At 47.2% G+C, this 115,343-nt stretch carries 109 protein-coding genes, 5 tRNA genes and 5 pseudogenes (2 of these 119 running past the window's edge); 56 read left to right on the plus strand and 63 right to left on the minus strand.

The annotated features are described in order from the left end of the window. The 3 genes from AC2T0J_RS18775 to AC2T0J_RS18785 form a co-directional block, all read right to left on the minus strand. Window positions 1-937, minus strand: the 5' portion of a protein-coding gene (locus tag AC2T0J_RS18775; RefSeq protein ID WP_489807275.1) for a glycoside hydrolase family 62 protein. 98 nt of this gene lie to the left of the window's left edge; the window shows 937 of its 1,035 coding nt (coding positions 1-937); its start codon is at window positions 935-937; its stop codon lies beyond the left edge, outside the window. A gap of 195 nt (window positions 938-1,132) precedes the next feature. After that, entirely contained in the window at window positions 1,133-2,785 is a 1,653-nt protein-coding gene (locus AC2T0J_RS18780; RefSeq protein WP_489807276.1) for a hypothetical protein, read from the minus strand. Further along, entirely contained in the window at window positions 2,775-3,503 is a 729-nt protein-coding gene (locus tag AC2T0J_RS18785) for an MBL fold metallo-hydrolase (protein WP_489807277.1), read from the minus strand. Before AC2T0J_RS18785 ends, AC2T0J_RS18780 begins: the two co-directional genes overlap by 11 nt. 233 nt (window positions 3,504-3,736) lie before the next feature. Between AC2T0J_RS18785 and AC2T0J_RS18790 the strand changes: the two genes are divergently transcribed. The 3 genes from AC2T0J_RS18790 (at window position 3,737) to AC2T0J_RS18800 (ending at window position 6,917) form a co-directional block, all read left to right on the plus strand. Beyond that, on the plus strand, window positions 3,737-4,615 hold the full coding sequence (locus AC2T0J_RS18790; RefSeq protein ID WP_489807278.1) for a hypothetical protein: 879 nt from the start codon (window positions 3,737-3,739) through the stop codon (window positions 4,613-4,615). A gap of 451 nt (window positions 4,616-5,066) precedes the next feature. Further along, window positions 5,067-5,516: a cyanase gene (cynS, locus tag AC2T0J_RS18795; RefSeq protein WP_489807279.1), complete on the plus strand. Its 450-nt coding sequence runs from the start codon at window positions 5,067-5,069 to the stop codon at window positions 5,514-5,516. A 198-nt stretch (window positions 5,517-5,714) separates the two neighbouring features. Next, complete coding sequence (locus tag AC2T0J_RS18800) at window positions 5,715-6,917, plus strand: MFS transporter (RefSeq protein ID WP_489807280.1); 1,203 nt, start codon at window positions 5,715-5,717, stop codon at window positions 6,915-6,917. Here AC2T0J_RS18800 and AC2T0J_RS18805 read toward each other — a convergent pair. Continuing rightward, window positions 6,897-7,277 carry a diacylglycerol kinase gene (locus tag AC2T0J_RS18805; protein ID WP_489807281.1) on the minus strand — a complete coding sequence of 127 codons (381 nt, stop codon included), beginning with the start codon at window positions 7,275-7,277 and terminating at the stop codon, window positions 6,897-6,899. The genes AC2T0J_RS18800 and AC2T0J_RS18805 overlap by 21 nt on opposite strands. 152 nt (window positions 7,278-7,429) lie before the next feature. On the opposite strand from AC2T0J_RS18805, the gene AC2T0J_RS18810 reads away from it, so the two are divergent. Further along, window positions 7,430-8,563, plus strand: a complete 1,134-nt coding sequence (locus AC2T0J_RS18810) for a mechanosensitive ion channel family protein (protein ID WP_489807282.1) — start codon at window positions 7,430-7,432, stop codon at window positions 8,561-8,563. Between the two features lie 36 nt (window positions 8,564-8,599). Here AC2T0J_RS18810 and AC2T0J_RS18815 read toward each other — a convergent pair whose 3' ends face one another. From AC2T0J_RS18815 to AC2T0J_RS18825, 3 genes are all read right to left on the minus strand, one after another. Then, window positions 8,600-9,025, minus strand: coding sequence for a universal stress protein (locus AC2T0J_RS18815; protein WP_489807283.1), 426 nt, complete (start codon window positions 9,023-9,025; stop codon window positions 8,600-8,602). 116 nt (window positions 9,026-9,141) lie between these two features. After that, entirely contained in the window at window positions 9,142-10,773 is a 1,632-nt protein-coding gene (locus tag AC2T0J_RS18820; protein ID WP_489807284.1) for an FMN-binding glutamate synthase family protein, read from the minus strand. A gap of 13 nt (window positions 10,774-10,786) precedes the next feature. After that, complete coding sequence (locus AC2T0J_RS18825; protein WP_489807285.1) at window positions 10,787-11,665, minus strand: cation diffusion facilitator family transporter; 879 nt, start codon at window positions 11,663-11,665, stop codon at window positions 10,787-10,789. Window positions 11,666-11,914: 249 nt separating this feature from the next. Between AC2T0J_RS18825 and AC2T0J_RS18830 the strand changes: the two genes are divergently transcribed. From AC2T0J_RS18830 to bfr (AC2T0J_RS18845), 4 genes are all read left to right on the plus strand, one after another. Next, window positions 11,915-12,391 carry a hypothetical protein gene (locus AC2T0J_RS18830; protein ID WP_489807286.1) on the plus strand — a complete coding sequence of 159 codons (477 nt, stop codon included), beginning with the start codon at window positions 11,915-11,917 and terminating at the stop codon, window positions 12,389-12,391. 199 nt (window positions 12,392-12,590) lie between these two features. Further along, on the plus strand, window positions 12,591-14,153 hold the full coding sequence (locus AC2T0J_RS18835) for a cation:proton antiporter domain-containing protein (RefSeq protein WP_489807287.1): 1,563 nt from the start codon (window positions 12,591-12,593) through the stop codon (window positions 14,151-14,153). 139 nt (window positions 14,154-14,292) lie between these two features. Then, a complete protein-coding gene (gene bfr / locus AC2T0J_RS18840) occupies window positions 14,293-14,769 on the plus strand; it encodes a bacterioferritin (RefSeq protein ID WP_489807288.1) in 477 nt (158 codons plus the stop codon). Continuing rightward, window positions 14,769-15,236, plus strand: coding sequence for a bacterioferritin (bfr, locus tag AC2T0J_RS18845; protein WP_489807289.1), 468 nt, complete (start codon window positions 14,769-14,771; stop codon window positions 15,234-15,236). The genes bfr (AC2T0J_RS18840) and bfr (AC2T0J_RS18845) overlap by 1 nt, the downstream gene beginning before the upstream one ends. 1 nt (window position 15,237) lies before the next feature. On the opposite strand, the gene AC2T0J_RS18850 is transcribed toward bfr (AC2T0J_RS18845), so the two are convergent. Then, window positions 15,238-15,705, minus strand: coding sequence for a hypothetical protein (locus AC2T0J_RS18850; RefSeq protein WP_489807290.1), 468 nt, complete (start codon window positions 15,703-15,705; stop codon window positions 15,238-15,240). A 228-nt stretch (window positions 15,706-15,933) separates the two neighbouring features. Here AC2T0J_RS18850 and ccoN point away from each other — a divergent pair, with 228 nt between their 5' ends. From ccoN to rssA, 12 genes are all read left to right on the plus strand, one after another. Then, window positions 15,934-17,361 carry a cytochrome-c oxidase, cbb3-type subunit I gene (gene ccoN, locus AC2T0J_RS18855; RefSeq protein WP_489807291.1) on the plus strand — a complete coding sequence of 476 codons (1,428 nt, stop codon included), beginning with the start codon at window positions 15,934-15,936 and terminating at the stop codon, window positions 17,359-17,361. A 12-nt stretch (window positions 17,362-17,373) separates the two neighbouring features. Further along, window positions 17,374-17,979 (plus strand): cytochrome-c oxidase, cbb3-type subunit II, encoded by a 606-nt coding sequence (gene ccoO / locus AC2T0J_RS18860; protein ID WP_489807292.1) that lies wholly within the window; start codon window positions 17,374-17,376, stop codon window positions 17,977-17,979. Between the two features lies 1 nt (window position 17,980). Then, window positions 17,981-18,142: a cbb3-type cytochrome oxidase subunit 3 gene (locus AC2T0J_RS18865; RefSeq protein ID WP_489807293.1), complete on the plus strand. Its 162-nt coding sequence runs from the start codon at window positions 17,981-17,983 to the stop codon at window positions 18,140-18,142. Between the two features lie 15 nt (window positions 18,143-18,157). After that, window positions 18,158-19,114, plus strand: coding sequence for a cytochrome-c oxidase, cbb3-type subunit III (ccoP, locus tag AC2T0J_RS18870; RefSeq protein WP_489807294.1), 957 nt, complete (start codon window positions 18,158-18,160; stop codon window positions 19,112-19,114). A gap of 144 nt (window positions 19,115-19,258) precedes the next feature. After that, window positions 19,259-19,750 (plus strand): FixH family protein, encoded by a 492-nt coding sequence (locus tag AC2T0J_RS18875; protein WP_489807295.1) that lies wholly within the window; start codon window positions 19,259-19,261, stop codon window positions 19,748-19,750. Continuing rightward, window positions 19,750-22,128 (plus strand): heavy metal translocating P-type ATPase, encoded by a 2,379-nt coding sequence (locus AC2T0J_RS18880; protein ID WP_489807296.1) that lies wholly within the window; start codon window positions 19,750-19,752, stop codon window positions 22,126-22,128. Before AC2T0J_RS18875 ends, AC2T0J_RS18880 begins: the two co-directional genes overlap by 1 nt. Window positions 22,129-22,137: 9 nt before the next feature. Next, window positions 22,138-22,341 carry a cbb3-type cytochrome oxidase assembly protein CcoS gene (ccoS, locus tag AC2T0J_RS18885; protein WP_489807297.1) on the plus strand — a complete coding sequence of 68 codons (204 nt, stop codon included), beginning with the start codon at window positions 22,138-22,140 and terminating at the stop codon, window positions 22,339-22,341. Continuing rightward, window positions 22,334-23,002: a sulfite exporter TauE/SafE family protein gene (locus AC2T0J_RS18890; RefSeq protein ID WP_489807298.1), complete on the plus strand. Its 669-nt coding sequence runs from the start codon at window positions 22,334-22,336 to the stop codon at window positions 23,000-23,002. Before ccoS ends, AC2T0J_RS18890 begins: the two co-directional genes overlap by 8 nt. Before the next feature lie 26 nt (window positions 23,003-23,028). Then, the gene (gene fnr / locus AC2T0J_RS18895) at window positions 23,029-23,766 is read left to right on the plus strand and encodes a fumarate/nitrate reduction transcriptional regulator Fnr (RefSeq protein WP_489807299.1); all 738 of its coding nucleotides are present in this window, start codon (window positions 23,029-23,031) and stop codon (window positions 23,764-23,766) included. Window positions 23,767-23,888: 122 nt separating this feature from the next. Beyond that, window positions 23,889-24,806 carry a universal stress protein UspE gene (gene uspE / locus AC2T0J_RS18900; protein ID WP_489807300.1) on the plus strand — a complete coding sequence of 306 codons (918 nt, stop codon included), beginning with the start codon at window positions 23,889-23,891 and terminating at the stop codon, window positions 24,804-24,806. A gap of 122 nt (window positions 24,807-24,928) precedes the next feature. Further along, window positions 24,929-25,855: a tRNA 2-thiocytidine(32) synthetase TtcA gene (gene ttcA, locus AC2T0J_RS18905; protein WP_489807301.1), complete on the plus strand. Its 927-nt coding sequence runs from the start codon at window positions 24,929-24,931 to the stop codon at window positions 25,853-25,855. A 7-nt stretch (window positions 25,856-25,862) separates the two neighbouring features. Continuing rightward, the gene (gene rssA / locus AC2T0J_RS18910) at window positions 25,863-26,840 is read left to right on the plus strand and encodes a patatin-like phospholipase RssA (protein WP_489807302.1); all 978 of its coding nucleotides are present in this window, start codon (window positions 25,863-25,865) and stop codon (window positions 26,838-26,840) included. Between the two features lie 49 nt (window positions 26,841-26,889). Here rssA and AC2T0J_RS18915 read toward each other — a convergent pair whose 3' ends face one another. From AC2T0J_RS18915 to AC2T0J_RS18995, 17 genes are all read right to left on the minus strand, one after another. Continuing rightward, entirely contained in the window at window positions 26,890-27,525 is a 636-nt protein-coding gene (locus tag AC2T0J_RS18915) for a DUF2987 domain-containing protein (RefSeq protein WP_489807303.1), read from the minus strand. After that, window positions 27,522-28,313, minus strand: a complete 792-nt coding sequence (locus tag AC2T0J_RS18920) for a glucosaminidase domain-containing protein (protein WP_489807304.1) — start codon at window positions 28,311-28,313, stop codon at window positions 27,522-27,524. Before AC2T0J_RS18920 ends, AC2T0J_RS18915 begins: the two co-directional genes overlap by 4 nt. Beyond that, entirely contained in the window at window positions 28,306-29,055 is a 750-nt protein-coding gene (locus AC2T0J_RS18925) for a YciC family protein (RefSeq protein WP_489807305.1), read from the minus strand. The genes AC2T0J_RS18920 and AC2T0J_RS18925 overlap by 8 nt, the downstream gene beginning before the upstream one ends. Before the next feature lie 76 nt (window positions 29,056-29,131). After that, window positions 29,132-29,758, minus strand: coding sequence for a LysE family translocator (locus tag AC2T0J_RS18930; protein ID WP_489807306.1), 627 nt, complete (start codon window positions 29,756-29,758; stop codon window positions 29,132-29,134). A gap of 14 nt (window positions 29,759-29,772) precedes the next feature. Next, window positions 29,773-30,495 carry a Sir2 family NAD+-dependent deacetylase gene (gene cobB / locus AC2T0J_RS18935; RefSeq protein WP_489807307.1) on the minus strand — a complete coding sequence of 241 codons (723 nt, stop codon included), beginning with the start codon at window positions 30,493-30,495 and terminating at the stop codon, window positions 29,773-29,775. A 2-nt stretch (window positions 30,496-30,497) separates the two neighbouring features. Then, window positions 30,498-31,325: a sulfurtransferase gene (locus tag AC2T0J_RS18940; protein ID WP_489807308.1), complete on the minus strand. Its 828-nt coding sequence runs from the start codon at window positions 31,323-31,325 to the stop codon at window positions 30,498-30,500. Window positions 31,326-31,440: 115 nt separating this feature from the next. Further along, window positions 31,441-32,304 (minus strand): AraC family transcriptional regulator, encoded by an 864-nt coding sequence (locus AC2T0J_RS18945; protein WP_489807309.1) that lies wholly within the window; start codon window positions 32,302-32,304, stop codon window positions 31,441-31,443. A gap of 88 nt (window positions 32,305-32,392) precedes the next feature. Beyond that, window positions 32,393-33,208, minus strand: coding sequence for a mechanosensitive ion channel family protein (locus AC2T0J_RS18950; protein ID WP_489807310.1), 816 nt, complete (start codon window positions 33,206-33,208; stop codon window positions 32,393-32,395). Window positions 33,209-33,665: 457 nt separating this feature from the next. After that, entirely contained in the window at window positions 33,666-35,624 is a 1,959-nt protein-coding gene (locus AC2T0J_RS18955; protein ID WP_489807311.1) for a glycoside hydrolase family 97 protein, read from the minus strand. Between the two features lie 219 nt (window positions 35,625-35,843). Then, a tRNA-Leu gene (locus tag AC2T0J_RS18960) sits at window positions 35,844-35,930 on the minus strand. A 45-nt stretch (window positions 35,931-35,975) separates the two neighbouring features. Next, window positions 35,976-36,049, minus strand: a tRNA-Cys gene (locus AC2T0J_RS18965). A 54-nt stretch (window positions 36,050-36,103) separates the two neighbouring features. Next, window positions 36,104-36,179 (minus strand) — tRNA-Gly (locus AC2T0J_RS18970). A gap of 222 nt (window positions 36,180-36,401) precedes the next feature. Then, window positions 36,402-36,971, minus strand: coding sequence for a CDP-diacylglycerol--glycerol-3-phosphate 3-phosphatidyltransferase (pgsA, locus tag AC2T0J_RS18975; protein ID WP_489807312.1), 570 nt, complete (start codon window positions 36,969-36,971; stop codon window positions 36,402-36,404). A 98-nt stretch (window positions 36,972-37,069) separates the two neighbouring features. Beyond that, window positions 37,070-38,887 carry an excinuclease ABC subunit UvrC gene (gene uvrC, locus AC2T0J_RS18980; protein ID WP_489807313.1) on the minus strand — a complete coding sequence of 606 codons (1,818 nt, stop codon included), beginning with the start codon at window positions 38,885-38,887 and terminating at the stop codon, window positions 37,070-37,072. Window positions 38,888-38,903: 16 nt separating this feature from the next. Then, on the minus strand, window positions 38,904-39,542 hold the full coding sequence (gene uvrY, locus AC2T0J_RS18985; protein ID WP_489807314.1) for a UvrY/SirA/GacA family response regulator transcription factor: 639 nt from the start codon (window positions 39,540-39,542) through the stop codon (window positions 38,904-38,906). Between the two features lie 419 nt (window positions 39,543-39,961). After that, window positions 39,962-40,396: an IS200/IS605 family transposase gene (gene tnpA / locus AC2T0J_RS18990; RefSeq protein ID WP_489807315.1), complete on the minus strand. Its 435-nt coding sequence runs from the start codon at window positions 40,394-40,396 to the stop codon at window positions 39,962-39,964. Window positions 40,397-40,551: 155 nt separating this feature from the next. Next, window positions 40,552-40,643: transfer RNA gene (locus AC2T0J_RS18995), tRNA-Ser, on the minus strand. 219 nt (window positions 40,644-40,862) lie between these two features. Between AC2T0J_RS18995 and AC2T0J_RS19000 the strand changes: the two genes are divergently transcribed. Further along, complete coding sequence (locus tag AC2T0J_RS19000; RefSeq protein WP_489807316.1) at window positions 40,863-41,147, plus strand: hypothetical protein; 285 nt, start codon at window positions 40,863-40,865, stop codon at window positions 41,145-41,147. A 6-nt stretch (window positions 41,148-41,153) separates the two neighbouring features. Beyond that, entirely contained in the window at window positions 41,154-41,300 is a 147-nt protein-coding gene (locus AC2T0J_RS19005; protein ID WP_489807317.1) for a hypothetical protein, read from the plus strand. A 409-nt stretch (window positions 41,301-41,709) separates the two neighbouring features. On the opposite strand, the pseudogene tnpA (AC2T0J_RS19010) reads toward AC2T0J_RS19005, so the two are convergent. The 4 genes and pseudogenes from tnpA (AC2T0J_RS19010) to AC2T0J_RS19025 all read right to left on the minus strand — a co-directional run. After that, a pseudogene (gene tnpA / locus AC2T0J_RS19010) lies at window positions 41,710-42,003 on the minus strand (IS200/IS605 family transposase); the annotation flags it as partial. A 10-nt stretch (window positions 42,004-42,013) separates the two neighbouring features. Continuing rightward, a complete protein-coding gene (locus tag AC2T0J_RS19015) occupies window positions 42,014-43,054 on the minus strand; it encodes an IS630 family transposase (protein WP_489807318.1) in 1,041 nt (346 codons plus the stop codon). Between the two features lie 102 nt (window positions 43,055-43,156). Next, window positions 43,157-43,300, minus strand: a pseudogene (locus AC2T0J_RS19020) (transposase); the annotation flags it as partial. A gap of 155 nt (window positions 43,301-43,455) precedes the next feature. Continuing rightward, a tRNA-Ser gene (locus AC2T0J_RS19025) sits at window positions 43,456-43,547 on the minus strand. Between the two features lie 242 nt (window positions 43,548-43,789). Here AC2T0J_RS19025 and AC2T0J_RS19030 point away from each other — a divergent pair. Genes AC2T0J_RS19030 through AC2T0J_RS19050 form a run of 5 tightly spaced genes read left to right on the plus strand, consistent with a single transcriptional unit; the run spans window position 43,790 to window position 45,863 of the window. Then, window positions 43,790-44,458, plus strand: a complete 669-nt coding sequence (locus AC2T0J_RS19030) for a Bax inhibitor-1/YccA family protein (RefSeq protein ID WP_489807319.1) — start codon at window positions 43,790-43,792, stop codon at window positions 44,456-44,458. A gap of 51 nt (window positions 44,459-44,509) precedes the next feature. Then, a complete protein-coding gene (gene tusD, locus AC2T0J_RS19035; RefSeq protein ID WP_489807320.1) occupies window positions 44,510-44,899 on the plus strand; it encodes a sulfurtransferase complex subunit TusD in 390 nt (129 codons plus the stop codon). Then, a complete protein-coding gene (locus AC2T0J_RS19040; protein ID WP_489807321.1) occupies window positions 44,900-45,259 on the plus strand; it encodes a DsrE family protein in 360 nt (119 codons plus the stop codon). Next, window positions 45,259-45,522 carry a hypothetical protein gene (locus AC2T0J_RS19045; RefSeq protein ID WP_489807322.1) on the plus strand — a complete coding sequence of 88 codons (264 nt, stop codon included), beginning with the start codon at window positions 45,259-45,261 and terminating at the stop codon, window positions 45,520-45,522. Before AC2T0J_RS19040 ends, AC2T0J_RS19045 begins: the two co-directional genes overlap by 1 nt. Continuing rightward, entirely contained in the window at window positions 45,519-45,863 is a 345-nt protein-coding gene (locus tag AC2T0J_RS19050; protein WP_489807323.1) for a TusE/DsrC/DsvC family sulfur relay protein, read from the plus strand. Before AC2T0J_RS19045 ends, AC2T0J_RS19050 begins: the two co-directional genes overlap by 4 nt. Window positions 45,864-45,904: 41 nt before the next feature. Here the strand turns inward: AC2T0J_RS19050 and serS are convergent, their stop codons facing one another. From serS to lrp, 6 genes are all read right to left on the minus strand, one after another. Beyond that, complete coding sequence (serS, locus tag AC2T0J_RS19055) at window positions 45,905-47,194, minus strand: serine--tRNA ligase (RefSeq protein ID WP_489807324.1); 1,290 nt, start codon at window positions 47,192-47,194, stop codon at window positions 45,905-45,907. A 10-nt stretch (window positions 47,195-47,204) separates the two neighbouring features. Then, window positions 47,205-47,588, minus strand: a complete 384-nt coding sequence (gene crcB, locus AC2T0J_RS19060; protein ID WP_489807325.1) for a fluoride efflux transporter CrcB — start codon at window positions 47,586-47,588, stop codon at window positions 47,205-47,207. Beyond that, the gene (locus tag AC2T0J_RS19065) at window positions 47,588-48,904 is read right to left on the minus strand and encodes a replication-associated recombination protein A (protein ID WP_489807326.1); all 1,317 of its coding nucleotides are present in this window, start codon (window positions 48,902-48,904) and stop codon (window positions 47,588-47,590) included. The genes crcB and AC2T0J_RS19065 overlap by 1 nt, the downstream gene beginning before the upstream one ends. Beyond that, the gene (gene lolA, locus AC2T0J_RS19070; protein ID WP_489807327.1) at window positions 48,901-49,515 is read right to left on the minus strand and encodes an outer membrane lipoprotein periplasmic chaperone LolA; all 615 of its coding nucleotides are present in this window, start codon (window positions 49,513-49,515) and stop codon (window positions 48,901-48,903) included. The genes AC2T0J_RS19065 and lolA overlap by 4 nt, the downstream gene beginning before the upstream one ends. 13 nt (window positions 49,516-49,528) lie before the next feature. Further along, the gene (locus AC2T0J_RS19075; RefSeq protein WP_489807328.1) at window positions 49,529-52,057 is read right to left on the minus strand and encodes a DNA translocase FtsK; all 2,529 of its coding nucleotides are present in this window, start codon (window positions 52,055-52,057) and stop codon (window positions 49,529-49,531) included. A 118-nt stretch (window positions 52,058-52,175) separates the two neighbouring features. After that, window positions 52,176-52,661, minus strand: a complete 486-nt coding sequence (lrp, locus tag AC2T0J_RS19080; protein ID WP_105935280.1) for a leucine-responsive transcriptional regulator Lrp — start codon at window positions 52,659-52,661, stop codon at window positions 52,176-52,178. A 133-nt stretch (window positions 52,662-52,794) separates the two neighbouring features. On the opposite strand from lrp, the gene ald reads away from it, so the two are divergent. Next, window positions 52,795-53,922, plus strand: coding sequence for an alanine dehydrogenase (ald, locus tag AC2T0J_RS19085; protein ID WP_489807329.1), 1,128 nt, complete (start codon window positions 52,795-52,797; stop codon window positions 53,920-53,922). Between the two features lie 92 nt (window positions 53,923-54,014). On the opposite strand, the gene pyrF is transcribed toward ald, so the two are convergent. From pyrF to gyrA, 9 genes are all read right to left on the minus strand, one after another. Further along, window positions 54,015-54,719: an orotidine-5'-phosphate decarboxylase gene (pyrF, locus tag AC2T0J_RS19090; RefSeq protein ID WP_489807330.1), complete on the minus strand. Its 705-nt coding sequence runs from the start codon at window positions 54,717-54,719 to the stop codon at window positions 54,015-54,017. Next, on the minus strand, window positions 54,719-55,879 hold the full coding sequence (gene lapB, locus AC2T0J_RS19095; protein WP_489807331.1) for a lipopolysaccharide assembly protein LapB: 1,161 nt from the start codon (window positions 55,877-55,879) through the stop codon (window positions 54,719-54,721). The genes pyrF and lapB overlap by 1 nt, the downstream gene beginning before the upstream one ends. Window positions 55,880-55,884: 5 nt before the next feature. Continuing rightward, entirely contained in the window at window positions 55,885-56,139 is a 255-nt protein-coding gene (locus tag AC2T0J_RS19100) for a lipopolysaccharide assembly protein LapA domain-containing protein (RefSeq protein WP_489807332.1), read from the minus strand. 122 nt (window positions 56,140-56,261) lie between these two features. After that, window positions 56,262-56,549, minus strand: coding sequence for an integration host factor subunit beta (gene ihfB / locus AC2T0J_RS19105; protein ID WP_273640274.1), 288 nt, complete (start codon window positions 56,547-56,549; stop codon window positions 56,262-56,264). Between the two features lie 86 nt (window positions 56,550-56,635). Then, window positions 56,636-58,306: a 30S ribosomal protein S1 gene (gene rpsA / locus AC2T0J_RS19110; protein WP_489807333.1), complete on the minus strand. Its 1,671-nt coding sequence runs from the start codon at window positions 58,304-58,306 to the stop codon at window positions 56,636-56,638. A gap of 116 nt (window positions 58,307-58,422) precedes the next feature. Continuing rightward, a complete protein-coding gene (cmk, locus tag AC2T0J_RS19115; RefSeq protein WP_489807334.1) occupies window positions 58,423-59,094 on the minus strand; it encodes a (d)CMP kinase in 672 nt (223 codons plus the stop codon). Between the two features lie 179 nt (window positions 59,095-59,273). Further along, window positions 59,274-60,563: a 3-phosphoshikimate 1-carboxyvinyltransferase gene (gene aroA / locus AC2T0J_RS19120; RefSeq protein ID WP_489807335.1), complete on the minus strand. Its 1,290-nt coding sequence runs from the start codon at window positions 60,561-60,563 to the stop codon at window positions 59,274-59,276. Continuing rightward, window positions 60,560-61,645 carry a 3-phosphoserine/phosphohydroxythreonine transaminase gene (gene serC / locus AC2T0J_RS19125; protein WP_489807336.1) on the minus strand — a complete coding sequence of 362 codons (1,086 nt, stop codon included), beginning with the start codon at window positions 61,643-61,645 and terminating at the stop codon, window positions 60,560-60,562. Before serC ends, aroA begins: the two co-directional genes overlap by 4 nt. 136 nt (window positions 61,646-61,781) lie before the next feature. Beyond that, complete coding sequence (gene gyrA, locus AC2T0J_RS19130) at window positions 61,782-64,463, minus strand: DNA topoisomerase (ATP-hydrolyzing) subunit A (protein WP_489807337.1); 2,682 nt, start codon at window positions 64,461-64,463, stop codon at window positions 61,782-61,784. 290 nt (window positions 64,464-64,753) lie between these two features. On the opposite strand from gyrA, the gene ubiG reads away from it, so the two are divergent. From ubiG to AC2T0J_RS19160, 6 genes and pseudogenes are all read left to right on the plus strand, one after another. Further along, window positions 64,754-65,467 carry a bifunctional 2-polyprenyl-6-hydroxyphenol methylase/3-demethylubiquinol 3-O-methyltransferase UbiG gene (gene ubiG / locus AC2T0J_RS19135; RefSeq protein WP_489807338.1) on the plus strand — a complete coding sequence of 238 codons (714 nt, stop codon included), beginning with the start codon at window positions 64,754-64,756 and terminating at the stop codon, window positions 65,465-65,467. Window positions 65,468-65,895: 428 nt separating this feature from the next. Then, window positions 65,896-68,217 carry a class 1a ribonucleoside-diphosphate reductase subunit alpha gene (gene nrdA, locus AC2T0J_RS19140; RefSeq protein WP_489807339.1) on the plus strand — a complete coding sequence of 774 codons (2,322 nt, stop codon included), beginning with the start codon at window positions 65,896-65,898 and terminating at the stop codon, window positions 68,215-68,217. 63 nt (window positions 68,218-68,280) lie between these two features. Then, complete coding sequence (gene nrdB, locus AC2T0J_RS19145; RefSeq protein ID WP_489807340.1) at window positions 68,281-69,405, plus strand: class Ia ribonucleoside-diphosphate reductase subunit beta; 1,125 nt, start codon at window positions 68,281-68,283, stop codon at window positions 69,403-69,405. Window positions 69,406-69,419: 14 nt separating this feature from the next. Beyond that, window positions 69,420-70,550 (plus strand): class Ia ribonucleoside-diphosphate reductase subunit beta, encoded by a 1,131-nt coding sequence (gene nrdB / locus AC2T0J_RS19150; RefSeq protein ID WP_489807341.1) that lies wholly within the window; start codon window positions 69,420-69,422, stop codon window positions 70,548-70,550. Window positions 70,551-70,598: 48 nt separating this feature from the next. Beyond that, window positions 70,599-70,817, plus strand: coding sequence for a class I ribonucleotide reductase maintenance protein YfaE (yfaE, locus tag AC2T0J_RS19155; RefSeq protein ID WP_489810372.1), 219 nt, complete (start codon window positions 70,599-70,601; stop codon window positions 70,815-70,817). Between the two features lie 137 nt (window positions 70,818-70,954). Continuing rightward, a pseudogene (locus tag AC2T0J_RS19160) lies at window positions 70,955-72,111 on the plus strand (IS3 family transposase). 115 nt (window positions 72,112-72,226) lie between these two features. On the opposite strand, the gene AC2T0J_RS19165 reads toward AC2T0J_RS19160, so the two are convergent. The 7 genes from AC2T0J_RS19165 to dapA form a co-directional block, all read right to left on the minus strand. Next, complete coding sequence (locus AC2T0J_RS19165) at window positions 72,227-72,958, minus strand: hypothetical protein (protein ID WP_489807342.1); 732 nt, start codon at window positions 72,956-72,958, stop codon at window positions 72,227-72,229. 369 nt (window positions 72,959-73,327) lie between these two features. Next, window positions 73,328-73,657 (minus strand): hypothetical protein, encoded by a 330-nt coding sequence (locus AC2T0J_RS19170; protein ID WP_489807343.1) that lies wholly within the window; start codon window positions 73,655-73,657, stop codon window positions 73,328-73,330. A gap of 274 nt (window positions 73,658-73,931) precedes the next feature. Continuing rightward, window positions 73,932-74,132, minus strand: coding sequence for a hypothetical protein (locus AC2T0J_RS19175; RefSeq protein WP_489807344.1), 201 nt, complete (start codon window positions 74,130-74,132; stop codon window positions 73,932-73,934). 398 nt (window positions 74,133-74,530) lie between these two features. Continuing rightward, the gene (locus AC2T0J_RS19180; protein WP_489807345.1) at window positions 74,531-75,376 is read right to left on the minus strand and encodes a DMT family transporter; all 846 of its coding nucleotides are present in this window, start codon (window positions 75,374-75,376) and stop codon (window positions 74,531-74,533) included. Window positions 75,377-75,555: 179 nt separating this feature from the next. Further along, window positions 75,556-76,269 carry a phosphoribosylaminoimidazolesuccinocarboxamide synthase gene (gene purC, locus AC2T0J_RS19185; RefSeq protein ID WP_489807346.1) on the minus strand — a complete coding sequence of 238 codons (714 nt, stop codon included), beginning with the start codon at window positions 76,267-76,269 and terminating at the stop codon, window positions 75,556-75,558. Between the two features lie 13 nt (window positions 76,270-76,282). After that, window positions 76,283-77,398, minus strand: coding sequence for an NlpB/DapX family lipoprotein (gene bamC / locus AC2T0J_RS19190; RefSeq protein WP_489807347.1), 1,116 nt, complete (start codon window positions 77,396-77,398; stop codon window positions 76,283-76,285). Window positions 77,399-77,407: 9 nt separating this feature from the next. Further along, the gene (gene dapA / locus AC2T0J_RS19195; protein WP_489807348.1) at window positions 77,408-78,292 is read right to left on the minus strand and encodes a 4-hydroxy-tetrahydrodipicolinate synthase; all 885 of its coding nucleotides are present in this window, start codon (window positions 78,290-78,292) and stop codon (window positions 77,408-77,410) included. 238 nt (window positions 78,293-78,530) lie between these two features. Between dapA and AC2T0J_RS19200 the strand changes: the two genes are divergently transcribed. The 3 genes from AC2T0J_RS19200 (at window position 78,531) to AC2T0J_RS19210 (ending at window position 80,530) form a co-directional block, all read left to right on the plus strand. Next, window positions 78,531-79,064 carry a glycine cleavage system transcriptional repressor gene (locus tag AC2T0J_RS19200; protein ID WP_489807349.1) on the plus strand — a complete coding sequence of 178 codons (534 nt, stop codon included), beginning with the start codon at window positions 78,531-78,533 and terminating at the stop codon, window positions 79,062-79,064. A gap of 4 nt (window positions 79,065-79,068) precedes the next feature. After that, complete coding sequence (bcp, locus tag AC2T0J_RS19205) at window positions 79,069-79,539, plus strand: thioredoxin-dependent thiol peroxidase (RefSeq protein WP_489807350.1); 471 nt, start codon at window positions 79,069-79,071, stop codon at window positions 79,537-79,539. 112 nt (window positions 79,540-79,651) lie between these two features. Continuing rightward, on the plus strand, window positions 79,652-80,530 hold the full coding sequence (locus AC2T0J_RS19210) for a dienelactone hydrolase family protein (RefSeq protein WP_489807351.1): 879 nt from the start codon (window positions 79,652-79,654) through the stop codon (window positions 80,528-80,530). Window positions 80,531-80,585: 55 nt separating this feature from the next. Here AC2T0J_RS19210 and AC2T0J_RS19215 read toward each other — a convergent pair whose 3' ends face one another. Continuing rightward, window positions 80,586-81,662 carry an AI-2E family transporter gene (locus AC2T0J_RS19215; RefSeq protein ID WP_489807352.1) on the minus strand — a complete coding sequence of 359 codons (1,077 nt, stop codon included), beginning with the start codon at window positions 81,660-81,662 and terminating at the stop codon, window positions 80,586-80,588. A gap of 305 nt (window positions 81,663-81,967) precedes the next feature. Here AC2T0J_RS19215 and bepA point away from each other — a divergent pair, with 305 nt between their 5' ends. Continuing rightward, window positions 81,968-83,437: a beta-barrel assembly-enhancing protease gene (gene bepA / locus AC2T0J_RS19220; RefSeq protein ID WP_489807353.1), complete on the plus strand. Its 1,470-nt coding sequence runs from the start codon at window positions 81,968-81,970 to the stop codon at window positions 83,435-83,437. On the opposite strand, the gene AC2T0J_RS19225 is transcribed toward bepA, so the two are convergent. Continuing rightward, entirely contained in the window at window positions 83,423-83,944 is a 522-nt protein-coding gene (locus tag AC2T0J_RS19225) for a TlpA family protein disulfide reductase (RefSeq protein ID WP_489807354.1), read from the minus strand. The two genes, bepA and AC2T0J_RS19225, sit on opposite strands and share 15 nt — an antisense overlap. Before the next feature lie 63 nt (window positions 83,945-84,007). On the opposite strand from AC2T0J_RS19225, the gene arsC reads away from it, so the two are divergent. Genes arsC through AC2T0J_RS19245 form a run of 4 tightly spaced genes read left to right on the plus strand, consistent with a single transcriptional unit; the run spans window position 84,008 to window position 87,343 of the window. Beyond that, the gene (gene arsC, locus AC2T0J_RS19230) at window positions 84,008-84,361 is read left to right on the plus strand and encodes an arsenate reductase (glutaredoxin) (RefSeq protein WP_489807355.1); all 354 of its coding nucleotides are present in this window, start codon (window positions 84,008-84,010) and stop codon (window positions 84,359-84,361) included. 2 nt (window positions 84,362-84,363) lie between these two features. Next, window positions 84,364-84,978, plus strand: coding sequence for an NAD(P)H:quinone oxidoreductase (wrbA, locus tag AC2T0J_RS19235; protein ID WP_489807356.1), 615 nt, complete (start codon window positions 84,364-84,366; stop codon window positions 84,976-84,978). Window positions 84,979-84,983: 5 nt separating this feature from the next. Beyond that, a complete protein-coding gene (locus AC2T0J_RS19240; RefSeq protein WP_489807357.1) occupies window positions 84,984-85,403 on the plus strand; it encodes a DUF2069 domain-containing protein in 420 nt (139 codons plus the stop codon). Then, window positions 85,376-87,343 carry a hypothetical protein gene (locus AC2T0J_RS19245; RefSeq protein ID WP_489807358.1) on the plus strand — a complete coding sequence of 656 codons (1,968 nt, stop codon included), beginning with the start codon at window positions 85,376-85,378 and terminating at the stop codon, window positions 87,341-87,343. Before AC2T0J_RS19240 ends, AC2T0J_RS19245 begins: the two co-directional genes overlap by 28 nt. On the opposite strand, the gene hda is transcribed toward AC2T0J_RS19245, so the two are convergent. Both hda and AC2T0J_RS19255 read right to left on the minus strand, forming a co-directional pair. Next, window positions 87,340-88,095 carry a DnaA regulatory inactivator Hda gene (hda, locus tag AC2T0J_RS19250; RefSeq protein ID WP_489807359.1) on the minus strand — a complete coding sequence of 252 codons (756 nt, stop codon included), beginning with the start codon at window positions 88,093-88,095 and terminating at the stop codon, window positions 87,340-87,342. The genes AC2T0J_RS19245 and hda overlap by 4 nt on opposite strands. A gap of 2 nt (window positions 88,096-88,097) precedes the next feature. Continuing rightward, window positions 88,098-89,417: a DUF2066 domain-containing protein gene (locus AC2T0J_RS19255; RefSeq protein ID WP_489807360.1), complete on the minus strand. Its 1,320-nt coding sequence runs from the start codon at window positions 89,415-89,417 to the stop codon at window positions 88,098-88,100. A 268-nt stretch (window positions 89,418-89,685) separates the two neighbouring features. Between AC2T0J_RS19255 and purM the strand changes: the two genes are divergently transcribed. The 4 genes from purM to fadE all read left to right on the plus strand — a co-directional run bounded on the left by purM (window position 89,686) and on the right by fadE (window position 94,723). After that, window positions 89,686-90,723: a phosphoribosylformylglycinamidine cyclo-ligase gene (purM, locus tag AC2T0J_RS19260; protein WP_489807361.1), complete on the plus strand. Its 1,038-nt coding sequence runs from the start codon at window positions 89,686-89,688 to the stop codon at window positions 90,721-90,723. 4 nt (window positions 90,724-90,727) lie between these two features. After that, on the plus strand, window positions 90,728-91,375 hold the full coding sequence (purN, locus tag AC2T0J_RS19265; protein ID WP_489807362.1) for a phosphoribosylglycinamide formyltransferase: 648 nt from the start codon (window positions 90,728-90,730) through the stop codon (window positions 91,373-91,375). Next, complete coding sequence (locus tag AC2T0J_RS19270; RefSeq protein WP_489807363.1) at window positions 91,335-92,102, plus strand: DUF3108 domain-containing protein; 768 nt, start codon at window positions 91,335-91,337, stop codon at window positions 92,100-92,102. The genes purN and AC2T0J_RS19270 overlap by 41 nt, the downstream gene beginning before the upstream one ends. Window positions 92,103-92,299: 197 nt before the next feature. After that, window positions 92,300-94,723: an acyl-CoA dehydrogenase FadE gene (fadE, locus tag AC2T0J_RS19275; RefSeq protein ID WP_489807364.1), complete on the plus strand. Its 2,424-nt coding sequence runs from the start codon at window positions 92,300-92,302 to the stop codon at window positions 94,721-94,723. A 471-nt stretch (window positions 94,724-95,194) separates the two neighbouring features. Here fadE and add read toward each other — a convergent pair whose 3' ends face one another. Beyond that, window positions 95,195-96,196 (minus strand): adenosine deaminase, encoded by a 1,002-nt coding sequence (gene add, locus AC2T0J_RS19280; protein WP_489807365.1) that lies wholly within the window; start codon window positions 96,194-96,196, stop codon window positions 95,195-95,197. 6 nt (window positions 96,197-96,202) lie between these two features. Then, entirely contained in the window at window positions 96,203-96,835 is a 633-nt protein-coding gene (locus AC2T0J_RS19285) for a response regulator transcription factor (RefSeq protein ID WP_489807366.1), read from the minus strand. A 173-nt stretch (window positions 96,836-97,008) separates the two neighbouring features. Between AC2T0J_RS19285 and cmoA the strand changes: the two genes are divergently transcribed. The 6 genes from cmoA (at window position 97,009) to AC2T0J_RS19315 (ending at window position 103,600) form a co-directional block, all read left to right on the plus strand. Continuing rightward, window positions 97,009-97,737: a carboxy-S-adenosyl-L-methionine synthase CmoA gene (cmoA, locus tag AC2T0J_RS19290; RefSeq protein WP_489807367.1), complete on the plus strand. Its 729-nt coding sequence runs from the start codon at window positions 97,009-97,011 to the stop codon at window positions 97,735-97,737. A 16-nt stretch (window positions 97,738-97,753) separates the two neighbouring features. Then, the gene (gene cmoB / locus AC2T0J_RS19295) at window positions 97,754-98,725 is read left to right on the plus strand and encodes a tRNA 5-methoxyuridine(34)/uridine 5-oxyacetic acid(34) synthase CmoB (protein ID WP_489807368.1); all 972 of its coding nucleotides are present in this window, start codon (window positions 97,754-97,756) and stop codon (window positions 98,723-98,725) included. 158 nt (window positions 98,726-98,883) lie between these two features. Then, window positions 98,884-99,762 carry a kinase gene (locus AC2T0J_RS19300; protein WP_489807369.1) on the plus strand — a complete coding sequence of 293 codons (879 nt, stop codon included), beginning with the start codon at window positions 98,884-98,886 and terminating at the stop codon, window positions 99,760-99,762. After that, complete coding sequence (locus AC2T0J_RS19305) at window positions 99,762-100,586, plus strand: HAD-IIB family hydrolase (protein ID WP_489807370.1); 825 nt, start codon at window positions 99,762-99,764, stop codon at window positions 100,584-100,586. Before AC2T0J_RS19300 ends, AC2T0J_RS19305 begins: the two co-directional genes overlap by 1 nt. A gap of 8 nt (window positions 100,587-100,594) precedes the next feature. After that, on the plus strand, window positions 100,595-101,818 hold the full coding sequence (locus AC2T0J_RS19310; protein ID WP_489807371.1) for a glycosyltransferase family protein: 1,224 nt from the start codon (window positions 100,595-100,597) through the stop codon (window positions 101,816-101,818). 3 nt (window positions 101,819-101,821) lie between these two features. After that, a complete protein-coding gene (locus AC2T0J_RS19315) occupies window positions 101,822-103,600 on the plus strand; it encodes a sugar phosphorylase (protein ID WP_489807372.1) in 1,779 nt (592 codons plus the stop codon). A gap of 58 nt (window positions 103,601-103,658) precedes the next feature. Here the strand turns inward: AC2T0J_RS19315 and AC2T0J_RS19320 are convergent, their stop codons facing one another. The 6 genes and pseudogenes from AC2T0J_RS19320 to AC2T0J_RS19345 form a co-directional block, all read right to left on the minus strand. Then, window positions 103,659-103,799 (minus strand): hypothetical protein, encoded by a 141-nt coding sequence (locus AC2T0J_RS19320; RefSeq protein ID WP_489807373.1) that lies wholly within the window; start codon window positions 103,797-103,799, stop codon window positions 103,659-103,661. Window positions 103,800-104,274: 475 nt separating this feature from the next. Beyond that, window positions 104,275-104,634: a hypothetical protein gene (locus tag AC2T0J_RS19325; protein WP_489807374.1), complete on the minus strand. Its 360-nt coding sequence runs from the start codon at window positions 104,632-104,634 to the stop codon at window positions 104,275-104,277. A 129-nt stretch (window positions 104,635-104,763) separates the two neighbouring features. Then, window positions 104,764-105,199: pseudogene (locus tag AC2T0J_RS19330) on the minus strand (GNAT family N-acetyltransferase). 64 nt (window positions 105,200-105,263) lie between these two features. Then, window positions 105,264-105,644: a VOC family protein gene (locus AC2T0J_RS19335; protein ID WP_489807375.1), complete on the minus strand. Its 381-nt coding sequence runs from the start codon at window positions 105,642-105,644 to the stop codon at window positions 105,264-105,266. A 512-nt stretch (window positions 105,645-106,156) separates the two neighbouring features. Further along, complete coding sequence (locus tag AC2T0J_RS19340; RefSeq protein ID WP_489807376.1) at window positions 106,157-106,789, minus strand: Pr6Pr family membrane protein; 633 nt, start codon at window positions 106,787-106,789, stop codon at window positions 106,157-106,159. Window positions 106,790-106,997: 208 nt separating this feature from the next. After that, window positions 106,998-107,147 carry a DUF4279 domain-containing protein gene (locus AC2T0J_RS19345; RefSeq protein WP_489807377.1) on the minus strand — a complete coding sequence of 50 codons (150 nt, stop codon included), beginning with the start codon at window positions 107,145-107,147 and terminating at the stop codon, window positions 106,998-107,000. A 149-nt stretch (window positions 107,148-107,296) separates the two neighbouring features. Here AC2T0J_RS19345 and AC2T0J_RS19350 point away from each other — a divergent pair. The 4 genes and pseudogenes from AC2T0J_RS19350 to AC2T0J_RS19365 all read left to right on the plus strand — a co-directional run. After that, window positions 107,297-108,326: pseudogene (locus AC2T0J_RS19350) on the plus strand (IS110 family RNA-guided transposase). 212 nt (window positions 108,327-108,538) lie between these two features. Then, entirely contained in the window at window positions 108,539-108,838 is a 300-nt protein-coding gene (locus AC2T0J_RS19355) for a hypothetical protein (protein ID WP_489807378.1), read from the plus strand. A 136-nt stretch (window positions 108,839-108,974) separates the two neighbouring features. Further along, complete coding sequence (locus AC2T0J_RS19360; RefSeq protein WP_489807379.1) at window positions 108,975-112,580, plus strand: FG-GAP-like repeat-containing protein; 3,606 nt, start codon at window positions 108,975-108,977, stop codon at window positions 112,578-112,580. A 185-nt stretch (window positions 112,581-112,765) separates the two neighbouring features. Beyond that, window positions 112,766-115,343 carry the 5' portion of a response regulator gene (locus tag AC2T0J_RS19365; RefSeq protein WP_489807380.1) on the plus strand. 275 nt of this gene lie beyond the right edge of the window, so only the first 2,578 of its 2,853 coding nucleotides appear in the window; the start codon lies at window positions 112,766-112,768; the stop codon falls past the right edge of the window.

Below are 115,343 nucleotides of genomic sequence, written 5' to 3' on the forward strand. Positions count from 1 at the left end.
AAGGGTCAATGGTGAGGTATTCATCATAGCCCGAGCGGATCATTTCACCGTGGCTGATCCCGTCTGCCCATTTACCCTCGACCCAGTCTACATTGGCATTTCCGGCAAAGGGGGTTTGTTCGGTATCAGCCAGTGGAGTCCATGGCCCATCTAAATCTGTAGCTGTCCACGAACGGAAATATCTCGGTCCATAAGCACCGTCCTCACTGTTATAGGCTTCTACCAACAACAGGTATTGATCAGTACCATCTACTTTATATACATTGGCCGCTTCAAATAAGAAACTATTGCCGTTACCGCGATGGTCTTCCATTACCACTTCATAGCCCACAAAATTTGGAAAGTTTTCTCTGGAGGTTTTGGATTTATAAAGCACACCATCATCCCTTGAGAAAAACAAATGACAATTCACATCGTCACAAATTACCCAGTAATCGAGTTCCGGCTTGCCTTGTTCAACAGGAGGGCCATTCTGCAAAAAGTCTTTTCTGGCTGTCCAGCTATTAACATCCGTTATATCGCTGGTAGTTGAATAGCCCCGCCCCCACTGTGTAAAACTGTACCACTTGTTATGCGGGCGATAATAAAATACCTGGGGCGCAACCGTGTTGCCCACTTTTGTACCATCCATAGGTTGTTGAACAGCCTTAGACGCCTTTTGCCAGTCAGCAAAGCTGAAATACACCGATTTCCAGTGACCATCATTTATAGTGGCCCAAATATGGTACTTATCGTTGTAGTAAACCACTGAAGGATCTTTAATACCGAATATGCCTTCGTTAGGCGAAACCAGTGCAGAACTGGCTTCCCAATGAAACTTAGAGGGTAATGTACAGGTTTTAGCGACCTCGCTGTGAACTGAACTATTTGTACCTGTGCATGCTGCCAGCCATACGGATGCCAGCACCGCACCTAAAACCTTCTGGTTAAACTTCATCTCATTATTCCTGCTGATGTACATTTCAGTGAATTCTCCCGAGACCGACAGGATCACTGTTAAGGGGATGTAAATTCACCAGCCATAGTATGAATATCGCTGCGAGATGAAATTATTTTATAAACGAACTACTTTGCGTTATTTACTAAATTGGGCACCAGATTTCCCAGTAAACAATGAGCTTTGTACTCTCATTTACCGCAACAACTTACGTATATATGCACCTATAAAGACGGTAATAAAAACAATTCCGGCAACGGATTCCAAAACTGTTAGTGCTGCAATATGACCGCTGGGTTCATAATCCGGCCACTTACCAAAAAAATTTCCGGTAAATCCCTGAACGCTCAACGCAAGCGAAGCATGCCAGCTCATATCAGGCTGAAACAGCCGGAACAAAAACATAAACAGTAAAATGATCAGGGACGACGATATAGCAATATTTCTGAGTCTCACGCCCCAACCAAAAACATGACCGAACAATAACCGGGTTGCTGCGAAATGAGGTTGCTTCTGACGCATAAAAAAGTATGCGTCATCCTCGGCGTCAAGTTGGCCCGTATCACTAAACCAGTTCTTTAATGAACAATATAATTCTGCCGTTTTATCATCCGCATCCTGCTCCTGAACGATAAACTGCCTGGGTTCCAGTGAAAGCGGGAAATGTCGCTTTTTAACGTAGATTTCGTGAATGGGCAGAAACACCAGCCTTGCCGCACTAAGTCGGTTAAGCTGCAACTTACATGCCTCAAGTAGATTGTCTTCAATATAAGCATTGCCGTCTATGGTTGAATTTTGAAGCGCAAGGTTGCCAACAAAATGATTGTTGAAAAGTCGCATGTGACGTTCTATGGAAGTGCGCTGCAAACACAGAGATGCTATCTCGGGCTTTTCAAAAACTGCATGAGAAATGCTTAGGTCTTTAACTATCGTAGTATCAGTCAGGTTAATGGAGTCTGCTTTACATTGACTGATGGAACAGTCTTGTATTGTGGTGTTGTTTAGGAAAACGGTTTTAATATCAGAGTCTTTAACCCTTAATTTGCCATTTAGGGTTGTGGTATTAGCGGTCTCAGAATCATAGAGTTCCCGTCCGGCATAAAAACCGGTGATTACTCCCCTGTTCGTTTCCGTTTCCTGGTCCTGATTACCGATAACTTCGATATCATTGTGAAAGGTACCACCTATTGAAACTACACCGGGAATTGCCACTTCATTGAACCAGATAATGTCTTCACAGCCCAGCACACCAAAATCCAGATACACATTAGAAGCCGACAGGCCGCGCAAAGATACCCCTCCCGGCCCGCTAAAATCGCAGGACTCCATATGCAGGTTATGTTCGATATTGGATGATTTTAAACTGAAATGTTTGCTAAATCTGCTACTACAAAACCACAGGTTACCCGGAATGCTGCAGGCTATTAGTCTGAAATCGTCAACGAAATCACAGTCAAAAAAAGCGCAGTGGCTGGCAAGCTTTAACTCTTCGATATTCACTAAGCCGAACTTGCATTGTTTGAAAACAATTAAAGGGACATCCTTTTGAAGGAGCAACGATAACTGCTCCTGACTGAATTTTTCGCCTACGTAATACTCAAAATCAGGAAATTCGCTGGGTTGATCAAAACAGACTGCCGACTCCAACGCCAAACCGCGTTCGATAGTCTTTTTTGGCTTAGGTAAAAATTGGGCACATAGTTCTTCACCAGCTCCAAGGTGCCTTATGCCCAGCTTTTTAAGTTCCAGCCAGTACACAAAGTAAAGCGTTTTATCCTCACCAATGATAACCGAAAATCTTGAATGTTTCGGTTCGGTAAATACGCAATGAAACGTCTTATAATTCAATGCTCATTCCCTGTTTAGCAAATCCCATAAAATGTTCTGACACAACACCTTCGAATGATGGCCAGTCATCACCATAACTCATTAACAGCATCTTGTGTTTTACGCTATCGGGATATTCCAGTAATGAACTCAGGTTTGCATGCACCGGGTTACCTTCATGCAATGACACATCATGAAAGCAAAAATCGTAATCGTAATGTTTTACTATTTCCGGAATGGCCAGGGTATCTGCGGTATACAGTATTTTCCGATTAATACAAATGCCATAGCACGGCTTACCGGGCGTATGCGACACTTCGAAGACCTCATAATTGACGCCCTCAAAGCTAAACTGGTTCTGATCAATAAACCGCACATCAAAAAAATCTTCCAGTGTGGCGTCACCCTCACCAATTCTACCCATTGAACCTTTTAGGGTCTGGTGCCACAACTCATCATAAATTTCGCGTTTTAAATAAAGGGGCACTTTTCGTTGCAGCCGAAACAAATATTCGTAGCCAACGCGCTCTAAACCAAATACATGATCACCATGCACATGGCTGATGAAAATACCGGATATATTGTCGAATCCGATGCTACAGGCGTTCAAGGCGCTTTTAATGGTGAATCCACAGTCAATCAAAAAGGCTCCGGACGCTTTGACTATTGCGGCACCTGTATTAAACATTGTGTCGGAGTCTGAACTCCCCGTTCCCACCATTTTGAAAACAATATCCATAAAATCTGCACCTTCACTGGCAATGACGATAACGAATCTGCTTCGTAAATATATAAACCGCAGACCCAAACAAAACACAAACCTACTATACAGCGGCCTCAATTGTATAGTAATCAACGATATTTGCGTAAATGTAGTAGTTAAAATGTGCTTACATGGTATGAGAGGTTGAGTCATTCAGGCTCACTTTAATACTAATAAGAACATGCAAGGCATCTGGGAGGCAGCCATTCATGCATATCATCATCAAAGACAAACTCACTTTGCTTAACGATCAGCAAGACGGTGGTAAAGTTAAATTTGCTCTTGGTTTGGGCATCTTGTTGTCTGTAATGATTGCCTGGCTTGCCCTGAACATGCTCTTTCCTAAAGACATCAAATCTAACCCGCCGGCCATCATGTACGAGTTGGAAGCAACCAACCGCCCTGCCACTGCCGCCGAACTTACCGAGGTTTTTAATTATTACCGCGGTATCTGGCAATTTGACTATGAATATATTCAGACTAATAAAAGTACTATTTTTCTGAATAACCTGACAACCGAATCAGTTCCACAGCGTCACTATTTTCATGCCAGAGCCATCGGTGTAGCACCTTTGTTGGATAAACCATTAAACGCATGGCACGAATATTTGCAAAACGAGCCAGCTCCTGGCAGCTCTCAGGTGTTTTTTGCTCTACAGGAAGTTTACGAACGAGCTAATCATTGCGAAGGATTGCTGACGTTAGAAAAGTTTAAAGCGTGGCACTTTGATAATCATTACCGCGAACGTCAGTTATCCTGCGGTACCACTGAAAAAAGGAGCCTGTTCGAATTTTTATCCCTATATAATTTTAAAACCCGCCGTCAGCCTGAACTGATCTTCGCTGCAATTGCGCAAATAGAAAATCCTGCAAGCAGAAATAGAATGCTAGAGAACTACGACAGGCATCTGAACACATTAAGTGAACTTTTCAACCGTTATAATGGTGAAGAACACCTGCAGGCTGTTCTGGATAATGACGGTTCAACCCAATTAGAAATCGACTGGTATCAATTCTTCGGACCAGATAATCCACACGCATCGAACGGCCCTGTGTTCATTAGAGTAGTGCAATACCAGCCAGCTTAATAGGCATGCAAGACCAGGTGTTAACGCTCAGGCGACAGGAATTATCAGAGCACCGACAAAACGTGTTCTATGACATGTTTTTGTGGTTCATTGCTGGCCATATGTTTCTTAAAGAAATATCAAAAAGCTGGCAATCTAAGTCAGGGCTAAAGAAACTGCGATATCAGCGAGAGTTTCGCGCTAACGTGGTGCTTAGAGGTAGGTATCTTGCGCCATTATAGATCATTCGCGCATTATCGTGCCCTATCCAAATCACCTATACCGTTGTTTAATAAAACTTTATTGATATGGCATCGTTAATGCTTCCTTTTTATGAACAAATTGATTCATAAACACGGTCTATGTGTTTGAGCAAAGACGCTCATGCTGTGCCAGCTTGCTGGTAACAGCATGGGCGTTTTTTTGTGTCCGAAACTTAATATCGTTTAACCCAATACAGGAAGCTAACATCATGATTACCGATCGTACCCAGGTTACTGCAATGATCCAGTCTGCCAAAATCACCAAGGGAATTAAGTGGTCTGAAATTGCTGAAGTTGTAGGTCAGTCAAAAGAATGGAGCACCGCGGCGTGTTTAGGCCAGATGGCCATGACTAAAGAGCAGGCTGAAGGTGTAGGTGCACTTCTGGGACTCAGTGATGAAGCCGTAGCCTGGCTACAAATTGCCCCTTATAAAGGGTCTTTACCCACTGAAGTACCAACTGATCCACTAATTTATCGTTGGTATGAGCTGGTGAATGTTTATGGCACCACCCTCAAAGAGCTTATCCACGAAGAGTTTGGTGACGGCATCATGAGTGCTATCGACTTCTCAATGGATTTGCAGCGCGAGGAAGACCCCAAAGGCGACAGAGTTCACGTTGTCATGTCAGGTAAATTCCTGCCTTACAAAATGTATTAAAGGTTTCATTGGCTGTTCCCGGCCGGTTTCGCAACCTAACACTGTTTAGGTTGCGCCTTTTTGGGTTATTCTTAACCAATTCTAACTGAAAATCTGTTTGTCCTGTCCAAACTTACACCAAAGTGCCATGGTGATCTGGTAGCATGGCGCAATTGTTTAAATGGCTTTAACGCCCTGCCCCTATATGTAATTTCAATAATGACGCAATCTTCGGTATTTACCCCCCGCTTTGTCTGGTTTTTATTCGGACGAGGTATCTTTAGTGCCATCGAGTCTATTATGGCAGTGGCTTTTGCCTGGCATTTGTACGAACGCACAGGCGATCCATTCGATTTAGCGCTGGTAGGCCTGTTCCAGATTGTGCCGGTGTATTTATTATTTCCTATCACTGGTTGGGCGGTCGACCATATTTCCCGCAGCAGAATTCTGCTGGCTGGTGCTACCATGCAATTGGCGGTACTCAGTGGCTTTGCGCTGCTAATGATGACGCCGGACTTCAACAAGTGGTTACTATTGGCGTTAATCAGCCTACACGGTTGTGGTAAAGCGTTTATGTCGCCGGCATTACAGGCTACGCTACCAAATCTGGTACCGTCTCATCATTTAAATCAGGCCGTAGCCATCACCAGCACAGTGTGGAATATTGCGCTTACCGTAGGTCCATTTGTGGCAGGTATTCTGATTGCCCTGTTAGATCGCAATATCTACTGGCTGTTGGTAGCTGCCGCTGTTGCCACCCTCACCTGCTTTTACCAAATCCCTACCATGGGCGCAGCCAATACAGGCAAAGGAAAACGAGATTTACTCGGCGGCTTACGTTTTGTCAGGCAAAATCAAATTGTGCTCGGCAGTCTAAGTCTGGATTTGTTGATTGTGCTTTTCGGCAGTGTCGTCGCACTGTTGCCGGTGTACGCAGCAGATATTCTTGACGTGGGGCCTGAAGGGCTGGGTTTTCTGCGTGCCATGCCAGCGGCAGGTGCGGTATTAATGGGCATCTACTTATCCCGGTTTAAAACCGAATTCGAATACACCGGTCCAACCCTGTTTGTCTCACTGGGGGTGTTTGCTTTGTCCATTATCACTTTCGCCCTTTCTGAAACCCTGTGGCTTGCGGCCTGCGCGTTGTTCGTTTACGGCGCTTCCGACATGATAAGCGTGGTCATTCGTGGCGCTGTTGTGCAGTTAAACACACCTGATGCGCTACGCGGCCGGGTCAGTGCGGCCAATTCCATTTTTATCGCCTCTTCAAACCAGCTTGGGGATTTTCGCGCTGGTGCCGTTGCCGCAGTCATAGGGCCTGTTGGAGCTACTTTACTCGGTGGTGCCTGTGCTATGGCTGTGGCGGCAGGTGGCGCCTATTGGTTTAAAGACCTGCGCCGTTTAAAAAAGATTGATAATTAACGGATACAAAAAGGTTGCCCAGCAAAATAAAGCCAGCATGATCGCCACAAAAACAGCGGCCGAGCCGATATCTTTCGCCTTGCCGCTGAGCTCATGAATTTCTGGGCCTATTCTATCCACCACGGCTTCTATGGCACTATTGAGCAGTTCAACAATAATGATTAACAGCAGGCTGCTAACCATTAGCACTCGCTCTACCGCCGTCACATCCAACCAAAAGCTTAACATGGCACCAATTACCAGCAAGGCCAGTTCCTGGCGTACAGCGGGTTCGCTCAAAAACGCCGCTTTCAGCCCTTTGAGTGAATACCAGGTTGCATAATATAACCGTTTAATACCGGTAACTTTGGTGACAAACATTACTGCTCCATAACTTCACTGCGCACTACGCCAGGCTAATTTATACCACAATCTCAGGCCACGATGATGAATGTATGGTGTGTAGATTGCAGCGTAATGAATTGGTTCATTTTCTATAGTGTAGTGCAATTAGATTAAGGGAATCTTAAGTCATGGAATTTATTGATGTTTTGACAACAAAGCAAAGCATGGTTGCCGGCGGTTGCCTTGCTATTATAGTGGTTTTATACATTGCAAAACGCCTTTTTCTGGTGCGTTTGCGCGCTCAGATGCAGCAACAGGATAGCGAGCACAATCACTTTTACCAGGTGCTGGTCCTCGCCCTCAACGCACCACTTAATCTGACAATATTCACAATACTGTTGTGGCTGGCTCGCTATAGCTTAACCATCACCGGCGCGTTGCCTAAAGAAGATACTGAGATCCTCGGCCATGTTATCCAGGCAATGGTCATCATTACGCTTATTTTGTTTGTTGAACGTTGGATCACCTACGCTATTAAAGTTTATGCCTCCCGCTCGCCGTTGCTGAATAACACCCGCAGTATAGCGAGTGGCGCCATCAGAGCGCTGCTTATTGGTCTGTGTGTGTTGCTGGTGTTGGGCTCCCTGGGTATTTCTGTTACCCCATTAATTGCCTCGCTGGGGATCACTTCCCTGGCAGTTGCGCTGGCTTTGCAACCTACCCTGGAAAATTTCTTCTCGGGCGTGCAAATTCTTATCGACAAGCCCTTCCGTATTGGTGACTTCATCGAACTGGAAAGCGGCGAACAGGGTTTTGTGGACAAAATTGGCTGGCGTTCAACCTGGATAAAAATGCTGCCAAACAATATCGTTATTGTTCCCAACGGCAAAGTATCGCAATCGAAAATCATCAATTACTACTATCCGGAAAAAGAACTATCAGTGCCGGTAGAAGTGGGCGTACACTATAATTCTGATTTGGAATTTGTAGAGAAAATCACTTTAGAAGTGGCCAATCAGGTATTGCTCGAGCACGAATGGGGGGTAGAGACTTACGATCCCTTTGTGGTATTCCACACTTTCGATAATTCCAGCATTAACTTTACCGTGATGCTAAGAACGAAGGAGTATTTTAATCGCTTCTTTGTAAAGTCAATGTTCATCAAAGCACTCCACAAGCGCTTTAACGAAGAGCATATTGTTATTCCATTCCCTATTACTGCACTAAACTTACAGCAGGAAGGTGCTGAAGCAGTCATGGCAGGTCGTAACGCCGAACACCTCAACACCGGTCAATCTATGGCAACCGAAACTAAACGATAGATTAGCGCACAGCACATCCGACTGTGCGCACCACGTTTATACTTTAACGGCCAACAAATCGCATTCGATACCGTGCAGCACGGAATTGGCAGTGGAGCCAAGAAGTAATTGCACACCGCTTTGGCCATGAGTGCCCATAACGATTAAATCGGTACTGAGTTTTTTGGCCATCTCATGGATTTCTTCGGGAGCTGAGCCTATCGCCACATGCAGGTGAGTTCTGGGAATGCTGTGTCCATCGGCAATGCCCTGCAGTTTCTTGAGGGCCTGTTCGCGCACCTCTTCGGAAAAATCCCGCTCTAAGAATAAGCCATAGGGCTCAAAATTAGTTTGCGGATAGGCAACGTAAATCAGGTTTATTTTGCCCGGTGAACCTGCCATCTCCAGTGCTTTTTCCACCACTTTGTTGTGCTCGTTGGAAAATACATCAATTGCAACTAAAACGCTGTTATAACCACTCATTGTCAGCCTCCTTGTTTGGCTGTTTTGTTTACCCTAGTGTAGTACATCTGCACGATGACTATTTGATATTTATCAATATATTAAGTTATCAGCAAAACTGTTTTTATACACCGCTGCTAAACCGACTGGGTTTCATGATCCACCTCAGCCAGGGTATTCGCCGGTTTAAAGGTCGATGCGCATGCTTCTTTTAAATGTAACTGATATGCTTTAGGCGCATCGTCTTCATCCATAAAGCTTCCCGGATGAATTAACGGGAATATTTCGTCGTAACGTAATACGGTGTGTTGATCGACCCGGCGAAATATGTGCGTACGATTCAGGTTCTCGGTATTGCTATGACCGGTAGACGACAAAATATCCACCATAGCCAGGATGGTTTTCTTATGGAACATGGCCACACGATGACTCTTGTGATTCACATCCAGTCCTTTATAGAGCTTTGGATCCTGCGTAGCGACACCAGTTGGACAGGTGTTGGTATTACAAGACAAAGACTGCACACAGCCGATAGCAAACATCATTCCCCGGGCACTGTTACATAAATCAGCCCCCAGGGAGAGGTTTTTCACAATCTGAAATGCGGTAATTATTTTACCTGAGGCAATAATTTTAATTCGGTCTCTAAGGTCAAACCCCACCAGGGCATCATCAACAAAAGCCAAAGCTTCCCTGAGCGGAAAACCAATAGAATTCGAATATTCCAAGGGGGCTGCCCCAGTGCCGCCTTCGCCGCCATCCACGGTAATAAAGTCTGGTGTGATACCCGTTTGCTTCATGGCCTTACAGATTGCCAAAAACTCACTTTTTCGGCCCAATGCCAGTTTAAAACCAATAGGTTTGCCACCGGACAATTCACGTAGTTTCTGAATAAACTCGAGCATTTCCAGCGGTGTGGTGAAAGCCTTATGGGTCGGCGGTGAAATAACGTCTTCACCAGCGGTTACGCCACGAATGTCAGCAATTTCCTCACTGTTTTTATGAGCCGGCAAGATACCGCCATGGCCGGGTTTAGCGCCTTGTGATAGTTTAATTTCTATCATTTTTACCGCCGGCAGGTTGGCTTTTTCTTCGAATTCCAATTCATTAAAACCACCATCCTTGGTGCGACAGCCAAAATAGCCTGTACCTATCTGCCACACAATATCACCGCCGTTTTCAAGGTGATAAGGGGTAAGACCACCCTCGCCGGTGTTCTGGTAAAAACCGCCCAGTGCAGCGCCTTTATTTAACGCCAGCACGGCGTTCTTACTCAGGGCGCCAAAGCTCATAGCTGAAATATTAAGGATACTGGCTGCATAGGGCTGTTTACAATCCGGCCCGCCAATGACAACCCGGGGATCGTCATCGAGCTCGTCAACGCTTAATGCAGAAAGTGAATGACCAATCCATTCGTAACCAGATTTGTAGGTATCGATTTGGGTGCCAAACGGCACGCTATCCATACTGCCCTTGGCACGCTGATACACAATTGAGCGAAACATCCGGCTGATTGGGCGGCCACTGGTTTCGGTTTCCAGCAGGTATTGCTGAAAGAAAGGCCGGAAATCTTCTATGATCCACCGCATGCGACCAATCAGTGGAAAGTTAACCAATAAAGAATGCTTGTGCTGACGGGCATCGTACAAAGCCACACCGAGTAACCCGCCGGTGAGCACTATCAACCACCATAAAAATGGGAGCCACAGACTCAGTAAAACACTAACTACCAACGCTGCTATCAGATAGGTAAAAATTAACTGTCGCACACCAACTCCTTGATTATGTTGATTTGGCCGGTTCGATATGAATGATGACATCATACAGATCAAACGCCTCTTTGAGGCGGTCTTCGAACGCATGAGAGAGGGTATGCGCCGCAGTGAGTGATAGTTCAGGGTTAATTTGCAGGGTTAAATCACATATCACCTGCTCCCCCATAGCCCGGCTACGGATAGCAGTCACCCGGTCAATCGGCTTAAATTCACTGACGATTGCCTCAAGCTGTGCCGGTGTAAACAGTTCCTCTGTCACATCAGCGTCAACAAGTACCGGCAATGCCTGTTGAAAAAGCTCCCAGGCCAGTTTGCCAACCAATACCGCCACCAGTAAACAAAACAGCGTATCCAGCCAGTAATAGCCAAGTGCGGCCAGTTGCCAGCCAACCAGCACGGCAATGGAAGTCAGCACATCGCTAAAAGTATGTTTGGCATCTGCCGCGAGTAGTTTTGACTTTAGCTTTTTTGCTTGTGCCCCTTCCCACTGACTTAGCGTAAAATTAACCACAATAGCCAGAACAAGAATAATCAGCCCGGCATAGCTCTGCTGCACTATCTGGCCATGATTCTCAATAGCATAAGCGACAAGTTCGAAAGCGACGACACTCAGCAGCACCGCTAAAATAAAGATAGCCAGGTATTCAAACTTCTGATGACCATAGGGGTGAGAATGATCTGGTGGCTTATGACTAATACGCATGGCCACCACGGCGATAATATTATTGGTTAAATCGGTAAGTGAATGTAATGCATCGGCCAGGATCACCGAAGACTGGGTAATTAGCCCGATAACCACTTTTACCAGGCACAGTACCAAGTTTACTGTCCCTTCGATAAGGAGTACGCGGGTGATAGCACGGTTTTTTGACGTTCTCTTACTCACTGCCGACAACTAACTTTCACCTTATTCCGTCAAGTAACTTTACAGCACAAATCATACAATTAAACGCACTACAAGTGCAAAAGTGCTTAATATTTCGTCAATTATTTGACTTTCGTAGCAATGCGTGCTCAATTAATCACCTGTAACACCAACCACTGGATTGGTTAGTTTACAATTTTTATAATCATAATAATCCATAACGATAAATTCTGGTATCAAACAGCCGGATAAAATAATAAGTGCGCAAAAATGGAAAAATTAGCAACCGTAAAACGATTAGTTCGTCAGAACAATTACAGAGACAACGACATTACGTACAAGCAATGCCAGGAGCTCGGCGTCACCGTTAATCGTGTTGGTCTGGAAATATTTGCCCGTAAATTGCGGGCGATGGACAGAGCAAACGAAATTAACGCACACCAAGAGCAGTCAATGGCCGCTTATCGTGATCAAAACGGCAGCCCGACAGAGAGTCTGTCTTTGCAGAAATCGTCATACATACCCGGAGCGTTTGAGCGTAATTTCTCATCCTCTGAGCAATACTCCAACGTTACCCCATTAAATAAGGCGGAAGTTCACCACTCCCCATTGGCGAGCGATCCTATCGAACGCAAACGGGAAATCACCTTTGAACTGGGGACCATTAAGGTGCGAGAATACGAGTTGCTGCAGGAATTGAATATTCTGGAGCACAGCAAGAGAATGGCCGAAGCCCGCTCAAGCTGAACTTTGGTCTTTCCCCTTTATTTGTAGCCCAGTCACCACCAATACAGTTTGTTTGTCGGGTTGGTCACTCAATAGTGATTCTATCCGATTAAGACATTGGCATACCGGCCACGTTGCCACGTATTTTTACATAAGTAACTTTGCCACTTATTGAACTATCGTGATATTTTGTAGGAAATCAGTAATTCGATAGCATTTAATGGAATATATATTTTTACTCTTCGCTTTTGTATGTGGCCTGGGCGTAAAACTTATCGGCATCCCACCGTTGGTTGGCTATCTCGTTGCCGGATTTCTGCTTAACGCGTTTGGCTTTTCAGCCACCCCTGCTATTACTACATTCGCCAATCTGGGCATTACCATTATGCTCTTTACCATCGGCCTTAAGCTGAATTTAAAAGATTTATCCAAACGAGAAGTCTGGGCCGGCAGTATTGCTCATACCCTGCTGTGGGTGGTTGTGATTACCGCGTTTCTGATTGGCGCTGGTACTGTAATGAGTGCTATAACGGGCCAAATGGACTGGCAATCTGCTGCCCTGATTGCTTTTGCCCTGTCTTTCAGCAGTACCGTGTGTGTCGTAAAGGTCCTTGAAGAAGCGGGCGAATCGAAAACCCGCCACGGCAAGCTGGCTATTGGCGTGCTGGTTATGCAAGATATCTTTGCGGTGGTTTTTCTGGTCATCGCAACCGGTAAAATCCCCAGTTTGTGGGCGCCACTGTTATTGTTAATTATTCCTTTAATGCCTGTTTTAAAGCGCGTGCTTAACCAGTCCGGGCACGGCGAGTTGCTACCTCTGACCGGGTTTGTATTTGCCCTGGGCGGTTATCATTTATTTGAACTGGTCAATATCAAAGGCGATTTGGGAGCACTTATCTTCGGGTTATTATTTGCCCCCCACCCGAAAGCGTCTGAAATGGCTAAGTCACTGCTGGCCTTTAAAGATCTTTTCCTGATTGGCTTTTTCTTATCGATTGGCTTAACTGCCCTGCCGGATATCAACATGCTAATGATGTCAGGCCTGCTGGTACTGATTATTCCCATTAAGTTTATGCTGTTCTTCTGGCTATTCACACGTTTGCAGCTGCGCGGCCGAACAGCCTATCTTGGCGGCCTGGTGTTGTCTAATTACAGCGAATTTGGCCTAATCGTTGGCGCACTTGCAGTTAGCCTTGGCATGTTGGGTGAAAAGTGGTTAGTGGTACTTGCAGTGGCGACATCAATTTCATTTATCTTTACCAGTATTGTTTACCGCTATTCACACAGCATTTATCAACGCATTAAAGGTCACGTTAAGAAGTTAGAAAGCCCGGTACGGTTAAAGGAGGATATTTATCCCGAAATTACCCGGGCCAAAATTCTTGTTGTTGGCCTGGGCCGGGTTGGAATTGGCGCCTTTACCTCGTTAAACAAGTTGGCGGATTCCCACGTGTGGGGAATGGATGCCGATCGTGCCAAAATACAGTCTATGCGTAAGGACGGCATGAATGTGATCAATGGCGATGGTGAAGACGTCGATCTGTGGGAGAATCTGGATATCCGGCATGTTCAGCTGGTGCTGCTGGCTTTGCCGTCCATAGAAGATGCCATCAACATTACCAAGCAGCTAAAAAACGCAGGTTATAGCGGAAAGATAGCCGCAATTGCCCGCTATGAGGACGAAGTATCCGCCCTGTCTGATAACGGTGTCGATAAGGTGTTTAACTTCTTTACTGAGGCCGGACTGGGTTTTGCCGAGGAAAGTTTGTCTTTAGTTGAGTAATCAAGGTATTGCGCCAAATACTAACAAAGGACAAACCGATAATCGTTATCATTTGTATGTGACTGTTTTTTATGGAAAAACTTGATATGTCGTACAATAGTGCCTACACTTAACTCATTAAACTCTCAGGAATCAGATTATGCAAGGCGATAAATCGGTAATTGCCATACTAAACGAAGTGTTAACCAGTGAGTTGACCTCGATCAATCAATACTTCCTTCATGCCCGTATGTATAAAAACTGGGGCCTGGAGGAGCTCAACGAGAAAGACTACAAAAAGTCGATTAAAGACATGAAGCAAGCCGATGAACTCATCGAGCGCATTTTGTTTCTGGAAGGTCTGCCCAATCTTCAGGCGCTGGGTAAATTGTATATCGGTGAGCACACCGAAGAGATGCTTCAGTGTGATAAAAAGTTTCAGGAAGAGCAGCTTCTCCTTCTCCGCAAGGCCATTGCTCTGTGCGAGGAGAAGCAGGATTATGTGAGTCGCGATATTCTTGAATCCTTACTCGAATATGAAGAAGAACATTTAGACTGGCTCGAAACCCAGGAATACCAGATTGAAAATATGGGAATCGAGAACTATCTGCAAGCACAAGTAATGGGAGATGACTAATGCAGGGTAATCAAAAAGTCCTTGAGGGCCTCAACGAACTGCTCTCATATGAGCTCGCGGCGATGGATCAGTATTTCATTCATGCACAAATGTACCTCGACTGGGGGTTTAATAAGTTGTATGAGCGCATCAATCACGAATTCGACGATGAGAAAGGTCATGCCACTAAGCTTATCGATCGTATGCTGATGCTTGAGTACGCTCCGGACATGACCCAACGTACCGGCTTTAAAGTGGGTAAAGATGTGCCGGAAATGCTGGAGAGCGATTTGCGTGTAGAATACGAAGTAGGTGCCAAATTAAAAGAAGTCATTGCCGTCTGCGAAGATGTTCAGGATTACGTTACGCGTGACTTCTTAGTGGAACTGCTTGACGACACCGAAGTTGACCACGCGCACTGGCTGGAACAACAGCTTAAGCTGATTAAAATCCTCGGTTTACCTAATTATCTGCAATCTCAGATGTAGCCTACATCTGCGTGGTAAAAAATACCCAAACCGGCTCCGGCCGGTTTTTTATTTTTACCACCATTTGCCATTGCATCGTAGGTTCTGAGCAAGCACCCAGCATAAACCACCCCTGCCACTGCCCGTTAGCAGTTTGCTTCAGTGGTACCGGAATTATACCCATAAACATGTTCACGCCTTCGATATAGGCGGTTTCTGGCTGTAACCCCTCAGGCAGTGTTACCGTTAGCGGGATTTGTTCTTCAATTGTCGGCAAGCGGTCCATCACTATCCTTACTGCGCCTTCTGGTAGAACCACTTCACAAGAATTGCCAGCCAGCCAACATGACGATTTATTATCATGTTTATAGTTATTATTCTCATCAAGAATATTCACCATTGCAATAACTGCAGCGGTTAGCAGAATTACCACAAAAACAACGACATGTTTTACTTTGTGTAACCATTCAAATGTTAATTTTTTGATCATTGATATCACTATTTTGTAAATCTCAGTTTTTCTTTATTGACTAGGATCAAGCGCCCCCAGTTTATGGTATCTTTTTATTATTAAAAACTTTATTATCCGCGGTACCAACTGGCCTGTAGACAATAAACCATAAACTATAGGCTTCAGGGGATGTCCGCAACCTCACCTGAAATGCGTAAGTATCACGGTTGGAAACCCTTTTTTAAAAGAAGTGGAAGATTCATTACAATGAGTGAAATAAGCCAAGCACAGCCAGATTACAACTATAAAGTTGTACGGCAATTTACCATTATGACCGTTATTTGGGGTATTGTGGGAATGAGCCTTGGGGTATTTATTGCAGCGCAATTATTTGCCCCGGCCCTGAACTTCGACATTCCATGGTTAACCTATTCTCGCCTACGTCCTTTGCACACCAACGCCGTTATTTTTGCTTTCGGTGGTTGTGCATTGTTCGCAACCTCATATTACATCGTTCAGCGTACGTCTCAGGTTCGCTTGTTCAGCGATAAGCTCGCCTCGTTTACCTTCTGGGGATGGCAGGCCGTTATCGTTGCAGCAGTGCTGACACTGCCTTTTGGTTACACAACCAGTAAGGAATACGCTGAGCTGGAATGGCCAATCGATATACTGATTGCCCTGGTGTGGGTTGCTTACATCATTAACTTCTTTGGAACCCTTGCTATTCGTAAGGTGTCGCACATTTATGTAGCGAACTGGTTCCTGGGTGCCTTTATGCTGACGGTTGCGGTGTTGCATATTGGTAATAGTATGGCGCTTCCTGTTTCATTCATGAAATCCTATTCGATGTATGCTGGTGCCGTAGATGCTATGATGCAATGGTGGTACGGTCACAACGCGGTAGGTTTCTTCCTGACGGCAGGTTTCTTAGGCATGATGTATTACTTCGTACCTAAACAAGCCGGACGTCCGGTTTACTCGTACCGTCTGTCAGTGGTTCACTTCTGGGCACTGATTTCACTGTATATCTGGGCTGGTCCTCACCATTTACACTACACTGCCCTGCCAGACTGGACTCAGTCTCTGGGTATGGTTATGTCGGTGATCCTGTTCGTACCATCATGGGGTGGTATGATTAACGGTATCATGACGTTGTCTGGCGCATGGCATAAACTTCGCACCGACCCTGTGCTGCGTTTCCTGATTGTTTCACTGTCTTTCTACGGTATGTCTACCTTCGAAGGCCCGATGATGGCAATCAAAACGGTTAACGCGTTATCACATTATACTGACTGGACTGTAGGTCACGTACACTCTGGTGCACTGGGCTGGGTTGCCATGGTATCAATTGGTTCTATTTACCATCTGATCCCGCACCTGTTCGGTCAGAAAGCCATGTACTCGACCAAACTGGTTAACGTGCACTTCTGGCTCGCGACCATTGGTGTGGTTCTATACATCGTAGCAATGTGGATGTCTGGTGTACTGCAAGGTCTGATGTGGCGTGCAGTTAACGCTGACGGTACCCTGACTTATAGCTTTGTTGAGTCACTGGAAGCGTCTAAACCTTTCTATGTTGTACGTTTCGTGGGTGGCTGCTTCGTTGTTGCCGGTATGTTAATCATGGCTTACAACACTTACAAAACAGTAAGTGCACCGAAAGGTAGCCTGGTTCCAGAACCAGCCGCGGCATAAGGAGTAGTAGACATGCGTAATCCACATGAAATAGTAGAAAAGAACGTTGGTCTGTTAACTGTTCTTATCTTAGTTGCTATCAGCTTTGGTGCGATGGTTCAAATCACCCCGCTGATGTTCCAACAGCAGGTAATGGAGCCGGTGAAAGGCCTTAAGCCTTACACTGCCCTGCAATTAGAAGGTCGTGACATTTACATCCGTGAAGGTTGTGTGGGATGTCACAGCCAGATGATTCGTCCATTCCGTGCTGAAACTGAGCGTTATGGTCACTACTCAGTTGCTGGTGAGTCTGTATGGGAACATCCCTTCCTGTGGGGCTCTAAGCGTACTGGTCCTGATCTGGCCCGTGTTGGCGGCCGTTACAGTGATGAGTGGCACCGTGTTCATTTGATTAATCCCCGTGATGTTGTTCCTGAGTCAAACATGCCAGGTTTCCCATGGTTAGCAGAAAACACGCTGACCGGTGAAGACACCGCCAAGAAGATGGAAGTTTTCCAGACGCTAGGCGTGCCTTACACAGCGGAAGACATCGAAGGTGCACAAGCGGCAGTAAAAGGCAAAACCGAAATGGAAGCCCTTATTGCATACCTACAATCCCTTGGCACATATCTGAAATAATATGGACCAGGGTACTGTAGGCAGCATTTTTACTGTCATCGTCTTCGTCATATTTATAGGCATTGTATGGTGGGCATTCAGCGGTCGTAACAAGAAAAGGTTCGACGAAGCCGCTAACCTACCCTTTGCCGACGAAGACAAAGAAGAATCAAAGAAAGAATAGCGGGAGTTAACACTCATGAGCATGTTTTGGACAATTTGGATTTCCGTGATCACACTGGGGTCCATCGTCGGATGTTATATATTGCTTCGCTGGAACCTGACCAATTACACAGGTCACCCAGAGGGCGAGTCTATGGGACACGAGTTTGACGGCATTGTTGAAATCAACAATCCGCTGCCAAGATGGTGGACCATTCTGTTTTACGCAACAATCGTATGGAGTTTCTTCTACCTCGCTCTGTACCCGGGATTAGGTTCTTTCGAAGGCTTTTGGGGCTGGAGAAGTTCTAACCAGGACGTACGTTCATTAGAAGAGTCAGCTCAGGCACGTATCGATGCTAAAGAGCAGGGCCTGATTGTTGAGTATGATCGCGAACTTGATTATGCCGCAGAAAAATTTGACCCAATCTTTGAAGCTTATGCTCAGGTGCCGGTTGAAGAGCTGGTAAACAATGAAGAGGCGGTTAAAGTAGGTCAGCGCCTGTTTATGCAGAACTGTTCTCAGTGTCATGGTTCTGATGCCCGTGGTAATACCGGCTTCCCGAACCTGACTGATAACGACTGGCTGTATGGTGGTACCGGTGCCAAGATCAAAGAAACCCTGACTAATGGTCGTAACGCAGCAATGCCCGCATGGATCGATGCCATGGGCGAGCAAGGTATCAAAGAAACGGTAGCTTACGTACTGAGCCTGAGTGGTCGTGAAGTGGACGAAAATCATGATGCACTGGCAGAAGCTGGTAAAGCCCGCTTTATGGCTTGTGCGGCCTGTCATGGTATGGACGGAAAAGGTAACCAAATGCTTGGTGCCCCTAATCTGACCGATAATACCTGGCTGTATGGTGGTTCTGAACGCGCTATCACCGAAACACTGACCTATGGTCGTAACGGTGTTATGCCTTCGTTCAAGAAAACACTGGGTGACAACAAAATTCACGTAGTTGCTACTTACGTGTACAGTTTGTCTCACTAAGATTTTAAAATATAATGCAAAAGCCTCGTTTTTTACGGGGCTTTTTTATTCAACACAATGGTAATGCTCATTCGGATAAAACCCTTTCGGGTGTTATCCGAATTCGTATTAACCGGTTCCATAAAGTTCATCAGGAATGCAGTAATGGAAAAAACAGATACCAAACCCTGGTACAAATACTTCTGGCCGTGGTTTCTTATAGCCGTGCCCTTTTCATCGTTTGTAATGGCCTATTTCTTGGTTAATTTTGCGACCAATACCGAAGATTCTCTGGTGGTTGATGATTATTACAAAGAAGGAAAAGCGATTAACGCCAGTATGGCTAAGGTCGAAGAAGCCCGCCGGTTGCGGATAATGACCGATTTAACGGTTAATGATGGCCAGATTGCGCTGGAGTTTCACAGCGGTATACCCACTACCGGTAACGCCCTGAAACTCAACTTTTACCACGTCACACTGCAGGAAAAAGACTTTTCGCTGTTGTTAACCCGTGATGCAAACGGCGTTTATCGAGGCTTTACCGAGCAGGACACCAGCGGTAAATGGCGCGTGTCGCTAACGCCTGTCGACGATAGTTGGAAAGTACAGCAGGAAATATCTTTACCCCGTGAAGATAAGATTCGATTCATTCCCTAATGAACGTGACAACCATTGAATGCTATCACTGCGGCTTACCGGCAGAAGCTGACAGTCCTTATCATGCCACCATACTCGGTAAAGATCGCGTTATGTGCTGTCCCGGTTGTCAGGCGGTAGCCGAAGCCATTGTCGAGAATGGTCTGGAAGATTATTACCAGTTTCGAACCGAGCCGGCCGCCCGCGGCGATACCGAATTTCAGGCCACACTGGGCAAACTGGCGATATATGACGATCCTTCCCTGCAGGAAGACTTCGTAATCGATGAAGGTAACCACAAACAAATTCAGCTCACAGTAGAAGGTATCACCTGTGCCGCCTGTGGCTGGCTGATAGAAAAGCAGCTGGCCAGGGTAAACGGCATCAACCAGGTGTCCGTAAATGTTTCGGAACGCCGGGCTGCTGTCACGTGGTCAGATGACGTTATTCAACTGAGCGGCATCTTAAAAGCGTTGAAAAAAATAGGTTATGCAGCGCTCCCCTTCCAGCCTGATCAACACGAAGCCTCTTACCAGAAAGAACAGAAGCAATTTCTTAAAAAGCTTGGTCTTGCCGGTCTGATGACCATGCAGGTCATGATGCTAATGACCGGTCTGTATTTTGATCTGTTTGGCGCTATCGAAGCCGAAACCCGCCAGTATTTTTACTGGGTGGCACTGGTGCTTACTACACCCGTGGTCTTCTATTCTGGCAGTACTTTCTATCTGGGGGCAATCAAAGCTATCAGTGCCCGCACCGTTAATATGGATGTGCCGGTTACTATCGCGGTGTTCGGTACTTATATTGCTGGGATTAAATCCACCTTGCTGGAAACCGGTGACGTGTATTTTGAATCTATCTGCATGTTTATCTTTTTATTGCTGTTAAGCCGTTATCTGGAGCACCGATCCCGCCATCGGGCTACACAGATTTCAGCCAATATGATGCAATACATCCCGGTCACCGCGCACCGGTTGAGTGACGATGGCAAAGTGGAACCCTGTCTGGCAAAACACCTCGTCGTGGGAGATAAAGTATTGGTTAAAGCCGGTGAAACGATACCGGTAGATGGGCGTATCATCGATGGCGCTTCAGCCATTGATGAGTCTATGCTCACCGGGGAATTTGAGCCGGTGCTTAAAGACGCTGGCGCAGCGGTATTCGGCGGCACGGTGAATCAGCAAAATACGTTAACCATTGAAGTGCATCAGCAACTGAAATATGCGCTGGTAAATCAGATAATTCGTTTGCAGTCCACCGCTATGGCTAACAAGCCTAAAGCGGCGCAAATGGCAGATTCTTTTTCGCGTTATTTTGTCATGGCAGTACTATTGATTAGTGCCCTCACCTTCGTCTACTGGTCTGTTCGGGGTAACGATGAGGCATTCTGGATTGCTATCGCGGTACTGGTAGCAACCTGTCCCTGCGCGCTTGGCCTGGCTACGCCATCGGCATTAACCTGCGCGATGGCCAGACTCAATAAACAGGGTATATTGCTTAAACGTGCCGATGCACTGGAGCAAATAACCGGTATCGATACCATCGCCCTGGATAAAACCGGTACCCTTACCGAAGGTAAATTTGGCATTGCCGATCGGTGGTTTGCCAATCCTGCGCAAGCGGATTACCTCTACACCGTTACTGCCAGCCTTGAATCCCACTCTGAACACCCTATCAGCAAGGCATTTTCGGCCAGCGAACAGTTTGCGGTGAGTGATTTTGAGGTCACTGCCGGCGGCGGTATTCGCGGCATGGTAGACGGTAAGCAATACCTGCTTGGATCAGCGACATTTACCCAGGCCGATCCCTCGGTTATACCGGTGACTGCCAATGTGTATTTAGTTTGCGATGGCCAATGCCTGGCTGCCTATGAAGTCACTGACAATCTAAAAAGCGATACTGCCGAGACGCTCGCCGGATTAAAGAGCTTCCAATTGGTGCTACTAAGTGGTGATACCCAGCATAACGTGGATAAACTGGCAGCTAAACTGCCCCTGACAGTAGCTACCGGTGAACTGACACCAGAACAAAAATATCAGGCGGTGCAGAAACTACAGACTCAGGGTCATAAGGTCATGATGCTGGGTGATGGTATTAACGATGCGCCGGTACTTGCGAGTGCAGATGTCTCGGTTGCCGTTGGAAATGCCACTGACATTGCCCGCAATGCAGCGGATGTAGTGTTGTTGAGTGAATCGCTGACTACGGTGCCGACGCTGGTTGACATTGCGGCGAAAACCCGGCGTAAAATTCGCCAGAATATTCTCTGGGCGCTGGGATACAACCTGTTGATCCTGCCTTTTGCGGTTTCCGGCTTACTGTTACCGTGGATGGCCGTGATCGGTATGTCATTAAGTAGTATCATAGTGGTTTCAAACTCGACCCGATTATTAAAGTAAGGCGGTAATGTGAGTATTATTTATGTGCTGATCCCGTTAGCAATTATTCTGGTCGCGGTGGCCCTGGGCATTTTCTTCTGGGCGGTAAAATCCGATCAGTTCCAGGACCTTGAGCGCCAGGGTTACAGCATTCTGTTCGACGACGACTTACCCGAAGAAGAACGCAAGCAACAAGCCAAACCGCAGGATAAAGCTAACACCGATAATGAGTGATTACAGCTTTATTTCGGCATTTGTAGTTGGCTTGGCCGGCTCACTCCATTGCGTTGGCATGTGTGGTGGCATTGCGGGCGCCTTGCGAGCAGCAGTGCCAGGCAGTCAGCCACCACTACCCTATATACTCAGTTATAACCTCGGGCGCATTACCAGTTATGCCATTGCCGGAGCCATAACCGGCGTACTTGGCCAGGTTGCCCGTGCCTCAGTAAGCCATGGTCTGATGATATTTCAGTTGCTTAGCGCCGTAATGCTGATTGCCATGGGCTTATACCTGGCCCAGTGGTGGCGTGGTCTTGCCCGCCTTGAAAAACTGGGCAACGGACTGTGGCAACGCATTCGCCCATGGTCTAAACAATTTATTCCGTTTAAATCGCCGCTTTCGGCATTTCCTTATGGTTTTATCTGGGGCTGGTTGCCCTGCGGACTGGTTTATTCAACCCTTACCTGGGCATTAGTCAGTGGTGATGGTTTATATGGTGCGGCAACAATGACCGCCTTCGGACTGGGCACTTTTCCGGCGCTGATTGCCGTAAGTCTGGGAGCCGGCTGGTTATTAAAGCTCCTACAACACCCGAAGACTAAGTCATTGGTCGCAATTTGCCTGATAATATATGGGGTTTTCTTGATTTACCGCACCCTAAACGGTAATAATTAAACGACGCCCACACGGAGACGTAATCTATGTCAAAAGGCTCAGAATTTTCGATTCATTGTCAGAGCTGTAGTTTCAGCCATTTGTGCCTGCCTGTTTCGTTAAATAAAAGCGAACTCGATTCACTGGATGATATTATCGAGCGTAAAAAACCGCTTCATAAGCACGATAAACTGGTTAAGGCCGGTGATAAATTTAACTCACTTTATGCAGTGCGTGCCGGCTCATTTAAATCTTTTGTTAGTAGCAAGGATGGCGAAGAACAAATCATTGGTTTCCATTTCCCTGGTGATATTATCGGTTTTGATGCCCTGCGTGAAAACGCTCATCAGAGTTATACTCAGGCGCTGGAAACGGCGATGGTTTGCGAGTTACCGTATGAAACCCTAGATAAAATGGCGGTGCAGTTCCCTAAATTGCGTCATCAGATAATGAGCTTTATGAGTGCCGAAATTAAGCAGGATCACGATCTGATGATGTTGCTGAATAAACGTACCGCCGAAGAGCGCCTGATTTATTTTCTTGCGCATCTATCCAAACGCTTTGAAGATCGTGGCTTTTCGCCTCGTCAGTTTAACCTGAGTATGACCCGCAACGAGATTGGTAACTACCTGGGCCTGACCGTTGAAACTATCTCTCGCCTGTTAACACGCTTCCAGAAAGAAGGCATTATCAAGGTTGACGGCAAACTGATCACTATCATCGATTTTGAAGCGATGGATAATAAACTGCATAGTATGGATATCCCCTCTACCACTATCAATTAATCTGTTAGTGAGCTGTTTTTCTCTGGTTTTTTATCATTACTTGATCCCAGACAAATCTGAAACTGGAGAAACAGCTGCTCACGTCGTACACTCTTAATGAATACTTCCTTTGGAGAGTCGTTATGATTGAATACAGCAATATTCTGGCCGTGGTAGAACCTGAAAGGGAAAACCAGCCCGCTATCTCCAGAGCCATTGAACTGGCTGAAAAAACTGGCGCGTCCATCACCGCCTTAATGACCATCTACGATTTTTCCTACGAAATGACCACCATGCTTTCCGGTGAGGAGCGTGAGGCCATGCGTCAGGCGGTTGTGAATGAAAGAACGGTCTGGCTTAAGGAACAACTGGCAGAGTACAGTCAGCCCATAGAGGCCGCTGTGGAATGGAATAACCGCCCTTACGAAGCCATCATCAAATATGCTATCGCCAGTAATGCCGACATTGTCGTCAAAGCAACCCGTTCTCATGATGATTTACGCTCCGTGATCTTTACCCCCACAGACTGGCATCTGGTGCGTAAGTGCCCTGCGCCGGTGCTATTGGTTAAAGAGCACGACTGGCCTCAGGATGGCAAAATTGTGGCGGCAGTCAACGTGGGTACGGAAGACCGCGAACATGCTCAGCTAAACGACCGACTTACTACCATAGCCCTTGATTACGCCAGGTTATTGAGCGGTCATGTGCATCTGGCTAACTGCTATCCGGGTACGCCGCTTAATATTGCCATTGAGGTGCCTGAATTTGACTCTGAATCTTACAATGCGTCGGTTAAAAACCACCACCTGGAAGAAATGGAGAAACACAGTAACCATTACAATATTCCACTGGATAACTGCCATGTGAAAGAAGGACTCCCTGAAAAGGTCATCCCTCAGGTTGCCAAAGAGCTTGATGCGGAATTGGTGATCATAGGCACAGTTGGACGTGTAGGCATCTCTGCTGCGCTGATCGGCAATACCGCTGAACATGTCATCGATGAACTCAACTGTGATGTACTGGCAATTAAACCCGACGGCTTTGAAAGCCCGGTAAGCTAAGCGCCGGTTTCCGTGGCAGGTATCCGTTACTGCCACGGTATGTCCCGGGCCTTATTCGGGGATGCAGCCTATCCTTGCTTCACGTATAATGGCGCCCATTGCAATATGGGTCTTTCTTTATCATGAGTTTACACATCAATAGTGCCTCGCCGGCAACGCAAACCAAGCAAAAATACAGCTTTAATAAATTACAAAAGCGCTTACGTCGTAATGTTGGCAAAGCCATTGACGATTTTGGCATGATCGAGGATGGCGACAAAGTAATGGTGTGTTTATCCGGTGGTAAGGACAGCTACACTATGCTGGATGTACTTATGTATTTGCAGCGAATAGCGCCTATCAGTTTCGACATTGTGGCGGTTAACCTCGACCAGAAACAGCCCGGTTTTCCAGAGCATATCTTACCGGATTATCTGCAAAGCCTGGGCGTTGATTACCGCATTGTTGAGGAAGATACCTATTCCATTGTAAAGGATAAAATTCCGGAAGGTAAAACGACCTGTTCACTTTGTTCTCGTTTACGGCGCGGTATTTTATACCGGACAGCAACTGAACTGGGTGCGACAAAAATCGCGCTGGGCCACCACCGTGACGACATGCTTGAGACCTTGTTTCTTAACATGTTTCATGGGGGCAAGTTAAAGTCCATGCCGCCTAAACTGGTTAGTGATGATGGCAAGCATGTGGTGATCCGCCCACTGGCGTATTGCACAGAAAAGGATATTGAAAAGTATGCTGCTGCGGTTGAATTTCCCATCATTCCCTGTAACTTATGTGGTTCACAGGAAAACTTGCAGCGACAGAACATCAAAATGATGTTGCAGGACTGGAACAAAAGGTTTCCGGGCCGCATCGAATCCATGTTCAGGGCGATGCAAAATGTTACCCCGTCGCATTTGGTTGATAGAAACCTTCATGACTTTAAAGCCATAAAAGCAACAGGTGAAGTACAACCAGAGGGTGACATCGCCTTCGATGCCCCCGAGTTTGAACCTGAGAACCGCTCTGACACTGCAGACTCCATCAATATCGTAAACCTGACGGAATAAAGTTACTATGAAAATAGGCATCGCTCTGGGCTCAGGTGCAGCCCGTGGATGGGCTCACATTGGCGTGATCCAGGCATTGGAAAAACTTGGCGTTAAAATCGACGTGGTGGCAGGTTGTTCAATTGGTGCCTATGTAGGTGCAGCCTATGCCAGCGGCCGACTTGACGAATTAAAATCCTGGGCTTCCTCGTTAACCGAATGGCAAACGCTGAGTTTAATGGGGATTGGCATTCGGCGGGGCGGACTGGCGAGCGGCCAGAAGGTCTTTGACAAGCTGTCAGACGAATTTTGCGCCCCTACCTTCGAAGCTATGGACAAACCCTTTGCCTGTGTTGCCACCGACCTGTATTCAGGTCGCGAAGTCGTTTTTAATCGGGGCGATGTCGGTAATTCGGTACAGGCGTCCTGCGCCATTCCGGCGTTATTTTCACCCATCGCCTACAACGACAGATGGCTGGTAGACGGTGCCGTAGTCAATCCGGTACCGGTAAACCTGTGCCGTCAGTTAGGCGCTGACTTTGTCATAGCAGTAAACCTGAATGCCGATTTCAGACCATTGCAGTTAGCCCGGGAAACCGCCAAGCACGAAGAAACCCAGGAAAAGAATGAACATTTCTTCAAAAAAAGTCAGGATGTAGTGCGCCAGTGGTTCTCACCAGAACCCAAAGACAACAGTAAACAGGCACCTGGCATTTTGAGTGTGATGAGCAGCTCGCTGGAAATTCTTCAGGCCCGGGTGACGCGCTCCCGTCTTGCTGGCGAGCCACCTGACATTTTGATTGAACCAACCCTGACCGATGTTGGGTTAATGGAGTTTCATCGCTGTGCGGAGCTTTGTGAAACCGGTGAACAGGTGGTAAAACGCCTGGCTGAACAAATTCGTTATCAACTGGTGCTAGATGAAGTCTTATCGCCATCAGAAGTGGATCCTGATGCACTGGAGGCACCCAAAGCACCGGATGAAGTAAACGAAGAAATCAGTTAATCACAAAAAAGGGGCCGGATAAGCCCCTTACCTTTATCTCAGCTTGTCCTTAGCGTTTTGCCAAGGCCGTAATACGCAATGGCTCAACAGGTAGTTTTAGCGATTTCCCCTGCTCTAACCATGCGTTATCCAGCATTAACATACCGTTAGTAATTGCTGGTGCACCGGGCACCTGCGCATCGAGTTCATCGTCACTAAAACGAAATGTCAGGCCTTTAACGGAAGGCATCATAAACGACAGGAATCCGCCCATTTCGTTAAAGAAAGCTTCATATTGTTGCTTAATATAGGCCAGATCTTCTGCAGTGTATTCGGTTTTTATGTATTCAGCGGTAGTTTCTATCTGCACCGACATATCACATAGATTAGCGGCTTCGCCAAGATCTATTACGACTGCTGCATCCGCTAACTTAAGCGCCCGTTCTTTGGGCACTAAGAAGCGCTGTTCAGGCGTAACGGTCAGGGGAATATCCTGCTTCTGAGTAACAATGGTCGCCTGATTAACGGGGCATAAATCACTGGTACCAACTCTCAAAAAGCCAAAGGCAAACTGCAGAGCAGAGGTATTTTCGTCGCCTATTTTATTAATGTGGCTGTAAAAGCGTTTATATTCCACTTCAATTTGCTCAGCGCCGGCGCTAAAGGCGGAGGCGAACAGGCTCAGTGCTACTAAGGTACGTTTCATTCGGTGATAAACCCTTTGTTGTATCGGATCATATTCTGAAGTTCATTAACATAGGCGGCACCACGTTCAGAATAGTTCATTAACCCTTCTGCCAGTGCCAGGCCGGTTACCGGTAATTGTGCCCGACGTAAAGAGGCTCTGATATGACGTAGCTCACGATAAGCGTCATGACGGTTAATATTTCGCATATAGGTGTAGGTAGCGCGCGATAAATTTTCAAACTTTGCCACTTCGTGAATCGCACCACTGTTGCGCCGTGCCGGTACGAATCCGCAGCCTTTTTTGTAACACCATAAGCCGAAGAAGTTATACCCCTGCTGGGCGAACCGTGAAGTCCCCCAGGCCGACTCATTCGCCGCCTGCATCAATACCAGCTCAACGGGTAAAATATCCACTTTATTTAGCAATTTAGGAATTTGCGCGTCAGCCGGTAAATCCTGATCCACGCGATACTCGTCAGCCAGCCAATCCAGGCGCTCATTATCGTCCTCTGTCAGGCTGTTACCAGCCGCCAGCTGACGCTGTAACGTTTGCAAATAGTGCCGCAAACTCAGTAAGTAATCGTTTTGCTTTTCTACTTCAGGTTTTAAATAGGCAAAAAATGCCTTTTTCTTTTCTGTGGTGTCTTCTATCGCTTTAAAATCAGGTACGGGTTGTTCGGCCTGCTCAGTTTCCGGTACATCCAGAATATCGGGCTCGCTGGTACCGGTCATCCACGCAAGAACAACAATCAGTGCCATAATGGCTATTGCGATAAGGATGATCTTACTGGTTTCCCGTTTATGCATCGAGTATCGAATCCTCTTTGGTTGGGTGTAATGATTGGGGTTCGTCATCGAAACCGAACAGATCGGCATACAAACGGCCCATTACCAGCGAATAAATCGGCCCTACCCACAATATAGCCAGTCCCATGGTGAACAGGACCAACACAAACATCATAATAAATGCGAGCAATAATAGCATGAAGGGCACCAAATACCGGTTCGTTACCCGTGCTGAAAGAATGATTGACTGCATCAGGCTAAGGCGTTTTTCAACCAGTAGCACCACCGTAAACTGGGTTACCAGGTAGACATACAACCCCGGCAGGATAAGCAGGTTAAGACCTACCTGCATAACCAGGCTGATCAGCAAATTAGCGGTTACCAGTACCAGAATATAAGGAAAATACTGAAACAGCTCATTGATACTGGTTGTCTGATGACTAACCAATTTAACGCCAAGCATCCGAAAGCCAACAATCATCGGCGTCATCAGTACCAGCATGGCAATGTCAAGCAAGCCAGCGTTACCCGACTGCATACTTTCAACCGATGTCATGTCCAGAGACAAAAGGTTAATCATTATCACTATGGCACCCAGACCAATTGCCATGAGCAAGCCCGTTGCTTTTAACAACAAGCCCAGATGCTGCTTGTAGAGGTTTTGCGCTTCGCTAAACAATTGTCGGATATTAAACTGATATTCGCCAGCCAGAGCACGTTCCAGACGGGAGCTGTTTGTAGGCGGTTGATTATTGTCGGTCAAAATGTCGTCTCATCGGGTAATCTCGCCGGGGAGTATAGCATTGCCATCAGGCTGGCCCAAACTACTAACCACCGTCTCAGAGTGTTACCAGTCGTATTGCCAGCGCCACTAATACCACTCCCATAAAACGGTCCAGCCAGTAGCCTTTATCGCCGATCAGTTTGGCGACTCTTGAAGTGCTTAACAAATAAGATAAAAAGCAAAACCAAACCCCAGTTGCGAACGCCAGATAAATGCCATAAAAAGCCTTTACAGCAAAGGGCGTTTTAATATCGATAATGGCGGTAAACAGTGATAAAAAAAACAAGGTGGCTTTCGGGTTCAGACCATTGGTTAGGAAACCGCTTACCAACGCCTTTTTAGGGCTAATCTCAGTGGTCTGACCGGTTGTAGAGACAGTGGCGGCCGAATCCGACGGGCCGGCACGCAGCGCTCCCCAGGCAAGATAAAGCAAATAGGCTGCCGACAAATAGCTGATGGTCGAGTAAAGCCAAGGAGTTGTTTTGATCACAACGCTCAGGCCGATTAGAGAATACGCAACATGCAGCAGGATCCCTAAACCAACACCAACACTGGTATACATGGCAATGCGCCGGCCGTAACTAATGCTGTTGCGCACTACAATTGCAAAATCCGGTCCCGGACTGGCGACCGCTACCAGATGCACCAACGCAATGGTGATAAACTCACTCAGATAATCCATAAGTAACAATCCGCTCAGCAATAATCCTGGATAAACCGGGCGACAAACTCCGGCAGAGTGTTTCCCGCCTGGCCGACAATTTTTTCTTCAAACAGACTGTTTTGCTGACTCGGTTCCAGGTTAATTTCGATGGTTCTGGCGCCGCTGTCGGCAGCCATCGCCACGAAATTGGCCGCTGGGTACACCTGACCGGATGTACCAACGGCTATAAATACGTCGGCCTGGGCCAGCGCCATGATGATGTCATCCATATGCATAGGCACCTCACCAAACCACACGATATCCGGGCGCATTTGTTCACCTGGCACACAACAACGACACTCTGTGGTGTCATCAAAGTCGTCATGCCAGGGGATCGCGCGACCGGTGCTGCAGCAACGAGCCGAGAGTAATTTACCGTGCATATGCAGGACCCGCTTACTGCCAGCTCGCTCGTGCAGGTCGTCGACGTTCTGGGTAACCAGTAAAAACTGCTCACCCAACGCCTGCTCTAATTCGGCCAACGCTTTGTGCGCAGGGTTCGGCTGTACTTCGGGCTGCTGCAATTGCGCCCGGCGCTCATTGTAAAAACGGTAAACCAACGCCGGGTTTGCAGCAAAGCCTTCTGGCGTGGCGACATCTTCTACGCGGTGATTTTCCCACAAACCGTTATTATCGCGAAAGGTTTTTAGGCCTGATTCTGCCGACACGCCAGCTCCGGTTAATACAACGACCCTGGGTTTATACGTATTGGTCATGATTAAACCTCAACAGGTAATGATGGATTACCGCCCCATTCAGACCAGGAGCCGTCGTAAACCGTAACCTGTTGTGCGCCGGCCTCCAGCGCTGCCAAACCAATTACACAGGCAGTTACACCAGACCCACAGGAACAAATCACCGGTTTGGTTAAGTCGATATTGTTGCCGGCAAAATATTCCCTTAATGCCGCGGGCGACTTAAGGGTTGTGCCGTTATCTAATAATTCAGTAAAGGGCACATTAACCGCCCCAGGCATATGACCACTGCGCAACCCGGCTCGGGGTTCAGGGACACTGCCCTCAAAGCGCGGACGGCTTCTGGCATCCCAGATAGAGATCGCCGACGTTTCAATCGCGGCAAGGACTCTGTCGGTGTTACAGAACCACGATCCCTCGGCAGTCGCGGCAAAATGTTGAGGGCTCGGCTCGGCGGGTTGACTGACGACTTCATGGCCAGCGGCTTTCCAGGCTGGTAAACCACCATTAAGCACTGCTGCATTGTTGTGGCCCATTGCCGTTAGCATCCACCACACACGGGGCGCACAAAACATGCCAGAGTTATCATAAATCAACACCGGCTTGTCTGTAGTTATACCGAGTTTTCCAAACAATGCGCTAAGCAATGCCTGGTCTGGTAAAGTGTGCGGGAGTGACGAAGCGTGATCGCTACCCTCACCGTCTAAATCGAACTTAATGGCACCAGGAATAAATCCATCGGCCGGATCATCAGCCTGGCCTGACACCGGGTTGGTCATCGAAGCAAACAACACAACGTAGCCAGTTAAGTTGCTTGCGCTAATATCGTTTACCGAAATAAGTCGCGGCAATGCTATCTCCCCAAGGTGCAACAAAAAATGACTGCATCACCCCATGTAAAAAGCACAAGGGTGATATGAGATATTGCTTTGGATGATTATGCCAAAATTCCGCTGATATTTTAAATTATTTACTTAATAACAGCAGGATATGGGATTCAGCCTGATGATAAGGGACCTCAGGGTAAACACTGAGCCGTTCCACAATTACCGGGAAATCACCGCTTTGCTCATTATGCTGGGCGAGAAAATCTGTGGTGATAAAATTAACAGCAGCCTCCAGTACCTTATCGCCACCGGTGACTTTGAGGCATGCGTAACGTCCACCCGGGATAGTATCGAAACGCATGTCATCCTCCAATTCCACTTGTTTTACGGGTCTTTCACAGGCCAAATCAAAACAAAAAGCTTCTGCTGCGACGGTAGTAGGATCGTTATGTAAAAAGTTAAACGTGCGATATTGGGCTGGCGGTAATTTGTGCTCCCGGCGCCAGCTAATAAAGCGCTGAATACTGCCCTTTAATGTAGCCGGATGCCCCGTATGGCGAAGTGCGCACATTTCCATTGGCGGCAAAGAGCTGATCGATACTAAAGCGTTAAAATCGTCTTCTGACAGTGATGACATAGTACTGGATTCCTCATTCCATTGACGTAAATAGGGTTGCAACGGTGGCGTTGTACTGACTTCCTCTGCTTTAAACTGACTTGGTGTGTAGCCGATTACCCGTTTAAACGCACGACTGAAACTATCCGATGACGCATAACCACATTCAAAAGCAATATCTGTAATCGATAACCACCCTCGGTAAGACAGCAAAAAGTAGCCGCGCTGAAGACGAATGAGTTCATTGAGTTTACCGGGACCGAGCCCCAGCTTTTGCTGACACAATCGTTGAAAATGACAAGGACTGTAGCCGGCTATTTTGGCCAGCTGAGTGAGGGAAATACTCTGATCGTGATGGGTTTGCAGATAATCAAGTATGTGTTGCACAGCAGCGCACCTGCTTTAAATAACTGTTGATAGAGCTACCCTATCAAACCTCAAAGTGCTCTGCCCGACAGATATTGCGATAGCGAGTTTAAAGCATTCTGATTTCGCGCTGGGGAAATGGAATATCGATGTCAGCTTGCTGTAACGCTGCAAAAATGGCGGCATTCAACGCATAACGAATTTCAAAATGACGATTTGGATCGGCCCATACCCGCACACCAAAGTTAATGCTACTGTCACCGAAGCTGTCTACGCCGATGGCCGGAGCTTTTTCTTCAGACAAGCCATCTACTGTTGTAACCGCCTCGGCAATGACCCGGGTAACCCCCTCAATATCACTGGCATATGCCACGCCAATCTCCAGTTCAATGAGCATTTGCGCAGCAGAATTGTGCAGGATCTCCCCCACTATTAATTTATTTGGGATTTGAATAGAAACATTATCTTCGTTTATCAGTATGGTATACGGCAGCATCACCTTATCTACCACGCCGGCCACTCCACATACCTGTATGGTATCGCCAACCACAAACGGTCGGGTGATAATGATGGTGAAACCTGCCGCATAGTTAGCCAGCATGCCCTGAATAGCCAGGCCAGCACCTAAACCTACCGCGCCAACGGCAGCTATGAGCGGTGTTACACTAATCCCGATATTGCCAAGCGCAATAATGATCACCAAACCCAGAAAAATGAGTTTACTGGCACCACCTGTGAAACGGCTGAGCGTAATATCGATATCACGCTTAGCCATCATATTTTCAATCAAGTTACCGATTTTGGTCGCGATCCACCATCCGACTAAAAGGATGACCAACGCACCGGCTATCTGAAAGCTATAAGTTACTGCGAATTCAATGAGGGTATCGTAAAGAACCTGTGCTTGTTTTAATTCTTCTTGCATAAGAAAGCTGATTCAGCAGGGTTAATATATTTCAGAGCATAAACAACAATCCGGCGGTTCACAAGCACGCGCATTACCACTAATCATACAACACCGGGAAGCGCAAGAATCTGCGAGCTTTTACTCTCCTTTGCTTAAAGTACTGGCGCACAACAGGCCTGCTTACAACTGGTAAGCATACTCAATGAACAGTTGATCCAGCCTGGCAACGTGCGTATTGCTAATCAGGACTACTTTGCCAGGGCCAGTCATACCATGGAACAATGCAACACCCTGCTGGATAACAAATTATCAGCGATTGTTAACCGATTTAGTGACTAATTGCATTTAACCCGTACGATATTACTGGGTTACCAGTTGCGAAAGCGATTAGAAACCTGTTTTAAAGATGTCAGCAAGACCACGATGCCCATTGCTATGAACATCGTGAATAGTTTGAGTTTGTATGGTGACGTCGCTATCTGGCAACCAGAACAACACCGCCCTGGGCATTTAACGACAACGACATCCGGCCATTATCAGGCACAACTACGTTATTGCTTTGCGTGTTATTGTTTTCGTTATCAAACAGTAATTGAACTGATTTTCCGGCCAGCATGGGCAAGGTAACGGTGAGCTCTTTGGCGGCTTTTTCGCCATTAACCGCTACCACGTACCAACTTTTATCCTGACGTCTTGCCATCACAATATGCTTTCCCGGATAGCCATCAATAAACTCAGTTTCATCCCATGTTGATGGGACCTGCCGGATAAAATCGAGCACATATTGCGGCTGCACGGTGAGGTTATTGGGGGTTAAGCCAAAATGTTGTATCGGCGATTGATACAGCACACTGGTGGCCAGTTCAAACGTGTCCGACGTTGAGCGGACTGTCCCCTGTTCCTGACTACGGGATAAGCGGTCATTTAAAAACACCGGTGCGAAATCCATCGCCGCAACTGTGTTGCGCGTAAACGGTAACATGGTTGCGTTGTAGGCATGCATATCCAGTGAATGTTGGTTAAACACCAGATTTTCAGACGCTAGTACCGCTTCAGAGGTGACAAAATTAGGGAACATACGCTCCCATCCCCTGGGTAGCGTACAGCCGTGAAAAGTTACGCCAATGCCATAGTCATTGGCATCGGAGAGAATACCTTCGTACAAAGCCATGGTGTCTTGCTTATCCCCACCAAAGAAATCCACTTTGATACCTTTCACGCCAATCTTTTGTAACCAGGCCATTTCCTGTTTACGGGCAATAGATGTATTCATTTTATCCTGAGGCGTTTGCGGCGCATCGTTCCACCAACCGTTTGAGTTATACCACAGGATCACCGCTACATTTTTATCTGCGGCGTACTGCACCAGCTCTTCCATTTTATCGCGGCCAATGCGGGCATCCCACCAGTTATCAATCAGCACATATTCAAAATTTAACTCCGCGGCCAAGTCGATATATTTGATTTGGTCGGCATAGTTAATACTGTCATCCTGCCAGACAATCCAACTCCAGGTTGCCCGGCCCATCTTATAGCTCTCGGAAGCTTCATAAAGGGGCTTAACCACATCGTAACTTACTGTAGTCTCTACGATAGGTTCTAAATTCTCACCCACGGTAATCGTTCGCCAGGGGGTGGTGGCTGGTAAGGCCATAGAAGCATAGGTATCACCAATACCTGCATTTTCCCCCGGCTGAGGAAACGAGATCTGGTAAATGCCTTCCGCATTGCCCTCGCTCAGGCGAGAACCTACATAATGGCTATCGACGCCGGTTTCAGAGACTAACACCCAGCCATTATCGCCATTCTTAAACAACGCAGGAAACGTATAACCAACACCATTTAAAGATACCTTTGCCATTTTTTCATCGTAGGTATAGGGCTCTTCATAGCTTGGCTTGGTGCCGTTCCAGCCGGACATAGGTAATGCCTGTGGCGTGATAAAAGTTGTTGCGTCATCGGGCAAATTAAAACTGGTAGCTTCACTCAGCACTTTAAAACGAGTGGCATCATTATTAGAAGTGATATGGTAGCGAAATGCGATATCGTTATCTGTCACCTGGAATGTGATACTTATTTCATCCCCTTTAGCGTTACGGAAACGACTGGTTAAACCATTCGCCTCATACGTAACCTCAGACACCTTGGCCCTATCGAGTTCATATTGTTCCAGGATGGTGTTACGTTTGCTGTCGATAAAAGTAAGCTTTTGACTAAAATCACCAATCGAACTGTTCAGCCCCAAAGGCGAGCTTTCTAAAAACACCTCACCTTTATAGGTAACCGAATAAAAAGGTTTACCTTCTGTTAGTGATAATGAAACCACCAGATGGTTATCCGGCCCTTTAATTGTATCCAGTAAGGCAGCCAACGCAGACTTGGGTGCAATAACGGCGGCCAGGCAAAGTGGCAAAATCATTGAGAACTGTTTCATTTCATATCCTGTATTAAATAGCTACTCAACCTTATTAAGCTATTATAATACATTACTACATTAACAATTTAATAACTAATCTGAAGTGGTCTGAATGAATATCAATATCACTAAACCTTGGATAATTTAGTTTTGGAAGTGATGTCTGAATAGCACATCAAAAGAATCGGGTTAACGTTCCGGCTTCTGCTAATAAAAATGGATTATAAAGAAAATAAATGGTGCCCGGGGCCGGACTTGAACCGGCACGCTGTTACCAGCGAGGGATTTTAAATCCCTTGTGTCTACCAATTTCACCACCCGGGCATGGGTTGCACTGCTGTGCTGGTCGGGCTGGGTGCCCTTAAAAAATGGAGGCGGAACCCGGAGTCGAACCGAGATCCACGGATTTGCAATCCGCTGCATAGCCATTCTGCCATTCCGCCTTTGATTGCGTTGTGACGTGAGGCCGTCTACTGCAAACGCAACATTCGAGAAATTGGAGCGGGAAACGAGATTCGAACTCGCGACCCCAACCTTGGCAAGGTTGTGCTCTACCAACTGAGCTATTCCCGCTTTGTTTTCTTACAGGTTAACTTACTGAATGGCTCACTTACCTATTGGTGCAAACTCTGCTGAGTTGCTGTGTTCCGTTCAAGTCAGTATGTCCTGCTTCGAATGTGGGAGGCATTTTACTTGCCCTAACGAAGGTGTCAACAACTAAAAAACCACATTCGACGCTATTTTCACCAAAAACGAATCGTTTGGTCATAAATCCGTCATTTAGCTCAAAAAATACTACTTTTTATGCCCTGAAAGATACGGCAATGCCGCTTTTGTATAGCTAATCATTGACCACACTGACAGCCAGGTAGCGATATACAGTAATATATAACCCAGTGTTACCCAATAAATTGGGAACCCCATAAATTCTTCCAGGCCCGACAATAATCCAATTAAGGCTAACATTTGAGCGGTTGTTTTCGCTTTACCAATAAATGAGACCTGTACGGTGTCACGTACGCCCTGGGAACCCATCCACTCCCTTAAGGCAGAAACATAAATTTCCCGCACCAGCAGTAAAATAGCCGGCACAGTAATCCACACCGAACCGTAAGAATGGGTAATCATTAATAACGCGGCAGCCACAATAAGTTTGTCGGCGACCGGATCTAAAAACGCACCAAAAGGTGTTGATTGTTGTAACTTGCGGGCCAGATAGCCGTCAAACCAATCGGTAATTGCTGCGAACCAGAAAATAAATGCTGCGGCTTCATGGGCCCACCGCCAGTCCAGAAAATACACGCATACAAAAATTGGAATAAGAACTACCCGAATTAGGGTAATTACATTTGGGATTGTCCACATAAACTACTCGGAAGGGTTTTCCTTTTTATTGTGACTATTGTCACACGATACAACCGATTAAGAAACTGCCAATTAAATTTAATATAAGGTTGCTCTTATTAGTTATGCAAATGGTCGTAAATGGTTTCGGCCAGTTCGTCGCTGATCCCCGGCACACTGGCAATTTCGTTGCGGCTGGCTTTTTTAAGTCCTTGCAAACCGCCCATGTATTTCAATAGAGATTGACGTCGCTTGGCCCCTACGCCGGGAATTGACTCCAGAGAGCTGGTTGTTTTGACTTTTTGGCGACGGTTGCGGTGGCCACTAATAGCAAACCGGTGCGACTCATCACGAATATGCTGAATTAGATGCAGCGCGGGTCGGTCGGCATTGAGCGGGATGGTGTCGTGGGTGTCAGCCAGAATCAATGTTTCCAGACCAGGTTTACGGGTGGTACCCTTAGCTACACCAATCAATAATGGCTTTTTATCATGCGGCCAGTCAGCAAAGAACTCTTCGGCCTGCCCTAACTGCCCTTTACCCCCATCGATAAACAGAATATCGGGGATTTTTTCGGCATCCTGCACATTCTTATAACGCCGCTTTAACGCCTGAGCCATGGCGGCATAGTCATCGCCGGGCGTTATCCCCTCAATATTATAACGGCGATAATCGCTCTTTAGTGGGCCTTCTCGATTAAATACCACGCAAGATGCCACGGTTTGCTGACCAGAAGTGTGGCTGATATCAAAGCATTCCATACGCTGGATCGGATCGTCCCACTCCAGCGCCGATTCCAGGTCAATATAACGGGCAAACACCGACTTTTGCTGACCATATTGGGCATCCAGTGCATTTTTAGCATTGGCTTGAGCTAACTGAAGGTATTGTTTCTTTTCTTCTCTGGCACCGCGGTAAAACCGCACCTTATGCTTCGCTTCCTGACTAAGCAGGTCGGCGATAGCCGTTTCATCTGACAGGCCCTGTGGGAGTACAATCTGTTTTGGAATAATCTTATTACCGGCCAGATAAAACTGCAGCAGAAATGCTTCGAAGATTTCACTCTCGGTAGTGGTTGAGGGTATTTTAGGGAAAAAAGCTTTACTGCCCAGCAACTGGCTATCGCGAATAAACATTACCTGAATACAGGCCATCCCGCCCCGATAGGCAAAGCCGAAAATATCCATTTCGTCCTGAGTGCCTGCCACCCACTGACGCTCCTGCACTTTACGCAGCGCACCAATCTGGTCCCGATAACGGGCAGCCGCTTCAAAGTTAAGCTGTTCACTGGCAGCTTCCATCTTATCGGCTAAGGAGTTAATCACCTGTTGGTTTTTGCCTTTCAGAAACAATCGCACCAGTTGTACCTGCTCGGCGTATTCTTCATCACTCACATGGCCTTTTACACAAGGAGCTGAACAGCGCTGCATCTGGTATTGTAAACACGGACGACTGCGAGCGCGGTAGTAACTGTCTTCACACTGGCGTACCGGAAACAGTTTTTGCATGGTACGCAGACTTTCTCTTACCGCCCAGGCACTAGGATAAGGCCCGAAGTATTCGCCTTTACGTTTTTGTGGCCCGCGGTGAAAGTCGAGCCTGGGATGTTCGTGAGCTGAGAGAAAAATAAAAGGATAAGATTTATCGTCACGTAACAGTACGTTATAGCGTGGCCGATATTTTTTGATGAAATTATTTTCAAGCAGAAACGCTTCCGTTTCGCTGTTTACCACCGTCACATCCATACGGGCAATCTGACCCACCAGGGCGATGGTTTTGGGGTTATCCAAATTTTGTTTAAAGTAGCTGGATACCCGGTTTTTCAGGTTTTTGGCCTTGCCCACATATATAATTTCATCAGCGGCGTTGTACATGCGGTACACGCCAGGCTGATGCGTTAACGATTTAAGAAAAGCGTTAGAATCAAATTCTGTCATTGAACCCTGTCAGCGACTACGACAGTTCAATAAGCTTATGGCGTAATGCCAGGTGGGTTAGCTCAACGTCGGTGCTGATTTCTAGTTTATCGAACAAGCGGTAACGATACGTGTTTACGGTCTTCGCGGCAATATGCAATTGTTCCGCGATGTCAGGTACTTTTTGACCACGGGTAATGCGAATTGCAATATCCAGCTCACGCCCCGATAAATCACTAAAAGGATTATCGTTAACCGGCGACAGCTTGCTCATTGCAATGCGTTGGGCAATTTCAGGGCTTAGATACTTCTGACCAGAGGCCACTTTATATATTGCATTGATCATCTCTTCCGGCTCGGCGTCCTTGGTTAAAAATCCAAAGGCTCCCGCCTGTATCACCTGAGATGGGATAGGATCTTCTTTTTGCATGGAGAGACCAATTACTTTAATGCTCTCACCAATGCGTAAAATCTGACGTGTGGCTTCAAGACCACCAATGCCCGGCATATTTAAATCCATTAATACAACGTCAGGCGCAAGCTTCCTGCAATTCTTTACGGCTGATTCACCATCTTTTGCTTCACATACTACAGAAAAGTCGGCAACATCCTCAAGAATACGTCTGATACCCGTTCTCACCAGGTCATGATCATCTACTAGCGCTATCTTGATCATGTATTACTCACTTCGGCTATTTTAGTCATTATTACTGAAAGGTGTCCTGTACCCTGCTCGTCTCTCACTTATTTTACGAGCTATTGCACCTTTTCCTGTGCCAATACAGCGCATATTAATCAAAAACACCGGTAAAGGTAAGACTTAATCGATGTTAATTTGCCGATAAACGTATAAACATAACCACCTTTGTTCGTTGAAATAAACAAAAATAATAATGCTGTACAGCCAGTGTTTTCTTACAACATTCAAGCTTAGAAAATACGTTGATATAGAGTGCTTTTAACCGCAATCCTGCCTTTTCGTCAAACCAATGGGGGGCTCACCCTCACTGTTAAGTTCATCAGTTTTATCAAGGCAGTAAAGAATCCACCTTCTAAAGAAGGTGGCTTTGCGTTACCCCCCTAAAAGGGGGCCTTCTATTCAAGGGCTAGCTGAGCTTGCTCTTGTCTTTCAACCTTCTCTTGGTGACGAACATATCGTCTTATGATCTCTTCGTTTATCCCAACTGAGTCAACAAAGTAGCCTCTCTGCCAAAAGTGGTTGCCCCACATCTTATTCTTTCTTAAATGCGGATATTTACTGATGAGTTTTAAAGCTATTTTTCCCTTTAACGCTCCCATCAAATTCGATATGGATAGCTTGGGCGGGACCTTTACAACTAAGTGAACATGGTCGATTTGGACATTCAATTCCATAACGATACAACCTAGTTGCTTGCAATAAACATGAATGCATCTATAGACATCCTTCCCTAGTTTATTTTTCAAAATCCTAAACCGATATTTCGGTGTCCACACTATGTGATATTGACATCGCCAGAACACATGCGATGCTTTCTCGTATCTACTCATGTTAATTTCCTTTTTGACTTCGCTAAAAATCAAAGGGAGATTTAACATGGGTGGGTATACGGGCAAAGCCCTCTCATGAATGATAACCACCTACTGAAGTAGGTGGTTTAAGACGGGCAATAAAAAACCCGCAACATGTGCGGGTTTCTTTAATATGGCGGAGAGTGAGGGATTCGAACCCCCGGAAGGTTTGACCCTTCGCCTGATTTCAAGTCAGGTGCATTCAACCGGACTCTGCCAACTCTCCTGAAGTGATGCGTATCATAATGATATTTTTGTGTCTGTAAAGGGAAACTTTAAGTAACTAAACCATTTGCTTAGAAAAGCGGCACTACCAGGGGGGTTGTTTAGTTCTCATCCAAATTGCCTCTGCCCCTTTTAGGGAACTATTGAACCTTAACACTCGAAGGCGTATAACTTTTATAAATATTATCTGCCTGATGCCAGGCCCGAAGGACCATTTGCATTGCCACACACGGAAGCGTCGCCCAGACTTATCATTCTTATTGTTGTTTGCCTTTACCTACCTTTTGCTGAAAGCATGCATGGTGAAACGCTCTGGGGGTTAAACAAGCATTCGCCTGCCCTGATGGATGTACTAAGAGACTACCTGATCTTTATTAAACTGGGCATGGTTTCATTGGCCGTCTATTTAATGGCCTTCAAATATCAGACTATTGAGAACACCATCAGTCATGGCGTTTTGCGAGCTGCATTCGCTATCTCGTCCTGGTTAATTGTCGCAGTGTAGATACCAATGTTGCTACTGGGGATTATGTTTCGCGGAGTATTCAGCTTACCGGCTGACTATGTGTACCGCGAACAAACATTTGCTAAAGATACCGTGTATGTCTATACCTTCGATCCCGGCGCTATGGGAAAAGCTTATCACTATTTTTTATGAAATGCCCAAAACCTCTGGGGCGCTACCAGTTAAATAAAGTGGGGAAATTAAACTGGATGCGCCATTTCAGTTTCACGCTGAATGGCGAGCAACTGATAATTTATGGGGAAGATGGCGAAACTGCTGAGTTTACGATAACTGAACACCGCTGCGAGTAATGTTGAGAATGGTATAAGTAACGAAGATGACAGAGAGTGCGAGATTCACTCGTGCCGTCGGCGGCACTTGCCCCAAAGTGGTTAATAAAACTAGCGCAGTCAGAAACCTATGCTAAAAGGTAATCCTGTCATTTTGTCGAACCAACGGGGGTTCTCACCCTCATTGTTGAGTTCATCAGTTTTATCAAGGCAGTAAAGAATCCACCTTCTAAAGAAGGTGGCTTTGCGTTAACCCCCTAAAAGGGGGCCTTCTATTCAAGGGCTAGCTGAGCTTGCTCTTGTCTTTCAACCTTCTCTTGGTGACGAACATATCGTCTTATGATCTCTTCGTTTATCCCAACTGAGTCAACAAAGTAGCCTCTCTGCCAAAAGTGGTTGCCCCACATCTTATTCTTTCTTAAATGCGGATATTTACTGATGAGTTTTAAAGCTATTTTTCCCTTTAACGCTCCCATCAAATTCGATATGGATAGCTTGGGCGGGACCTTTACAACTAAGTGAACATGGTCGATTTGGACATTCAATTCCATAACGATACAACCTAAATAATTGATCCTAACTCTGCTTCACCTTAGCCAATCCATGCTGGTTTCCTGGGAATGGCGATGCGGTCTCCATAAATCGCCGTACCCGTTGCAGCAACTCCCACATTTCTGTGCACCTGTGATTGCGAGTTACGGTTTCATGCAACGCATGCCACAGCTTTTCAATTTTATTGACCCAAGGGCTGTAGACTGGCTGGAACAGCAAGGTAAATTTGGGATTCTGCTTTAGCCATGCCTGCGTCTTTTTGCTTTTATGAATAATGTAATTGTCTACAATCAGCGTGATGGTTTTTGCCTTCCGGTACGTTTTTCTTAAATGCTCCATTAGCCGGATAAATATCTCTGAGCATTTTGAGTGTCGACCCACGTAAAGCACTTTGCCTGTGCCGGTATTTAACGCTCCGGCCAGATAGTATTTTTCATTCTGTCCCGGCGTTGGCACTAACCGCTGCTTTCCTCTGAATCCCCAATCCGCACCTATTTTGGGATTCAGATGGATATCCACCTCATCCTCGTAAAATACCGGATGCTCTGCAGAACATTTATCTAGCGCCGCTTTAATCGCTGCCAGTTTCTCTTCTTTGTGCGGGTCTCTTATCCGCAAAGTAGGCGCCGCTCTACGCCAAACAATACCGAGTTCTGGCATCCACCGTCGTAAAGTCGAGCTGTGTACACGGATCCCGGTATTCTCATGAATTACCTTCGCCAGTAATTCCGAACTCCATCGGCTACGCTGATAACCTAGGTCTTGTGGTGTCCATAGAATCAGTAAGAAGAGTAACTGCACTATAATGTCACCCGGTAAATAAGCCGGTTTGCCATGTTCTGCATCTTTTAAACCGTCTATGCCTGATTCTTCATACCACTTACACCAGCGATTAACTGATGAACGAGCTGCGCTTAGCAACTGGGCAACATCAGTTCGAGATTGCCCTTTGTGTACCAAGAGTACTGCATTCGCTCGACGACTGAAGCGCTTGTCCTTGCTATGTTGAACGATTTTCTCTAAACGGCGTCGCTCAGCCCGGTCAATCAATGATATTCTGTTCATGCTCAGTGTGGTTCTCGGTAATTTCTTTTTGGCGATTGATCTGATCGCAGAAATCACACTGAGTTCCCCCTATGGGGTGATCTACACTTAGGAACAGTTATTTAGTTGCTCGCAATAAACATGAATGCATCTATAGACATCCTTCCCTAGTTTATTTTTCAAAATCCTAAACCGATATTTCGGTGTCCACACTATGTGATATTGACATCGCCAGAACACATGCGATGCTTTCTCGTATCTACTCATGCTAATTTCCTTTTTGACTTCGCTAAAAATCAAAGGGAGATTTAACATGGGTGGGTATACGGGCAAAGCCCTCTCATGAATGATAACCACCTACTGAAGTAGGTGGTTTAAGACGGGCAATAAAAAACCCGCAACATGTGCGGGTTTCTTTAATATGGCGGAGAGTGAGGGATTCGAACCCCCGGAAGGTTTGACCCTTCGCCTGATTTCAAGTCAGGTGCATTCAACCGGACTCTGCCAACTCTCCTGAAGTGATGCGAATCTTAATGAAATTTTTATGACTGTAAAGGGTTAATTTTAAAAAACGATTTGTTTGTCTGACTTTTATACAAAAATGTGATTATTTCGCTTCTGCTAACAAAAAAACCATTAAATCCTATCTGTGATAGCTTTTACCTATTGAAAAACGGAACTAAAAGCCATACAAATGCACTAAACTATAGCGTATTATGGTTTTGTTTAAATTTGCCTATCCTATTGGAGGAAACAATGGATAATCGTTCGGTGTATACTAGTGCATCAAGGCCTTCGGTTTTAGAAACCAATAAGGTTTTACGTAATACATACATGCTGTTAGCCATGACACTATTATTCAGTGCCGTGTGTGCTGGTATCACAATGGCTATTGGCATCTCACCTATGACGTCTCTGATCATGACAATCGGTGCATTTATCACCATGTTTGTTGTGAATAAAAAAGCGGATTCGTCATCCGGTATTTTCTGGATCTTCGCGTTTACCGGCTTACTCGGCGGCTCACTAGGGTACATGCTTAGCTTCTATGCATCCATTCCCGGCGGCCCTGCCCTGATAGCACAGGCGCTAGGCGGTACCGCATTAATTTTCTTTGCGCTTTCGGCTTATGTACTAACCACCAAGAAGGACTTCTCTTTCATGGGCGGTTTCCTGTTTGTAGGTATGATGGTGGTAATTGTTGCCGCAATTGCGAATATCTTTTTCTCAGTCCCGGCCGTTCACTTAGCGATTAACGCCGCTATCGTGTTTCTGATGTCCGGTTTCATTTTGTTTGATACCAGCCGCATTATTAACGGTGGTGAAACCAACTATATCCGTGCAACGATTGGCCTGTACCTGAACATCTATAACCTGTTTGTATCTTTACTTCAGTTATTAGGTGCCTTTGGTGGCGACGACTAATCGTCTCTTTCGGTTATGAGAAAACACCCCGTTAAGGGGTGTTTTTGTTTTATGCAACGAATATCAGTGTTAATCACCAGTTCCCCGGAGTCATTAACCGCCTGTTTGGATGCCGTGGCCTTTTGCCGAGCTGCAATCGACCAAGGCCAGGTTATCGATCAGCTGTTCTTTTACCAGGGCGGTGTCTATCATGCCAACGGCCTTATGGATCCATCTTCCAGTGAAATAGATCTCCCAAAAACCTGGCAAACCCTGGCTGCAGAGCATGCGATTCCATTATTAGTTTGTGTGGGTGCCGCCAGTAAACGGGGTATAGTGGACGCCGAACAGGCCGAACAAGCGGGTTTAGCTCAATACAATTTATTTGAGCCTTTTAAACAGGTGGGCTTAGGCGAATTCTTTACGTTATTGCATAACTCGACAAAACTGGTGCAATTTTAAATGGCGACTATCACTGTATTATTAACCCAGGCCCCCTATGCTACTCAATTGGCAGCAGATGGTATTGAGTTTGCGCTGGCCTCAACCAATTACGGTCATGATTGTAATGTCGTATTCAGCGGTAAAGGTGTACTGCAGTTATTAGCAAACCAACAACCGGTAGAACGCAAGAATCAATTAAAGCAAGCACGAGTATTACCTTTCTACGATATTGAGCCAGTATACGTTTGTCAGGCGTCGTTAACCGCACTGCAGCTAACTGTTGCCGATTTAGGTATTGAAGAGGCAGAGTTAGAATTACTCGATGCGACTGCATTGCATCAGCTCTTAACGCAATCTGATCATACGGTAACTTTTTAATGATTGTACGTTATGCTTCGTTTCATCTTGATAGCAGCACGCAGGCTTTATTAAACGGTCTTACAGCGACTGATTTGGTAGTGTGTTGCGGTGACGGTGTTTATGCGTTTAATGCGCTGCGCCGTGCTTACCCTAAGTTACCATTGATGGCAATGGAGACGGATTGTGCAGAACGAGGCGTTGTGGTGGAAACTACCGTGTCATCGGTTAAACTCTGCCAGCTTCATCAACAACACCAGCAATGGATTAACATCTTACCATGAGTGACAACTTTCAGTTTGAATGGCAGGGGCAATTATACCCTACTGATAAACTTGGCTACCTTCTTGATTACCGGCAGTGGCAGCAGGACATGGTGCCGTTCTTAGCCGAGCAGGAAGGTATTGAGCTTACCGAGGCTCACTGGGAGGTGGTGTTGTTTGTCCGGGAGTTCTATCTGGAATATGAAACAAGCCCGGCCATACGCGCACTGGTAAAGGCGATGGCAGCCAAATACGGGCCGGAAAAAGGCAACAGTCGCTATCTGCAACGTCTGTTCCCCAAAGGCCCAGCCAAACAGGCCACAAAGCTGGCCGGTTTGCCGAAACCAAAGAAATGCTTATAAAAAAGGCCGCAAACTTAGCGGCCTTGTCCATTCAGTAACGGTTACTTAATTTCGGTTACGCCACCCATATAACTTACCAACACTTCCGGGATTTTTACCGAGCCATCAGCTTGCTGATAGTTCTCTAAGATAGCAACCAGGGTACGTCCCACGGCTAAGCCAGAACCATTCAGGGTATGCAGCAATTCAGGCTTGTTGGTTTCCGGGTTACGGAAACGGGCTTGCATACGGCGTGCCTGGAAGTCCAGCATGTTAGAGCAGGATGAAATTTCACGGTAAGTATTCTGTGCGGGTAACCATACTTCTAAATCGTAGGTTTTGCATGAACCAAAGCCCATATCACCGGTACACAGCAATACCTTACGATAAGCCAGCCCCAGCTTTTGCAGGATCACTTCGGCGTGACCGGTAAGTTCTTCCAGTGCGTTAAAGCTGTCTTCCGGTTTTACCAGCTGAACCATTTCAACTTTATCAAACTGGTGTTGGCGGATCAGGCCGCGGGTATCACGACCATAGCTGCCAGCTTCACTACGGAAACAAGGTGTGTGCGCAGTCATTTTAATCGGCAGGTCTTTGGCTGCAAAAATTTCGTCGCGCGCCAGATTGGTTAGCGGCACCTCAGCAGTGGGGATCAAAGACAGACCCTGCCCCTCTTCTGTGGCTGGCTGGGTGTGGAATAAATCCTCACCAAACTTAGGTAGCTGACCTGTGCCATAAAGGCTGTCTGCATTAACCAGATACGGCACATACATTTCGGTATAGCCGTGCTCCGCAGTATGCGTATCCAGCATGAACTGCGCAAGAGCACGGTGCAAGCGGGCAAATTTATCACGCATGACTACAAAACGGCTGCCGGTAATTTTAACCGACGCTTCAAAATCGATACCTTTATTCAGGCCATCGGCAATGTCCACATGATCTTTCACTTCGAAATCAAAGCTTGGGATGTCGCCCCAGGTGCTGATTTCAACGTTTTCATCTTCATCTTTACCTACCGGTACACTCTCGTGTGGCAGGTTGGGAATGCCTTGCATCAGTGCGGTGACTGCTGCCAGCACTTCGTCTAACTCGGTTTTAGCGGCTTCCAGCTTGTCTCCCAGATCAGAGACTTCTGCCAGTAATGGGGCAATATCTTCGCCCTGTGCTTTGGCTTTACCAATGGATTTACTTCGCGTGTTGCGTTCATTTTGCAAATCTTGGGTTTTGATTTGTAATGCCTTACGTTTTTCTTCCAGGGCATTAAAAGCGTCAACATCAAGCTTATAACCACGGCTGGCCAGGCGCACTGCCGTTGCTTCAATGTCGGTTCGCAAACACTTTGGATCTAACATGTTCTTTTCTTTATCCTTTGGTTAATTCCACTGCCAGCCATGCTGCAAGCAGGCAGGCACACACATTCAATAAAATATTGGCCAGGGCCTTTATCCATAACCCGTTTTCAAGCAGGGTAAGGGTTTCGATAGTAAAGGTGGAAAACGTTGTCAGGGCACCTAACAGCCCCACACCAATCAATGCCCGGTATGGCTGCTCAGCTAATTCTCCACGTTCTATAAACCCATACAATACGGCCAGTAAAAACGAGCCGATAATATTGACCGCAAGTGTACCAAAGGGCAACGCTTTTCCAAACCAGGAATCCACTAAACTGGTACAGAAAAAGCGCAAGCAGGCGCCAACGGCGCCGCCAGTTGCGATAAACAGGTAAATAGAAAGCGTATGTGACATTAGCCGTTCCGTTTTTGTTGGCTTTGGTTATTTAACTGGTCGAGGTATTCTCGTTTGGCTTTAAGCTGCTTTTCCAGGCCGCGCTCCGTAGGTTCGTAATAACGGGTAGCGGCTATTTCCGGGGGTAAATAGCATTCCCCGGCGGCAAACGCATTCGGTTCATTATGGGCATAGCGGTATTCTGCTCCATGCCCCATTTCCTTGAGTAACTTTGTAGGCGCATTGCGCAAATGCACGGGCACAGGGTAATCGGGCTTATCCCGTGCATCCTGCTTAGCCTGACTAAAGGCCATGCAAACTGCGTTACTTTTAGCTGCCAGCGCACAATATACTGCCGCCTGGGCAATAGCACGTTCACCCTCTGCAGGCCCTACACGATGATACACATCCCAGGCATTCACACACAACTGCATGGCTCGTGGGTCAGCATTGCCGATGTCCTCAGAAGATATTGCCAGAAGACGGCGTGCAACGTAAAGTGCATCACCGCCCCCGTTTAATATTCTCGCGTACCAATACAGAGCAGCATCGGGATCAGAACCCCGTACGGACTTATGGAACGCTGAAATCAGATCGTAAAATGTATCGCCCTGTTTATCATAACTGGCGACCTTTTCACCCACCGCCTGCTCAACATCACTTAGGCTTATCTGTGATTCATTGGTAAAGTCACTGGCCAGTTCAAGGTAGGTTAATAATCGTCGTCCGTCGCCGCCGGATAAACCAATCAACGCATGTCTGGCATCGTCGGCCAAGGTAAGGTTGCGCTCGCCGAGTCCGCGCTCGGTATCTGCCAAAGCCCGGTCGAGCAGAGCGTCGAGGGCTTCGTCATCAATGCCTTTAAGCATATACACCCGTACCCGGGATAACAATGCATTGTTAAGTTCGAAAGACGGATTTTCAGTAGTAGCCCCAACAAAGGTTACCACCCCGGATTCCACAAAGGGTAAGAAGGCATCCTGCTGCGATTTATTAAAACGATGTACTTCATCTACAAACAGCAGCGTGCGCTCGCCCATGGATTTATTCTGCTCAGCTTGATCCATAGCAGCGCGTATTTCTTTAACCCCGGAGGTTACCGCCGAAAGCTTAATTACCTGTGCATTGGTATAAACCGCAATCAGCTCTGCCATAGTAGTTTTACCGGTTCCCGGCGGGCCCCATAAGACCATGGAATGACAATGGGACGATTCGAGCATTTTGCGCAACGGTTTCCCGGGCCCCACCAGGTGACTCTGGCCTACGTATTCATCCAAAGTAACCGGCCGCATGCGGGCCGCCAGCGGCGCGTAGGTTTGCTGACTAAACAAACTCATGGGCGCTGATCATCTACCATAAAGCTTTCCGGCACGTCAGCGATAAAGGCCGAAGGAAAAATCGGCGTGTTAAATTCGCGCTGACTAAAAGTAATGGCGCTTTGCTGGCCCTGACTGTCGAGCATAACCAGGTTTGCCAGGCCTTTATCATCAAAACTTAAACTCAGCGTACGGATCTGACCGCCCTCAGCCTTTGCCGCAACGGAAAAGGTGTTGGGTTGGGTAGCATTAACCGTATATTGTTCCCAGGTAGCATCGTCGTTACTGGTGAGCAGCACCATTGGGTTATTATCAATCGCTTGTGCCTGCGACATTACCGTGACCTGCTCTACCCACTCATCGATATGCCATACGGTCGTCCCATCGGCTATCAGTACCGTTTCATCCGGCGACAGGGTTTCCCAGCGAAGCTTATCCGGCCGAGCCATAGTTAGATTGCCAGTAGCTTCATGGACGACTTCACCCTTTTCATCGGTAACCGACTGAGTAAATGCAGCCTTGAAGGAGTTCAGCCCGGCTAACTTTGTTTTTAACGCTTCAGCATCATCAGCCAGCGCAGATACAGAGAAAAATGACAGAGCCACTAACGCTCCGCTAAACAATGATTTCATAATCGACTTCCTGTTAGTCTCTCGGTGCCGGTGGTGCCAACACTTCACGGTTACCGTTGTGACCCGCAGGGGTAACGACACCACTTTGTTCCATTTGTTCAACCAACCGCGCTGCGCGGTTATAACCAATACGGAATTTACGCTGAACACTGGAAACCGAAGCGCGGCGGGTTTCAGTCACAAACGCCACGGCTTCATCGTAAAATGCATCCACTTCCTGATCGCCACCTTCGGGTTGCTCACCCGGTAACAGCACTTCAGCCGTGGACTCGGGATTAAGGATCTCATCAACGTACTCCGGTTCACCCCGCTTTTTCCAGTCGGCAACTACGGCGTGCACCTCGTGGTCATCCACAAATGCACCGTGCACGCGGGTGGGTACCGGACTGCCCGGCGGTAAATACAGCATATCACCCATGCCCAACAATGTTTCCGCGCCTTGCTGGTCAAGAATGGTGCGCGAGTCAATTTTACTCGACACCTGAAAAGCAATTCGTGTCGGAATGTTAGCTTTAATCAAACCGGTAATAACATCTACCGACGGGCGCTGGGTGGCCAGCACCAGATGAATACCTGCGGCCCGTGCTTTTTGTGCAATCCGGGCAATGAGTTCTTCCACCTTCTTGCCCACAATCATCATCATGTCGGCAAATTCGTCAACCACCACTACAATGGAGGGCAGTTTTTCCAGATCCGGAGCTTCTTCAAGCATACTGTCTTCGGTGCGCCACAGTGGATCTTTAATAGGCTCGCCCGCTTCAATAGCCTGCTTGATTTTGGTGTTATACCCCTTAAGGTTACGTACGCCCAATGCGGACATCAGCTTGTATCGACGTTCCATTTCCCCTACGCACCAACGCAGGGCGTTGGCGGCTTCTTTCATATCAGTGACCACCTCGGCCAACAGATGCGGGATCCCTTCATACACCGACAATTCAAGCATTTTGGGGTCAATCATGATCATACGCACATCTTCTGGAGTCGACTTGTATAACAAGCTCAGGATCATCACGTTAACCCCAACCGATTTACCCGAGCCAGTGGTACCTGCTACCAGTAAGTGTGGCATTTTAGCCAGGTCCACCACGACCGGATCGCCACTTATATCCGCGCCCAGCACCATGGTAAGTGCCGACGCATTCGATTGAAACGCTTCGCATTCAATTACTTCACTCATGCGCACCATTTCACGCTTTTTATTGGGCAATTCGAGACCAATAACCGACTTACCGGGGATCACCTCAACCACGCGGACTGAGGTGGCCGACATTTCCCGTGCTAAATCTTTCGATAGGCTGGTGATTTTGCTTACCTTCACACCCGGGGCCAGGTCGATTTCAAAGCGGGTGATCACCGGGCCGGGGTAAACCCCGACCACGGCCGCATCAATATTAAAGTTTGCCAGCTTTTCTTCCACCAAACGGGACACAATATCCAGTTCTTCCTGGGTGATGGGGTTTTCTTTTTTATCCGGCCGGTCGAGCAATTCAAACGATGGCATCGGGCCGATGTCTTCATCACCATCCGACTCACTGCGTGGCGGTCTGATTTGTTTCGCTCCCCTGGCAGCCGGTTGTTGCGGCGGTGCCGGCACCGCTGAGGGCGCTTTTTTCGGCTCCTGCGCCGACGCTGACTCCATTGGTGACTCAGTGGCTACGAGAGGCTCGTCTGTTGTGAAGGACTCCCCTGCCCCATCGTCTGTATCCACAATAAAGGGCGGTAAATCGTCATCTTCATCGTCATCCGTAGCGAAAATTTCATCGGGAATTGAGAATGTCGGTTCGCTGCGTTCCGGTTTAACCGATGTATTTTGCTTAGGTGGCGTTTTCTCAGCCACGTTTTCCGAGGGAGGCTCGGCCCGCAGACTGGTAATGTTCAGCTCATCGTTGTCTTTATCTTTGTCTTTACTGGCCGATTTATTCGGTAACGACAAGGTTGGCATATTCAGCGCTAGCAGTTTTTGCGGCGCAGCAATCGATTTACGGCCTATCCACAGGGTACTTTCACCGAGCTTATCAACGATCAGTAACCAGGAAATGCCGGTCAGCAAGGTAAACCCAACACAGCAGAAACACAACAACAGCAGCACTGTGCCTGCTACATTGAAGTAAGGGATCAGCGCCGAACTGATCACATCACCAATCAGGCCGCCGGCCGTAAAGCTGAACAAGTCGTCAAAATTAATACTGAAGATGCCGGTAAGGCCAAGCACTATCAACATTGCGCCAATCAGGCGCAAACCAATCGTCAGGTAATCCAGCTCCCGCCAGGTTTTGATATTATGGAAAATAAACCAGCCAATAAACGCACAACAAAACGGTGTGGCATAGGCTAAATAGCCAAAGGTAAAGAAGAACAGATCGGCTGTCCAGGCCCCTGTAGGGCCAACCCAGTTATGGACATCGTTCTGCAGGCCAGCCTGACTCCAACCCGGATCACCGGGGTGAAAGGAGGCTAACGCCAATAATAAAAAAAACGCCAGAGCACAGGCAATAATAATACCTGTCTCCCATATGCGTTGAACGCCAGAAAGTCGCACCATATCCCTAACTATCTCTCTTTGCCGGTGTTATTAATACGCCGGTCATTGGTTTTATATTTGCGCACGCACCCGGGTCCCAGAAGCGGGTGACCCAAAAGTTTATCATACCATCCAGACCTTATTTTGTATTAATTCGCAGGCTATTGGTACTTTTAACTTCTTCCATTACCACGTAAGTTCTTGACGCACTTACACCGGGCAACCGCAATAAGGTATCACCCAACAATTTACGGTAGCTCGACATATCGGCTACCCGGGCTTTTAACAGGAAATCAAAGTTACCCGAAACCAGGTGACACTCTTGTATATCATCGTGCTGCTGAACCGCAGCTGAAAATTCGGCAAAAATATCCACCGAGGTTTTGGTTAAGGTGATTTCCACAAACACCAGCATAGCGGCCCCCAACTGGTGTGGGTCCAGGTGCGCGTGATAGCCTTTTATATAACCCTGGGTTTCTAATCGCTTTACCCTTTCCAAGCAGGGACTTGGGCTTAACCCCACCTGTTTTGCCAGCTCAACGTTAGAAATCCGACCGTCTTTTTGCAGCATGGAAAGAATGTTGCGGTCTATTCTGTCGAGGTGTTTTGGTGTTTTTACTAACATATTAAATTCTCCAGACAGGCCTTTATGAAGAATATTACACTGGCAATAGAAAAACTACAGCAGATATATTTTAAAACCTTTAGATATACTAGCATCATTAGCAACTCAACAATTTAAACAGGCAGAGATAACTATGTTAGTTGGTGTACCAAAAGAAATTAAAAACCACGAGTATCGTGTCGGCTTAACGCCGGCAGCGGTGAAAGAGTTTGTGACTCATGGTCACAAGGTAATGGTTGAGGCCAATGCCGGCACAGCCATTGGTTTTACCGATGAAATGTATGTGGAAGCTGGCGCCAGTATCGCTGCTAGCGCCGAACAAGTGTTTGCCGAAGCGGAAATGATCGTTAAGGTAAAAGAACCACAGCCTCAGGAATGTAAACAACTGAGCCGTGGTCAGACCCTGTATACGTATCTGCACCTGGCTCCCGATCCAACTCAGACTGAGTTACTGATTGAATCCGGCGCAACCTGTATTGCCTACGAAACCGTGACCGATGCTCGTGGCGGCCTGCCATTACTGGCACCAATGAGTGAAGTAGCGGGCAGAATGTCGGTTCAGGCCGGTGCCCATTACCTCGAAAAAGCTCACGGTGGCAGCGGCACCCTGCTTGGTGGCGTCCCGGGTGTTGCGCCGGGTAAAGTGCTGGTTATAGGTGGCGGTGTGGTTGGTACCCAGGCGGCTAAAATGGCTCTGGGCCTTGGTGCTGATGTCACTATTCTGGACCGTTCACTTCCTCGTTTACGCCAGTTGGATGATATTTTTAATGGTCAGGTGAAAACTGTTTATTCTACCGTTGATGCCATTGAGCATTATTCAGCTTCTGCTGATCTGGTAGTAGGAGCAGTACTTATCCCGGGGGCTACTGCCCCTAAACTGCTTAATGAGCAACATATTGCCAATATGAAAAAGGGTTCTGTAGTCGTAGATGTGGCTATTGACCAGGGCGGCTGTTTTGCTACATCCAAAGCCACCACTCACCAGGATCCTGTGTATATCGTAGACAGTGTAGTGCACTACTGCGTAGCTAACATGCCTGGCGGCGTTGCCCGTACTTCTACCATGGCACTCAACAATGCTACCCTGCCATTTGGTCTGGCATTAGCTAATAAAGGGCCTAAGCAGGCGATGTTAGAAGACATCCACCTGTTAAATGGCCTGAACGTTCACGAAGGTAAAGTTACCTATAAAGCTGTGGTTGAAGCGCTGGGCGATCAGTTAGCAATTCAGTACACCCCGGCCATGGATGCCCTCGCCTAGAAAACAAGAGTCATTCAACTAAACAAATAAAGGGGTCAGAGTACATTAAATTAGCATTAATTAACTCTGACCCCTTTATTTTATTTGAGCGATTACAACAGGCTCTGATTAACAGCCTGCAACACGGCTAGTGGTTTTTTTGCTTGCGTAATTGGCCGTCCCATCACCAGATAGCTGACACCGGCGTCGATAGCATCGACGGGGGTCATAACACGCTTTTGGTCGCCTACATCTGCACCCACCGGACGTATCCCCGGTGTTACTAACAGAAACTTGTCATTATGCGTTTCGCGCAACATTACGGCTTCCTTAGCGGAACACACCACACCATCCAGGCCGCTGTCTGCGGTTAATTGCGCTAGCTTTTTAACCTGCTCTGCCGGTGTCACTTCAGGAACTACATCGTTTAACTGCGTCTGATCCATGCTGGTCAACACAGTAACAGCAATCAGTTTGGTTTGCGGATGTGATGATTCGGCAATGGCCTTTTTAGCTGCCATCATCATTTCCTTACCACCGCTGGCATGGACGTTTACCATCCACACGCCCATCTCAGCCGCTGCTTTACAGGCTTTAGCCACGGTGTTTGGAATATCATGAAATTTAAGATCCAGAAAAATATCAAACCCTTTAGCGATGAGGGATTTGACAAATTCCGGCCCAAACAGGGTAAACATTTCTTTGCCGACTTTTAGCTTACAGACACTGGGATCCAACTGGCTTACCAGGTCCATGGCTTTATCGACGTCATCGAAATCCAATGCGACTATCACACGGGCTGCTTGGTTCATTCTCATTACTCTCCGTCTAGACCTCTAATGGGATTAACAACCCCCCACTTTTTGCAGGATGGGCATAGCCAATATAATTTGCGACCGGAAAAACCACAGCTTTTACATCGGTATCTCGGGCGCTGTTCAATTTGCTTGGCAACCAGCTGTCTTAACTGCTGGTAGGTCGCCTTGGCATTTGCATCATCACTTAACTCACAGTACAACTGCATCAAGCGATGAAAGCCACGCATGGTCGGCGTTTTCTGCAGTTGTTCAAATAAATAGTCGGCCGCGTATTGCACTTCTCCTTTATTAGAGAACACATCCACCATAGCAAGGTACAAGGTAGCACTTTGTACCCAGTTATCGTTTAGCAGTCTTTCAAATTTCTGCCAGTCACCGGTTTCACTGGCAATCTGTTCAAGCAGCGGCACCGCTTCGATAAACCAGTTTTTATCGCGATTGGCGACCTGTACTAAGTATTCACCAGCCTCTTTTAATCGCCCCTGATCGAAGGTGACTTCACCCAGCATTAACCAGGGCCTGACGGCTTGTTCATCCACATTCACAGCTTTTTGTAACACAGATAGTGCGGCTGGTATGTCTTCATTATCCAGTTCAAGCTGCGCCTGTTCACAATAGAAATGGGCTAGCTTACTACGAATGCTGTCGTTCTCGGCCAGCATCTTTTCGGCCAGCTCGATAGCGCGGCCCCACTCTTTGGTAGTTTGATATATGGCAAACAGTTGCTGCTGCGCAAATTCGAAATGCTTATCAGAGTTAAGCAGGCTCACAAATGCGCCTTCTGCACGCTCCAGGAACCCCGCCTGCATGTAGTCCCTGCCCAGCTCTTTCAACGCTAATTCACGTTGGCTAGACTGTATTTCGTCGCGGCTTACCAAATTCTGATGTACGCGAATGGCGCGGTCTATTTCGCCGCGCTGGCGGTAAAAATTCCCCATGGCGATATGTGTTTCTACCGTATCGCTGTTCACGTTAATCATTTTAATTAGCGTATCCACGGCCCTGTCGGGCTGATCGGAAAGCAGGAAATTTAAACCACGAAAATAGTGTTTAGAAAGGATACTGGATTGTTTACGCTGCGCCTGACGAACACTGTTTCGGCCCATTATGTAACCATAACCGGCAGCTACCGGCAGCAGTAAGAATAACAACTCCAGCATAGTGCTTATTCTTTCTGTAGTTTGTTAAGCTTAGCCTGTGCCCGCATTAGCTTAACCCTGAGCGTAAGCCAGCTACTCAGAATAGCCAAAACACCTACGACAACGCCTAGCCCTAATGCAATGGCAATCAGAGATGCGACGGTCATATCAGCCTTAGCAATCAGGTAATTCACTGATATTACAGCATCATTTTGAGAACCAACGGCAATCGCCAGTACCAGAATCGCAATAATGCAGAGTAAAAATGCCAAGCCTTTCAAAAGTGTAATCCTAAATGAAGAAATTAAAATCAGGATAGCAAAATGTGGGTAGTGTTACAGCATTCACATACAAAAAAAGCACTGTTAACAGTGCTTTTTATTTTTATCTGTGCAGATATTCATCAGGCAATTGAATCATTCACCCGGTCACGTAGCTCTTTACCAGGCTTAAAGTGCGGAACGTACTTGCCGTCCAGCTCCACCGTTTCACCGGTTTTAGGGTTACGACCCACACGAGGTGCGCGGTAATGCAAAGAAAAACTACCAAATCCGCGGATTTCGATACGGTCACCTTTTTGTAAGGTTTGCGCCATCTGTTCCAACATTTCTTTGATAGCTGTTTCTAATTCCTTTGCCGGGATATGGCGTGCCTGATCAGCGAGCCGCTCAATTAATTCAGACTTGGTCATGTGTAAACCTCTTTGTCATTCAATCCATCAAACAGCCACATCAACAGGTATACGGCATTTACCGTATACCTGATGTATCAAAAAGCTTATTCGCCTTTTGCTGCTTTGAAAGCTTCAGCCATCGCATTCGCAAAGCCAGCGTCGTCTTGCTGGTTCACTTTATCGATTGCTTCTTTCTCGTCAGCCTGGTCTTTCGCTTTAACAGACAGGTTTACGATGCGGTTCTTACGGTCTACACCGGTGTACTTCGCTTCGATGCTGTCGCCAACGTTAGCCACTTCTGACGCATCTTCGATACGGTCGCGAGAAAGATCAGCTACACGAATGTAACCGTCAACTTCTTCAGCCAGGTTTACAGTAACGCCTTTGGCATCAACTGCTGTAACTGTACCAGTAACGATAGCACCTTTCTTGGTATCTGTCAGATACTTGTTGAACGGATCTTCTTCGATTTGCTTAACGCCTAAAGAAATACGCTCACGCTCTGGGTCGACTTGCAGAACAACCGCTGAGATTTCGTCGCCTTTCTTATAGTCACGAACCGCGTCTTCACCAGACTTGTTCCATGAAATGTCAGACAGGTGAACCAAACCGTCGATGCCGCCATCAAGTCCGATGAAGATACCGAAATCAGTGATTGACTTGATCTTACCAGACACTTTGTCACCTTTTTCGTGTGACTTAGCGAAAGTTTCCCAAGGGTTATCGATGCACTGCTTAAGACCCAGAGAAATACGACGACGCTCTTCGTCGATTTCAAGAACCATAACTTCCACAGAATCACCCAGGTTAACAACTTTAGATGGGTGGATGTTCTTGTTAGTCCAATCCATTTCAGAAACGTGAACCAGACCTTCAACACCGTCTTCAATCTCTACGAAACAACCGTAGTCAGTCAGGTTAGTTACCTGGCCAGTGATCCTGGTGCCTTCCGGGTAACGCTGTGCAATTTCTTGCCATGGATCGTTGCCCATTTGCTTCATGCCCAGAGATACACGTTGCTTTTCTTTGTCGAACTTAAGCACTTTAACGTTGATTTCGTCACCAACATTTACGATTTCACTTGGGTGCTTAACGCGCTTCCAAGCCATGTCAGTGATGTGCAGCAGGCCGTCAACACCGCCCAGATCGACGAACGCACCGTAGTCGGTCAGGTTCTTAACGATACCTTTAACTTCGTGGCCTTCTTCCAGGTTAGCCAGCAGCGTTTCACGCTCTGCACTGCTTTCAGCTTCGATAACAGCACGACGAGAAACAACAACGTTGTTGCGCTTGGCGTCTAACTTGATTACTTTAAACTCAAGCTCTTTGCCTTCCAGGTGAGTCGTGTCACGTACCGGACGTACGTCAACCAGTGAACCTGGCAGGAACGCGCGAACACTGTTAACTTCAACAGTGAAACCGCCTTTAACTTTACCATTGATAACGCCCTTGATAGTGGCTTTATCGTCGTAAGCTTTTTCCAGCTCAACCCATGCTTCGTGACGCTTAGCTTTTTCACGAGACAGGATAGTTTCACCAAAGCCGTCTTCTACTGCGTCTAGCGCTACGTCGACTTCGTCACCGATCGCGATTTCTAATTCGCCTTCGGCATTTTTAAATTGTTCAGCTGGGATAGCACTTTCTGATTTGAGACCAGCGTCAACAAGAACGATGTCTTTATCAATTGAAACTACAGTACCCTTTACAATTGAACCAGGGCGAGTTTCCAGTTCTTGTAAGCTCTCTTCAAAAAGTTGTGCAAAATTTTCAGTCATATGATTTAGTAATTAACTTAGGTTGACATCCACATTTCGATCCAGATAACGTGGGGTTATTAAACAAAGTCGTCACCTCCTGTGACAACGATTGCAATGGTTAACCTGCCCCGGCTTTACAGCCTGGAATTGATTATTTCCATTGCACTTTCAAAGACTTGGTTTATATCCAAATCTGTTGAATCGATCACTACAGCGTCTTCTGCCGGTACCAATGGTGCAATAGAACGATTCGCATCGCGATCATCCCGGGCTTTGATATCGGTTAAAAGGCGCGCAATATTAACATCCAGACCTTTATCTTTCAACTGATTATAGCGACGCTCCGCGCGGGCTTCAGCGCTGGCGGTCAGGAATAATTTTACATTGGCATCAGGGAACACTACGGTACCCATGTCGCGACCGTCGGCAATCAGGCCTGGCGTTTGTTGAAACGCACGCTGACGGCGTAAAAGTGCTTCACGCACCCGCGCCAGCGAAGCAATCTGGGACGCGGCAGCGCCCACTTCTTCGGTGCGAATATCATCGGTGACGTCTTCACCTTCCAGTACCACACGGCGCTGGTCGTTGTCAGTTTCAAAGCTCACATCAAGCCCTGAGGCCAACGGTACAATTGAACTTTCGTCGTCTACCGGTAGGTCATGGTGCATAGCAGCAACGGCTAAAACACGATAAATTGCGCCACTGTCTAAAAGGTGCCAACCCAGTTGTTCAGCGATCAATGCGCTAAGTGTGCCTTTCCCTGCGCCACTCGGACCATCTACCGTTACTACGGGTATTGGATGCATACCTGCTCCAGTTATTTAATAAAATGTTAATAAGAACTCGAAAACGGCGGCAATTATACCCGTGTAAGCCAAATAGGCAATGATACACGTCAATAAATACCCGGGATAATACCTAAGTCTGTAACTAACGCGTGCTGGCCCTCAGACCAGCACATTAGATAGTAGAGGTTAAATCTGTCTTAACGATGACAGATAGTGGCAAACCGGGTGAAATAATCGGGGAAAGTTTTGGCTGTACAACCGGGATCGTTAATTGTAACCGGCGTATCACTTAAGGATACCAGTGAAAAACACATGGCAATACGGTGATCATTATAGGTATCAATGGCTGCATGTTGTAATGTAGCGCCTGGCGTTACCCGAATATAATCGTGCCCCTCTTCTACTTCCACACCAAGCTTGCGCAGCTCCGTGGCCATTGCTAATAACCGGTCGGTTTCTTTTACACGCCAGTTATAAATGTTGCGGATACAGGTTTCACCTTCAGCAAATAACGCGGTAGTAGCAATCGTCATGGCTGCATCAGGAATGTGGTTCATATCCATGTCTATCCCTTTAAGCGGCGCACCATGAATAACGATACTGTCGTCAAACCATTCCACTTTCGCGCCCATAGCTTCCAGCACATCAGCAAAACGAATGTCGCCCTGTATGCTTTGCTTGCCAATGCCCGTTACTTTAACGGTACCACCTTTAATAGCGCCAGCCGCCAGAAAGTAAGAGGCGGATGAAGCATCCCCTTCCACCATAAAGGTTTCAGGCGCTACATACTGCTGACCCGCTTTAATCACAAAACGCTGATAATCCTGGTTCTCTACCGATACACCAAATTTGGCCATGGTATCCAAAGTAATGTCGATGTACGGCTTGGAGACCAACTCGCCTTTAATCGAGATTGTCGTATCTTCAGCGAATAACGGCGCCGCCATTAACAGCGCAGTCAAAAACTGGCTGGATACACTGCCATCTACCGACAGTTCACCACCCGTCAACTGGCTGCCGTTAATTTTAAGCGGCGGATAACCGGCATTTTTTAAATACTCAATATCTGCACCCGCTTCCCGTAACGCATCAACCAGGTCGCCTATGGGACGTTCTTCCATACGAGGTTCACCGGTAAGTTCAACGGTCACATCAGAAGCGGCCAGCGCAGCGCATAAAGGGCGCATCGCGGTACCGGCATTCCCCAAAAACAGACTTAGTGGTTTTTCAACAGCAAAAGCACCGCCCAAACCAGTGACTTTACACGCTGTTTTATCTTTGCTCAGACTGTACTCAACACCCAGTAATTTGAGCGCATCGAGCATATGGCGGATGTCGTCACTGTCGAGCAGGTTAGTCAGGCGGGTTTCGCCCTTTGCCAACGCCGCCAGTAATAAGGCCCGGTTAGACAGACTTTTTGAGCCCGGCACGTTGACGGTACCGTCGATTTTTTTGACCGGCTGTAACGTTAACTGCTCTGCACTCATGCGTGATGCTCCTCGAAGTCCTTCATAAAGCTTACCAGGGCTTCTACCCCTTCAATAGACATAGCATTATAAATGCTGGCACGCATCCCCCCTACTGAGCGGTGACCTTTAAGGGACATTAAACCGGCTTCTTTGGATTTTTCCAGGAACACTTTATCCAGCGCCGGATCGGCCAGATGGAAAGGTACGTTCATAATCGAGCGGTTTTCCGGATGCACGTTGTTTCGGTAAAACGACGAATCATCAATGGCTTTATACAGTGTATCCGCTTTGTGCTGATTGAGGCTGGCCATAGCTTCTACACCACCCTGTGCTTTGAGCCATTTAAATACCAGCCCCGCCAGATACCAAGAAAAGGTAGGCGGTGTGTTATACATGGAGTCATTTTTGGCCATCAGTGCGTAATCGAAAATCGACGGCGTGCTCTGGCGGGCCTTGCCTACCAAATCTTCACGTACAATCACTACAGATAAGCCAGACGGACCAATGTTCTTCTGCGCACCGGCATAGATAATACCGTATTTGCTCACATCCACCGGCCCAGACAAAATATTCGACGACATATCTGCGACCAAAGGCACATCACCGGCCTCCGGCAACCACTTGTAGGCAATACCATCTACGGTTTCATTCGGGCAAAAATGCAGATAAGCCGCGCGTTGGTCGATGTCGGCAGCTGCTGGCTTCGGCATAAACTGATAACCGTTATGATCGACGACCTCGCCAATCACTTTGGCATTATTATACTTTGACGCTTCTGCTACCGCGCCTTTAGACCAAGAGCCACTCACCAAATGCAGAGAGATATCATCCTGATTTGAAATATTTAGCGGAACCGCAGCAAACTGCCCGCGCCCGCCGCCTTGCAGAAACAGGACCTTATAGTTTTCCGGCACGTTCATCAGATCGCGCAGATCCTGTTCGGCCGTAGCGGCAATTTCGATAAAGTCTGCACCGCGATGACTCACTTCCATCACCGAGCAGCCACTGTCACGCCAGTTAATAAATTCCTGTTGTGCCTGCGCCATCACTGCGGTCGGCAGCATGGCCGGGCCAGCACTAAAATTGAATACGTTTTTCATGAGCTTCTTAAATACTGTCAGGAAGCACTATTACATACCAGCAATCTTACGACTGGAGGAATAATGCTTTCATACACTAAAAAACAAGCGGCACTAAGAGCCGCTTGCGATGCTTGTTGTATCCTTTAACGCAGGATTATTCGTCTGTCGTTGACTCATCTGCGCCGTCTTGTGCGGCGTTGGTATCGACGGCTTCTGCTTCGCCGCCTTCGTCTTCGATTAATTCGGCGTCTTCGATTTCTTCAATGCGTTGTAATGCAACCAGTTGCTCGTTGTCACCGGTACGGATCAGTCTCACCCCCTGGGTGTTTCTCCCAACGGTAGACACTTCACTCACCCGGGTTCTTACCAGCGTGCCCGCATTACTGATTAGCATGATTTCGTCGTTTTCATCTACCTGTACCGCACCAACTACCTTGCCGTTACGGTCTGAGACTTTAATTGACACAACCCCCTGGGTTGCGCGGCTCTTAGCCGGGTAATCTTCCAACGGCGTACGTTTACCGTAGCCGTTTTCGGTGGCGGTCAGTACCGCACCCTCACCACGAGGCACAATTAACGACACCACTTTCTGGCCATCAGGCATCTTAATACCACGCACACCTGTCGCAGTACGACCCATCGGACGCAACGCTAGCAGTTCTTCACCGGTTTCCGGATCCAGTTTAACGGCGCCGGTTTCAGAATCGCGCAGCTTCTCATTAAAGCGTACGACTTTACCGGCATCAGAGAACAGCATGATGTCGTCGTCACCATGGGTAATAGCAACCCCAATCAGTTCGTCACCTTCATTCAGGTTAACGGCGATAATACCGCTTGAACGAGGACGAGAGTACATGGTCAGGCTGGTTTTCTTCACCACACCGTTGGCAGTTGCCATCAGGACAAACTTGTCTTCTTCAAATTCTTTAATGGGCAGAATCGCGGTGATACGCTCATCATCTTCCAACGGCAGAATATTGACAATCGGACGACCACGGGCATTACGGCTGGCCAGTGGCAACTGATATACCTTCAACCAGTACAGTCGACCGCGGGTTGAGAAACACAGGATGTGATCGTGAGTATTGGCAACCAGCAGTTTCTCGATGAAATCTTCGTCTTTCATCTTGGTGGCTGATTTACCGCGGCCACCGCGACGTTGCGCCTCGTACTCTGACAGTCTCTGGTATTTCACGTAACCTTCATGAGAAAGGGTTACCACCACTTCTTCACGTTCGATCAGGTCTTCTAAATCAATATCGTGGCTGGCCGCCGTGATTTCTGTACGGCGTTCATCACCAAACTCGTCACGTACTTTTTCCAGCTCTTCGCGAATCACTTCCATGAGACGCTCAGGACTGCCCAGAATGTGAAGTAACTCAGCAATCAGCTCAAGCAGTTGCTTGTATTCGTCGAGGATTTTATCGTGTTCAAGACCCGTTAATTTATGTAAACGCAGGTCAAGAATGGCCTGAGCCTGTTGCTCAGTCAGGTAATATTTGCCATCACGAATTCCAAATTCAGGCTCCAGCCAGTCAGGACGCGCGGCATCATTACCGGCCCGTTGCAGCATCTCTGCTACATCACCGAGCTCCCAACCAGAAGCCACTAACGCTTGTTTCGCTTCTGACGGACTTGGTGAGGCTTTGATCAGCTCAATCACCGGATCGATGTTAACCAGCGCAATGGCCAGGCCTTCAAGGATATGCGCGCGGTCACGCGCTTTACGCAGCTCGTATACCGTTCTGCGGGTAACCACTTCACGGCGGTGTAGAACAAATGCTTGCAGAATTTCTTTTAGGTTAAACACTTTTGGCTGGTTGTTATCCAGCGCCACCATGTTAATACCAAATACGGTTTGCATCTGGGTATTGGCATACAGGTGGTTAAGCAGGACTTCAGCCGACTCGTTGCGTTTTACTTCAACAACGATACGCATACCGTCTTTATCAGACTCGTCGCGCAATGCAGAAACGCCTTCAATACGTTTTTCTTTAACCAGCTCGGCAATCTTCTCGATTAAGCGGGCTTTGTTTACCTGATACGGAATTTCCGTAACGATAATAGTCTCTTTACCGTTGTCTTCGGTTTCGATTTCAGCACGGGCACGCATGTAGATTTTACCGCGACCAGTCCGGTAAGCATCAACAATGCCTTTTCGACCGCTGATTAATGCAGCAGTTGGGAAATCCGGACCTGGAATGTATTCCATTAACTGATCGACATCCAGGGATGGCTCGTCAATTAAAGCAATACAACCGTTCACAATTTCGGTGAGGTTATGCGGTGGAATGTTAGTTGCCATCCCTACAGCAATACCCGAAGACCCGTTTACCAGCAGATTAGGAATTTTAGTTGGTAATACGTCCGGGATGTGCTCTGTGCCATCATAGTTAGGCACAAAATCTACCGTTTCTTTGTCTAAATCAGCAAGCAGCTCGTGGGCAATTTTTGCCATGCGCACTTCGGTGTAACGCATTGCAGCGGCGGAGTCGCCGTCGACCGAACCAAAGTTACCTTGTCCGTCAACCAGCATGTAGCGTAAGGAGAAAGGCTGCGCCATCCGAACGATGGTATCGTATACGGCAGAATCACCGTGAGGGTGATATTTACCGATGACGTCACCCACCACACGGGCAGACTTTTTATAAGGTTTGTTAAAGTCATTCTTCAACTCATTCATGGCAAACAGTACACGGCGGTGTACTGGTTTTAAGCCATCACGTACGTCGGGCAGCGCGCGCCCAACGATAACGCTCATCGCATAATCCAGATACGACGTTTTGAGCTCTTCCTCTATATTAACGGGGAGAATTTCTTTGGCGTTATCAGTCATAAACTGCTTGGTCCCTTATTATAAGTTTGTCGCAATCCTGCAGATACCTGACGATCCTGCGCCCGGATCCCCTTAGATCACGCATTGGGGGTCTTCTAATTAACCAATGAGTTTATCACCCAAATCAGCATTTATGTAGTGATTAATGCATCCTTACCTTCACTTATTTCCTAAGCGTTTAATTTTTGCGCGATTGCCAAACCAGGTCGTAAATAAGCCATGTGCAGATTGCCAATTTGCGGTAATGTAAAGCGGATTTTGAACTTCAGGTAAGATAAAAACTCACGCTCATGACAGAAACACAGCAAAATGTAGATCAAACGGAAATCGACAAGTTTTCTGAAATCGCAGCCCACTGGTGGGACCCCCTAGGGCAGTTTAAACCTTTACATGCCATCAACCCGTTACGCCTTTCCTTTATAGAGGAAACATGCGAAGGGGTATTCGGCAAAAAGATTCTCGATGTAGGCTGTGGCGGCGGCATTCTTGCGGAGTCGCTGGCACAACGCGGGGCCGAGGTTATCGGTATAGATATGGCCAGTGCCTCGTTGGAAATTGCTCAGCTACACAGCCTGGAAACGGGTGTTAAAGTGGATTATCGCTGCGTGAGTGTTGAAACCCTGGCCGCCGAACAGCCCGAATCCTTTGATGTGGTAACCTGTATGGAGATGCTTGAGCATGTGCCCGACCCGGCTTCGGTTATCAGTGCCTGTGCCAAGCTGGTAAAACCTGGCGGCAAGGTGTTCTTCTCTACATTAAACCGTAATCTTAAAGCCTATCTGATGGGCATTCTGGCAGCGGAATATGTATTACAATGGGTGCCGAAAGGTACGCATCAGTACCAGCGCTTCCTGAAACCGTCTGAGTTAATGAAAATAGCCGATCAGGCGGGATTGTTTACCCGAGCAGCCACCGGTTTGCATTATGATCCCTTCAATCAGGCGTTTGTACTATCCGATCGGAACGTTGACGTCAACTATATTTTGCAATGTGAAAAATCTTGACGACACACAAGATATAGTGTCCTGATTTTTAATTGAGCACTATATATCGCATTTTTATAAAAATTAATTATTCGGAATAAATTGTTTTAAGCGATCGCAAAAAAAATCTAAAGTGCTTGCATTCAGTCAAATATTGCTTTGTTCAAACGTAAAAGGTTAGTCAATACTAACCTTTTGCCGGCCTTCATTTGATCGCTGAATTAAGCACCAGATATTGGGTTGCATTAAAGTCAAAACCTCACTATCTTGTGTTTATCCGATAGCAGTCTTGTTTAAAAAATCGACTGATGTAGGTATTTCTCAGGCGGAATAAACATTCACGGATCGGAGTGATCGCCAATGGATCCCTTCGAAATTAATAATTTAAAACAAATTGGGCAGTGCAAACTTGCCCCGCGAATAGCGCTAACTGACATACGGCCACAAAAATGAATGACAATTTATCAGTCACCAAACGCAATGGTGAAAAAGAGCCCATTGATCTGGAGAAAATTCACAAAGTTATTACCTGGGCAGCAAAGGGACTCAACAATGTCTCTGTTTCACAGGTAGAAATTAAAGCCCACATTCAGTTTTACGACGGTATCAAAACCGCCGAGATCCATGAAACCCTAATTAAATCAGCGGCGGATCTTATCTCAACTGAAGCTCCGGATTACCAGTATCTGGCAGCACGTCTGGCGATTTTCCACTTACGTAAAAAAGCGTTTGGTGAATTTGAGCCACCTAAGTTGTTTAACCATGTGGCCCGTATGGTCGATATGGGTAAATACGATACTCACCTGTTAGAAGACTACACACCGGAAGAATTCGCCGAGATGGATAGCTATATCGATCACTGGCGTGACATGAATTTCAGCTATGCGGCCGTTAAACAGCTGGAAGGTAAATACCTGGTTCAGAACCGTGTCACTGGTGAGATCTACGAAAGTGCTCAGTTCCTGTATATTCTGGTAGCGGCCTGTTTGTTTGCCAACTACCCGAAAGAGACTCGTCTGCAGTATGTGCGTCGTTTTTACGATGCCACATCGACTTTTAAGTTGTCTCTGCCTACCCCGATCATGTCGGGTGTGCGTACCCCTACCCGTCAGTTTAGCTCTTGTGTATTAATTGAAACCGGCGATAGCCTTGATTCAATCAACGCTACCGCCAGTGCGATTGTTAAATATGTGAGTCAGCGCGCTGGTATAGGTGTTAACGCTGGACGTATTCGTGCACTGGGTAGCCCGATTCGCGGCGGTGAAGCCTTCCATACTGGTTGTATTCCTTTTTATAAGTACTTCCAGACAGCGGTTAAGAGCTGCTCTCAGGGCGGTGTTCGTGGTGGTGCAGCAACGCTGTTCTATCCGTTATGGCATATGGAAGTTGAATCACTGCTGGTACTGAAAAACAACCGTGGTGTAGAAGAAAACCGTGTGCGCCACCTCGACTACGGCGTTCAGTTTAATAAGCTGATGTATCAACGCATGATGAAAGACGACTACATCACGCTGTTCAGCCCATCTGACGTGCCTGGCCTGTACGACGCTTTCTTTGCCGATCAGCCTAAGTTCGAAGAGCTGTACGTTAAGTACGAGCAGGACGAGTCAATCCGCAAAAAACGCATTAAAGCCATGGAATTGTTTGGCTTGTTTATGCAGGAACGTGCCAGCACCGGCCGTATTTATCTGCAGAACGTGGATCACTGTAATACGCACAGCCCGTTCGATCCGAAAGTGGCGCCGGTTCGCCAAAGCAACCTGTGTCTTGAAATCGCGCTGCCAACCAAGCCGCTCGAACACGTTAACGACGAAAATGGTGAAATCGCGTTATGTACGCTGTCTGCCTTTAACTTAGGCGCCATTAAATCACTGGATGAGTTTGAAGAACTGTCTGACCTGGCCGTTCGTGCACTGGACAGCTTGTTAGATTATCAGGATTACCCGGTACCGGCCGCTTACAATGCCACTATGGGTCGTCGTACACTGGGCATTGGTGTGATTAACTTTGCTTACTACCTGGCGAAGAACGGCGTGAAGTACTCAGACTTCAGTGCCAACAGCCTGGTGCATAAAACCTTTGAAGCCATGCAGTATCATCTGCTTAAAGCGTCGAACAACCTGGCGAAAGAGAAAGGCGCATGTCCTAAGTTTAACGAAACCACGTATTCGCAGGGCGTACTACCAATCGATACCTATAAGAAAGACCTGGATGCAGTATGTAATGAGCCACTGCACCTTGACTGGGAGAGTCTGCGTAAAGACATCGTAGAGTATGGCTTGCGTAACTCTACACTGTCAGCACTGATGCCATCAGAGACCTCATCGCAGATCTCTAATGCCACTAATGGTATTGAGCCGCCGCGCGGCCATATCAGCGTTAAGTCCAGTAAAGACGGCGTACTTAAGCAGGTTGTACCGGAATATGAGCGCTTGAAAGACCAGTATGAACTGCTGTGGGATATCCCGTCTAACGATGGCTATCTGCAGCTATGCGGAATCATGCAGAAGTTCGTCGATCAGACGATTTCAGCCAATACCAGCTATAACCCGTCTAAGTATGAGAATGGCAAGGTACCGATGCGATTGTTGCTTAAAGACCTGCTGACCGCCTACAAACTGGGGGTTAAAACGCTGTATTACCATAACACCCGTGACGGTGCTGCCGATGCCCCGGTTGAAACAACTACCGCCGCAGCAGCCAAACCAGCCGCTCAGGAAGTCGTGATTGAAGACGACGACGATTGCGCCGGTGGTGCTTGTAAAATATAACCATTGTTCATTTGCCCGGCGCCTGCCGGGCTTCTTATTGCGCTAGTGAAGTGATAATAAAACATGAAATACACCACGTTTAATCAGCAAAATGTGAATCAGCTCGATGAGCCGATGTTTTTTGGTAACCCGGTTAACGTAGCCCGTTACGACCAACAAAAACACCCCATTTTTGAAAAGCTCATCGAAAAGCAAATTAGCTTTTTCTGGCGCCCGGAGGAAGTGGATGTCACCCGTGACCGGGTCGACTTTCAAAAACTGACCGAGCCAGAAAAGCATATTTTCATTTCTAACCTGAAATATCAGACACTGCTTGATTCGGTGCAGGGCCGCAGTCCTAATATCGCATTCCTGCCGATTATCTCGTTGCCAGAACTGGAAACCTGGGTAGAGACCTGGTCGTTCTTCGAGACGATCCACTCTCGCTCCTACACGCATATTCTGCGGAATCTGTTTACTGATCCGAGCAGCATTTTTGAAGATATCGTGGTGAACGAAGAAATTAAGCGTCGTGCAACGGATATCTCTAAGTATTATGACGACCTGATTTATGCTACTCAGCTATGGCAAACTCAGGGCGAAGGGATGTATACCAACGATGGTCAGCCCTACCCGGTTAACATGCGCGAGCTGAAGAAAAAGCTGTATCTGTGCATGAACTCGGTAAACGCATTGGAAGCCATTCGGTTTTATGTATCCTTTGCCTGTACTTTCGCGTTTGCTGAACGTGAGCTCATGGAAGGTAATTCCAAAATCATCCGCCTGATTGCCCGCGATGAAAACCTGCATCTTACCTCCACGCAACATATTCTGAATCTGTGGGCCAAAGGGAAAGATGATCCTGAAATGGCTGAAATCGCGCAGGAATGCGCCAATGAAGCAAAAGAAATCTTTATGAAAGCGGTAGAGCAGGAAAAGCAATGGGCTGAATACTTGTTCCAGCATGGTTCTATGATTGGCCTGAATAAAGAAATTCTGTGTCAGTATGTTGAATACATTGCTAACCAGCGTATGGCGGTTATCGGCATGGGCCAGCCCTATGAAGTAACGTCTAATCCGCTGCCATGGATGAATAGCTACCTGATCTCCGACAACGTTCAGGTAGCACCACAGGAATCAGAATTAAATGTTCACAGGCTAAAATCCCCGTTAAATTGCTATGATGAACCATCGAAGTTGGCAGCATAAGGGAGTTTTGACAGATGAAATTTAGTACCTTCAACCAAGTAAAAAATAATCAACTAATTGAGCCAATGTTTTTCGGAAATCCTGTTAACGTTGCTCGCTTTGACCAACAAAAACACGCAATCTTCGAAAAAATAACTGAAAAACAGATCTCATTTTTCTGGCGTCCAGAAGAAGTAGATGTATCTAAAGATCGTATCGACTTCCAAAAACTTTCAGATGCAGAAAAGCACATTTTCATATCCAACCTGAAATATCAAACTTTACTCGACTCGGTACAAGGCCGTAGTCCAAATATTGCGTTCCTACCTATTGTTTCAATACCTGAGTTGGAAACATGGATCGAAACATGGTCGTTCTTTGAAACTATCCACAGCAGGTCGTACACACATATTTTGCGCAATGTTTTCTCAGATCCAAGCCCAGTTTTTGATGACATCGTTGAGAACTCTGAAATTCAAAAAAGAGCAACAGATGTATCTAAATATTATGATGATCTGATTTTTGCCACACAACTCTATCAAACACGAGGAGAAGGCGTATTTGAAGTAGATGGGGACATTCACGATATTACGTTGCGAGAATTAAAAAAGAAACTTTTCCTGTGTATGCAATCCGTAAATGCCTTGGAGGCAATACGCTTTTATGTCTCTTTCGCATGTACATTCGCTTTCTGCGAGCGGCAGTTAATGGAAGGAAATGCAAAACTACTTCGCTTAATTGCACGAGATGAAAACCTTCATCTTAGTTCGACTCAACACATAATTAATTTATGGTCGAAAGGTAAAGACGATCCTGAAATGGCTGAAATTGCAGAAGAACTGAAGCATGAAGCTACTCAGATTTTTGTGAATGCAGCAAATCAAGAAAAACAATGGGCTGAATATCTATTCCAATATGGCTCTATGATTGGATTGAACAAAAATATTCTTTGTGAGTACGTTGAGTACATTGCCCACATGCGAATGAAAGCCATAGGATTAGATTCTCCTTTTGAATCCAAGTCAAACCCTCTGCCATGGATGGACAATTATTTGATATCTGATAATGTACAAGTGGCCCCTCAAGAGTCAGAGATAGCATCCTACGTTATTTCTCAAATTGATTCGGAAGTTGCATCATCAGACTTTGATGATTTTGACTTATAGAAATTGTCAAAAATTATCAAATGTAAGACAGTAAATGGCACTAAAAATGTGCCGTTTATTGAAGGCTCTACAATTCTCGAAAGTCTAGAAGCAGCACAGTTACCGACTAATTCGCATTGCAGAGATGGCTTCTGTGGTGCATGCCGCTGTAAGTTAGTATATGGGGAGATTAACTACACAGTAGACCCTCTTGCCTTTATCGATGACGACGAGATCTTACCCTGTTGTGCAATAGCTATTTCAGATATAAATATTGAACTTGAATAATTCACTATAGTCGTTGGAAATTAATTTCCTACGACTATAGTGAATCAGCAAGCGAAGCGCGGTAGATAGACTCGGGTTCTACCCAGATTTTACGGACACATCCATAAAGAGGCATACTATGCCTGAAAGGAGTGTCTATGACCAAACGAAGAAAGTATTCCCCAGAGTTTAAACGCGAAGCGGTGTTACTAGCACAGCAGCCTGATGCCAGTTGTCGTCAGATTGCATTGGATATCGGTATCAATCCCAACCTCCTGAGTCGCTGGAAGCGTGAAGCTGAGCAGTCCAAAGATAAAGCAAGCATTTAAAGGCAGCGGCTCCCCTCGTGATGAGGAAATGGCAAGACTGAAACGCGAACTTGCCAAAGTTAAGAAGGAACGGGATTTTTTGCGCGAAGCGGCAACGTTCTTCGCCAAAGAGTTACCGTAAGGTATCTGGCGATATCGCGGTGCCGCGAAGCCTTCTCTGTTCGTCTTATGTGCCGATGTCTGAACGTCTCTCCCAGTGGTTATTACGCTTGGGTGGAGCGTCAACCGAGTGCGCGAGAACGGGCAAACGCAAAACTGCTAAAGCGAATGCGCGAAATCCATGACGACAGTGGCGGCATTATTGGTGCGCCTCGTATGCACGAAGACCTCCTGGCTGAAGGGATAAAGGCAAGTTTAAATCGTGTAGCCAGGTTGATGGCTGTGAATGGACTTTATGGTTGGCCGCGTAAGAAGGGCCGAGGTGCAAAGCGCAAATCAGTGCGACCACTTGGACTATCCAACCATTTAAAACGTGACTTTTACGCCTTTGAGCCAGAAACCAAATGGGTGACCGATATCACCGAGGTCGGCACGCTGGAAGGAAAGCTCTATCTGTGTGTCGTGCTGGATCTGTTCAGCAAACTCATTGTTGGCTGGTCGATGCATCATCGTCAGGACCGTTACATGGTGATGCGAGCTGTTGAGATGGCCGTATGGCAACGCCAGGAACAACATAACGTGATCCTGCACTCTGATCGCGGTACACAATTTACCAGTGGCGATTATCAGCGACTGCTGAAGCAGAAAAATTTAACCAGCAGCATGAGCGCCGTTGGACATTGTGCAGATAACGCGGCCTGTGAAGGGTTCTTCGGCGTGTTGAAACGTGAACGCATCAACTACCGACAGTACCGAACAAGAGACGAAGCCAGAGCAGATATATTTGATTATGTTGAACGGTTCCATAATCCGAGAATGAGACGTAGACTTGCTAATCAAGACAACAAGTTTACGTCTTTATTAAACCGTCCGTAAAAACGGGGTAGAACCCCTCTGTATTTCCGATATCAAGTGGATAATAATACGCAGCAAGAATAGGTTCGATTGATATTCAATTTAGAGCTTAAATGAAAGCCTACTCACTCTACGAGTACGCTTTATTTAGTTAGACTTGACAGTCAAAGATGATGCATCATCGGTTTCAACCAGCAGCATTTTATAAACACCTTCTCCATATTCATTGACCGTACTGTTTGTGAATATGTAGTTTTCACTAAATTTCGATAAATTTTGATAACTCTCAGTAGCTTCCGCATCACCAGTAAACGTAACAACACATATTTTATTGGCGCACGAGAAGCGTTCAGAGTGCGTAGTATCGGCGTATTCTTTATAAAAATAGTCGCTCAGTTTGTTTTTTCGCGAAACAGACTTTTCATTGGTGCCAACTTCATCCAATGCATCCATTATTTCATTAAAGTCTTTTGCCTTAAAAAAATTATCCAGCCCGCTTTTTAACAAATGCCCATCTTCATTAACAAAGTGATCTTCCGCACTTTCAATAGAATTAAAGGCATCACCCCACTTTATTGCATTTTCATCGGTAGATTCAGTTAGATTCTTTTGCTCTCTGTCTTGGGCGGTAGTCGATTCATCTTTGTCCTGAGAAATCAACATAACATCTTGTTCTTGCGTTTCGTTTGTCTCTATTTTTGTAGCAGAGAGCGCTGACATGTGCTTTTGTCTTTCTAATTTGGATTGGGCATGCTCACTTGTCGAATTGGAATTCTGAGTGGGATTAGAAGGGGATTCCTGATCATACAGAATGTAACTGACACAACCTATTAGAGCAATAACTACAACAGAATATGATAAAAGTGCTTTTTTTGTCATGATATGAATCATTCCTTGAGTTTTCATACATAAAGAGCGTAGTGGATAACTAGGCTCAACAATAATTCACGTTTTTAATCGCTACTTAAAAAGTACAGTGAACCTGTCCACCACCGCAACAGCTCAACTTAACAGTTCCGTCGTCGAAAATCTCTGCCGTCATTTGCCCCGATGTACAAGTGCACGAATACGCGTTGACACTGGTAGCCAAAACTAATGACGCGATGAACATACCTACTTTTGTAACTTTTTTCAAATCTCCTTATCAATATATATAGCCAACTTACCTCGTTAGCATATTTAGGCTACTATTGTTTATCGTTCCGTTTGTTTTTCAAATTATTGCGATTATAAATTAAACTAAATTATCTATAAATCAAAATCTTTAGTCTTTTTGTTTCGTTTAACCGACAGTAGTTCTTGCTCAATACGAGCCTGCCAAGTTATCCTCATTTTTTCAGACTCTTTCAGTCTATCTACCCTATCTGTTCCTGCAAGTGCTTGTGAGTATTCAAGGTAAGTACGTTGTGATTCTGAACTAATATGACCCAACTTGTCTTTGGGATGAATCCGATCAGCAGATTTTGCAACGTTTGGATTATTATTCAATTTAAGTTGTGTTTCATACTCATTTTCTGATTCTTCGATAGCGAATAGGTGTCTGAAAACATGAAGCCGCCTTACGGTGTGGCCATCCAAGTTTTTTCGCGTAGTTGCTGATTCTTTTAAACAGATATTGCTTTTTCATATCTGATCCATTTCGATTAATAAACAACGCCCCAGACCATTTTAGTGAAAGTTGATTTTCCTTTAAAAATGGATCCAATGAATCATTAATGAATAAGTAAATTTTAAGAGCTAGAGAATAGTTAATCTCGAACGAGAACTTATAACCAAACTTTTTTTTTGCTGGTGTTATAGACATTTTTCCCAGTATCTTCCGCATCGGTGATGTCCCTAAACTGGGAAGCCTTTAACGATATAATGCTATTTCTCCTGAAGGCCGAAGACCTAGGGAAATGGGATTAGCCCCCAAGTCTGCTGCTGTGGCCGGGGTTTTGGCAACTTCATGGTAATCCTGCGGAGCATTTATTGCTGCAGACGTGGTAATTTTCACATCTTCTTCCAGGTTTTCGGCAGACAACTCAGCTTCCTGAATGGTAGCACTGGCCATGCCCCTAAACTATCCCAGGATATTCGGCCCTGATAGGCGCTTACGGAATTCTGACCCAAGACCGCCAGAATGACATCCTGATTGATGTAATTATCTCTACATCTGTCTCGCCGGTGAAAATACAATACGACCGTCATTGTCCAGCTCGCCGTCGCCGCTATAAGTGACTGTAGTCCCGACCGAATTAGCCGTATTAATGTTAGTTGCGTCATAAGCGGCCCCTGAGCTAACCCCATTGACGGTTCACTCTGTTACTTTCTCAACAATATTAATGAATTGGTCAGCCGTAACAAGATAGTTGCCGGGGCCTGGCAAGGAAGAAGTGTTTCAGATAACACTATTAACACTGCGATCATTATCCTGCATTATTCACTCAACCCCGCATGATAAAAAACCACTTATGCGACGATTTTTTTCACCCAAATTACCATGGCAACACCACCGATAACGGCCAGTGAACTGAAGATGATTCTGAGTGTGACCGTTTCTTCTAAAAACAACCACCCGGCGAAAACCGCCAGAACCGGCACGGATAATTGTAATGTCGCGGCCTTAATCGCTGCTATATGCACCAGAATGCTATACCACAAGGCATATCCTAATGCCGAGGCAATCGCACCTGAGGCAACTGCGTAAGCCATGCCCTCAGTATGAAGCTCCCCTCCCGGCCAGAAGATGACTAACAATACCAGCGCCAGCGGCATGGCGCGGATGAAATTACCTGCGGTGGCCTCAATGGGAAGTTTAGCCCCCTTACCTTTTAACGAATATACACCCCAGGCAATTCCCGCCGCCAGCATCATCAGCGCGCTGGAAAGCTGCGGTGCCGCCGCGTTAGGCAGCAGCAGCAGTACCAGTCCAACCAGCGCGAGCAGAAATCCGCTCCATTGCAGCGCGCTCATTCTTTCACCTTTAAACAGCCCCCAACTAATCATAGTCACCTGCACTGCACCGAAGAGCAGCAAAGCGCCGGCCCCTGTGGTCATGCTGATATAGGCAAACGAAAAGCCGGCAGCATACACAAACAGCGCTATAGCCGAAGCCATATTGCCTTCTTGTAGCGGTTTTCGGTTACGCGTAACCACCAGAAGGGTTAACATCAGCGCACCACTGGTTAATCGCCAGAAGGTGAAGGATGCCGGGTCAATATCGGTTTCTACCAGCGCCATCCGGCAAAGCAGCGAATTAGCGGCAAAGGCTGTCATTGCCAATGCAGCCAGTAAAACCAGTTTAATCAGTGCCATAGGATGTCCTAGAAAGCATTTTTAACCATAGTTGCATATTGTTAGCTAAATTCAATACCACTTTGCGCCTATTCTGCGCCGGGGTGATTTCGTGTTTATTCGAAACCAGACCGGATAACAGACAAAAAAATACCCGCACACTGGCGGGTATTTTAAATAGCTATGGTGTCAGAACACGATTAAAGCTTTACGCCCAAACGTTCTGCCACTTCAATATAGGTTTCAACCACTGAGCCCAGGCCCTGGCGGAAACGGTCTTTGTCCATCTTTTTGCGGGTTTCTTTATCCCACAGACGGCAACCGTCTGGTGTAAATTCATCACCCAGTACAATGTTTCCTGCACTGTCTACACCAAATTCCAGTTTATAATCCACTAAAATCATACCGCCCTGGTCGAACAATGCCTTGAGCACATCGTTTACAGCGAAAGTCAGGGCTTTCATTCTGGCCACCTGCGCAGCGGTTGCCCAGCCAAATGACTCAATATGATAATCATTAACCATAGGATCATGCAGCGCGTCATTCTTAAGGAAGAATTCAAACACCGGTGGATTGAGTAACTGGCCTTCCTCCACACCCAGACGGCGAACCAAAGAACCTGCGGCGACATTACGCACTACACACTCAACCGGGATCATGTCCAGTTTTTTAACCAGTGATTCGGTGTCAGACAGTAGTGATTCTACCTGTGTAGCGATACCGGCTTCTTCCAGCTTGGTCATGATAAAGTGGTTAAACTTATTATTAACCTCGCCTTTACGATCCAACTGCTCGATTTTCTCACCATCGAACGCCGAAGTATCGTTGCGAAACAATAAAATTAACTTGTCACTGTCGTCTGTGTGATAAACAGTTTTCGCTTTACCGCGATAAAGCTCGTCGCGTTTTTCCATTATAGGTCTCGTATTAAATGTCTAAGCCGTCTTCAGTCATTACCTGTTCAAAAGGTTTGAACAGATCAGCAACCTGTTTGGCATCAAATGGTGTGCTTTCATTATCCATAAAGGTGATAGACGTTTTAGGGCCTAATTTCGTCACCTTCAGGCGATAGTCTTCATAATCCAGCAACTGTGCATCGTCTGATGAAAACAGGTCACGCCACCAACTCACCTGTTCATCAGTATACTGCACAAAAATCAATCCGTTCGACTTATCTAGATCTTTTACGTTGAAACCGAGTTTTCGCAGTACCAGTTGGATACGCGGCCAGGCAATATCGTAATTAGCATCTAACACGAACGCCGGGTTCCCGTCGTCGTCAAAGCCCATTTCCATGTCCAGACCCTGGCGGATTTGTGCAATACGGCGATTAGTTTCCAGTTGGTTAAGGTATTCGTAATGACTGATCACCCGGTTTAACACCATCACTTCGTCACGGCGTCTTTCCATCGCGTTTAAGTCTTCTAAAGACTTATCGCCGCGTTCATAATCGAGTAAGGCAACACTTAACTGTGCAGTACGTCCATGAGGTTTCAATTCTACGTCAAACTTGTAACGGCCCTTTCCACTCAATTCGGCCTCATCAGATGACCAGTCAAACCAACCGCCGTTACCTTCTTCCTCAGAAGTCGGCGCTACGTTCATCCAGCCGGTAACCAGTTCGCCTTGTTCCGGGCTGAAGTTTTCTACGCTGATGCCTCGCTCTTCGAGATAACCAATCAGCGAATTCCAAATAGTTTTATCCAGAGTTTCTGTATCTCTTACCTGATCGAGAAGAACCGTGGCACCTTTTGAGCCTTCTTCCACATGGGAACCCTGTACTAACGGGATCACCAGCGCCGGCGGCACAACTTCAAGGTTACGTCCCACTAACGTGGTATCAGCAGACTGCTGTAACGCCGGAATATTGTAGTCGCTGGTAAATTCCGGCGCATCAAGATCAGTCGGCACTTGCAACTGTGTGCGTTCTTTCGATTTTAAGTATTCGTAACTCCCGGAGGCCGTCACGCGTTCTTGTTGTGAAGCACAAGCAGTAAGAACAAGGCTGGCAATACCGCTGACCAAAGCCAGTTTTTTATTCATAGTTATCTCTTATTCTGAAATTAAAGCGTATTCATATAACAACGCTTCGATGCTTTTTTGGCTCGCAAGTTCCGGTAAAACCATCGGCAAGCGTAAAAATGGGCTTTTCATCATGCCCATTTTATACAATGCCCACTTCGGGATCACCGGGTTTGGTTCAATGAACAGTGCAGAGTGCAGCTTTTCAATGCTAGCGTTAAGCTCCCGACAACGGGCGTTATCACCGGCCAGCGCAGCCTCACACATTTGCGCAATGGCTGCCGGCACAACATTAGCAGTAACAGAAATCACGCCATGGCCGCCTTCGCATAAAAACTCACATGAAGTACCGTCATCGCCGCTTAGCAACACAAAGTCATCGTCAACTAATGCCTGAGTGGCTTTTAAACGAGCGATATCGCCGGTTGCGTCTTTAAGGCCTACAATTTTAGGGTGTTTCGCCAGTACAGCTACCGTTTCTGGTAACATATCGGCAACGGTGCGGCCCGGTACGTTATACAAGAGTACGGGTAAGTCGGTGGCATCGGCAACGGCCTCAAAATGGGCAATCATGCCTTTTTGCTGAGGCTTGTTGTAATAAGGCACAACACTCAGGAAGCCATCAATGCCCAGGCCTGCCATCTGCTCGCTAAGAAAAATCGCTTCAGAGGTGGAATTTGCACCACTTCCGGCAATAATTTTGGTCCGACCCGCAGCGGCTTTTACCGTTTGTTTGACGACTTCAATATGTTCATCAAAAGGCAGCGTGGCTGATTCGCCGGTAGTACCTACCGACACAATGCCATGAGTGCCCTGTTGGATATGAAACTCAACCAATTCCCGCAGTGCAGGATAATCAATTTGGCCGTCATCAAACATGGGGGTGACAAGCGCAACGTAACTACCGGTAAACATATTCTCTCCACTTTTTGCGAGCGCACATGGTAATTGCCGTACTGGTTAAAAACAAGCATTTGAACGCCCGGATTGCATATTATTAGCAGAAAATGACGGTTTTTAATTTCGCTGCCCGTATTTTAAAACAGTTTAACTCTCACCACCGGTTTGTAAGCTGGTGAAATCAGACCAACGGCCGATTCGACTTTGGCCAAGGCTATGATAGAATCTGCGCCCCTTAATATGAGTCAGTTCCATGAAACAACAGTTAATTGCGGTTATTTTAGGTACCGATCAGGTGGGTATTCTCAGTGATATTGCCACGCTGGTCAGCGAATCAGATTGCAATATTCTTGACAGCAGACATGCTATTTACGGTCAGGAATTTTCGTTAACAATGATTATCGAAGGCACCCATAACGCCATCACCCGGGTAGAACTCAGTATCCCTGAAATGTGCCAGCGCCGTGATCTGTTGTCGATTCTGAAACGTACTCGCGAACACACTAAACAAAATCTGACTCACCTTTACGATGTTGAATTTAATGGTGTGGATAACCCGGGACAGATCCAGGCCATTACCCGTTTTTTTGCCGACCAGTACGTCTCTATAAGTGCCTTTCGTCAGACCACCAGTGTCGATGATGAGACCGGCCACAAGATGATGCGGTTTAAACTCGTGGTAAATATCCCTGACGATGTTGCCATGCCGGAGTTTCGCTATAACCTGAATTTGCTGTGTCAGGTACTACACCTGACATCCAATATTATTGATAAACATAAGGGATAATAATATGAATACGCTTTCTGCCGGTGATGCAGCGCCGCTTTTTAGTCTGCCCGATCAGGATGGTAATCCGGTTTCTCTGGAGTCACTCAAAGGCAAAAAAGTACTGGTCTACTTTTATCCTAAAGCCATGACCCCAGGCTGCACAGCACAGGCACAAGGGCTGCGCGACATCCAGAATGAACTGCAACAAAACAATGTAATCGTGCTGGGTATCAGCCCTGACGCGGTAAAACGTCTGCCCAAGTTCATTGAAAAAGAACAGTTAAACTTTACTCTGTTATCCGATGAGGACCATACCGTTGCCGATGCTTTTGGCGTGTGGGGGCCGAAAAAATTTATGGGTAAAGAATACGACGGTATCCATCGTATCACCTTCCTAATTGATGAAGAAGGCAATGTTGAGCAGGTCTTTAACAAATTTAAAACCAAAGAACATCACTTGGTCATTCTTAATTACCTGAATAACGGCGAATAACCTAAACAATTGGCAGGTCGCCCGGCCTGCCGTTACACTTTTAACAACTGCAATCTTTACCCGCCATTTCAGCGTATAATGTTCCCTCTGCTCCGCTAATTGAGGAAACGCCATGTGTGACAAATCTACCGAACAAGATATTCAGTCTTTTACCGAGCAAGGCGGAAAATTAAATCGCCGACAGTTTAATCAGCTACTGGCGCTTGGCACGCTCACTGCCGTTATGCCGCAGTTTGCCGTGGCCGACGAGGAGATTATGACGCAGGAGGTGAGTGTTGAAACCCCACATGGTACCGTAGACTGTTTACTCACAACACCAAACACAGGTCGTCATCCCGCGGTAGTTATGTGGCCGGATATCAAAGGCCGCCGAGCAGCCTTTGATCTGATGGGACAGCGCCTGGCTGCTCAGGGTTATGCAGTATTGGTGGTCAATCCTTTCTATCGGGATGTCAGCGGCGCCGCCTTGCCTGACGGGGTAGAATTTCCCTCACCAGAAGCCTGGCAGTTACTCTCACCCATGCGCGAAAAGCTCACTCAACAGGCAGTTGTCAGCGATGCCAAAGCTTTCTTTGCTTTTCTCGATCAACAGACAGCGGTAGATACCAATCGTCAGGGTGCGCTGATGGGCTATTGCATGAGCGGTTCGTTCACGATGTTTGTCGCGGCAGCCATGCCCAAGCGGATTGGTGCTATTGCCAGTTTCCATGGCGGCGGACTGGCAACAGATAAACCGGATAGCCCTCACCACACCATTGTTGAATCTGATGCACTGGCCCTGCATGCTATTGCTGAAAATGACAATCAGCGTTCACCGCAGATGCAGCCGATGCTAAAAGCAGCTTATCAGGCAGCCGGACTGACTGCGCATATAGAGGTATATCCTGATACTCTGCATGGCTGGACGCCGCCAGATTCAAAAGTTTACCACGAGAAACAGGCCGAACGTGCCTGGCAACAAACCCTGGCACTCTTTAAACAAGCACTGTGATAACACAGAATATGGCCAGCAGACGCTGGCCGCGATACAGAACAGGATAGAAGACTTAAGCTTCTTCGCTGGCATGCAGTTGTTCGGGCGAAGATGACCAGGCAGTAACCACCGCTTTAACCAGCGTTGCCAGTGGAATAGCAAAGAATACACCCCAGAATCCCCACAACCCGCCAAAGAACAGTACGGCAATAATGATATACAAGGGGTGCAGACTAACCGCTTCGGAGAATAAGATAGGCACCAGCAGGTTGCCATCCAGCGCCTGAATAATGCCGTAGGCGATCATCAGGTACCAGAATTCCGGCGAAATGCCCCACTGAAACATTGCCACCACACCAACCGGGATGGTTACCACTGCAGCCCCAATGTAGGGGATAAGGACTGAAAGACCTACCAGTACACCCAGCAACAAGGCGTACCGCAGATCCATAATCGCAAATGTCACGCATGACACCGCACCCACAATGATAATCTCAATCACTTTACCGCGAATGTAGTTGGCAATCTGTACATTCATCTCGTTACCCACCTGGGCAATAAGGCGGCGCTCCTTGGGCAGGATCCGGGAAATACTGTTGGTAAAATACTGCTTGTCCTTCAGCATAAAGAACACCATCAGCGGCACTAGAATAAAATAAATCAATAACGCTGCCACACTGGTGATAGAACCAATGGACGCCGATAATGCCTGCTCACCAAAATCCACCAGACGCTGATTAGCCCCTTCCATCATTTCGTAGATATGCGAAAACTGCACGTATTCCGGGTACTTATCCGGTAACGTTAGCAGCCAAGACTGGGCATTTTGCCAGATTATCGGTAGCTCCTGAGCCAGGCTCACGCTTTGCTTGGTAATCACGGGCACCAGGCCGATGGTAAGTAACACCATGATTAATATAAAACACAGTAACACCAACCCAACCGCTGGCGAACGCCCCAACCCCACCCGATTTAGCTGGGTCACCGGCCAGTCGAGCAAATATGCAATTACCGCAGCCACGATGACGGGCATCAGCATGTCACCCCACAACAGTAACAGTGCACTGCTGATTAAAATAAGGATAAGCAGCATGGCTGCATCAGGGTCGGAAAACTTACGTTTGTACCAGCGCCCAAAAACACTAAACATTCATCATTCCTTCACGCATTTTCGCCAACAGTAAGAGCACTGCCTGGCGCCAAAGCTATCTACCGGCACTCAACAATAAAGAGCGTTACTATACCGACAAACACTTGAATTGTAACGCATAGAACTTGCACCCAGCCGCACCATGTGGTGTGATCAGACCATCTGCACCATTGCTGTTTTGCCTTGCAAGGCCTTCAAGCAATGGCATTAAAAGGTTCAAATCTGAAATATATTATTAAATTCAGGGAACTGAATGCTGTCAGATTGTCGTATATATAGCAGTATCAGGCTTTAATTGAGGGAAAATGAGACAATTTTTTCGATCCGGTATCCTGGGTGTGTCGATGGGCATAGCTACGGCTTTGTTGCCGGTTTCCTCTGTTGGCCAGTCAATTGGTAGCGATAAAAACACGCTGCCAGATATCGGCGTAGTCGCATCAGAGGTCCTTACTCTGGATAAAGAAATGCTGGTTGGCGATGCCATTATGCGGCAAATGCGCGGTCAGGCACCGGTCATTGACGATCCGGTACTCACCGAATACATCCAGGATCTGGGTAACCGACTGGTCCTGCAAGCCGAAAACACCAAATTCCCCTTTGAGTTTTTCATTATTAATAACAGCGTAATGAATGCGTTTGCTTTTTACGGCGGCCATGTTGGCGTGCATTCCGGCATCATTACGCGGGCCGATACCGAAAGTGAGGTAGCTTCTGTGCTCGCTCACGAGATAACGCACGTTACCCAGCGCCATCTGGCGCGCAGAGCACTATCGCAACAGCGCAGTTCACCATTACAGATTGCTTCCATGCTGGGCAGTATCCTACTGGCCATGGCTAACCCTGAAGCCGGTATTGCCGCTATGCAAACCTCTACGGCCGTGGCGAATCAGTTGAACATTGATTACACCCGCTCTAACGAGCAGGAGGCCGACCGTATTGGCATTGATATTTTGTATCAGGCCGGTTTCGATCCGAAAGCTGCCTCGACCTTTTTTGGTAAAATGGCCGAGGAGTACCGCACCAGTTCCAGACCACCCGAGCGGTTATTGACCCACCCCTTAACTGAAAAACGGATTGCCGATGCCCGCAATCGCATGCGCCGCTATCCGGACGTCCGGCTGCGCCCCAGCTTATCGTTTAATCTGGCCAAGGCTCGTTTGCTGGCCCGTTATCAGTTTGAGCCCGACTACGCACTGGAACACTTTAAGGCAGTCGTCGAAAATGACACCTTTGCGATTCGGGATGCCGGCCTTTATGGGCTTGCCATTGCTTACCTGGCTAATGAGGAAAACCTCAAGGCCAAACAGATTAACGATCAACTATTGGCCAGAACACCGGGCAATCTGTTTTACGTTGATTTGGCCACCGACATTGCACTGGCCATGGGTAAAGCGGATGAAGCCATCAACATGCTGCAAAAAGAGCTGGAACATAAACCCCGTAACAGCGTGGTGGTGCTTAACCTGGCCAATGCCTACATGGCCAATGATAACCATGACGCCGCCATTGAGCTTATCCGCGATTATTTGCTGGTCCATCCCCAGGATCAACTGGCTTATCAATTGTTAAGTAATGCTTATAAAGCAGAAAAGTCTTATAAAGGTATGCATCAGAGCAAAGCGGAATTACTCGCCCTGTATGGTGCGTATCCTAATGCCATTGACGAATTGCAACATGCGTACAACTATACCGGCGACGATCACCTTGAAAAACAGCGGATCCGGGCGCGCATCCAGCAATTCAGAGACGAGCAGGAAAAGTTAAAGCATTTTTAACTTAGCCTGCCTGATGGCCGTTTGCAGTTTCTGCTGAGTGACTTCGCCGCGAATGGTCAGGGCAACCTCGCCTGCTGGAGAAATGATATACGTTGTCGGCAATACTATGGGCATGGAAACCGGTAAATCGGACATCGCCTCACTGACCACTACCGGAAACTGAATATGTTGCCGGGACACCACACCACTTAGTGCTTCATTATCGAGTTCATCAAAACTGACTCCCAGCACCCGAAACTGTTGAGCGTTGTGGACATGATTAAGCTCGGGAATTTCACGCAGACAGGGCTGACACCATTCGGCAAAAAAATTCACTACAGTCCATTGCTCGCTTTGCCAGTTGAACGGATCACCCTGCACAGTATTGACTGTCAGTGGTTGCAGGGTTCGCAAAGCAATTCCGCCGGCCAGTGCAATAATGCCAACCACAACCATGATGACAACACGGAAAGATCCACGTTGTTGCGTAATTCGTTTATAATCTGCGACAATTTTCAATCTGTTCAACCCGATAACCGTCAGTACAACAACTGGCGCTATCATAACAACACAATGGATAAGTAGAACACTATGCCTGAAATAAAAATACTGCATAACCCGCGTTGTTCAAAAAGTCGTGAAACGCTAAAACTCCTTCAAGAAAAAGGCATTGAAGCCGATGTGGTTGAATATTTAAAAGAGCCATTAAGTGAGACAGAGCTGAAATCCCTGTTCGCAAAACTGGGTTTTGACGACGTAACGCAAATGATGCGGGTAAAAGAAACAGAATATAAAGAAGCGGGTCTTAATTCCGCTGACGCAACCGACCAACAGCGGTTTGCAGCGATGGCAGAACACCCGAAACTACTGGAACGCCCGGTGGTAATTAACGGTGATAAAGCCCGCATTGGCCGTCCCCCGGAATCCGTGCTGGAAATCCTCTGATAATGGCGCCGGTACTGATCCTGTATTACAGCCGTCACGGGGCCACCGAACAACTGGCCAGAGCCATCGGTGTGGGTGTCGAAGCAGGCGGTGCAACAGCAAAAATTCGCACCGTGCCGCCAATTTCATCGGATCCGCATGCTGAGCAACCAGACGACCCGGCTGCCGGCCCGCCTTACATCACTCTGGATGACCTGAAGGGTTGCAGTGCGCTGGCGCTTGGCAGCCCCACCCGCTTTGGCAATATGGCAGCGCCGGTGAAACACTTTCTCGATTCAACCAGTGGGCTGTGGTTAAACGGTGCGCTAATCAATAAACCAGCCTGCGTGTTTACTTCAACATCCAGTATGCATGGCGGCCAGGAGTCGACGTTATTGTCGATGATGCTACCGTTGATTCACCACGGTATGCTAATTGCGGGCCTGCCCTACTCTGAACCGGCACTCCATAACACAGCAACCGGCGGCACACCTTATGGCGTAACGCATCTTGCGGCCAATAATATCACCACATTAAGCAATGAAGAAAAACAGCTCTGCCACGCTCAGGGCAAGCGACTGGCACAACTGGCCAACGCGCTGACATCCATGAACACAGAAAAAGGTAATGCAGTATGATCCCCATGTCAGCAAAGACACAACGGTTTCGCGTTTTAGCACTGACCAGCCATCTTGGCTTACTGGTCTGGATCACCCTGTGGCAACTTTTTTTAACAACTGATCAGCAGTATTCACTGGTCTTTATCTTTCTGTTGTACGTTTTACCCTTATTATTGCCGTTGCATGGCATTATTAAGGCTAAGCCTTACACCCATGCCTGGGCGAATTTTATTGCGTTATATTATTTACTCCATGGACTCACCGTATTTTACGCCGTCGACAACGAACGTTGGCTTGCCGCAGTGGAAGTTGTGCTGGTAGTCGGCATGTTTACCGGCTGCAGCGTATTTGCCCGTTTACGCGGCCGGGAACTGGGCCTGGGGCTGAAAAAGCTCAAAGAGGAGATGAAAGAGGAATGCGAGAGGTTTTCAAAGCGCTCTTAACCAACCGCAGCGCGGCCGCATTGTCGGCTGCGTTACTGATAGGTGGTTGTGGTGGTAGTGGCGATGATGCTGGCAGCACCGTATCACCAACACCAGGTACTCCAACGCCCGGATTCACGGCAGTTGAGCCGGCCCTCACCGCAGATAACCTGCGCCTGTTCGGCGAACTTGATGCGAGCGTCGAGGCATCAGTAGGATTTGTTGTGCTCAGCAACGATAGCCAGCCCCTGGACACCATTAACTGGCAGCAAACCAGCGGCCCTGCCGTTAATTTACTCGCCGCCCATACTCAGGCAGTTGGCTTTGATATTCCTGCCACCGGCACGTACGAATTTACCGTGATGGCAACCACCACAAACGGTGACCAACGCTCATTAAGTTTCACTCTCAATGCCGTAGCATCCGACGAGGAGAATCAGGCCAATATTCGCCTCGACCATATGGCAACCGAGCGTGGCCGGGTATCTTTACGGGTCGACTCTCCCACCGCCAAAATCATTACCGATGCACAATGGCAGCAACTTGCCGGCCCTCAGGCCGAAGATATTGTGTATCAGGAAGACAGCACCGGCGGACCACTGCAAAGTGCGTTTTTTGCCGCACCGGAAGTGGCTAGAGACGACGTCATGGAATTTGCGGTCACGCTGACTTTTGATGATGGCACCACAGCCAGTGATACTGTGTTAGTGGGGATTAACGATACCACAGTAAGCAGTAATGGGATTTTCACCCAAAACGATATGTATCTGACCACCGACCTCATTCCTTACCGGGCCGATACGCCCTGGGCTGATGGGCTAAAAGAGTGTGTGTACACGAATCAGCTGGTTAACAGCTGTACCTTTAATGACTTGCCATTAATTGGCATGCAAACCAGTAGCCCCACCATTGAAACCATTTTAGATAAAACCTTGATGTCGCACCCGTGGATGGGCGATCGCTTTGCTGAGTTCCTGCAAAATTCAGCTACCTCTGAAGATATGCTGAATCTGCTGCGCGGCGTAACGGCAGTGGTTATTTCCTATGACGTGCGCCCCTCCTTTTACTGGGTGCGTACCGGCGCCATTTACCTTGATGCCAGGAACTTCTGGCGTACGCCCGAGGAGCGGGATACCTTAAACACGGCTCCGGACTACCGCAGTGATTTTGGTAACGATTTACAGTTTGGTATTTACTGGCGCTACGTTAAGAACGACAGATATTACTATCCTCAGGCCTCACTGGCTGCGAGCAGCCATAACAGCCGTAACCTGGATCAACTGGAAGCGGCACTGTCATGGTTGATGTACCATGAACTGGCCCATGCCAATGACTTTTTCCCGCCGTCTTCCTGGGCCGGGATTGCTGAGACGCAAACCCCACTCAGCTTCTTCCAGAACAATGCCCCCCGGTCCACTTTGCTGTACAACCAGTATCCATTGAATTCGTCGGTACTGGACGCACTGGCCGATGTATCCTTTGGCGGAGAATCCGCCACCACCGCGCAACGTAATTACACGCCAAGCGAAGCTGCCGATGAATTCAGCGCGGATACCGCACCGGCGTTTTACGCCTATTATACCGAACGCGAAGATTATGCGACTTTATTTGAACGTTTCATGATGCTGCATCGTTTGGGGGTGAGTGCCGATGTGGGCGTGATTGGTAACAATAACAATCCCGATGCACTGATCACCTGGGGCCAGCGCAACCGCATTAATCAGGATACTCTGCAGGCCAGAACGGCATTCACTGTAGAACGGGTATTACCCAACCTGAATGTAGCGCAGATCCAGGCTGAATTACCGGACACTATTCAACTGCAGGCCGATACATCGTGGTTTGATTTTGAGGCACTGACCAACTCGCAACGGCTCTCACCACTGCGACGGGAAGATTCAGAAAAGCCCTACCGCCCGGCATTGCAAATCAGACACTGGGAGAATCATCTGAGGTACTAAGAAGCGGAAGGATCCGCATCTTCAGCCAGCTCTCGCTTAACCAAAGCGACTGAGATTTTCTTTTGCTCTTGCAATGAGCGCTGGTCGAGTCGGTCGAGCAGCGCCATTAAACTGGGCAGATCACGCTGGCTGTGGTTAAGCAGATAGTGCAGTGCCTGAGCCGATAGTGACAACCCCCGCTGCTGCGCCCTCGAGCTTAACACTTCACCGCGTTGTTCATCATTTAGCGACACTAATTGGTAGGTTAATCCAGCACTGATACGCGAACGCAGGTCCGGCAGTCGCACATTACTGGCATTGGGTCCCGACTGCGCCGCCACAATCAACAGGCCGATACGCGTTTCGCTTACACGGTTAATCAGATCGAATACCGCCTCTTCCCACGCTGCATGACCGGCAATAGCTTCCAGATTATCCAGACAAATTACCGGCAGTTGTTCGAGCGCTTCAAGCAGCTTGGGCGACAGGTTAACCACATCCGTAAAATTCACATAAGCATGAGGAATTTCCCGGGCCGCCAGCTGATGGCATGTGGCGTAAAGCAAATGGCTTTTACCCCGGCCAGAACTGCCTACCAGGTTGATGAGTGGTATAGAAGCCGCATCCAGTAGTGCCAGTGCCGGTTCGCCACGCCAGTCAGGCGAATGACTGGCCACACAACTTAATAACGATACCACCTCATCATTTCCCCCAGGGATAAAGCTGTCGAAGGTCTCATCATCAGGAAGCGTAACCGGTAAAGGCAACTGCATGGCTACTGACTCCAGAAATAATGCATGCCTTCCAGAGGCTGACCAAATGCATCGGTCAAAGGCTGCAACTGGCTATCGAGTGATAATACTGAGCGCAGATCCTGCTCTGTGCCCAGCAGGTTAAGGCGGAATGTACTCACCATTCCCTGCTGCTTCACCAGCATGACTTTGTCGGTCACGCTGAGGTTCTTCAAATAATTTTGCACCGCGACCACGCCCGCCAGGCTCGACAGGTTACCCACCGAAATATCAATGGGCTGGGCGGCGTTGCCATCGACAGGTAAAATCGCAAAATTCTGCCCGAGGTAATTGGCGTAGTCGTTAATAAAGGTGGTTAGCAACACTTCAGGCTCGTCGCCTATCAGCGTGTCGTGAGTGATCTGATAAGCGCCCTGATTCGCGGCCAGATACAAATAATCCAGTGAATAGCGGCCCTTTCTGGCACGCGCCGCAACGGTTGAAAATTCGTCCTGGGTAAACACTGGTCCGCTGGCAGACTCTTTTTCTAGCCACGACATTTCAATCGCATCCACTTCCGCCGGCAAGGGTAAGGTTACCTCACCGAATTCATTGATCCGGAGCGCGGGAACAGTAAAGGGTTCAGGGATAAAACGAGTTGAATCAGGCTGTTCTGGCTCGCGATACACAATCTCGCGGGTGCGATTAGGATATAAGCGCGCTGCCAGCACATAATCAACGTTGTAGCGACTGGCTGCATTTACCAGTTGTTCAGGAAACAAGCCCCATACATCATAGCCATTAATGGTTAGCGTGTCGTCCAGATCCATCAACGGCAAGGCCAAAGGCACTCCGCGCGTTTCGGCCTGGCGACGGGTCATTCTGGCCAGTTCACTCTGATTGCCGTCGTCAACAATGCGGCGCTCACCCTCATCATCTTCGATGGCAAGCCATAACAGTGCGTCCGGGCGTCGACTCCCCCAGATGGGTAAGCCTTGCTTTACCAGTTCCGTTTCAATAAGTTCGCGATCGAACTCGGCTACTAAAAACAACTCCCCCTGTTCTTCTGTGAAACGGTAGGCCCGTAAGTAACGATTGGCATTACGGCGAATGGCATCAACGGTTTGATAATCACTGATATCCTGTTGCCCAGTAATTTTTACCATCAACTGTTCCAGTGCCTCGCCGGTGCCGTGACTGAGCGCACGGCTGGATTTATTCTCAACCGCTACCTTACCGGTACCGAGTTCAACCGTGGAGCTGGCGTGTGCCATGCCGAGCCAGGCACTACTTACCAGTAAGGTAATGGCGGCAGTCAGCTGCGAGAGTTTTCTCGATAAATTAAGTAATTCTGCTACGGGCAAAAGCTTCGCAAACTCCATGTTAATAGCAATAAAGGTGCACGCCCTTCGGACGGTTTATTGTTATCTATTTAAACACGTTTTTCACCTTAATTATTGGCTTATCTGCGTTCTGATAACCAATATGCGGACTGACTGGCGACAATTTATACAGACGCAGGATTAATCATCGGTGCAATTTACCAAGTAAACCCTGCTTACACGTTGGACTTACCCCCGGATACTGGTAGAATCCGCGCATTCAAACCAGTCCATGCAACAAGGCTTACCCGTGTCTGAAAAAAATACCTCATTAAGTTATAAAGATGCCGGTGTCGATATCGACGCTGGAAACCAACTCGTTGAACGCATAAAGTCCGTAACCAAACGTACCCACCGCCCTGAAGTACGTGGTGGTTTAGGTGGTTTTGGTGCGCTGTGCTCATTGCCGGAAAAATACAAAAATCCGCTGTTGGTATCTGGAACAGATGGTGTTGGCACCAAGTTACGCTTAGCCATGGACTTTGAGCGTCACGACAGTGTGGGCATCGATCTGGTTGCAATGTGCGTAAACGATCTGATTGTTCAGGGCGCCGAGCCCCTGTTTTTCCTGGATTACTACGCCACAGGTAAACTTAATGTGGATACTGCCACAGCCGTAGTATCAGGCATTGGCACCGGTTGCGAACAGGCAGGCTGCGCGCTGATTGGTGGCGAAACCGCAGAAATGCCGGGGATGTATCACGGCGACGATTACGATATTGCTGGTTTCTGTGTCGGTGTCGTGGAAGCCGACGATGTGATTGATGGCAGCATGGTAAAAGCTGGTCAGAAAATTCTGGCGCTGGGCTCTTCCGGGCCACACTCTAATGGTTACTCATTAATCCGTAAGATTATCGAGGTCAGTGGTGCCGATGTAAATGCTGATCTGAATGGTTCGCCGGTTATCGACCAACTGCTTGCACCAACACGCATTTACGTAAAGTCGGTGCTGAAGTTACTCGAAAGCGTTAACGTTGCAGCCATCTCGCACATCACCGGTGGTGGCTTCTGGGAAAATATTCCGCGCGTCCTGCCAGACGATAAAAAAGCCGTGGTAGATGCCAACAGCTGGCAATGGCCTGCCGTATTTAACTGGTTACAGGATAACGGCAATGTAGAAACTCACGAGATGTACCGCACCTTTAACTGTGGTGTTGGCCTGGTATTGGTAGTGGACGAGCAGGATGTTGATGCAGCCCTGGCTGTATTAAACGACGCCGGTGAAAAAGCCTGGCTGTTAGGTGAAATTGCCGAGCTGGACGGCGAAAATCAGGTTGAGATCAATTAGTCACATGAGTACAACACCTAACATTTGCGTCATGATTTCTGGTAATGGCTCTAACCTTCAGGCCATAATCGACTGGGTAGAGGCTGGTAAAATTAATGCAAACATTGCCTGTGTTATCTCTAACCGCCCTGACGCATATGGTCTGGAACGGGCCCGCAATGCGGGCATCGAAGCCATTTGTTTAGATCACAAGCTGTATGAAGACCGCGAAACTTATGATCAGGCGTTACTGGCCACCCTGGCTAGCTATCAGCCGGATTGTGTAGTGCTGGCCGGCTTTATGCGCATTCTCACCCGCGAGTTTGTTGAACATTTTAGCGGCCGTCTATTGAACATTCACCCATCTTTGTTGCCCAAGTACAAAGGGTTAAATACTCATCAGCGAGCACTGGACGATGGTGACGATGAACACGGCCTGAGTGTTCATTTTGTGACGCCCGAGCTTGACGGCGGGCCTGTCATCATTCAATGTAAAGTCCCGGTGTTTGAAGATGATAACGCCGAAGCTCTGGCACAACGCGTGCAGGAGCAGGAACGTAGTATTTACCCGCTAGTGGTTCACTGGTATTGCAGTGGCCGGCTTAAAATGAACAACAATAAGGCATTATTAGATGGTAAAGTTCTTCCGGACAACGGTTACGCGAACGACTAAGTCTCTGGCCCTGACCCTTCTGTCAGGCTTTATCTGTGTGTCGGCCCTGGCCGACACCACGCCATCAGAATCCACCAATCTTATTACACCCTTTGAAGCGGTTTATTACGCTTACAAATGGGACGATAATCTCGGCTCCGCCAAAATTTCACTGGAAAAATTATCTGAGGGCCTGTATTCACTGACCTACCAGTCTAAAGTCTCTAAGTTCTTCTTGTCGGATAAACGCTTTGAGCACTCCATATTCATGGTTGAGGGCGATCACCTCGTTCCCCAACAGTATAATTACTCACGCACCGGTACCGGCCCGGACAAAAGCCTGAAAGTGGAATTTCCCAGCGATGATGGTGGGCAGATCCAAATTGAGAATGATGACGAAGCTTTCGCGCTGCCCTGGCAGGGCGAGCTGGATAATCAGCTGTACCGCCTTGATGCGCCCATTCGCCTGTCGCGCGGGATGGAAAGCTTAAGCTATGACTTTATCAATTATCGGGGGCAGCAGCGCCATTACGGTATGCGTGTATTGGGTAAAGAAACCGTCGACTTACCCTATGGCAAAATTGAAGCTATCAAGGTGGAGATTGTTCGCGACTCGAAAAGCCGCTACACGCTAGCCTGGTTTGCGCCGGATTTAAACTACCAGCTGGTACGTTTACAGCAATTTAAAGACGGTGATGAACAAGGCGACTTACGCTTAAAAGCCTTTTCGATTAAACGAAGTGATTAAGCTGCCGGCGGCATGTTGCCCTGCATGCCCCCCTTATTCTGCGCGAGTATCCTGCCGCTCTTCCCGCTTCGTCATTATTTAATGACAGTTTACTGACTCATTGTCATGCCACTATAACTTGATTTTTCGCGTCAGCGAGGATAGCTTTAAGATATCTGGTCAGACCTCAAAACAGAGTACTTGGACGAGGAGAACAAATGTCTGATTTTATATGGGTGTTACTGGTAATACTGTCACTATGTGTGGCGGCCTATCAACGCCTGCCCTTAATGAATGCCATTATTGTTGCAGGCGGCGTACTGTTGGTTGGTACGATTTTTGGTTCCCTCGGGCTATTTAGCTGGCTCGTATTTATCGTTGTTATGGCCCCTTTTGCGGTGTCATCCATTCGAATCCCTTACCTCACCAAGCCAATGCTGGCCTTTTACCGCAAGGTGATGCCGGAGATGTCGACCACCGAACAGGAAGCCATCGACGCAGGCACTGTATGGTGGGACGGTGAGATTTTCTCCGGCCGACCTGACTGGCAAAAACTGCATGCTATTCCCATGGGCCGCCTTACCTCTGAGGAACAGGCGTTTCTCAATGGACCGGTAGATAAAGTCTGTGGCATGATTGACGAATGGCAGGTAAATCACAAAGATGCGGACCTGCCACCCGAAGTCTGGGCTTACCTGAAAGAACACAAGTTCTTCGCCATGATCATCAAAAAAGAATACGGTGGTCTGGAGTTTTCTGCGTTTGCCCAATCCCGTGTTATCCAGAAACTGGCTGGCACCAGCGCCGTACTTTCAAGTACGGTTGGGGTGCCTAATTCATTAGGCCCGGGTGAACTGCTTCAGCATTATGGTACTGAAGCACAGAAAAATCATTATCTGCCACGCCTGGCCAGTGGTGATGAAATCCCCTGCTTTGCCTTAACCAGCCCCGAAGCAGGCTCTGATGCCGGTGCAATCCCTGATCAGGGTATTGTGTGCAAAGGCGAATGGGAAGGTGAAGAAGTACTGGGCATGCGCCTGACTTTCGACAAGCGTTACATTACCCTGGCGCCAGTTGCAACGGTTATTGGTTTGGCGTTTAAACTGTGCGATCCCGATGGCTTACTGGGCAGCAAAAAAGAACTGGGTATCACCTGCGCGTTAATTCCGCACGATACCAAAGGACTGGATGTTGGCAGACGCCATTTCCCGCTCAACACACCGTTTCAGAATGGTCCGGTACGTGGCAAGGATATTTTTGTACCATTGGATTACATCATTGGTGGTGCAAACATGGCCGGTAAAGGCTGGCGGATGCTGATGGAGTGTCTGTCGGTAGGTCGCTGTATTACCCTGCCCTCGACCTCTGCCGGCGGCGCAAAATCCTGCGCGATGTCTACCGGCGCTTATGCCCGAATCAGACGCCAGTTCAAGCTTCCTATTGGTCATATGGAAGGGGTTGAAGAAATGCTCGCCCGTATTGGGGGTAATGCTTACATGATGGATGCAGTTACCCGCTTCTCTACCGTGGGTGTCGACCTGGGTGAAAAACCTTCGGTGATCTCGGCCATTTGTAAATATCATCTTACCGAGCGTTCGCGAGTCACCGTGAATGATGCCATGGATGTACATGGTGGTAAGGGCATTATGCTTGGACCAAACAACTATCTTGGTCGCGGTTATCAGGGTATGCCTATTTCCATCACAGTGGAAGGCGCTAACATTCTGACCCGTAATATGATGATTTTTGGTCAGGGTGCCATGCGTTGTCATCCCTTCGTGTTAGACGAAATTAAGGCCGCTGCACTTGTCGATGAACAGGAAGCGATTAAGGCATTCGATAAAGCCGTGTTTGGCCATATTGGCTTTGCCCTTGCCAATGCTTACCGAAGCATTTGGTTTACGCTGACCGGTGGTTACTTCCACCAGTCTCCGTTTAAAGACAGCACGGCCCGCTATTATCAGCTACTACAGGGCTACAGTGCCAACCTGGCGCTGCTCACCGATTTATCCATGGGGATTCTGGGCGGCACGCTCAAACGTCGTGAACGTTTATCAGCACGACTAGGTGATCTGCTAAGTTATATTTACCTGGCCAGTGCTACCCTTAAACGTTTCGACGAAGAAGGCCGTCAGCATGAAGACCTGCCATTGCTACACTGGGTAATGCAGGATCTGATTTATAATCTGGAAACCGCACTGATGGATTTCCTGGACAACTTCCCCGTTAAGTGGCTGGGATTAGTGTTAAAATTAAAACTTATCCCCTTTGGCCACCGGGTATCAAAACCCAGCGATGTCACCGAGCATGAAATAGCCAGGTTATTACAACAGCCTGGTACCGCCAGAACGCGTCTTGGTCAGGGGCAGTACCTCACCCGCGAGCCTGGCAGCCTGCCCGGTGAGCTGGAGCAAACCCTGGAAGATGTCCTGGCAGCAGAGCCGGTGTTCGACAATATCTGTCGTGCCCTGGGCGAAAAACGTAGCTTTACGCAGCTCGATAAACTGGCGGAAGAAGCCCTGGCGAAGGATCTTATCAGCGAAGCAGAAGCAGAGCTGCTCAAACGCACCGAAAAAGGCCGCGCTAAGATTATCGCTGTAGATGATTTTGCTCCGGAAGAGCTGGTTGCCGCAATAAGATAGTCCAGCATCAGACCCATTAAAAAAGGCACCTTAAGGTGCCTTTTTTGTACCTGCTACAAGATTAAGCTTGTAGCAGGTAACACCCTATAACCGGTTTATTTACTGACGGCTTACCTGGGTTGAGTATTGCTCAGCCAACTCCAGGATCCGGTAGAAATTCAGGCCTTCGATTTTACTGCCCACCTGGCCATATTCCATGGTCATTTCTTTGGTATTGTCCTAAGTTTTAGCGATACTATCGGCGCCTTTCACATTGTCAAGCTGAATTGCAAACAACTGGATAGGTTGTTTGTGACTCAGCGTTTTACTCATTTCCTGCAAACTTCTTTGGGCCATTTCAGCCGAGCTGCAATCAACATGTAGTTCGTTTTTGGTATTCGCACAGCAGCAACACTAAAAACACACAATGGTTTTATTCACTATTGCTTCCCTGAAAAAACGTTTAGTCAATGAATTTGCAATAATAATCAATTAACGATTCAACGCCATTTCGAACAATTGCTGTTTTTCTGTGGCTGAAATAAAGGACTGGTTAACGCCATTAATCTGAATTTGCCGCAGTTGCTCATCGCTCAACCCGATAACCTCTTTGGCTACCTGGTATTCATCGCCAATATCAATGGCCGACACACCTGGATCGTCGGTATTAAGGGTAACCTCCACACCCGCCTCTAAAAAGGCTTTCATAGGGTGATTAGCGGTATCCACCACTGTTGCGGTTTGGTAATTTGACGTGGGGCAACTTTCCACGCCAATGTTGTGCTCCACCAGATACGCGAGCAACCTTTCGTCGTCTTTAGCGGCCACACAATGCCCTATTCGACTGGCACCCAGTAACTCAATAGCATTCCAGATGCTCTGCGGGCCATCGGCCTCTCCGGCATGAACCGTAATGTGCCAGCCGGCGTCCCGAGCCTGGTTAAAGTGTTCGACAAACAACGGCGCAGGATACCCCAGCTCATCACCGGCTAAATCCAATGCCGTGATATGGTCTTTGTGCGCCAGCAAGCCGTTGAGTTCCTTGGTGCAGGCAACCGTACCAAAGGTGCGGCTAAGGATACCAATTACATTATGTCGAATAGCAAAATCGCGGCTGCCGTCTGCACAGCCTGCTATGGTTGCTTCCACCACATCGGCTACGTTTAACTGATGAGATTGCGCCATATAAAAAGGGGAAAACCGTAGTTCGACGTAGTCAAGACCGGCCTGTTTGGCATCCTGCATATTTTCATAGGCAATGCGGTAACAGGCATCGGTACCTGCCAACACAGAAACCCCGTAATCCAGCCGCGCCAAAAACGCCAGCAAATCAGCGGTTTTATCCTGGATTTGGCACAGCGGCCGTAATTCGCCGAGATCATTGGCGGGAAGTGAAATGTTGTGCCTAGTGGCAAGATCCCATATTGTTTCCGGGCGGATATTGCCGTCGAGATGACGGTGGATATCCACCAGAGGAAGCCGGGTGTCTATCACAATGGATCAGTTAATCTGTAACTTGTCCATCAACAACACCGCTTGCGTGCGGGTATTGATATCGAGTTTTTTAAGCGCCGCACTGATATGCGCTTTCACTGTTGCTTCAGTAACGTTCATTTCGTGGGCAATCTGTTTATTCATCATGCCGGCACGAACGTATTTTAGTACTAATACCTGCTTCGGCGTCAGCTCTTTAAAACGCTCCAGCATGTCATTCATATTGCCACTGTTGAAAGCCATTTTCTCGGCGATATCAGCCGGTAACCACTGCTCACCGCTCAGCACAATATCAATTGCTTCGGCTATGGTTTTGGTTGGTGTTGCTTTAGTGATATAACCTTTTGCACCCAGCGTAATTGCCTGTGAAATAACATCTATATCATCATTGGCTGAAACCATCACAATGGGTAATGCTGGGCAACGTTGCTTTACTGTGGTGAGCGTATCAAACCAGTTGGCGCCCGGCATGGATAAATCCAGTAGCAGCAGGTCAACCTCTTTGGTGCGGTCAATGAGTTCAATCAGTGCATCCGTCGATTCAGCTTCAAGAACTTCCAGTCCTTCAAATAACGGCGTTAACGCGCCCGATAAAGCTTCCCTGAAAAGCGGATGATCGTCGGCAATTATAAACTTCATTAAATAGGAGCCTCGGTTGCTGTCATTATTATCAATCAGTATAGGTTAATACTAAAGTTTAAACGATTGAAGTAAAGAATGCTGTATTACCGATTATTTTTATCTGCAGGCTTGGTTTTCTGCCGTCACCGGGTAAAATTGCCGCTCAAAATGCTAATAAAGAAGAAATTATCGTGCCGAATAAAGACAATCTGTTTGCTACGCCCCTGGAGCAGGTCAGCGATTTTCAGTTTGATGATGCCGTAGCAGATGTATTTCCCGACATGATTAGCCGCTCTATTCCCGGTTACCAAACCATTATCGAAACCATTGGTCAACTGGCGGCCAGTCACGTGAAAGCCAATACCAACGTGTATGATTTGGGCTGCTCATTAGGCGCTGCATCGTTTTCTGTGTCACGCCGTTGCCCCGAAAACCACTGCAATATTATTGCAGTCGATAGCTCTGCCGCTATGGTTGAACGTTGTCAGCGCAAGGTAGACGCTTTTCAGTTGCCTAACCCCATTACGGTGAAACAAGGCTTTGCGCAATCGGAAGTGATTACCAATGCCTCTATGGCGATCATGAATTTTACCCTCCAGTTTATTCCGCCACCGGAACGGGCCGCTATTATTAAACAAATCTATGACGGGCTGTTACCCGGCGGCATTTTTGTTATTTCAGAAAAAATTCGACACGATGATGACCGCGGTAACGAAGTGATTAACAATTTGCACCTGCAGTTTAAACGCCAGAACGGTTACAGCGAGCTTGAGATCAGCCAGAAACGGGCAGCCCTTGAAAATGTGATGCTGATTGACACGTTTGATATTCACCAGGCACGACTCAAAGAAGCGGGCTTTGTTGATGTAGTAATGTGGTATCGCTGTTTTAATTTCATGTCACTGGTGGCAATTAAATAACCCGGGTTAAGTATTTATGTCTGAACTTTTTCACTCCTGCTATCAAGATCTGCTCAATGGGCCTTTGGCACACTGGCTCAATACCCTGCCCCGGCAAATGGATGAATGGCACAGCACTGCGCTGCATGGTGAGTTTAAAAAGTGGCAAAAGCTGGTAGCCAGGTTACCTGCCACTGATGTCAGTTCGCTGAACTTTAAAGAGTCCGTTACCATCGGGGCAGCAGCAGACATCGACACCTATACCCAAAAGCAGATTGAGGGATTGCTCCGACAGTTTATGCCATGGCGTAAAGGGCCGTATCACGTTCACGGCATTCACATTGATACAGAGTGGCGTTCCGACTGGAAATGGGAGCGGGTATTGCCTCATCTCGCACCGCTGGCAGGCCGACAGGTACTGGATGTAGGCTGTGGCAGTGGCTACCACCTGTGGCGCATGTATGGCGAAGGTGCCGCCGCAGTTTATGGTATTGACCCTACCCAGTTATTCCTTATCCAGTTCTTAGCAATTAAGCACTTTATCGGCGACGCACCAGTTCACTTTTTACCTCTGGGTATTGAACAGATGCAACCGGTGGGCGCATTCGATACCGTATTTTCCATGGGGGTGCTCTATCACCGCCGCGATCCCATGGAGTTTTTACAACAACTTAAGTCACAATTACGCAAAGGCGGCCAGTTAGTGCTAGAAACGCTGGTAGTCAATGGTGACGAACAAACAGTATTAATGGCAGGCGACCGTTACGCACAAATGCGCAATGTCTGGTTTTTACCCAGCTCAAAAGCGCTGTTAGTGTGGTTAAAGCGGCTCGGCTTTACCGACTGCCAGGTGGTGGATGAGTGTGTAACCAGCACCGAAGAGCAACGCGCTACCAGTTGGATGACCAACCATTCCCTGGCTGACTTTCTTGACCCTGAAGACCCTTCTAAAACGATTGAGGGTTACCCAGCCCCAAAACGGGCGGTAATTATAGCGAATAAGGGATAAACCGCTTCTTAAAGCATGCTAACACCTGCTTTCGATCGCTTTTTGTGCAATCATAACCAAAAGGGATCGTTAAGCAGTAATTATCGACTGAATTGGCACAGATGTTGTAACAAAATTACAAGTATGCTGTGCGAATCATCAATAACTAAGGCAGCTTTATGGACATTTCTACATTTCTTGCGGCGCATCAACTTCCGGATAGCTACCGCGACATTGCACAAAAATGGTTCATCCCATTGGCAGATGAAATCCATGAGCACCAAATTAGTGCAAAGAAGCCATTTTTTGTTGGCGTTAATGGTTGCCAGGGCTCGGGAAAATCGACGCTGTGTGACTTTTTAGTGTTTTATTTCAGCGAGTTCAAAAAGCTCAATGTGGTGTCGTTATCGCTGGATGATTTTTACCTGGATAAATCGAGCCGCAACGCGCTGGCGATAAAAGTACACCCGCTGCTCGCCACCCGGGGCGTACCCGGTACTCACGATGTTGCACTGGCGCAAACCACTTTCGACCGGTTACGAGGCTACGGTACTGTCTCTATTCCACGCTTCAACAAGGCTACCGACAACCCATTTCCGGTGGTGGAATGGCCGGTTATCCATTCGCCACCAGACATCGTGCTGGTTGAGGGCTGGTGTTGGGGTGTAAAACCGCAAACCAGGCCCCAGCTGGCTGATCCGGTTAATGCACTGGAGCACGACGAAGATCCACTAGGAACCTGGCGTCATTATGTTAATAAACAGCTGGCTGAGTCTTACCAGACCCTGTTTGAACAAATGGCGTTCTGGGTAATGCTCAAAGCGCCCTCTTTTGATCAGGTATATAACTGGCGTAAAGAGCAGGAACATAAGCTAGCTGCTAAACTGGGTTCAAATAAAACGCACAGTGGCATTATGACCGATTTGGAAATCGAGCGGTTTATACAGCATTATCAACGCTTAACAGAGCATAGCCTGGAAACATTGCCGGCGCAGTGTAATTACGTTTACCATCTGGATGAAACCCGTCAAATCACTCATGTAGAAAAGGCTGTTTAATGGATCAATCAAGTACTGTGATCTTTACTGATATGGACGGCACTTTGCTGGATCATCATACCTATAGCTTTGCCGCCGCCCAGCCCACGCTGGATGCGCTTGCGGCGCGCGGAGTACCGGTGATACCAAATACCAGCAAAACCTTCGCGGAGATGACCGAACTGCGGGAAAAGATCGGTTTGAACGGCCCGTTCGTGGTGGAAAATGGCGCAGCGGCTTATATTCCGCACGGCTTTTTTAAACAAAAACCGGCCGGCACCATTTGGCAGGATGGTTTTTGGTGTAAGTCCTTTATATCTTCCAAGGGCTACTGGTTAAAATTACTTGAAATAGTTAAAGCTGATTTTGCGGGAGAGTTTACTCACTTTAGCGAAATGAGCACCGAAGACTTAATGGCTGCCACCGGTTTGAGCGAGGACGAAGCCCGCTTAGCAGCCAAACGCCAATTTGGCGAACCGGTAATGTGGCTTGGTAGTGATATTCGCAAAGCCGAATTTATCGAATCAGTCAGAGAACGTGGTGCGACTCCGCTGGAAGGCGGCCGTTTCATCCATATTTCCGGAGACTGTACTAAAGGTAAGGCACTAAGCTGGTTTATGGAAGAGTATCGACGGCAATCGGCGGTTACGGCAACGTCTATTGCACTAGGTGATGGCAAGAATGACATCGCTATGATGGAAGCGGCAGATATAGCCGTGCGCATTGCATCGCCCACGCACGAGCCTCCTCCACTGGATAAAAAAGATAATATATATACCAGCACACAACTTGGCCCTGAGGGCTGGACAGAAATGCTTACACAATTGCTTTCATTGAAAGATTAGGAGGACACATGGCCGATTTTTACCAAAACGGTGTCGTGACAACGCTACACAATCTCGCCAGCCGCTCGACTGAAGCACTCGAAGCTGAGCTGTTACGCTTTTCTCAGAAACGTCCAATGGCGCTCATTTTGCCATCACTGTTTTCAGAGCTTGAAGGACCGGCACTAGGTCATATCGTTGACGAACTGACGAATGTCCCTTACCTGTCTGAAATCGTTATCGGACTGGACCGGGCCAATCTGGAGCAGTATCGTCACGCCCAGGGCTTTTTCAGCAAGTTGCCACAGCACCATCGAATTTTGTGGAACGACGGCCCACGCTTAAAAGCCATTGATGAAGAACTACAGGCTCTCGACCTTGCTCCTAAAGAGCTCGGCAAAGGCCGCAACGTATGGTATTGCATGGGCTACATTCTGGCATCTAATAAAGCGGAATCCGTGGCCCTGCACGACTGTGATATTATTACCTACAACCGCGACTTACTTGCTCGTCTGATTTACCCGGTTGCTAACCCACAGTTTAACTATGAATTCTGTAAAGGGTATTACGCCCGGGTCGCCGACGGTAAAATCAATGGCCGCGTTTCCCGCTTACTGGTAACACCGTTGTTGCGCGCGCTCAAACGCACACTGGGTGACAACGAATACATCGAATTTATGGATAGCTTCCGCTACCCGCTGGCCGGTGAGTTTTCCTTCCGTCGCGACGTACTTAACGATATTCGGATCCCGAGTGACTGGGGCCTGGAGATTGGCGTACTGTCGGAAATGCATCGTAACTATTCACATAATCGCCTGTGTCAGGCGGATATTGCCGAAACCTACGATCATAAACACCAGGATCTGTCGCTGAATAACGAACAAGGCGGCTTATCCAAGATGTCTATCGATATTACCAAAGCCCTGTTCCGTAAGTTAGCTACTCAGGGGCAGTCGTTCAGTAATGAAATGTTCCGCTCGATTAAAGCGACTTATTATCGGATTGCCCTGGACTTCGTTGAAACCTACCACAACGATGCGGTAATGAACGGCCTGTCACTGGATATTCACAGCGAAGAAAAAGCCGTAGAAATGTTTGCCAGTAACATTATGAAAGCGGGTCAGCATTTCCTTGAAAACCCAATGGAAACTCCGTTTATTCCAAGCTGGAACCGCGTAACCAGTGCGGTACCCGACATTCTTGATCGCCTGCTCGAAGCGGTTGAAGCTGACACAGAAGAATTTAAAGGATAATCAATGACAAAACGCTGGGATTACTTACACGAGAAAATTAGTCATCATCTTCAGTTTATTTATGCAGATGTGGTCACCAGCACGCCGATTGGCGAGCTGGCCACAGAGCTGATGAACACTATCGGCCTGAACCAGGAAGATGACATAGTGATCCCCGAGCCGCACCAAAATTATTGGGACGAGCAGGATATCGTAATGATCACCTACGGTGATAGCGTGATCAACGAACACGAGTCACCGTTGTTTACGCTGTTCAGGTTTTTACATACCTACTGCAAAAACACCGTAAACAAGGTACATATCCTGCCCTTCTTCCCGTTTAGCTCCGATGACGGCTTTTCAGTAATAAACTATTCAAGTGTAAACGAATCACTGGGTACCTGGTCGGACGTACATCGCATTGCCGCGGAATACGGCCTGATGTTTGATTTGGTGATTAACCACTGCTCATCCCGCAGTATGTGGTTTGACAACTTTATTAAAGGCGAAGGCCCAGGCAGTGACTTCTTTTTAACGGCCGATCCAACGGCGGATTTAACTGATGTGACCCGCCCGCGTACCAGTCCGTTACTGCGTGAAACTGAAACCGCTAGTGGTACCCAGCACGTGTGGTGTACGTTTAGTCATGATCAGGTGGATTTTGACTTTAAAAACCCCAAGGTGCTGATCACCTTTATTCAAATCATCAAGCATTACATTGATAACGGCGCCAAATTATTCCGCCTGGATGCGGTGGCCTTTTTATGGAAAATCATTGGTACTAAATGCATTAACCTACCACAAACCCATGAAGTAATACGCCTGATGAGAACGCTGATTGAGCATGTGGATCCCAGTATTATTATTATTACTGAAACCAACATTCCCAATCGCGAAAACCTGACCTATTTTGGTAACGCTAACGAAGCCCATGCCATTTATAACTTCTCGCTACCGCCGCTGTTAGTTAATACCATGGTGACCGGAGACTGTACTTACCTGAAAAGCTGGATGATGAGTATGCCACCGGCGCAAAACGGTACCACCTACTTTAACTTTATTGCTTCCCATGACGGCATTGGGTTACGCCCGGCGGAAGGTCTGCTGAGTGACGAGGAAATCGGTACGCTGGTGCAGTCGATGCAAAACTTTGGCGGCCGTATTTCGTGGCGTTCCAGCGAGCATGGTCAGCAAAAGCCTTATGAAATCAACATAACATTGTTTGATGCCATGCAAGGCACGGTAAAAGGCCCGGATAAATTCCAGGTCGACCGCTTCTTGTGTGCTCACGCGATAATGCTCGGCATGGAAGGTATTCCGGGGCTGTATATCCATAGCTTGTTAGGTACCTCCAACGACTACGATAAAGTGGCGAATACCGGCCAGAACCGCTCGATTAACCGCAAGCGCTGGGATTACTCTGAACTGGAATCACAGCTGGACTCACCCTATTCGCAACATCATAAGGTGCTAACGCGGTTATCGCAGTTGATCCGCATTCGTAAGGCTCAGGAAGCTTTTCACCCTAACGCTACGCAGTTTACCTTACAGTTGGGTCCGTCACTGTTTGGTTACTGGCGTCAAAGCCTGAATCGCAGACAAAGCATTTTCTGTATTTCTAACGTAACCGATGAAGAACAATCCATTTTGTTATCCGATCTGAATTTGATTGGCACCGACAACTGGATTGATTTGATCACCCGCGACCAGATAGAAGATGTTCTGGGCTTTGTGCAATTAAAGCCGTACCAGACAGTGTGGCTCAGCAATATGGATTACGAAGAGTACCGTAAAAGCCAATAGATAACGTAAAGGCTCCTCAGGGAGCCTTTTTAATGTCTGGGATCGGCACTCCAATATCCTATTCCGGCTGATGCGACTCCAGTGCATCGAAAGTGCTGCCAATAATTTTATATAGATCCTGCTGGTTAAACGTATACTTCTGCTCGGTTTGCACACAGTGAACAAACTCCAGATCAGAGGCTGGATAAACACCTAACATATGAATACCTACCCCGGTATGAAAAATGCCTTATCTTGCCTTTTTTCGTTTGCATTGATCACGTTCCATAACATGCCAATTCCATGTATTTCCCTCCCTCAGTAAACTAAACATCTCGCAATTCTGTGTTATAAATTTCAATAAACCGAAGAAATTTATTAACCGATATTGGAGTTTTACTGACGCTCTCCCTGGTACTGCTAATACCACAGGTTGGTTTTCTAGCTGTCTGTTATTTCGATAATTCCAGGTACCCGGGCAATAGCGCCTGTAGCAGTATATAAACTAGTACCGTTACCAAAAAAATAGCTGCTAATAACGAACGCAGCCTAAACATCGCCTTTTCTAAAACCGTAATGATCTGCCAGCTATCCATGTTTTCCCTCGATATAACTTTTAATTTGTTACCGATTCCATATTTATTCCCTGTAATGTATTGCTAACAGCCTAAATTCGCGCAGCAGACGTGTTGGCTTTAAATACTGTTGTGCAATAGTTCTGAACCTACTGCTTTTATATAAGGTCCGACACCCCCTGACCAATTTAAATCGAATGGCCCCGGAGGGTAACTGGCGATGAAAACTCTGATATTCGTTGTTTCATCTTCCGCACTCTCCACAATCAAATCTGCGCAAGGAAGGATCTTGTTTTCGCCAAAGTACATTTTATCGACCAAATAGTGAACAGAAGCCTCCCAACCTGCTGCAAGCACTTGTGTTGTTGTTATGAGATTGATGTTTTTACTTGGCAGTTCCTGCCCCAGGCGGAGGCTTGCCTGATCAATTGCCTCTTTCAATGACCCTTTTGTAAGGACCGCAAATTCCGTCTTCGTCATTTAATACTCCCCAAAAAACACAGCGCCCGCATAACGGGCTGCAAAGCTTGTCTGACATCAGGCTTGCTGCGACAAAGCCCACTACACTGAGTATCTTTTCTTGCCAGCCACTCAGTGTAGTGGGTAGAGTCAAAGCCTGATAAGAGCCAGCATATTTTCCCCCTCTTCGTCTAGCCTAACCTCATGAAAGCTAAAACTTGAATAAAACACTTTAGCAACCGGGTTTGCCGGGTTATAGCATATTTCGATTTCTTTGAGGTTCAGCGTTGTTTTAATCGCACTAATAATCTGAGACAACGCAACTCTGCCAATGCCCTTATTCTGAAAGTGCTTATTGAGCAAGAACCGCCAAATGGATATTTGGCGATATTTCCTGAGCCTACATGAGAAATCCCACGGGTTCTCCGTCGCAATAGATAGCTTCGCAAGTGTGCCCGGCATTATAAAAGGACTCGACAAGAGACCACATGTTGCAGGCTACATAATTTTCTTGAAAGTCGGCCACGTCTAAATCGCAGACTGATACATAATTCAATTTATCAATATCTTCCAGTGAAATTCGCATATTCATCCTGAATTCTACCCTGCTTCAAAGGCTACACTGAAACCCTGCCTGAGTTTGATAAGCTTTATTCTCCAACGGGAGGCTCCCAAAGCTCAACCTTATTTCCTTCAGGGTCTATTACCCAACCAAATTTGCCAAATTCGGATTCTTCGGTGTTGCTTAGCACATTACACCCTTCATGTCGGAGAGCGCTTAAGAGCGCGGCAAGATCAGCGACTCGATAATTAACCATAAAAGACGATTCGCTAGGTGTAAAACTATCACCATTACCAATCATCCAAGCTGTTGAGCCAGCATAAGGCTTTCCTTTATCATCCACCCACTTAAAGGATGTGCCGCCCCAAACCTGAACATCAATCCCGAGGTGCTGTTTGTACCAATTCTGCAGCATCTCTGGATTTTCAGCTTTTATAAAAATGCCGCCTATTCCTGTTACCCTGGTCATGTTTTCGCTCCCAGCTTCATTTTTTCTTCATTAATCCTTCATTACGAAGGCTGCGATGTACTTTTTTGATTATCTGACGCTTAGCAAAGGGGCAAACATATAGCACCATATTATGCGCCGCTACCATTATTGACAGACTTATTTAATAAAGTAACACATAGCAAGAAATAGAAAATCGCCGATTAAATTTTGAGAATGAATGCTCAAATTGATACTGGTTTCCAGGTAAGTGGCCGGGTCTTTCAAGATCAGCTCAAGAAACCAAATGCCGGCTACGGCAAACACTAGATAAAAAACGGTTACAAACTATCGATGTCGAACCCCAGAAGAAGCAATAGTCGGTTGTGACATTGTCGCGCATCGGAAAGAAATAGGCTGTTAACAAAGCATTGCAGCGGACAAGCCGCTGAATGCGATGTTCTGTTTCATAAAGAGATATTATGGATTTTGATAAGCGAGTGAGTGAGCTTGGCATTAAATATAAATTTTAAATTATTCAACCCTTGTTCCTGCTATTTATTAAGCGAATAGAATGATGGTTTCAATATTCTAAATCGTTTCAATGATATTAAGATTACTCCAAAGACAAATGATGAAATCAGAAAAATAGCGCAAATTACCGCTATTGACGTAAAACCATTTTCTGGTTCGAGAACAGCATATGGAACCCACCCATCTACTAAAAAACGGATGCCGGTTAAAACAAGCCAGAATAGGGGGTAGAGCCCTGCTATATAAACTTTCGATACTTGAACTGAGACTTTAGGCCCTTCAATACACCAGTCAACTAGAAGTATTGATCCGGTGATAAGGTGAACCATATAATTTGCCCAAAGGAAGCGTACTCCAACATCATCCCCACTAACAAATGACCAATATAGTACAGTTACCATAACAATATTCACCGTTGCTATGAATCGGATAATTTCAATATGAAAGGGCCGCTCCTCTAACGTATATTTTGAGGATACTAATAAAGCAATTGCTCCTAAAATATTCCCTTGATTTGTCCAGTATCCAAAAAAATTTAACGGCTCTAATGTTCCGCTAGCCCAAGAGTCAATCCATAGAATAAGCAGAGTCCCCAGGATCAAGAAAGAAAATAGAACCCTTACATATTGCCACATAATTTTCTTGTTTCTCACTAACAGCCCTCTCTAGTCAATACGAAGTTTGTGGAATGGCGCTTTGTGGTAGCGTAGCGACCGCCACAAAAAGGGCGATGGAACAAACTTTCTGACTGGCACGTATTGTTATGTTGTGATGATGGATAAGCTGCAATCAACTTTTAGCTCCCTGAATATCTCTAATGCCCGGTACGATACGTCTACACCCGCTGTATGACTGCTTGATCTATAGCCGCAAAATACATCTACGCTCACCTTTTCTGTGCTTTCTCGTCGACGTTACTCCAAGCTTGCTTTCAACTTCTTCGAAGTCAACGCCTGACTCTGAAAATATTCTCAGAGTGGCTGAATAATTAAAGTAGAGTTCTTCTCCCATTATTTAACTCTCGGAATTACGAAAATATAGACACAATGACACCCTGTGAAATGCTAGCCTCCGCATTTTCGTGGGTTAGCTGAAAGCCACCGGAGCGCCAACCGGAACCATAATTAGTTTGCTTAAGACTACATCATTTGGAGGCTAGCATGAACATACCTAGCATGATTGTAATCGGTTTGGATACGCACAATGAGTTCCATGAAGTGGCGTACTGTGAAGAACAAACGGGGGGCGTGTCAGGTTCACTATGGCCGTATCCCCTCTTCCAAGGTCAGCGTTAAAAAGCTTATCCGCCAGTTTGAATCTAAATATCCTGGCGCGACTCTGCACGTTGTTTATGAAGCGGGCCCGTGTGGCTACTGGATTTATCGTCTCATTACTAGTCTGGGGTATTGTTGTTATGTGGTTGCCCCTTCTATTATTCCCAAAAAGCCTGGAGAGCGAATTAAAACCAACCGCCGGGATGAGCTGAAGTTGGTGAAGTCATTAAGGCCTGAAGACCTCGCCAATCTATGTCCCGGAGCCGGAAGATGAAGCGGTTCGGGGTTTGTCCCGTGCTCGTGAAGCAGCAATGAAGGATTTATAAGAAGCCAAGCACCAGCTTAAAGCCTTACTGCTGCGCAATAACATCCGTTATGAAGGCACGGCCAACTGGTCGAAGAAGCACCTGCGCTGGCTCACTGAACTCATATTGCCTCATCCGGCCCAGCAAATCGTCTTGCAGGAACAATTGCAAACCATTGAAGAACGTATCCGTCGACTAGAGCGGCTGGATAACGAACTCACTCATCATGTTCACCAATGGCGATATTATCCGGTAGTGAAAGCCATTCAGGCCATGCGGGGTATCAGGTTGTTGGTGGCTGTCGGCTGGTAACAGAGCTCGGTGATTTACACCGCTTTAACCATCCCAGAAAACTCATGGCGTATTTAAGTTTAGTCCCCAGTGAACAATCCTCTGGTGGTAAACGGCATTTGGGAGCGATTACCAAATCCGGTAATGGCCGGGCCAGGCGCGTACTCATTGAAGGGGCACATAGCTACCGCTATCCGGCAAAGGTCTCAACTGAACTGCAATTACGCCAGGAAGGTTTACCCAAAGACATCGTTGATATTGCCTGGAAAGCGCAGCTTCGTTTGTGTAAACGCTATCAGCGCATGAGCAAGAAAGTGTGAATAAAAAGATAAAGACAACAACTTTAGTTTGTTTAACAAACCCGCCTTCCTAGCTTCAAGTTACTATTTCTACAACTAACGTACTATTTTTCATCAAAATGTCAATGAAGTATCAACCTGATTGTACACCCTCAACATGCCATAATGTTTAAATCTTTAGGCATTGGCACTATTTTGCTATAAGTTAATGACTGGTAATTCGGGAGATAATCATGAGCACTTTTACTTCAAGCCCTGCTACTCAGCTATCAATCAAGCATATTGCTGCGGTCACACTGAGTTTATTACTCATCCCTTTTATTGCGGGCCTGTTTACCGTGCAGGTTAACTGGTCGGTATCAGACTTCATTATTATGGGCAGTCTGTTATTCATTGCCGGCAGCGCGTTACTAGTTACTTTTAAATACATAACACGCCCGGTACGTTTTATTGTAGCCAGCCTGGTATTAATTACATTCCTTTATCTGTGGGCTGAACTTGCAGTGGGTGTATTCTTCAATCTCGGCAATTAGTTAACCCGCGAATTCAACTCAGCAGCTTGTCACTATTTTTTTATTCAATAATTGCATCAGGTAGCAAAATCTTATAATTTCTTCTCTGTAGTGTTGCCGTGCCCCTTCGGCAATGATCTTTATTCAGGGACGAAATATGTTCAGATATACTAAGCACTTTGCCATTACCGGCGCGTCAATGATTTTGGTTGCCTGCGGTGGCGGAGGTTCTGATTCCGGTAGTCCGGGTTCCAGCCAGCCACCAGCGCCTACACCCACTCAAATCATTGCCAACGCCAAAGATTATACAGCTGCGCAGTTGAATGATGCCGGGCGCTCGCTGGCTAACAGTAATTACAGCGGGCAAACTACTGATGCCGAGCTGACCCCAGCGTTTATCCAACGTGTTGTGCTGGATATGTTTGGTGAAATAGGCGAAACCCCCGTTAATATTCCATCGATTGGCGATGAAGACTTCACTACTGAAGTGAGCAATGATGGAAGTGTAAACGCTACCTTTATGTGTAATTACCGCGGTACGGTTAATTATGATGGTAAAGTCGATGATAACTTTCTAGGTAACTTAACACTTCGCTACACCAACTGTGAAAACGAAGACGACTGGGTAATTTCCGGCTCTGTTGCCGTAACGGTAACCGCTCTGAGTGAACAGGAAGTTGCTTATACCGTTAACTTTGCCGGGTTAAACTGGACTATCGAAGGCCAGTCCGTGGCTATCTACGGCACTCAAACCCACCGCGAAAAAGAAACCAATACCAATTATGCTGTAGAAACTACCCAGTACCTCACATTTGATATGGGAACAGAGTCCCTACGAATGGACTCACAGGCTGATATTTCTTATTCCTACAATACCGGTATTGTCAGTTTTGATCTTTCCGGTGAGCTGTACTTCAGCGATGCTGGAAAAGTAAACCTGGCATTTGCATCCAACGATGGACTGCCACCAAACAGCTATGAAGGTTTGTTAACCCTTGAAGCAGACTCAACCGTCACTGTTCAGGTTCAGGATAGTACTCTGCTGATCAACAAAGACACCGATAACGACGGCACCATGGATACCGGCACGTATTTAGCGTCCTGGTATGCGCTGATGTTCGATGACATCAGCAGCGTCGAACTTGTCAGCCTAGATATTCTTTCACGTCCGCCTCAGGTATATGGGGTTGACTGGTATTTCTATGAAGTGCTTGCAACAACGCCCGTAGAAGTGTCACCGGGCTACTATTCCGATCCGGATACCCCCGAAGACGAGCTTGAGATTACCTACAACTGGTACGTAAATGGCGTGTTGCTGGAAGATCAGCACAGCAATATCCTGCCGGCCGGTATAGTAGTGCACAACGATACGCTGGAAGTGGCCATGGTAGTGTCTGATGGTGCTAACCGCATTCAGGGCCGCCTGACTTCTTTCCAGGTAGGCGACTCGCCTGCCCAGGTTGAGCTGCAAAATGTACCCGAAACGGTAAGTGCCGGCTCACAGGTGCAGTTCTCGGCGCGTATTGTCGATCCGGATGTGCGGGACTCTTCTTCTAATGCTTCGCTCATAGCCGGTCCGGCAAACGCCAGTATTGACGAAGACGGATTAATCACCTGGGATGTGCCGGATAACTTCCTGTTTCCGCAACAGCATTACGAGTTTACCTTTGGCTGGCCAGACAGTAGCAATACCGACACGCACAGTGTGAGTATTGAAGCCACATCAGACAACGCCGATATACTCGTTCGCAGTGGCATTGAAGTTCCCTACAGTAACGACTCGCTGTGGGTGGCCGATTTCGACGGCGATGGCAACAATGAGCTCCTGACTACGGATTCGTCACGAGGTATTTCGCTTATTAAAGTCAATAGCACCAGCTACGAACAAAGCTGGATGTATGGCGGCGAAATCGGCGTGGCCGGCCCTATCAAAAATGTCATGGCCGGCGACGTAAATAATGATGGTAAAGCCGATATTGTAGTTGCCACAGCACATGGCGTAAGCACTATCACCGACCTCAACGGCTCGGCCAATCCGGTGTATAGCGATAACAACCGCTTTATCATCTCGGCTCGTGTGACAGACATTAATGGCGACAATATCCCGGAGTTGTTGCTTCTTTCTAGTGACGACGATTATGGCGACACTGAACGCCAGCTCGATATACTAGCCTTCGCATCGCCGGATACACCGCTGTTTACCTTCAATGTCGATGTTGCGGATGATTTTGCGGTAGCCAATGTGGATAACGATGGGGCCATGGAGCTCATTGTAAATACCGGCTTGGTTTACGATCTCGAAACCGGTGAAAACCAGTGGTACAACGGCTCTGGCTTTGGTAGCGACCATGTGGCTGCTGGCGACATCAATGGCGACGGCGTTGCCGAAATCTTTGGAGCCAACAGATGGGGAGCAGTTACCGTTTACGATGCCAGAGACCGTTCTCAGTTAGCCTCAATAGACGATTTAAATATTTGTGACCTGTATAGCTACGATATCGATCAGGACAATAGAGACGAACTAATTACTGCGGATTGCCAGCGGGGTGAAATCTCCGCTTATTCTCTCAGCGGCAGTTCACTGGTAAACGACTGGCGTATCGATATGATTTCTGCTAGTGGAGTGTCACTCACCGCCGGCGATGCCGATAATGACGGCGAATTGGAATTGTTCTGGTCAACCGGGATTTCCACCACGGGTGAGGACATTCTGGCTTCTGCAGATGTCACTAACGGTACACCCATTACCAATGAGCAGCGTACGGCAGTAGAGCTAGATTACTTCACCGCCGCTGGCTGGGCCGACCTGTTACCTGGCGATGAGCAGGCGGTATTTTTCGTACCCAGTTCGTCAAGCGGCTATGACGGTGGCCGGATCCTTACCATGGATAGTGACGGTGTTACTGCAGTGGGTGACGAATTATCCAGTAACTGGGATAACAGCACCAGCGCGGTTACCGCTGACTACAATAACGATGGTGCCGGCGATATTTTTGTCCCCACCACAGAGCTCTACAATGGCGCGATTTCGGTTATCCAACTCTATGATGGCACGGTGCAGTGGTCTAATACTGGTGACTATGACAACGACATTGGTATCATTCGTGCTGTTGACATGAACAATGATGGCTACGAAGACCTGGTTTACGAAGACAGTAACCAGTTAAAAGCGGTCGATGTGCAAAATCAGTTGTTACTAGCCACTTATACGTTCAGCAATTACATTTCTGATTTCACGGCTTATCACGATGGCACGCAAAACGTCGCCATCGTCAGTCATGGCGATAAAGTGTCATTGTTAACCCGCACCAGCTCGTCTTTTGCTGAGCAGAGCTTTGTTGAGCAGCATTGTGATCGGTTGGAACTGTTTAACTACGACACCGACAGCGCCCCTGAACTGCTCTGCGTCTCAGAACTCACGCAGTGGTCGTACGGGGATGAAACGTCAATCATCGTGTACGAACTCAACGATAATATCCTTACCGAAGTTCAACGCACCACGGCCAGTGCTGCACTTGACGTGGTTGTAGATGTCTCTACTGAGAACGAACAAGGATGGTTCCTGGTCATTTATGAATCTGGTGAATATTACGACTCGAGCGATGTAAACCGGGTCGTTAAGTTCGATCACAACGGCTTTAAGATCTGGTCTGGCACTCAGCTCGTTGGTCGGCCAAGCAGGCAAAGTATGCGTGCCCGAATGGGCGAAAACGGCCTTGAAATGCTAATTGGCACCAGTGCTGCCATGTACTGGTTACGTTAACGTCACGTTGCTTAAACAGGTGCCTGTTGTACTCAGGCACCTTTTTCCTCGGTTAATCCCGCAAATTGTTGTTTTCTTCTAAGTAAATCTCCTCGTACATAGAAAACCCGCACTTATCTGTTAGACTCTAAACCATGCACTTTCCTGTTATCTTTGCTAATAAGCCACTTTAGCCAACGAGGCCTATGCAGACATCCACCAAATCGTTGCGGCAACGCTGGCTTACAGCTGAAGTCATTTTAATTACCGCTGTCGGCTATTTTCTACTGGGATATATCGGACAGTTAATGGCAGTTCCCCCGGGCCTGGCTACTATCATATGGCCCGCAGCAGGACTTGCTTTGGCCGCTGTTCTGGCATTCGGCCAACGGGCATTACCTGGCGTTTTTATTGGTTCATTGAGTATCAGTCTTTATATTCGACTAAGCGCCGGTAACGAAGCCAGCGACTGGCTGATACCGCTTCTTCTGCCACTTTACGCTACACTACAGGCCCATGTAGGCTATCTACTGGTGCGGCGGTTTGTCGGCTTACCCATGACCTACCGCAAGCCCGCGGTGATCTTCCGGTTCTTGTTTGTTACCGCTGTGCTGAGTACGCTGGTAGGCTGTACTTTAAGCGTGCTGTTGCTCCTCCAACAAGGCATAATCAGCGAGGAAAACCTGTTATCTACCTGGTTAAGCTGGTGGACGGGCGATGCCATAGGGATTATTTTTACCCTGCCCTGGTTATTATCATTGTTTCCCCGTCTGGCCGTTTCGCCTTTTCCCAGAAGCCGCTTTACAATTGCTTCACTGGCCGGCTTTTCACTGTTCGTTGCTGTATTATGCACACTGGCCATCAATGAGGAACGCAACAAGCAAGCCGCCGAGTTTAATAACAATGCCAGTACCCTGGCTAATAATCTGGAAGCCAGTGTCAGTAACGCCACCAATATCCTGCACTCGGTTGAAGGTTTGGTAAAAGCCGAACCCAATCTCACACCCTCGCAATTTCGCCGTTTTACCGCCAGGATTCTCGATAAAAACCCGGTTTTACAGGGCTTATCCTGGAATATCCGGGTAACCGGCGATAACGTTTACCATCTCCAGTCTCTGCTTCAAGGTAGTTATGCGGTAGAGAACGCCAGTCTCGAATTTACAATCACCGAGCGTAATGCTAACGGCGAACTCATCCCTTTTACGCCGCGGCCTTTGCACGTTGTGGTAGCCTTTATTGAGCCTTTTGCCGACAACATAAAAGCCCTTGGTTACGATGTGTATTCGCAGGCGTCCCGACAAGAAGCGTTAAAGGTTGCCTGGCAAACCGAAGAGATTTACCCCACCACACCCATTATGCTGGTACAGGACGATAGCCAGCAAGCTGGGGTATTGCTGTTCCTGCCAGTTAAGTCTGGTTCGGGCAATACCTTACAAAACGGTTATGCCACAGGCGTTATTCGCGCTCAGGATTTGGCATCACTGGCTTTTAGCAAAGCAGAAAACAACGACGCTATTTTGTTAATGGACCCCATGGCCGGTACTGAAAGCCGTATCCTGTTCAGCAAAAACCTAAGCCCTGCCCAGCAACAGCAGTTATCTTCAGCCAGCCAGAATGAGCAACAGATCTCTAACGAATTCCCTCTGCTTAACCGCTACGAAATATCGCTGGGTGTCAGAAGCTGGGTATTGTATATCGCTAACGAAAACACCTTTATCTATCAGCCCTGGGGCGTACACCTGTTACTCGCCAGTGCCACCCTGTTTGCCGGTCTGCTCGGCTGGTTTATGGTCATCGTCGCCGGCTATACCGATGAAATAGAATTTGAGGTAGATAAGCGTACCAAGGAGCTCTCACTCACTAACCAGCGTCTTGTACTCTCAGAGCAAAGACAAAACGAAGCCATGCAGCAGGCCGAAAAATCAAACCGCGCAAAAAGTGAGTTTCTGGCCAATATGAGTCATGAGATCAGAACGCCCATGAATGCCATTCTGGGCCTTAGCCGACTGGGCCTTAAAGACCACACGCCGGAACAGGCAAAAGACCGGTTTACCAAAATCCATCAGGCGGGTGAACTACTGCTAAGTATCATCAACGATGTTCTCGACTTTTCTAAAATCGAAGCCAATAAAATGAACCTCGAATCGACCACCTTCTCACTGCGTGAAATTATTGGTCAGCTCGATGACTTATTCCGTGGTCAGGCCGAAGCCAAAGGGCTCAGTTTTACCTGCCGGTTTGGTAAAATCTCACAGGCGTACTTTGTGGGCGATTCGCTGCGTATTAAACAGGTACTGGCCAATCTGTTAAGTAATGCGATTAAGTTTACCCATAAGGGAAGCGTTACCCTGATGGTCGAGCAACAGCAAGATAGTAACGGTAAAAACCTGCTTTGCTGGCATGTACAGGACTCCGGGATCGGGATGAGTCCGGAATTACAGGCGGTCCTTTTTGAGGCTTTTACCCAGGCCGACTCTTCCACCAGCCGGGTGTATGGCGGCTCAGGACTTGGCATGACCATCAGTCATCGCCTGACCACCGCCATGGGCGGTGAGTTAGATGTCAGCAGTGAATTAGACAAAGGGACGGAATTTACCTTTACCGTACCGGTCACTGTGGCCACTATCGAACAACGGGCTCAGTATCAAAACCTCTCCAGCAGCAGTCCACAAGTGGAACTGCCCGGGCCTGCCAACATTCTGGTGGTTGAAGACAACCTGATTAATCAGGAAGTCATAAAAGAACAGCTCATCGGTCTGGGCATGAAAATCACCCTCGCAAATA

This window comes from Alteromonas sp. ISO5 (genome assembly GCF_058105165.1).

Coding starts and splice junctions, on each gene's coding strand:
- AC2T0J_RS18785 (WP_489807277.1), bottom strand. CDS start 3,503: ATGGATATTGTTTTCAAAATGGTGGGAACGGGGAGTTCAGACTCCGAC.
- AC2T0J_RS18790 (WP_489807278.1), top strand. CDS start 3,737: ATGCATATCATCATCAAAGACAAACTCACTTTGCTTAACGATCAGCAA.
- cynS (WP_489807279.1), top strand. CDS start 5,067: ATGATTACCGATCGTACCCAGGTTACTGCAATGATCCAGTCTGCCAAA.
- AC2T0J_RS18800 (WP_489807280.1), top strand. CDS start 5,715: ATGACGCAATCTTCGGTATTTACCCCCCGCTTTGTCTGGTTTTTATTC.
- AC2T0J_RS18805 (WP_489807281.1), bottom strand. CDS start 7,277: ATGTTTGTCACCAAAGTTACCGGTATTAAACGGTTATATTATGCAACC.
- AC2T0J_RS18810 (WP_489807282.1), top strand. CDS start 7,430: ATGGAATTTATTGATGTTTTGACAACAAAGCAAAGCATGGTTGCCGGC.
- AC2T0J_RS18815 (WP_489807283.1), bottom strand. CDS start 9,025: ATGAGTGGTTATAACAGCGTTTTAGTTGCAATTGATGTATTTTCCAAC.
- AC2T0J_RS18830 (WP_489807286.1), top strand. CDS start 11,915: ATGGAAAAATTAGCAACCGTAAAACGATTAGTTCGTCAGAACAATTAC.
- AC2T0J_RS18835 (WP_489807287.1), top strand. CDS start 12,591: ATGGAATATATATTTTTACTCTTCGCTTTTGTATGTGGCCTGGGCGTA.
- bfr (WP_489807288.1), top strand. CDS start 14,293: ATGCAAGGCGATAAATCGGTAATTGCCATACTAAACGAAGTGTTAACC.
- bfr (WP_489807289.1), top strand. CDS start 14,769: ATGCAGGGTAATCAAAAAGTCCTTGAGGGCCTCAACGAACTGCTCTCA.
- AC2T0J_RS18850 (WP_489807290.1), bottom strand. CDS start 15,705: ATGATCAAAAAATTAACATTTGAATGGTTACACAAAGTAAAACATGTC.
- ccoN (WP_489807291.1), top strand. CDS start 15,934: ATGAGTGAAATAAGCCAAGCACAGCCAGATTACAACTATAAAGTTGTA.
- ccoO (WP_489807292.1), top strand. CDS start 17,374: ATGCGTAATCCACATGAAATAGTAGAAAAGAACGTTGGTCTGTTAACT.
- AC2T0J_RS18865 (WP_489807293.1), top strand. CDS start 17,981: ATGGACCAGGGTACTGTAGGCAGCATTTTTACTGTCATCGTCTTCGTC.
- ccoP (WP_489807294.1), top strand. CDS start 18,158: ATGAGCATGTTTTGGACAATTTGGATTTCCGTGATCACACTGGGGTCC.
- AC2T0J_RS18875 (WP_489807295.1), top strand. CDS start 19,259: ATGGAAAAAACAGATACCAAACCCTGGTACAAATACTTCTGGCCGTGG.
- AC2T0J_RS18880 (WP_489807296.1), top strand. CDS start 19,750: ATGAACGTGACAACCATTGAATGCTATCACTGCGGCTTACCGGCAGAA.
- AC2T0J_RS18890 (WP_489807298.1), top strand. CDS start 22,334: ATGAGTGATTACAGCTTTATTTCGGCATTTGTAGTTGGCTTGGCCGGC.
- fnr (WP_489807299.1), top strand. CDS start 23,029: ATGTCAAAAGGCTCAGAATTTTCGATTCATTGTCAGAGCTGTAGTTTC.
- uspE (WP_489807300.1), top strand. CDS start 23,889: ATGATTGAATACAGCAATATTCTGGCCGTGGTAGAACCTGAAAGGGAA.
- ttcA (WP_489807301.1), top strand. CDS start 24,929: ATGAGTTTACACATCAATAGTGCCTCGCCGGCAACGCAAACCAAGCAA.
- rssA (WP_489807302.1), top strand. CDS start 25,863: ATGAAAATAGGCATCGCTCTGGGCTCAGGTGCAGCCCGTGGATGGGCT.
- AC2T0J_RS18915 (WP_489807303.1), bottom strand. CDS start 27,525: ATGAAACGTACCTTAGTAGCACTGAGCCTGTTCGCCTCCGCCTTTAGC.
- AC2T0J_RS18920 (WP_489807304.1), bottom strand. CDS start 28,313: ATGCATAAACGGGAAACCAGTAAGATCATCCTTATCGCAATAGCCATT.
- AC2T0J_RS18930 (WP_489807306.1), bottom strand. CDS start 29,758: ATGGATTATCTGAGTGAGTTTATCACCATTGCGTTGGTGCATCTGGTA.
- cobB (WP_489807307.1), bottom strand. CDS start 30,495: ATGACCAATACGTATAAACCCAGGGTCGTTGTATTAACCGGAGCTGGC.
- AC2T0J_RS18950 (WP_489807310.1), bottom strand. CDS start 33,208: ATGCAAGAAGAATTAAAACAAGCACAGGTTCTTTACGATACCCTCATT.
- AC2T0J_RS18955 (WP_489807311.1), bottom strand. CDS start 35,624: ATGAAACAGTTCTCAATGATTTTGCCACTTTGCCTGGCCGCCGTTATT.
- pgsA (WP_489807312.1), bottom strand. CDS start 36,971: ATGTGGACAATCCCAAATGTAATTACCCTAATTCGGGTAGTTCTTATT.
- uvrC (WP_489807313.1), bottom strand. CDS start 38,887: ATGACAGAATTTGATTCTAACGCTTTTCTTAAATCGTTAACGCATCAG.
- uvrY (WP_489807314.1), bottom strand. CDS start 39,542: ATGATCAAGATAGCGCTAGTAGATGATCATGACCTGGTGAGAACGGGT.
- tnpA (WP_489807315.1), bottom strand. CDS start 40,396: ATGAGTAGATACGAGAAAGCATCGCATGTGTTCTGGCGATGTCAATAT.
- AC2T0J_RS19005 (WP_489807317.1), top strand. CDS start 41,154: ATGTTGCTACTGGGGATTATGTTTCGCGGAGTATTCAGCTTACCGGCT.
- AC2T0J_RS19015 (WP_489807318.1), bottom strand. CDS start 43,054: ATGAACAGAATATCATTGATTGACCGGGCTGAGCGACGCCGTTTAGAG.
- AC2T0J_RS19030 (WP_489807319.1), top strand. CDS start 43,790: ATGGATAATCGTTCGGTGTATACTAGTGCATCAAGGCCTTCGGTTTTA.
- tusD (WP_489807320.1), top strand. CDS start 44,510: ATGCAACGAATATCAGTGTTAATCACCAGTTCCCCGGAGTCATTAACC.
- AC2T0J_RS19040 (WP_489807321.1), top strand. CDS start 44,900: ATGGCGACTATCACTGTATTATTAACCCAGGCCCCCTATGCTACTCAA.
- AC2T0J_RS19045 (WP_489807322.1), top strand. CDS start 45,259: ATGATTGTACGTTATGCTTCGTTTCATCTTGATAGCAGCACGCAGGCT.
- AC2T0J_RS19050 (WP_489807323.1), top strand. CDS start 45,519: ATGAGTGACAACTTTCAGTTTGAATGGCAGGGGCAATTATACCCTACT.
- serS (WP_489807324.1), bottom strand. CDS start 47,194: ATGTTAGATCCAAAGTGTTTGCGAACCGACATTGAAGCAACGGCAGTG.
- crcB (WP_489807325.1), bottom strand. CDS start 47,588: ATGTCACATACGCTTTCTATTTACCTGTTTATCGCAACTGGCGGCGCC.
- AC2T0J_RS19065 (WP_489807326.1), bottom strand. CDS start 48,904: ATGAGTTTGTTTAGTCAGCAAACCTACGCGCCGCTGGCGGCCCGCATG.
- lolA (WP_489807327.1), bottom strand. CDS start 49,515: ATGAAATCATTGTTTAGCGGAGCGTTAGTGGCTCTGTCATTTTTCTCT.
- AC2T0J_RS19075 (WP_489807328.1), bottom strand. CDS start 52,057: ATGGTGCGACTTTCTGGCGTTCAACGCATATGGGAGACAGGTATTATT.
- lrp (WP_105935280.1), bottom strand. CDS start 52,661: ATGTTAGTAAAAACACCAAAACACCTCGACAGAATAGACCGCAACATT.
- ald (WP_489807329.1), top strand. CDS start 52,795: ATGTTAGTTGGTGTACCAAAAGAAATTAAAAACCACGAGTATCGTGTC.
- pyrF (WP_489807330.1), bottom strand. CDS start 54,719: ATGAGAATGAACCAAGCAGCCCGTGTGATAGTCGCATTGGATTTCGAT.
- lapB (WP_489807331.1), bottom strand. CDS start 55,879: ATGCTGGAGTTGTTATTCTTACTGCTGCCGGTAGCTGCCGGTTATGGT.
- ihfB (WP_273640274.1), bottom strand. CDS start 56,549: ATGACCAAGTCTGAATTAATTGAGCGGCTCGCTGATCAGGCACGCCAT.
- rpsA (WP_489807333.1), bottom strand. CDS start 58,306: ATGACTGAAAATTTTGCACAACTTTTTGAAGAGAGCTTACAAGAACTG.
- cmk (WP_489807334.1), bottom strand. CDS start 59,094: ATGCATCCAATACCCGTAGTAACGGTAGATGGTCCGAGTGGCGCAGGG.
- aroA (WP_489807335.1), bottom strand. CDS start 60,563: ATGAGTGCAGAGCAGTTAACGTTACAGCCGGTCAAAAAAATCGACGGT.
- serC (WP_489807336.1), bottom strand. CDS start 61,645: ATGAAAAACGTATTCAATTTTAGTGCTGGCCCGGCCATGCTGCCGACC.
- gyrA (WP_489807337.1), bottom strand. CDS start 64,463: ATGACTGATAACGCCAAAGAAATTCTCCCCGTTAATATAGAGGAAGAG.
- ubiG (WP_489807338.1), top strand. CDS start 64,754: ATGACAGAAACACAGCAAAATGTAGATCAAACGGAAATCGACAAGTTT.
- nrdA (WP_489807339.1), top strand. CDS start 65,896: ATGAATGACAATTTATCAGTCACCAAACGCAATGGTGAAAAAGAGCCC.
- nrdB (WP_489807340.1), top strand. CDS start 68,281: ATGAAATACACCACGTTTAATCAGCAAAATGTGAATCAGCTCGATGAG.
- nrdB (WP_489807341.1), top strand. CDS start 69,420: ATGAAATTTAGTACCTTCAACCAAGTAAAAAATAATCAACTAATTGAG.
- AC2T0J_RS19165 (WP_489807342.1), bottom strand. CDS start 72,958: ATGACAAAAAAAGCACTTTTATCATATTCTGTTGTAGTTATTGCTCTA.
- AC2T0J_RS19175 (WP_489807344.1), bottom strand. CDS start 74,132: ATGGCCAGTGCTACCATTCAGGAAGCTGAGTTGTCTGCCGAAAACCTG.
- AC2T0J_RS19180 (WP_489807345.1), bottom strand. CDS start 75,376: ATGGCACTGATTAAACTGGTTTTACTGGCTGCATTGGCAATGACAGCC.
- purC (WP_489807346.1), bottom strand. CDS start 76,269: ATGGAAAAACGCGACGAGCTTTATCGCGGTAAAGCGAAAACTGTTTAT.
- bamC (WP_489807347.1), bottom strand. CDS start 77,398: ATGAATAAAAAACTGGCTTTGGTCAGCGGTATTGCCAGCCTTGTTCTT.
- dapA (WP_489807348.1), bottom strand. CDS start 78,292: ATGTTTACCGGTAGTTACGTTGCGCTTGTCACCCCCATGTTTGATGAC.
- AC2T0J_RS19200 (WP_489807349.1), top strand. CDS start 78,531: ATGAAACAACAGTTAATTGCGGTTATTTTAGGTACCGATCAGGTGGGT.
- bcp (WP_489807350.1), top strand. CDS start 79,069: ATGAATACGCTTTCTGCCGGTGATGCAGCGCCGCTTTTTAGTCTGCCC.
- AC2T0J_RS19210 (WP_489807351.1), top strand. CDS start 79,652: ATGTGTGACAAATCTACCGAACAAGATATTCAGTCTTTTACCGAGCAA.
- AC2T0J_RS19215 (WP_489807352.1), bottom strand. CDS start 81,662: ATGTTTAGTGTTTTTGGGCGCTGGTACAAACGTAAGTTTTCCGACCCT.
- bepA (WP_489807353.1), top strand. CDS start 81,968: ATGAGACAATTTTTTCGATCCGGTATCCTGGGTGTGTCGATGGGCATA.
- arsC (WP_489807355.1), top strand. CDS start 84,008: ATGCCTGAAATAAAAATACTGCATAACCCGCGTTGTTCAAAAAGTCGT.
- wrbA (WP_489807356.1), top strand. CDS start 84,364: ATGGCGCCGGTACTGATCCTGTATTACAGCCGTCACGGGGCCACCGAA.
- AC2T0J_RS19240 (WP_489807357.1), top strand. CDS start 84,984: ATGTCAGCAAAGACACAACGGTTTCGCGTTTTAGCACTGACCAGCCAT.
- AC2T0J_RS19245 (WP_489807358.1), top strand. CDS start 85,376: ATGCGAGAGGTTTTCAAAGCGCTCTTAACCAACCGCAGCGCGGCCGCA.
- hda (WP_489807359.1), bottom strand. CDS start 88,095: ATGCAGTTGCCTTTACCGGTTACGCTTCCTGATGATGAGACCTTCGAC.
- purN (WP_489807362.1), top strand. CDS start 90,728: ATGAGTACAACACCTAACATTTGCGTCATGATTTCTGGTAATGGCTCT.
- AC2T0J_RS19270 (WP_489807363.1), top strand. CDS start 91,335: ATGGTAAAGTTCTTCCGGACAACGGTTACGCGAACGACTAAGTCTCTG.
- fadE (WP_489807364.1), top strand. CDS start 92,300: ATGTCTGATTTTATATGGGTGTTACTGGTAATACTGTCACTATGTGTG.
- AC2T0J_RS19285 (WP_489807366.1), bottom strand. CDS start 96,835: ATGAAGTTTATAATTGCCGACGATCATCCGCTTTTCAGGGAAGCTTTA.
- cmoB (WP_489807368.1), top strand. CDS start 97,754: ATGTCTGAACTTTTTCACTCCTGCTATCAAGATCTGCTCAATGGGCCT.
- AC2T0J_RS19300 (WP_489807369.1), top strand. CDS start 98,884: ATGGACATTTCTACATTTCTTGCGGCGCATCAACTTCCGGATAGCTAC.
- AC2T0J_RS19305 (WP_489807370.1), top strand. CDS start 99,762: ATGGATCAATCAAGTACTGTGATCTTTACTGATATGGACGGCACTTTG.
- AC2T0J_RS19310 (WP_489807371.1), top strand. CDS start 100,595: ATGGCCGATTTTTACCAAAACGGTGTCGTGACAACGCTACACAATCTC.
- AC2T0J_RS19315 (WP_489807372.1), top strand. CDS start 101,822: ATGACAAAACGCTGGGATTACTTACACGAGAAAATTAGTCATCATCTT.
- AC2T0J_RS19320 (WP_489807373.1), bottom strand. CDS start 103,799: ATGTTAGGTGTTTATCCAGCCTCTGATCTGGAGTTTGTTCACTGTGTG.
- AC2T0J_RS19325 (WP_489807374.1), bottom strand. CDS start 104,634: ATGACGAAGACGGAATTTGCGGTCCTTACAAAAGGGTCATTGAAAGAG.
- AC2T0J_RS19335 (WP_489807375.1), bottom strand. CDS start 105,644: ATGACCAGGGTAACAGGAATAGGCGGCATTTTTATAAAAGCTGAAAAT.
- AC2T0J_RS19345 (WP_489807377.1), bottom strand. CDS start 107,147: ATGGGAGAAGAACTCTACTTTAATTATTCAGCCACTCTGAGAATATTT.
- AC2T0J_RS19355 (WP_489807378.1), top strand. CDS start 108,539: ATGAGCACTTTTACTTCAAGCCCTGCTACTCAGCTATCAATCAAGCAT.
- AC2T0J_RS19360 (WP_489807379.1), top strand. CDS start 108,975: ATGTTCAGATATACTAAGCACTTTGCCATTACCGGCGCGTCAATGATT.